Source organism: Serratia sp. Sp408, from assembly GCF_057180665.1.
Window position 1 is genome coordinate 1 of the sequence record NZ_JBXUFT010000001.1, and the last position, 113,472, is coordinate 113,472.

At 55.2% G+C, this 113,472-nt stretch carries 109 protein-coding genes, 3 tRNA genes, 2 rRNA genes and 1 pseudogene (1 of these 115 only partly in view); 72 read left to right on the forward strand and 43 right to left on the reverse strand.

Annotation, left to right across the window (positions count from 1 at the left end):
• The 3 genes from AC2AXP_RS00005 to AC2AXP_RS00015 form a co-directional block, all read left to right on the forward strand.
• Window positions 1-823, forward strand: a 23S ribosomal RNA gene (locus AC2AXP_RS00005); the annotation flags it as partial.
• 102 nt (window positions 824-925) lie between these two features.
• Window positions 926-1,041, forward strand: a 5S ribosomal RNA gene (gene rrf, locus AC2AXP_RS00010).
• An 89-nt stretch (window positions 1,042-1,130) separates the two neighbouring features.
• A tRNA-Asp gene (locus tag AC2AXP_RS00015) sits at window positions 1,131-1,207 on the forward strand.
• Window positions 1,208-1,311: 104 nt separating this feature from the next.
• Here AC2AXP_RS00015 and AC2AXP_RS00020 read toward each other — a convergent pair.
• Window positions 1,312-1,701, reverse strand: coding sequence for a hypothetical protein (locus AC2AXP_RS00020; RefSeq protein ID WP_039991105.1), 390 nt, complete (start codon window positions 1,699-1,701; stop codon window positions 1,312-1,314).
• A gap of 273 nt (window positions 1,702-1,974) precedes the next feature.
• Here AC2AXP_RS00020 and AC2AXP_RS00025 point away from each other — a divergent pair, with 273 nt between their 5' ends.
• From AC2AXP_RS00025 to dkgB, 17 genes are all read left to right on the forward strand, one after another.
• On the forward strand, window positions 1,975-2,685 hold the full coding sequence (locus AC2AXP_RS00025; protein WP_004955110.1) for a beta-ketoacyl synthase chain length factor: 711 nt from the start codon (window positions 1,975-1,977) through the stop codon (window positions 2,683-2,685).
• Window positions 2,685-3,503 carry a lysophospholipid acyltransferase family protein gene (locus tag AC2AXP_RS00030; protein ID WP_484381350.1) on the forward strand — a complete coding sequence of 273 codons (819 nt, stop codon included), beginning with the start codon at window positions 2,685-2,687 and terminating at the stop codon, window positions 3,501-3,503. Before AC2AXP_RS00025 ends, AC2AXP_RS00030 begins: the two co-directional genes overlap by 1 nt.
• 3 nt (window positions 3,504-3,506) lie before the next feature.
• Window positions 3,507-3,767, forward strand: a complete 261-nt coding sequence (locus AC2AXP_RS00035) for a phosphopantetheine-binding protein (protein ID WP_004955103.1) — start codon at window positions 3,507-3,509, stop codon at window positions 3,765-3,767.
• 9 nt (window positions 3,768-3,776) lie between these two features.
• The gene (locus AC2AXP_RS00040; RefSeq protein WP_004955101.1) at window positions 3,777-4,028 is read left to right on the forward strand and encodes an acyl carrier protein; all 252 of its coding nucleotides are present in this window, start codon (window positions 3,777-3,779) and stop codon (window positions 4,026-4,028) included.
• Between the two features lie 51 nt (window positions 4,029-4,079).
• Entirely contained in the window at window positions 4,080-4,628 is a 549-nt protein-coding gene (locus AC2AXP_RS00045; protein WP_484381640.1) for a COG4648 family protein, read from the forward strand.
• Complete coding sequence (locus AC2AXP_RS00050; RefSeq protein WP_484381351.1) at window positions 4,595-5,959, forward strand: AMP-binding protein; 1,365 nt, start codon at window positions 4,595-4,597, stop codon at window positions 5,957-5,959. Before AC2AXP_RS00045 ends, AC2AXP_RS00050 begins: the two co-directional genes overlap by 34 nt.
• Window positions 5,956-6,300, forward strand: coding sequence for an ApeI family dehydratase (locus tag AC2AXP_RS00055; protein WP_004955091.1), 345 nt, complete (start codon window positions 5,956-5,958; stop codon window positions 6,298-6,300). Before AC2AXP_RS00050 ends, AC2AXP_RS00055 begins: the two co-directional genes overlap by 4 nt.
• On the forward strand, window positions 6,291-8,003 hold the full coding sequence (locus AC2AXP_RS00060) for a glycosyltransferase family 2 protein (protein WP_484381352.1): 1,713 nt from the start codon (window positions 6,291-6,293) through the stop codon (window positions 8,001-8,003). The genes AC2AXP_RS00055 and AC2AXP_RS00060 overlap by 10 nt, the downstream gene beginning before the upstream one ends.
• Before the next feature lie 2 nt (window positions 8,004-8,005).
• Window positions 8,006-8,434 (forward strand): acyl-CoA thioesterase, encoded by a 429-nt coding sequence (locus AC2AXP_RS00065; protein ID WP_004955085.1) that lies wholly within the window; start codon window positions 8,006-8,008, stop codon window positions 8,432-8,434.
• Window positions 8,431-9,036 (forward strand): LolA family protein, encoded by a 606-nt coding sequence (locus tag AC2AXP_RS00070; RefSeq protein ID WP_004955082.1) that lies wholly within the window; start codon window positions 8,431-8,433, stop codon window positions 9,034-9,036. The genes AC2AXP_RS00065 and AC2AXP_RS00070 overlap by 4 nt, the downstream gene beginning before the upstream one ends.
• On the forward strand, window positions 9,026-11,329 hold the full coding sequence (locus AC2AXP_RS00075; RefSeq protein ID WP_430299440.1) for an MMPL family transporter: 2,304 nt from the start codon (window positions 9,026-9,028) through the stop codon (window positions 11,327-11,329). Before AC2AXP_RS00070 ends, AC2AXP_RS00075 begins: the two co-directional genes overlap by 11 nt.
• Window positions 11,329-11,904: a DUF3261 domain-containing protein gene (locus AC2AXP_RS00080; RefSeq protein ID WP_004955079.1), complete on the forward strand. Its 576-nt coding sequence runs from the start codon at window positions 11,329-11,331 to the stop codon at window positions 11,902-11,904. Before AC2AXP_RS00075 ends, AC2AXP_RS00080 begins: the two co-directional genes overlap by 1 nt.
• Window positions 11,901-13,070: a beta-ketoacyl-[acyl-carrier-protein] synthase family protein gene (locus AC2AXP_RS00085; protein ID WP_004955077.1), complete on the forward strand. Its 1,170-nt coding sequence runs from the start codon at window positions 11,901-11,903 to the stop codon at window positions 13,068-13,070. Before AC2AXP_RS00080 ends, AC2AXP_RS00085 begins: the two co-directional genes overlap by 4 nt.
• The gene (locus tag AC2AXP_RS00090; RefSeq protein ID WP_004955075.1) at window positions 13,067-13,543 is read left to right on the forward strand and encodes a hotdog family protein; all 477 of its coding nucleotides are present in this window, start codon (window positions 13,067-13,069) and stop codon (window positions 13,541-13,543) included. Before AC2AXP_RS00085 ends, AC2AXP_RS00090 begins: the two co-directional genes overlap by 4 nt.
• The gene (locus AC2AXP_RS00095; RefSeq protein WP_484381353.1) at window positions 13,540-14,271 is read left to right on the forward strand and encodes a 3-ketoacyl-ACP reductase FabG2; all 732 of its coding nucleotides are present in this window, start codon (window positions 13,540-13,542) and stop codon (window positions 14,269-14,271) included. Before AC2AXP_RS00090 ends, AC2AXP_RS00095 begins: the two co-directional genes overlap by 4 nt.
• Complete coding sequence (locus tag AC2AXP_RS00100; RefSeq protein WP_484381354.1) at window positions 14,268-15,497, forward strand: beta-ketoacyl-ACP synthase; 1,230 nt, start codon at window positions 14,268-14,270, stop codon at window positions 15,495-15,497. Before AC2AXP_RS00095 ends, AC2AXP_RS00100 begins: the two co-directional genes overlap by 4 nt.
• A gap of 137 nt (window positions 15,498-15,634) precedes the next feature.
• Window positions 15,635-16,438 (forward strand): 2,5-didehydrogluconate reductase DkgB, encoded by an 804-nt coding sequence (dkgB, locus tag AC2AXP_RS00105; RefSeq protein WP_484381355.1) that lies wholly within the window; start codon window positions 15,635-15,637, stop codon window positions 16,436-16,438.
• 38 nt (window positions 16,439-16,476) lie between these two features.
• Here the strand turns inward: dkgB and yafC are convergent, their stop codons facing one another.
• The gene (gene yafC / locus AC2AXP_RS00110; RefSeq protein ID WP_004955065.1) at window positions 16,477-17,373 is read right to left on the reverse strand and encodes a DNA-binding transcriptional regulator YafC; all 897 of its coding nucleotides are present in this window, start codon (window positions 17,371-17,373) and stop codon (window positions 16,477-16,479) included.
• Between the two features lie 423 nt (window positions 17,374-17,796).
• On the opposite strand from yafC, the gene AC2AXP_RS00115 reads away from it, so the two are divergent.
• Complete coding sequence (locus AC2AXP_RS00115; protein WP_071586626.1) at window positions 17,797-18,591, forward strand: endonuclease/exonuclease/phosphatase family protein; 795 nt, start codon at window positions 17,797-17,799, stop codon at window positions 18,589-18,591.
• Window positions 18,592-18,644: 53 nt separating this feature from the next.
• On the opposite strand, the gene mltD is transcribed toward AC2AXP_RS00115, so the two are convergent.
• Together mltD and gloB are read right to left on the reverse strand one after the other, a co-directional pair.
• Window positions 18,645-20,039, reverse strand: a complete 1,395-nt coding sequence (mltD, locus tag AC2AXP_RS00120; protein WP_004955058.1) for a murein transglycosylase D — start codon at window positions 20,037-20,039, stop codon at window positions 18,645-18,647.
• Window positions 20,040-20,111: 72 nt separating this feature from the next.
• Window positions 20,112-20,867 carry a hydroxyacylglutathione hydrolase gene (gloB, locus tag AC2AXP_RS00125; RefSeq protein WP_198773422.1) on the reverse strand — a complete coding sequence of 252 codons (756 nt, stop codon included), beginning with the start codon at window positions 20,865-20,867 and terminating at the stop codon, window positions 20,112-20,114.
• Window positions 20,868-20,911: 44 nt separating this feature from the next.
• Here gloB and AC2AXP_RS00130 point away from each other — a divergent pair, with 44 nt between their 5' ends.
• The gene (locus tag AC2AXP_RS00130; RefSeq protein ID WP_004955053.1) at window positions 20,912-21,631 is read left to right on the forward strand and encodes a class I SAM-dependent methyltransferase; all 720 of its coding nucleotides are present in this window, start codon (window positions 20,912-20,914) and stop codon (window positions 21,629-21,631) included.
• Window positions 21,632-21,647: 16 nt separating this feature from the next.
• Here the strand turns inward: AC2AXP_RS00130 and rnhA are convergent, their stop codons facing one another.
• Entirely contained in the window at window positions 21,648-22,115 is a 468-nt protein-coding gene (rnhA, locus tag AC2AXP_RS00135; protein WP_039991101.1) for a ribonuclease HI, read from the reverse strand.
• A 72-nt stretch (window positions 22,116-22,187) separates the two neighbouring features.
• Here rnhA and dnaQ point away from each other — a divergent pair, with 72 nt between their 5' ends.
• Window positions 22,188-22,925, forward strand: coding sequence for a DNA polymerase III subunit epsilon (gene dnaQ / locus AC2AXP_RS00140; RefSeq protein ID WP_004955050.1), 738 nt, complete (start codon window positions 22,188-22,190; stop codon window positions 22,923-22,925).
• Between the two features lie 156 nt (window positions 22,926-23,081).
• Window positions 23,082-23,158: transfer RNA gene (locus AC2AXP_RS00145), tRNA-Asp, on the forward strand.
• A 46-nt stretch (window positions 23,159-23,204) separates the two neighbouring features.
• Here AC2AXP_RS00145 and AC2AXP_RS00150 read toward each other — a convergent pair.
• Complete coding sequence (locus AC2AXP_RS00150) at window positions 23,205-24,665, reverse strand: NCS1 family nucleobase:cation symporter-1 (RefSeq protein WP_484381356.1); 1,461 nt, start codon at window positions 24,663-24,665, stop codon at window positions 23,205-23,207.
• 165 nt (window positions 24,666-24,830) lie between these two features.
• Here AC2AXP_RS00150 and AC2AXP_RS00155 point away from each other — a divergent pair, with 165 nt between their 5' ends.
• From AC2AXP_RS00155 to puuE, 3 genes are read left to right on the forward strand one after another with little or no spacing between them, the layout of a single operon-like run.
• Window positions 24,831-25,568, forward strand: a complete 738-nt coding sequence (locus AC2AXP_RS00155) for a GntR family transcriptional regulator (protein WP_484381357.1) — start codon at window positions 24,831-24,833, stop codon at window positions 25,566-25,568.
• Window positions 25,565-26,293 (forward strand): allantoin racemase, encoded by a 729-nt coding sequence (gene hpxA, locus AC2AXP_RS00160; RefSeq protein ID WP_004955045.1) that lies wholly within the window; start codon window positions 25,565-25,567, stop codon window positions 26,291-26,293. Before AC2AXP_RS00155 ends, hpxA begins: the two co-directional genes overlap by 4 nt.
• Window positions 26,294-26,304: 11 nt before the next feature.
• A complete protein-coding gene (gene puuE, locus AC2AXP_RS00165; protein ID WP_004955044.1) occupies window positions 26,305-27,243 on the forward strand; it encodes an allantoinase PuuE in 939 nt (312 codons plus the stop codon).
• 75 nt (window positions 27,244-27,318) lie between these two features.
• Here the strand turns inward: puuE and AC2AXP_RS00170 are convergent, their stop codons facing one another.
• From AC2AXP_RS00170 to AC2AXP_RS00190, 5 genes are read right to left on the reverse strand one after another with little or no spacing between them, the layout of a single operon-like run.
• Complete coding sequence (locus tag AC2AXP_RS00170) at window positions 27,319-29,514, reverse strand: TonB-dependent siderophore receptor (RefSeq protein WP_004955043.1); 2,196 nt, start codon at window positions 29,512-29,514, stop codon at window positions 27,319-27,321.
• Between the two features lie 50 nt (window positions 29,515-29,564).
• Window positions 29,565-30,893 carry a lysine N(6)-hydroxylase/L-ornithine N(5)-oxygenase family protein gene (locus AC2AXP_RS00175; protein ID WP_198773419.1) on the reverse strand — a complete coding sequence of 443 codons (1,329 nt, stop codon included), beginning with the start codon at window positions 30,891-30,893 and terminating at the stop codon, window positions 29,565-29,567.
• Window positions 30,890-32,638, reverse strand: coding sequence for an aerobactin synthase IucC (iucC, locus tag AC2AXP_RS00180; RefSeq protein WP_198773418.1), 1,749 nt, complete (start codon window positions 32,636-32,638; stop codon window positions 30,890-30,892). Before iucC ends, AC2AXP_RS00175 begins: the two co-directional genes overlap by 4 nt.
• Window positions 32,635-33,588, reverse strand: coding sequence for a GNAT family N-acetyltransferase (locus AC2AXP_RS00185; RefSeq protein WP_004955025.1), 954 nt, complete (start codon window positions 33,586-33,588; stop codon window positions 32,635-32,637). Before AC2AXP_RS00185 ends, iucC begins: the two co-directional genes overlap by 4 nt.
• Entirely contained in the window at window positions 33,585-35,330 is a 1,746-nt protein-coding gene (locus AC2AXP_RS00190; protein WP_484381358.1) for an IucA/IucC family protein, read from the reverse strand. The genes AC2AXP_RS00185 and AC2AXP_RS00190 overlap by 4 nt, the downstream gene beginning before the upstream one ends.
• A 137-nt stretch (window positions 35,331-35,467) precedes the next feature.
• Between AC2AXP_RS00190 and AC2AXP_RS00195 the strand changes: the two genes are divergently transcribed.
• Together AC2AXP_RS00195 and AC2AXP_RS00200 are read left to right on the forward strand one after the other, a co-directional pair.
• The gene (locus AC2AXP_RS00195) at window positions 35,468-36,694 is read left to right on the forward strand and encodes an MFS transporter (protein ID WP_039991097.1); all 1,227 of its coding nucleotides are present in this window, start codon (window positions 35,468-35,470) and stop codon (window positions 36,692-36,694) included.
• Between the two features lies 1 nt (window position 36,695).
• The gene (locus AC2AXP_RS00200; RefSeq protein ID WP_039991095.1) at window positions 36,696-37,574 is read left to right on the forward strand and encodes a siderophore-interacting protein; all 879 of its coding nucleotides are present in this window, start codon (window positions 36,696-36,698) and stop codon (window positions 37,572-37,574) included.
• A gap of 285 nt (window positions 37,575-37,859) precedes the next feature.
• Here AC2AXP_RS00200 and hpxZ read toward each other — a convergent pair whose 3' ends face one another.
• The 4 genes from hpxZ to AC2AXP_RS00220 are packed head-to-tail and all read right to left on the reverse strand — an operon-like array spanning window position 37,860 to window position 41,475.
• On the reverse strand, window positions 37,860-38,243 hold the full coding sequence (hpxZ, locus tag AC2AXP_RS00205) for an oxalurate catabolism protein HpxZ (protein WP_004955010.1): 384 nt from the start codon (window positions 38,241-38,243) through the stop codon (window positions 37,860-37,862).
• Window positions 38,244-38,247: 4 nt separating this feature from the next.
• Entirely contained in the window at window positions 38,248-39,648 is a 1,401-nt protein-coding gene (locus AC2AXP_RS00210; protein ID WP_004955009.1) for an AtzE family amidohydrolase, read from the reverse strand.
• Entirely contained in the window at window positions 39,645-39,848 is a 204-nt protein-coding gene (gene hpxX / locus AC2AXP_RS00215; RefSeq protein WP_198773415.1) for an oxalurate catabolism protein HpxX, read from the reverse strand. Before hpxX ends, AC2AXP_RS00210 begins: the two co-directional genes overlap by 4 nt.
• A gap of 40 nt (window positions 39,849-39,888) precedes the next feature.
• Window positions 39,889-41,475 carry a gamma-glutamyltransferase family protein gene (locus AC2AXP_RS00220; protein WP_198773414.1) on the reverse strand — a complete coding sequence of 529 codons (1,587 nt, stop codon included), beginning with the start codon at window positions 41,473-41,475 and terminating at the stop codon, window positions 39,889-39,891.
• Window positions 41,476-41,628: 153 nt separating this feature from the next.
• On the opposite strand from AC2AXP_RS00220, the gene AC2AXP_RS00225 reads away from it, so the two are divergent.
• From AC2AXP_RS00225 to AC2AXP_RS00270, 10 genes are all read left to right on the forward strand, one after another.
• Window positions 41,629-42,468, forward strand: a complete 840-nt coding sequence (locus AC2AXP_RS00225; protein ID WP_004955001.1) for a MurR/RpiR family transcriptional regulator — start codon at window positions 41,629-41,631, stop codon at window positions 42,466-42,468.
• A 216-nt stretch (window positions 42,469-42,684) separates the two neighbouring features.
• Complete coding sequence (locus AC2AXP_RS00230; protein WP_004954996.1) at window positions 42,685-43,476, forward strand: transporter substrate-binding domain-containing protein; 792 nt, start codon at window positions 42,685-42,687, stop codon at window positions 43,474-43,476.
• A gap of 12 nt (window positions 43,477-43,488) precedes the next feature.
• Window positions 43,489-44,154: an amino acid ABC transporter permease gene (locus AC2AXP_RS00235; protein WP_484381359.1), complete on the forward strand. Its 666-nt coding sequence runs from the start codon at window positions 43,489-43,491 to the stop codon at window positions 44,152-44,154.
• Window positions 44,154-44,810, forward strand: a complete 657-nt coding sequence (locus AC2AXP_RS00240; protein WP_004954989.1) for an amino acid ABC transporter permease — start codon at window positions 44,154-44,156, stop codon at window positions 44,808-44,810. Before AC2AXP_RS00235 ends, AC2AXP_RS00240 begins: the two co-directional genes overlap by 1 nt.
• Window positions 44,791-45,534, forward strand: a complete 744-nt coding sequence (locus tag AC2AXP_RS00245; protein ID WP_198773412.1) for an amino acid ABC transporter ATP-binding protein — start codon at window positions 44,791-44,793, stop codon at window positions 45,532-45,534. The genes AC2AXP_RS00240 and AC2AXP_RS00245 overlap by 20 nt, the downstream gene beginning before the upstream one ends.
• 46 nt (window positions 45,535-45,580) lie before the next feature.
• Window positions 45,581-46,822, forward strand: coding sequence for a pyridoxal-phosphate-dependent aminotransferase family protein (locus AC2AXP_RS00250; RefSeq protein WP_449145299.1), 1,242 nt, complete (start codon window positions 45,581-45,583; stop codon window positions 46,820-46,822).
• Entirely contained in the window at window positions 46,822-48,081 is a 1,260-nt protein-coding gene (gene hpxK / locus AC2AXP_RS00255; RefSeq protein ID WP_484381360.1) for an allantoate amidohydrolase, read from the forward strand. The genes AC2AXP_RS00250 and hpxK overlap by 1 nt, the downstream gene beginning before the upstream one ends.
• On the forward strand, window positions 48,078-48,578 hold the full coding sequence (uraD, locus tag AC2AXP_RS00260; protein WP_273872251.1) for a 2-oxo-4-hydroxy-4-carboxy-5-ureidoimidazoline decarboxylase: 501 nt from the start codon (window positions 48,078-48,080) through the stop codon (window positions 48,576-48,578). The genes hpxK and uraD overlap by 4 nt, the downstream gene beginning before the upstream one ends.
• The gene (gene uraH, locus AC2AXP_RS00265) at window positions 48,571-48,906 is read left to right on the forward strand and encodes a hydroxyisourate hydrolase (protein ID WP_198773409.1); all 336 of its coding nucleotides are present in this window, start codon (window positions 48,571-48,573) and stop codon (window positions 48,904-48,906) included. Before uraD ends, uraH begins: the two co-directional genes overlap by 8 nt.
• Before the next feature lie 61 nt (window positions 48,907-48,967).
• Window positions 48,968-50,320, forward strand: coding sequence for a nucleobase:cation symporter-2 family protein (locus AC2AXP_RS00270; RefSeq protein ID WP_004954978.1), 1,353 nt, complete (start codon window positions 48,968-48,970; stop codon window positions 50,318-50,320).
• A gap of 20 nt (window positions 50,321-50,340) precedes the next feature.
• Here AC2AXP_RS00270 and AC2AXP_RS00275 read toward each other — a convergent pair whose 3' ends face one another.
• Window positions 50,341-51,114 carry an amidohydrolase gene (locus tag AC2AXP_RS00275; protein WP_004954976.1) on the reverse strand — a complete coding sequence of 258 codons (774 nt, stop codon included), beginning with the start codon at window positions 51,112-51,114 and terminating at the stop codon, window positions 50,341-50,343.
• Window positions 51,102-52,262 (reverse strand): pyridoxal phosphate-dependent aminotransferase, encoded by a 1,161-nt coding sequence (locus AC2AXP_RS00280; protein ID WP_371902221.1) that lies wholly within the window; start codon window positions 52,260-52,262, stop codon window positions 51,102-51,104. The genes AC2AXP_RS00275 and AC2AXP_RS00280 overlap by 13 nt, the downstream gene beginning before the upstream one ends.
• A 125-nt stretch (window positions 52,263-52,387) precedes the next feature.
• Here AC2AXP_RS00280 and AC2AXP_RS00285 point away from each other — a divergent pair, with 125 nt between their 5' ends.
• Genes AC2AXP_RS00285 through AC2AXP_RS00295 form a run of 3 tightly spaced genes read left to right on the forward strand, consistent with a single transcriptional unit; the run spans window position 52,388 to window position 54,227 of the window.
• The gene (locus AC2AXP_RS00285; protein ID WP_198773406.1) at window positions 52,388-53,002 is read left to right on the forward strand and encodes a methylthioribulose 1-phosphate dehydratase; all 615 of its coding nucleotides are present in this window, start codon (window positions 52,388-52,390) and stop codon (window positions 53,000-53,002) included.
• Complete coding sequence (mtnC, locus tag AC2AXP_RS00290; RefSeq protein WP_273872254.1) at window positions 52,999-53,688, forward strand: acireductone synthase; 690 nt, start codon at window positions 52,999-53,001, stop codon at window positions 53,686-53,688. The genes AC2AXP_RS00285 and mtnC overlap by 4 nt, the downstream gene beginning before the upstream one ends.
• Window positions 53,685-54,227, forward strand: a complete 543-nt coding sequence (locus tag AC2AXP_RS00295; protein WP_004954965.1) for a 1,2-dihydroxy-3-keto-5-methylthiopentene dioxygenase — start codon at window positions 53,685-53,687, stop codon at window positions 54,225-54,227. Before mtnC ends, AC2AXP_RS00295 begins: the two co-directional genes overlap by 4 nt.
• Before the next feature lie 89 nt (window positions 54,228-54,316).
• Here AC2AXP_RS00295 and mtnA read toward each other — a convergent pair whose 3' ends face one another.
• Complete coding sequence (gene mtnA, locus AC2AXP_RS00300) at window positions 54,317-55,345, reverse strand: S-methyl-5-thioribose-1-phosphate isomerase (RefSeq protein ID WP_004954962.1); 1,029 nt, start codon at window positions 55,343-55,345, stop codon at window positions 54,317-54,319.
• A gap of 248 nt (window positions 55,346-55,593) precedes the next feature.
• On the opposite strand from mtnA, the gene mtnK reads away from it, so the two are divergent.
• Window positions 55,594-56,793 carry an S-methyl-5-thioribose kinase gene (gene mtnK, locus AC2AXP_RS00305; RefSeq protein ID WP_039991092.1) on the forward strand — a complete coding sequence of 400 codons (1,200 nt, stop codon included), beginning with the start codon at window positions 55,594-55,596 and terminating at the stop codon, window positions 56,791-56,793.
• A 62-nt stretch (window positions 56,794-56,855) separates the two neighbouring features.
• Here mtnK and fadE read toward each other — a convergent pair whose 3' ends face one another.
• Window positions 56,856-59,312 (reverse strand): acyl-CoA dehydrogenase FadE, encoded by a 2,457-nt coding sequence (gene fadE / locus AC2AXP_RS00310; RefSeq protein WP_273872256.1) that lies wholly within the window; start codon window positions 59,310-59,312, stop codon window positions 56,856-56,858.
• Between the two features lie 246 nt (window positions 59,313-59,558).
• On the opposite strand from fadE, the gene lpcA reads away from it, so the two are divergent.
• Together lpcA and AC2AXP_RS00320 are read left to right on the forward strand one after the other, a co-directional pair.
• The gene (gene lpcA / locus AC2AXP_RS00315; protein ID WP_004954955.1) at window positions 59,559-60,140 is read left to right on the forward strand and encodes a D-sedoheptulose 7-phosphate isomerase; all 582 of its coding nucleotides are present in this window, start codon (window positions 59,559-59,561) and stop codon (window positions 60,138-60,140) included.
• A 99-nt stretch (window positions 60,141-60,239) separates the two neighbouring features.
• Complete coding sequence (locus AC2AXP_RS00320) at window positions 60,240-61,010, forward strand: class II glutamine amidotransferase (protein WP_004954953.1); 771 nt, start codon at window positions 60,240-60,242, stop codon at window positions 61,008-61,010.
• Here AC2AXP_RS00320 and dpaA read toward each other — a convergent pair.
• Window positions 60,978-61,754 (reverse strand): peptidoglycan meso-diaminopimelic acid protein amidase, encoded by a 777-nt coding sequence (gene dpaA, locus AC2AXP_RS00325; protein ID WP_004954951.1) that lies wholly within the window; start codon window positions 61,752-61,754, stop codon window positions 60,978-60,980. The genes AC2AXP_RS00320 and dpaA overlap by 33 nt on opposite strands.
• Before the next feature lie 559 nt (window positions 61,755-62,313).
• On the opposite strand from dpaA, the gene AC2AXP_RS00330 reads away from it, so the two are divergent.
• The 8 genes from AC2AXP_RS00330 to nqrM are packed head-to-tail and all read left to right on the forward strand — an operon-like array spanning window position 62,314 to window position 69,435.
• Complete coding sequence (locus AC2AXP_RS00330; RefSeq protein ID WP_004954949.1) at window positions 62,314-63,663, forward strand: Na(+)-translocating NADH-quinone reductase subunit A; 1,350 nt, start codon at window positions 62,314-62,316, stop codon at window positions 63,661-63,663.
• A 3-nt stretch (window positions 63,664-63,666) separates the two neighbouring features.
• Complete coding sequence (locus AC2AXP_RS00335) at window positions 63,667-64,908, forward strand: NADH:ubiquinone reductase (Na(+)-transporting) subunit B (RefSeq protein WP_004954947.1); 1,242 nt, start codon at window positions 63,667-63,669, stop codon at window positions 64,906-64,908.
• Complete coding sequence (locus tag AC2AXP_RS00340) at window positions 64,898-65,692, forward strand: Na(+)-translocating NADH-quinone reductase subunit C (RefSeq protein WP_004954945.1); 795 nt, start codon at window positions 64,898-64,900, stop codon at window positions 65,690-65,692. Before AC2AXP_RS00335 ends, AC2AXP_RS00340 begins: the two co-directional genes overlap by 11 nt.
• Window positions 65,685-66,314, forward strand: coding sequence for an NADH:ubiquinone reductase (Na(+)-transporting) subunit D (locus AC2AXP_RS00345; protein ID WP_004954944.1), 630 nt, complete (start codon window positions 65,685-65,687; stop codon window positions 66,312-66,314). Before AC2AXP_RS00340 ends, AC2AXP_RS00345 begins: the two co-directional genes overlap by 8 nt.
• 6 nt (window positions 66,315-66,320) lie before the next feature.
• Complete coding sequence (gene nqrE / locus AC2AXP_RS00350; protein ID WP_004954940.1) at window positions 66,321-66,917, forward strand: NADH:ubiquinone reductase (Na(+)-transporting) subunit E; 597 nt, start codon at window positions 66,321-66,323, stop codon at window positions 66,915-66,917.
• A gap of 27 nt (window positions 66,918-66,944) precedes the next feature.
• Window positions 66,945-68,168: an NADH:ubiquinone reductase (Na(+)-transporting) subunit F gene (gene nqrF / locus AC2AXP_RS00355; protein ID WP_004954937.1), complete on the forward strand. Its 1,224-nt coding sequence runs from the start codon at window positions 66,945-66,947 to the stop codon at window positions 68,166-68,168.
• Entirely contained in the window at window positions 68,169-69,200 is a 1,032-nt protein-coding gene (locus AC2AXP_RS00360) for an FAD:protein FMN transferase (protein WP_430299449.1), read from the forward strand.
• A gap of 7 nt (window positions 69,201-69,207) precedes the next feature.
• Entirely contained in the window at window positions 69,208-69,435 is a 228-nt protein-coding gene (nqrM, locus tag AC2AXP_RS00365; RefSeq protein WP_004954934.1) for a (Na+)-NQR maturation NqrM, read from the forward strand.
• 35 nt (window positions 69,436-69,470) lie between these two features.
• On the opposite strand, the gene AC2AXP_RS00370 is transcribed toward nqrM, so the two are convergent.
• Entirely contained in the window at window positions 69,471-70,367 is an 897-nt protein-coding gene (locus AC2AXP_RS00370; RefSeq protein WP_430299450.1) for a glycerophosphodiester phosphodiesterase family protein, read from the reverse strand.
• 194 nt (window positions 70,368-70,561) lie between these two features.
• Between AC2AXP_RS00370 and dinB the strand changes: the two genes are divergently transcribed.
• Entirely contained in the window at window positions 70,562-71,626 is a 1,065-nt protein-coding gene (dinB, locus tag AC2AXP_RS00375; protein ID WP_004954926.1) for a DNA polymerase IV, read from the forward strand.
• Window positions 71,627-71,709: 83 nt separating this feature from the next.
• Here dinB and pepD read toward each other — a convergent pair whose 3' ends face one another.
• Window positions 71,710-73,170, reverse strand: a complete 1,461-nt coding sequence (gene pepD, locus AC2AXP_RS00380; protein ID WP_088499876.1) for a beta-Ala-His dipeptidase — start codon at window positions 73,168-73,170, stop codon at window positions 71,710-71,712.
• A 336-nt stretch (window positions 73,171-73,506) separates the two neighbouring features.
• On the opposite strand from pepD, the gene gpt reads away from it, so the two are divergent.
• The 10 genes and pseudogenes from gpt to AC2AXP_RS00430 all read left to right on the forward strand — a co-directional run bounded on the left by gpt (window position 73,507) and on the right by AC2AXP_RS00430 (window position 84,924).
• Window positions 73,507-73,965, forward strand: coding sequence for a xanthine phosphoribosyltransferase (gene gpt / locus AC2AXP_RS00385; protein WP_004954923.1), 459 nt, complete (start codon window positions 73,507-73,509; stop codon window positions 73,963-73,965).
• Window positions 73,966-74,215: 250 nt separating this feature from the next.
• Window positions 74,216-75,463: an esterase FrsA gene (gene frsA / locus AC2AXP_RS00390; protein WP_004954919.1), complete on the forward strand. Its 1,248-nt coding sequence runs from the start codon at window positions 74,216-74,218 to the stop codon at window positions 75,461-75,463.
• A gap of 60 nt (window positions 75,464-75,523) precedes the next feature.
• Window positions 75,524-75,925 (forward strand): sigma factor-binding protein Crl, encoded by a 402-nt coding sequence (gene crl, locus AC2AXP_RS00395; RefSeq protein WP_039991088.1) that lies wholly within the window; start codon window positions 75,524-75,526, stop codon window positions 75,923-75,925.
• Window positions 75,926-76,035: 110 nt separating this feature from the next.
• Complete coding sequence (gene proB, locus AC2AXP_RS00400) at window positions 76,036-77,139, forward strand: glutamate 5-kinase (protein ID WP_198773402.1); 1,104 nt, start codon at window positions 76,036-76,038, stop codon at window positions 77,137-77,139.
• Between the two features lie 9 nt (window positions 77,140-77,148).
• Entirely contained in the window at window positions 77,149-78,402 is a 1,254-nt protein-coding gene (gene proA, locus AC2AXP_RS00405; RefSeq protein WP_004954911.1) for a glutamate-5-semialdehyde dehydrogenase, read from the forward strand.
• Window positions 78,403-78,593: 191 nt separating this feature from the next.
• Window positions 78,594-78,669, forward strand: a tRNA-Thr gene (locus tag AC2AXP_RS00410).
• 163 nt (window positions 78,670-78,832) lie between these two features.
• Window positions 78,833-80,029: a tyrosine-type recombinase/integrase gene (locus tag AC2AXP_RS00415; RefSeq protein WP_484381361.1), complete on the forward strand. Its 1,197-nt coding sequence runs from the start codon at window positions 78,833-78,835 to the stop codon at window positions 80,027-80,029.
• 177 nt (window positions 80,030-80,206) lie between these two features.
• Window positions 80,207-80,545: pseudogene (locus AC2AXP_RS00420) on the forward strand (tyrosine-type recombinase/integrase); the annotation flags it as partial.
• A gap of 55 nt (window positions 80,546-80,600) precedes the next feature.
• The gene (locus AC2AXP_RS00425; protein ID WP_484381362.1) at window positions 80,601-83,852 is read left to right on the forward strand and encodes a hypothetical protein; all 3,252 of its coding nucleotides are present in this window, start codon (window positions 80,601-80,603) and stop codon (window positions 83,850-83,852) included.
• Window positions 83,853-84,213: 361 nt separating this feature from the next.
• The gene (locus AC2AXP_RS00430) at window positions 84,214-84,924 is read left to right on the forward strand and encodes a TOPRIM nucleotidyl transferase/hydrolase domain-containing protein (protein ID WP_484381363.1); all 711 of its coding nucleotides are present in this window, start codon (window positions 84,214-84,216) and stop codon (window positions 84,922-84,924) included.
• A gap of 192 nt (window positions 84,925-85,116) precedes the next feature.
• Here the strand turns inward: AC2AXP_RS00430 and AC2AXP_RS00435 are convergent, their stop codons facing one another.
• Window positions 85,117-85,965, reverse strand: coding sequence for a hypothetical protein (locus AC2AXP_RS00435; protein WP_484381364.1), 849 nt, complete (start codon window positions 85,963-85,965; stop codon window positions 85,117-85,119).
• Window positions 85,962-87,716 (reverse strand): AAA family ATPase, encoded by a 1,755-nt coding sequence (locus AC2AXP_RS00440; protein ID WP_484381365.1) that lies wholly within the window; start codon window positions 87,714-87,716, stop codon window positions 85,962-85,964. The genes AC2AXP_RS00435 and AC2AXP_RS00440 overlap by 4 nt, the downstream gene beginning before the upstream one ends.
• 444 nt (window positions 87,717-88,160) lie before the next feature.
• Here AC2AXP_RS00440 and trpS point away from each other — a divergent pair, with 444 nt between their 5' ends.
• Window positions 88,161-89,165: a tryptophan--tRNA ligase gene (trpS, locus tag AC2AXP_RS00445; RefSeq protein WP_039991083.1), complete on the forward strand. Its 1,005-nt coding sequence runs from the start codon at window positions 88,161-88,163 to the stop codon at window positions 89,163-89,165.
• A 353-nt stretch (window positions 89,166-89,518) separates the two neighbouring features.
• Here trpS and AC2AXP_RS00450 read toward each other — a convergent pair whose 3' ends face one another.
• From AC2AXP_RS00450 to AC2AXP_RS00480, 7 genes are all read right to left on the reverse strand, one after another.
• Window positions 89,519-89,929, reverse strand: coding sequence for a tautomerase family protein (locus tag AC2AXP_RS00450; protein ID WP_004954904.1), 411 nt, complete (start codon window positions 89,927-89,929; stop codon window positions 89,519-89,521).
• A gap of 259 nt (window positions 89,930-90,188) precedes the next feature.
• The gene (locus tag AC2AXP_RS00455; protein WP_004954901.1) at window positions 90,189-91,307 is read right to left on the reverse strand and encodes a M20 family metallopeptidase; all 1,119 of its coding nucleotides are present in this window, start codon (window positions 91,305-91,307) and stop codon (window positions 90,189-90,191) included.
• The gene (locus AC2AXP_RS00460; protein WP_004954898.1) at window positions 91,307-92,062 is read right to left on the reverse strand and encodes a glutamine amidotransferase; all 756 of its coding nucleotides are present in this window, start codon (window positions 92,060-92,062) and stop codon (window positions 91,307-91,309) included. Before AC2AXP_RS00460 ends, AC2AXP_RS00455 begins: the two co-directional genes overlap by 1 nt.
• A gap of 12 nt (window positions 92,063-92,074) precedes the next feature.
• Window positions 92,075-93,154, reverse strand: a complete 1,080-nt coding sequence (locus tag AC2AXP_RS00465; protein WP_484381366.1) for a phosphotriesterase family protein — start codon at window positions 93,152-93,154, stop codon at window positions 92,075-92,077.
• Window positions 93,155-93,157: 3 nt separating this feature from the next.
• Window positions 93,158-94,159 (reverse strand): ABC transporter permease, encoded by a 1,002-nt coding sequence (locus tag AC2AXP_RS00470; RefSeq protein ID WP_164844279.1) that lies wholly within the window; start codon window positions 94,157-94,159, stop codon window positions 93,158-93,160.
• 18 nt (window positions 94,160-94,177) lie between these two features.
• Window positions 94,178-94,924 carry an ATP-binding cassette domain-containing protein gene (locus AC2AXP_RS00475; protein WP_164844329.1) on the reverse strand — a complete coding sequence of 249 codons (747 nt, stop codon included), beginning with the start codon at window positions 94,922-94,924 and terminating at the stop codon, window positions 94,178-94,180.
• Between the two features lie 380 nt (window positions 94,925-95,304).
• Complete coding sequence (locus AC2AXP_RS00480; protein ID WP_004954886.1) at window positions 95,305-96,327, reverse strand: LacI family DNA-binding transcriptional regulator; 1,023 nt, start codon at window positions 96,325-96,327, stop codon at window positions 95,305-95,307.
• Window positions 96,328-96,670: 343 nt separating this feature from the next.
• Between AC2AXP_RS00480 and AC2AXP_RS00485 the strand changes: the two genes are divergently transcribed.
• On the forward strand, window positions 96,671-97,624 hold the full coding sequence (locus AC2AXP_RS00485; protein ID WP_039991078.1) for an ABC transporter substrate-binding protein: 954 nt from the start codon (window positions 96,671-96,673) through the stop codon (window positions 97,622-97,624).
• 1 nt (window position 97,625) lies between these two features.
• On the opposite strand, the gene AC2AXP_RS00490 is transcribed toward AC2AXP_RS00485, so the two are convergent.
• On the reverse strand, window positions 97,626-98,498 hold the full coding sequence (locus tag AC2AXP_RS00490) for a PfkB family carbohydrate kinase (protein WP_004954880.1): 873 nt from the start codon (window positions 98,496-98,498) through the stop codon (window positions 97,626-97,628).
• A gap of 26 nt (window positions 98,499-98,524) precedes the next feature.
• On the opposite strand from AC2AXP_RS00490, the gene AC2AXP_RS00495 reads away from it, so the two are divergent.
• Together AC2AXP_RS00495 and AC2AXP_RS00500 are read left to right on the forward strand one after the other, a co-directional pair.
• Entirely contained in the window at window positions 98,525-99,370 is an 846-nt protein-coding gene (locus tag AC2AXP_RS00495; protein WP_198773393.1) for a BtpA/SgcQ family protein, read from the forward strand.
• Complete coding sequence (locus AC2AXP_RS00500) at window positions 99,370-100,014, forward strand: TenA family protein (protein WP_004954876.1); 645 nt, start codon at window positions 99,370-99,372, stop codon at window positions 100,012-100,014. The genes AC2AXP_RS00495 and AC2AXP_RS00500 overlap by 1 nt, the downstream gene beginning before the upstream one ends.
• A gap of 162 nt (window positions 100,015-100,176) precedes the next feature.
• On the opposite strand, the gene AC2AXP_RS00505 is transcribed toward AC2AXP_RS00500, so the two are convergent.
• The 3 genes from AC2AXP_RS00505 to AC2AXP_RS00515 form a co-directional block, all read right to left on the reverse strand.
• Window positions 100,177-100,614 carry a GNAT family N-acetyltransferase gene (locus AC2AXP_RS00505; RefSeq protein ID WP_088499878.1) on the reverse strand — a complete coding sequence of 146 codons (438 nt, stop codon included), beginning with the start codon at window positions 100,612-100,614 and terminating at the stop codon, window positions 100,177-100,179.
• 295 nt (window positions 100,615-100,909) lie between these two features.
• Window positions 100,910-101,815, reverse strand: a complete 906-nt coding sequence (locus AC2AXP_RS00510) for an alpha/beta fold hydrolase (RefSeq protein WP_039991073.1) — start codon at window positions 101,813-101,815, stop codon at window positions 100,910-100,912.
• A gap of 50 nt (window positions 101,816-101,865) precedes the next feature.
• Window positions 101,866-102,486, reverse strand: a complete 621-nt coding sequence (locus AC2AXP_RS00515) for a TetR/AcrR family transcriptional regulator (protein ID WP_004954871.1) — start codon at window positions 102,484-102,486, stop codon at window positions 101,866-101,868.
• Between the two features lie 272 nt (window positions 102,487-102,758).
• On the opposite strand from AC2AXP_RS00515, the gene AC2AXP_RS00520 reads away from it, so the two are divergent.
• Together AC2AXP_RS00520 and AC2AXP_RS00525 are read left to right on the forward strand one after the other, a co-directional pair.
• Entirely contained in the window at window positions 102,759-103,154 is a 396-nt protein-coding gene (locus AC2AXP_RS00520; protein WP_004954869.1) for a DoxX family protein, read from the forward strand.
• Entirely contained in the window at window positions 103,151-103,783 is a 633-nt protein-coding gene (locus AC2AXP_RS00525; protein WP_004954865.1) for a TetR/AcrR family transcriptional regulator, read from the forward strand. The genes AC2AXP_RS00520 and AC2AXP_RS00525 overlap by 4 nt, the downstream gene beginning before the upstream one ends.
• Window positions 103,784-103,977: 194 nt before the next feature.
• Here AC2AXP_RS00525 and AC2AXP_RS00530 read toward each other — a convergent pair whose 3' ends face one another.
• From AC2AXP_RS00530 to AC2AXP_RS00550, 5 genes are all read right to left on the reverse strand, one after another.
• Window positions 103,978-105,000 carry a methionine synthase gene (locus tag AC2AXP_RS00530; RefSeq protein WP_484381367.1) on the reverse strand — a complete coding sequence of 341 codons (1,023 nt, stop codon included), beginning with the start codon at window positions 104,998-105,000 and terminating at the stop codon, window positions 103,978-103,980.
• A gap of 28 nt (window positions 105,001-105,028) precedes the next feature.
• Complete coding sequence (locus AC2AXP_RS00535) at window positions 105,029-106,006, reverse strand: DUF1852 domain-containing protein (protein ID WP_198773389.1); 978 nt, start codon at window positions 106,004-106,006, stop codon at window positions 105,029-105,031.
• 571 nt (window positions 106,007-106,577) lie between these two features.
• Complete coding sequence (locus AC2AXP_RS00540; RefSeq protein ID WP_004954854.1) at window positions 106,578-106,763, reverse strand: type 2 periplasmic-binding domain-containing protein; 186 nt, start codon at window positions 106,761-106,763, stop codon at window positions 106,578-106,580.
• Between the two features lie 28 nt (window positions 106,764-106,791).
• A complete protein-coding gene (locus AC2AXP_RS00545) occupies window positions 106,792-107,949 on the reverse strand; it encodes a hypothetical protein (protein WP_273868815.1) in 1,158 nt (385 codons plus the stop codon).
• Between the two features lie 617 nt (window positions 107,950-108,566).
• Entirely contained in the window at window positions 108,567-108,905 is a 339-nt protein-coding gene (locus AC2AXP_RS00550; RefSeq protein WP_273868818.1) for a four-helix bundle copper-binding protein, read from the reverse strand.
• A gap of 280 nt (window positions 108,906-109,185) precedes the next feature.
• Here AC2AXP_RS00550 and feaR point away from each other — a divergent pair, with 280 nt between their 5' ends.
• Window positions 109,186-110,100, forward strand: coding sequence for a transcriptional regulator FeaR (gene feaR / locus AC2AXP_RS00555; RefSeq protein WP_371902012.1), 915 nt, complete (start codon window positions 109,186-109,188; stop codon window positions 110,098-110,100).
• A 42-nt stretch (window positions 110,101-110,142) separates the two neighbouring features.
• On the opposite strand, the gene AC2AXP_RS00560 is transcribed toward feaR, so the two are convergent.
• The 3 genes from AC2AXP_RS00560 to tehB form a co-directional block, all read right to left on the reverse strand.
• Entirely contained in the window at window positions 110,143-111,642 is a 1,500-nt protein-coding gene (locus AC2AXP_RS00560) for an aldehyde dehydrogenase family protein (protein WP_004954841.1), read from the reverse strand.
• Between the two features lie 151 nt (window positions 111,643-111,793).
• On the reverse strand, window positions 111,794-112,432 hold the full coding sequence (leuE, locus tag AC2AXP_RS00565) for a leucine efflux protein LeuE (protein ID WP_088499882.1): 639 nt from the start codon (window positions 112,430-112,432) through the stop codon (window positions 111,794-111,796).
• A gap of 118 nt (window positions 112,433-112,550) precedes the next feature.
• A complete protein-coding gene (gene tehB / locus AC2AXP_RS00570) occupies window positions 112,551-113,147 on the reverse strand; it encodes a tellurite resistance methyltransferase TehB (RefSeq protein WP_039991072.1) in 597 nt (198 codons plus the stop codon).
• Window positions 113,148-113,316: 169 nt separating this feature from the next.
• Here tehB and AC2AXP_RS00575 point away from each other — a divergent pair, with 169 nt between their 5' ends.
• Window positions 113,317-113,472, forward strand: partial view of a DUF1615 domain-containing protein gene (locus AC2AXP_RS00575; RefSeq protein WP_039991071.1) — the 5' portion only. It continues 960 nt past the right edge of the window; only the first 156 of its 1,116 coding nucleotides appear in the window; it begins with the start codon at window positions 113,317-113,319; the stop codon falls past the right edge of the window.

The window sequence follows — 113,472 nt, forward strand, 5'->3', positions numbered from 1 at the left end:
AGCTTGACACTGAACATTGAGCCTTGATGTGTAGGATAGGTGGGAGGCTTTGAAGCGTGGACGCCAGTCTGCGTGGAGCCAACCTTGAAATACCACCCTTTAATGTTTGATGTTCTAACTCGGCCCCGTGATCCGGGGTGAGGACAGTGTCTGGTGGGTAGTTTGACTGGGGCGGTCTCCTCCCAAAGAGTAACGGAGGAGCACGAAGGTTAGCTAATCACGGTCGGACATCGTGAGGTTAGTGCAAAGGCATAAGCTAGCTTGACTGCGAGAGTGACGGCTCGAGCAGGTGCGAAAGCAGGTCTTAGTGATCCGGTGGTTCTGAATGGAAGGGCCATCGCTCAACGGATAAAAGGTACTCCGGGGATAACAGGCTGATACCGCCCAAGAGTTCATATCGACGGCGGTGTTTGGCACCTCGATGTCGGCTCATCACATCCTGGGGCTGAAGTAGGTCCCAAGGGTATGGCTGTTCGCCATTTAAAGTGGTACGCGAGCTGGGTTTAGAACGTCGTGAGACAGTTCGGTCCCTATCTGCCGTGGGCGTTGGAAGATTGAGAGGGGTTGCTCCTAGTACGAGAGGACCGGAGTGAACGCACCACTGGTGTTCGGGTTGTCATGCCAATGGCACTGCCCGGTAGCTAAGTGCGGAAAAGATAAGCGCTGAAAGCATCTAAGCGCGAAACTTGCCTCGAGATGAGTCTTCCCTGGGCCTTTAAGGCCCCTGAAGGAACGTTTAAGACTAAGACGTTGATAGGCTGGGTGTGTAAGTGCAGCGATGCATTGAGCTAACCAGTACTAATGATCCGTGAGGCTTAACCTTACAACACCGAAGGTGTTTTAGAGACAAAGATATTCAGCTGGTTCCGAGATTGGTTCTGATGGCTTTACGTGAAGTGAAGCGGTCGGGATGAAACAGAATTTGCCTGGCGGCAATAGCGCGGTGGTCCCACCTGACCCCATGCCGAACTCAGAAGTGAAACGCCGTAGCGCCGATGGTAGTGTGGGGTCTCCCCATGCGAGAGTAGGACACTGCCAGGCATCAAACACACGTTATCAGAGTGACACCTGATAATGGCAAAACCCAGAAGGTTTGCCGGCTTCGCAAGAAGCAACGTAACAGAACCGGTGGAGCGGTAGTTCAGTTGGTTAGAATACCTGCCTGTCACGCAGGGGGTCGCGGGTTCGAGCCCCGTCCGTTCCGCCACTTAATTGATAAGCCCTGAGTCGATGACTCAGGGCTTTTTCATGTCTAAAAATCAGCGCTGAGCAATAAACCCGGCACGTATGCCGGGCTCTCACCAGCGGCAGTTATCGAATATTTTGTCGAGCCAGTTCTAGCTGGATATCTTTGTTCAAATTCGCTACCCAACGGTTATAGTTGGAATGAATCTTTCCTTTCTCAGCATCCATATTACTGCTGCTTACATAGTTGATCTGATAACTATTGGCAGTATAAGTAACGCGAATATTGGCCGTATGGCCCCTTAACATAATCTTGCCATCGATCACGCCTTCGCCGATCGGATTCATGATCCAGCCACGGTTCAGACCAGCATAGAGTATTGCCTGGCGAATTTGCGCTGTGCTGTGGCTGCCAATGACGCTTTGGTTTATGTTCTGTACGGGAGCGGTACTGGAACAAGCATTCAGTAACATGACTGAAAATGCGGCTGCCAAGATGGGTTTTAAAAGTTTCATACTCTTTTCCATGAGAAATTACGAATGGGAAGTGCATAAAAGTTATGCGTATTTGTTTCCCTATTAAGATAACGCTACTGGTCAATGAGAACAATTTTTGATGTGCAACATTGATATAATTTTCATTAACGTGAGAATAAATGAGAAAGAGAGAATAAACTTTAATATAGACTAAACGGATATTGTGCACATAAATCAGAATTTTAGACATGCGCGATGCGGTTAAATATAATAACGTCACGGATTAAAATTACAGGTTGGTGAGAAGCTTTGATGGCGGGCCGCATGAAGATACTCAATTGGTGGGCGTTGGCCGCCAAGCTTGAAACGCGTGAAGCGTGGTTGCAATGGGCGCAACAACCGATTAGCGAGCTGTCCCAGGATCTTCCCCCTCCTTGCGCGCATATTCCGATGATGTCATTACGGCGTATGAGCGTTGGCACACGTTTGGCCGTTGAGTGCGGGCTGACATTACTGCAGCAACATTCGGCGGATATGGCAATCTTCACCAGCCGGCATGGCGAGCTGGAACGCACCTATAAAATCTTGCAGCATCTTGAACAAGAGCAGCCATTGTCGCCAACCGATTTCGCCATGTCGGTACATAATACGGCGGCGGGCTGGTTGACGATCATCGCAAAAAATCATTTGGTCACCACCTCGCTGGCCGCCGGAGAAGACAGTTTCCAACAGGGGATGATCGAAGCGCAGGCAATATTGGCCAGTGGCAGCGCAGAACGGGTATTGCTGGTTGATTTTGACGGCGTGTTGCCCGACGTCTACCACAGCTTTGTTTCCGCGCCGCCGCCGTATGCGGTTGCGTTGTTATTGGAGCAAGGCGATGAGTGGCAATGTGCACCGGTTGCCGACCAAGCCTCTCCTGGCGAAAGGCCGCAAAGTTTGACCTTTTTGCACGGCTGGTTGAACGGGCAATCAGGTTTTGTCGTACCTGGTCCGTGCCACGATTGGCGTTGGACGCAATAATGTCCTCGTCATCCTCGGCAGTCACCGATACGACTCGTTCCTCGCTGTTTAACCGCTGCTGGCGCGTCGTTGCAACCGGCTTTTGCTTTTCGCTGTTCGGCTTGGGCGGTCTGCTGCTTTCCTGCATCTGGTTCAATCTATTGCGATTGGCGATCCGCAATCGTGCGCGACGCAACCAACTGACGCAAAACGCCATTCGTCATTGCTTTCGCTTCTTTTTGGCCACCACGCGTTTTCTTGGCGTTCTGGACTATCATTTTGCCAATAGCGAACGTTTGCACGACGATGCCGGCTGTCTGGTGGTCGCCAATCACCCCAGCCTGCTCGATTATGTACTCTTGGCCTCACGCATGCCGCGTTGCGATTGCATAGTCAAAGAAGCGCTGCTCAATAACCTGTTTGTCAGTGGTGTGATCAAAGCGGCCGGCTATCTCGCCAATGCCGAGTCTGAGCGTTTGCTGGCATTATGCCAGCAGCGGCTGGCGAACGGCGGCACTCTGCTTATCTTCCCTGAGGGCACGCGCAGCACGCCGGCACAAGCGCTGGCCTTACAACGAGGGGCGGCAAATATTGCGGTTCGTAGCCAGTGTGATATCCGCATCGTACATATCCACTGCACGCCGCCAATGCTGACGAAACAGGGGAAATGGTATAATATCCCGGCGATAAAACCGCAGTTTCATATAACTGTTCAGGATAAGATCGATTCGCGCCATTTTATTCATGCGGACGATGTTTCCCCTGCCCTCGCAGCAAGACGTTTGACCCAGCATTTAACTGACGCCTTACAGTCAGATTCTATAAATAATGAGAAATAGCGAATGAATGTATTGAGCAACGAAATCAAGCAATTGATTATAGACACGCTCAATCTTGAAGGTATGACACCGGATGAGATTGAAACACAGGCGCCATTATTTGGCGAAGGGTTGGGTCTGGATTCGATTGATGCGCTCGAATTGGGACTGGCCCTCAAAAATCGTTACGGTGTGGTACTGTCGGCCGAAAGCGAAGATATGCGCCAACATTTTTATTCCGTGGAAACGCTGGCAAAGTTTGTTTCTGCACAGCGTAGCAAATAAGGGGTTTTCATGGATAAGCAACAGATTTTCGAACAGATTCAAACGCTGCTGGTCAAGCTGTTCGAGCTTGATGCCGAGGATATCACGCTCGAATCCCGCCTGTATGAAGAACTGGAACTGGACAGCATCGACGCCGTCGATCTGGTGGTTCACCTGCAAAAAATCACCGGCAAGAAAATCAAGCCCGAGATGTTCAAATCGGTGCGCACGGTACAAGACGTGGTTGATGCGATTGACGAATTACAGAAGTCTGCTGGCTGATACGGCGTTAGCTGCGTGAAACTGAACGACAGCCTGCCGAAGGTGCTGCGCATGTTGCAGCTACTGACCTGGCTGGTGCTGATGGCCTATCCGCTGGCGGTATGGTTTGGTCTTCAACGCTGGGGGAGTTCGGTACTGGCGCCGTTGCTGGCTGCGGTATTTACGCTGCGGCTGCTGTTGCTGCGGGGTGGTTTACGTCAGCAACTGTGGCTGGGAAAGGCGTTGGCAGCGCTAGGTATTCTGCTGGCATTGGCCAGTTGGGGGTTAAGACAAACCCATTGGCTATTGTATTACCCGGTATTGGTTAACGCGTTGTTGTTGTTGCTGTTTGTATACTCACTGCGTTTTCCGCCAACGGTGATAGAGCGTCTGGCGCGCATCAGTGATCCCGAACTGCCCGCAACCGGCATAGTGTATACCCGGCGGGTAACGCAGGTCTGGTGTGGATTCTTTGTGATTAATGGCGCGATTGCGCTGGCGACCTGTCTGATAGGCGATATCACGCTCTGGACGCTGTATAACGGCGGCATCAGCTATTTGCTGATGGCAGGGCTGATGGGGGGTGAATGGTTAGTGAGAGGAAGAGTGTGCCGCGCCTGAGTTTGCCGATGCATCAATGGCTCGATGCAGCGCGCGCTGCAGATACGCCAATAGCCTGGCGTGGCGAGCAAACGCTGAGTCTGGCACAGCTTCGCGCTGACGTGGCGCTCCTGAGCGCTCGCCTGGTCGAACGCAGTGAAAAACGTTGGGCGCTGTGTTTTGATGATAGCTATCGTTTTGCCGTGGCACTGCTGGCAGCGCTGTACGGCGGTAAATTGCCGGTGATTTTCGGTCACCAGCGCGAAGCCATTCTCAAAGAACAGCGGGCGGACTTTGACGCCTTGCTGACCGATCTGCCGCTGTCGCCCGGCACGGCGGTGCTGGCGGTTGAAGAAGGGCATGGCGTGTTGCCGCCGCTGCCGGCCTGGCCAAGCGATCCCCAATTCATCCTTTATACTTCAGGTTCGACCGGCGCCCCGCAAGCGGTGGTGAAGTCCGTTGCCGCGATGGACAGTGAGAGCGAGCTGCTGGCGCCACAGTGGTTACCGGCGTTACGGCATTGCCGGATCGCCGCTTCGGTTTCGCATCAGCATATGTATGGCCTCAGTTTTCGGCTGTTTATGCCGATGGCCTTTGGCCTGCCGTTTGATGCCCGGCTGACGGAGTATCACGAACAGTTGATCGCCAAAAATACCCGCTACCCGCTGGTTTTCATCAGCAGCCCAGCGTGGCTAAAGCGTCTGGATCCGGCGCTTGCCGTGTCTGAATGCGTACAGGTATTTTCTGCCGGTGGGCCATTGGCATTGGCGGAGGCTCAACTGACACAGCGGGCGCTTGGCGTACTGCCGCTGGAGATTTATGGTACGACGGAAACGGGGGCGCTAGCCTGGCGTCAGCAGAAGGCACCATCCACCCGATGGCAACTTTTTGCCGGGGTCACGCTAGCGCGCAAAGCGCATGCCATCGAAGCCGACTCGCCGCTGGTGCCGGCGCCGGTGGCGTTGAGCGATATCCTTAATCTGGCCGCCGACGGCCGCCATTTTGAACTGCTTGGCCGCCGCGACCGCATTATTAAAATTGAAGAAAAACGTCTGTCACTCGCGGAGATTGAAAAGCGTTTACTGGCATTGCCGGAGATCGCCGATGCCGCGATACTGCCGTTGCAACAAGGCGGACGTACCGTTCTGGGCGTAGCGATCGTACTTTCTGCGCTGGGAATGACTCAGCGCCAAACGCTGGGAGACGGCCGCTTTACCCGCGGTCTGCGTCAGGCACTACGCCCGTGGCTGGAGCCGGCGGCGTTGCCGCGCAGCTGGCGTATTATTCGCGCCATCCCGTTGAACGCTCAGGGTAAGCGGGCCTATGCTGAACTACAGGAACTGTTTTTATGATGCAACCCGAGGTGCTGCAGCGGCAGATGATTGATGCTACTCACGCCTGTGTGCAGCTGTTTTTGCCCGCTGATTTATTATGGTTTCGCGGCCACTTCCCGCAGCATCCGATTCTGCCCGGCGTTGCCCAGGTCAATTGGGCGATGCAATTTGCCCGAGAGCTGTTGCTGCCCGAAGCCGACTTTGGCGGAATCGAGGTGCTTAAGTTTCAGCGCCCGCTGCTGCCGCAGGAAACGGTGACGCTGGCGTTGGCATGGCAGCCGGAGCGGAATAAGTTGCTGTTCAGCTATCGCGTCGCGGCGGCCAGCGCCAGTAGCGGGAAGATCGCGCTATGCCGCTGAACGTCGAGTTTTCACCCTGTTTCCTTATTCCCTGCTTCAATCATGGCAGGATGATGGCCGGCGTGCTTGAGGCGCTGGCGGTTTATCAATTGCCCTGCCTGGTAATTGATGACGGTAGCGATGACGCAACCTGCGCTGAACTGCAGCGCCTGGCGGCGCAATTGCCGTGGGTAACGCTACGGCGCTTGTCACAGAATCAGGGCAAGGGCGCGGCGGTGATTGCCGGGCTACAACAGGCACAGCGGCAAGGCTTCAGTCACGCCTTGCAGGTCGATGCCGATGGACAGCATCAACTGAGCGATATCCCGGCAATGCTGGCTGAAGCGCAAAGGCGCCCGCAGGCGCTGATTTCCGGTCGCCCGCTATACGATGACTCGGTGCCCAAAGCACGGCTGTATGGCCGTTACGTCACCCATGTCTGGGTGTGGATCGAAACGCTGTCATTGTCGATAAAAGACAGCATGTGCGGTTTTAGAGTCTATCCGGTTGCACCAACGCTGGCGCTGGCGGCCGATTATCCGCTCGGCAAGCGAATGGATTTTGACACCGAAGTGATGGTGCGTTTGTACTGGCAGGGCGTGCCGAGTTACTTTTTACCGACCCGCGTCACCTATCCGGCGGATGGTGTTTCCCACTTTGACGCGCTGCGCGATAACCTGCGCATTTCCTGGATGCATACCCGACTGTTTTTCGGCATGTTGCCACGTATTCCGCGTTTATTGCGACTGCGCCGCCAGTTGGCGCAGCCACGGCATTGGGCCACCACGCGCGAACGACGAGGGCTGTGGGGCATACGTCTGATGCTGAAGGTGTATCGACTCTTTGGCCGTCGTGCGTTCCAGCTATTGCTGTACCCGGTTATCGGCTATTTTTGGTTAACCGGACGAGACCAGCGCACGGCTTCGCGCGAGTATCTGCAACGTCTGCAGCACGTCGCCCGGCAGCGGCGGCAAACGGTGCCACTGCCGCTTAACAGTTTCCGACACTTTATGCGTTTTGGCGATGCCATGCTGGATAAGCTGGCCAGCTGGCAGGGCGAGCTGCATGACATTACGCTGGTGGATCGCCAATGCTGTCAGCAGCAGATTGCGTCTGGCAAGGGTACGCTGATTCTGGCTTCTCACCTTGGCGATATTGAATCCTGTCGTGCGCTAGGGGAACTGGGCGCCGGTGTGAAAATCAATGCGCTGGTGTTTACCGAACATGCCGAAAGATTTAATCAGGTGATGAAAGAGGTCAATCCGCGCGCCAATCTGAATTTGATTCAGGTTTCGTCACTGGGCCCGGATACCGCCATGCGGCTGATGGATAAGCTCGACGCCGGTGAGTGGGTAGCGATCGTCGGCGATCGGACTTCCGCCGGACAGTACCAGCGCGGTGAACAGCCGCGCGTGGTGTGGAGCAGCTTCCTTGGACAGCCTGCGCCTTTCCCTCAAGGGCCGTTCGTACTGGCATCCGCGCTGCGCTGCCCGGTATTTCTGATGTTCGGCCTCAAGCAGCAGGGGCAGCTGCGAGTGTATTTTGAACCGTTCGCCGACCCGCTGGCGCTGCCGCGTGCCGAACGTCAGCAGGCGTTACAGCAGGCGGTGGATCGCTATGCCGCCCGACTGGAACATTATTGTCTGCTGGCGCCGCTCGACTGGTTCAACTTTTTCAATTTCTGGCAGTTGGCGGCTGGGCCGTCACCATCGCAAGGGCCTTAACAATGACTATCATCGACGATCCGCGCTGTTCCGCTCGGGTTGATATCACCGTACCTTTCCATGACGCCGATGCCATGGGCGTAGTGTGGCACGGCAACTATTTCCGCTATTTCGAGATCGCACGAGAAGCGTTGCTAAAGCAATTTGACTACGGCTACCGCCAGATGAAAGCTTCGGGTTACGTCTGGCCGATTGTCGACACCCGGGTCAAGTACATTGCGCCATTGCTGTTTGAACAGCGCATAACGGTGTGCGCAACGCTTGAAGAATATGAAAACCGGCTGCGTATCGGTTACCAGATTTTTGATGTGGAAAGCGGCAAGCGTACCACCACCGGTTACACCATTCAGGTGGCGGTGGAGGAGCAGAGCAAAGAGATGTGCTTTAGTGCGCCGCAGGTATTGCTGGACAAATTGGGAGTGTCATCATGAAACGTTGGATAGCGCTGGCCTTGGCCTGCTTCAGCCTGAGCGCGCAGGCGGTCACGCTGCAAGAATTGCAGCAGCGTTTCAGTCAACAGCCGGTATTGCGTGCCGAATTCGAACAGCAGCGCAGCATCAGCGGTATGACGAAGCCGCTCAACTCCAGCGGTGAGCTGGTGATCTCACAGCAGAAGGGATTGTGGTGGGCGCAACAGAAACCGTTCCCGCTGACGTTGCTGCTGGACGACCGCCGTATGGTGCAAACCATGGCCGGCCAGCCCCCACAGGTGGTGACGGCGGAAAACAATCCGCAAATGTTCCAGTTTAATCGTTTGTTGACCGCATTGTTCCATGCTGACAGCCAGGCGCTGGAACAAAACTTTGCGCTGCAATTCAGCGATGTTGGCAACCACCGCTGGCGTGTGGTGCTGACGCCGAAAACGTCGCCGCTGGATAAACTGTTTAAGCGCATTACGCTCAATGGCGAACAGTTCCTGGAAACCATTGATATCGATGACATGCAAAACGATGCCACTCATATCCGTTTCTTCAATCAGCGAACCACGCCGACAACCCTGACCGCTGAGGAGCAACAGCGCTTTGCCTCCTGAACTGCATCGTCGTGCGGCGTTCGGCTGGCTGGCCGTTTGTCTGCTGTTGATTGCCGCGCTGTGCTGGCTGTTGCCGCGCAGCCAGATCAACAGCAGCGTGTTGGCGCTGCTACCGAAGCAGCAATTGGCTAACGTACCGGATGCTCTGGCAGAGGGCTTTAGCCAGCGGCTGGATCGCCAACTGATGTGGCTGGTCAGCCCGCCGCCGGGCGGCGACGCCGCGGCGGTCAACTGGTGGCAGCAACAATTACAGCGCCTGCCTGAGCTGCAACAGGTTGGTGGGCCGATGGATGCTCAGCGTCAGCAGCAGTGGGGGCAATTCTTTTATCAACATCGCAACGTTTTGCTGGATAACGCAACGCGCCAGCGGCTTTTGCAAGGGGCAGAAGCCCAGAGCCAGTGGATCCTTGGCCAGCTGTATTCGGCCTTTGCCGGCGTCAGCGGCAAGGAACTGGCCAACGATCCTTTGCTGTTGGTACGAGGAGCGCAGCTGGCGCAACAGCAAAACGGCGGCACGTTGGGGTTGCGCAACGGCTGGCTGGTGGCGCGCGATCGGCAGGGGCGTGACTGGTATTTGCTGCACGCGGAGCTGAGCGCATCATCCTACGATATCGGCAGTGCGCGGCGCACGGTGGACAAACTGGCCGATCTGCAGCGTCAACTGCAACTGCGCTGGCCTGGCAGCGAAGTGCTGAACCGCGGTACCTTGTATTACAGCAATTATGCCAGCCAGCAGGCTGAGCGCGATATTTCTACCATCGGGCTGGCGTCGGTAGCCGGCGTGTTCCTGCTGGTATTACTGATGTTTCGTTCGCCACTGCCGTTGTTGCTATGCGCGCTGTCGGTGAGCGTTGGCGCGTTGGCGGGCACCGTCGCAACCTTGCTGGCGTTCGGTGAAATTCACGTTATGACATTGGTGCTGAGCGTTAGCATCGTGGGTATTTCAGCGGACTACACGCTGTATTTTCTAACTGAGCGCATGGTGCATGGCGGTGAATCCACGCCGTTGCAAAGTTTGCAAAAACTGTTTCCGGCATTATCGATGGCGCTACTGACTACGGTGGTGGCGTATCTGGCATTGCTGATCGCGCCGTTCCCCGGTTTGCAGCAGTTGGCGGTTTTTGCCGCCGCCGGGCTGAGCGCCGCCTGCATCACGGTGATCTGCTGGTATCCGCATTTATCGCGCCGCTTGCCGGTGCGGCAAGCGCCGGGGCTGACCTATATTCTGCGCTGGCTGCACGCCTGGCGCAGTCGTCGGCCGTTGCGTATTGGCCTGCCGCTAGCCATCGCATTACTGCTGGTCATCGGTTTCAGCCAACTGCGGGTGGATGACGATATTGGCCAGCTACAGGCGCTGCCGACGGAGTTCCAGCGGCAGGAACAGCAGATTGCCACGCTGACCGGCCAGCATAACGATCAAAAATGGCTGGTAGTGTACGGTCAGGATGCGCAGCAGGCCTTGCAGCGTCTGGAGCTGTTGCAACCTCGACTGGCCCAGGCACGACAGCAGGGCATCTTGAGCGATTACCGGTTACTGCCACTGCCTTCACAACGGCGACAGGCGCAGAATATCGCGCTGCTCAAGCGTGTCGCGCCACAGGCAATCGCACAATTACGGCAGGCCGGCGTGGCGGTAGCGCCGGCGGATATGCATGCCGAGTGGGTAACGCCGCAACAATGGTTGAACAGCGTCGTCAGCGAAGGCTGGCGTCTGCTGTGGCTGACGTTGCCCGATGGGCGCAGCGCGGCATTGGTGCCGGTAAGCGGCGTAACCAACAGCGCAGCGATGCAAACATTGGCGCAGCAGGTGCCGGGCGTCGGCTGGATTGACCGTAAAACCGAATTCAGCCAGCTGTTCGGACAATATCGACTGTATCTATCGTATTTATTGCTGCTGTCGGTTGCGGCTATCACGTTGATTTACCTGTGGCGGTTCGGGCTGCGCCACGGCCTGCGTTGCATGGTGCCGACGATACTGTCGCTGGGCGGCGGCATTGCGGTATTGGCGCTCAGTGGGCACTCGCTGAATCTGTTTTCGCTGCTGGCGTTGGTGCTGGTGCTGGGCATCGGGATTAATTACACGCTGTTCTTTACCAACCCGCGCGGCACGCCAACTACCTCGATGTTTGCGATTTTTATGGCGGTATTCACCACCCAGCTCACCTTTGGCATGTTGGTGTTCAGCCATACCCAGGCTATCAGCAGTTTTGGCATTGTATTAAGCAGCGGCATTGCGTTGGCATTCCTGCTGGCGCCGCTGACGATTGTAAAAAGAAAACGAGGGAAAGCCTGATGCGCGCTTTATCGATGATGTTGGTACTGGCCAGCGTACTGCTTGGCGGTTGCGTCGGGCGGCAAACGCCTACGGCGCCTCAGGCCTGGCTGAAACCGGGCGTTAGGGTCAACTTGCCGGCACCGACGCTGGCACGGTCGTTCAGCCAGCAACAGTTGCTTAGCGCAGAGGTCAACGGCCAGCAGCATGCCATGCTGGTATTGCTGAACGCCGATGGCGAACGTTTGACGCTGGTGGGCATGTCGCCGTTAGGCATACGTTTGTTCACCCTTGGCTACGATCGTCAGGGCATTCACACCGAGCAGTTGATCAAGGTCGGCGAATTGCCTCCGGCCAGCCAGGTACTGGCCGATATCATGTTGAGCTATTGGCCGATAACCGATTGGCAGGCGCAACTGCCGGTCGGCTGGCGGTTGCAGGACGACGCCGAAACGCGCCGCCTGTATGACGATCGCGGCATGCTGATTGCCGAGATCCGCTATCAACAACAGGCGGGGCAACGCCAGCCGATTTCCGTGCGTCAGACGGCATTCCATTACCACATCAGTATCCAGAATCTGGGGAGTGGACAATGATTTATTTCTCTGCCGTCGGCATGGTGAATGCGTTGGGGAATAATCTGCCGCAGATTGCGCAAAATCTGGCGGCGGGACAGGCGCCGGGGATGCAACAGCAAACGCACTGGCTGATCGGCGACAAGCCGTCATGGTTTGGGGCGGTAACCGGAGAGCTGCCACCGATACCGGTGGCGTTGAGCCGTCACAATTCCCGCAACAATCGTTTGCTGTTGGCGGCTTTGGCGCAGATTGCCCCGCAGGTCGACGAGGCGATTGCCCGTTACGGCGCTGAACGTGTGGCGGTCATTATGGGCACCAGCACTTCGGGGATCCACGAGGGAGAACTGGCGCTCAAGCATTATCAGGATGGGAAATGGCCTGACGGCTATCATTACCAGCAACAGGAATTGGGTGACCCAGGGCAGTTTCTTAGCGCACTGCTGGGCACGCGAGGGCCGGCATATACGCTGTCTACCGCTTGTTCTTCCAGCGCGCGTGCGATCATCAGCGGCAAACGACTGATTGAGGCAGGTCTGGTGGATGCGGCAATTGTCGGTGGCGCCGACAGCCTGTGCCAAATGCCGATCAACGGCTTTGACAGCCTGGAGTCGCTTGCTGCCACGCGCTGTACGCCGTTTGCCGCTGGCCGTAGCGGGATCAATATCGGTGAAGGGGCGGCGTTGCTGTTACTGACGCAACAGCCGGCAGCGGTGGCGCTACTGGGGATAGGGGAGTCCTCCGATGCCTGGCATATGTCGGCTCCGCATCCGCAAGGATTGGGCGCAGAACGCGCCATCACCATGGCGCTGCAGCAAGCAGGATTACAACCGCAGGATATTGGTTATATCAATCTGCACGGCACCGCGACGCGCCTGAATGACTCGGTAGAGGCGCAGGTGGTGAACCGGCTGTTCGGCGGTGGCACGCCGTGCAGTTCGACCAAGCATTTGACCGGCCACACGTTGGGCGCAGCGGGCGCGATAGAAGCCGCATTGAGCTGGTTAGTGCTGAGCGCGCCGCTGGCCTTGCCGGCGCAGGATTTCAGCCTGGCCGCGCGTGACGAGACGCTGGCCGAGATCAATCTGCTGGCTGCGCCGCAACCGCTGGGCAAGCGCGCCATTCTGTCAAATTCCTTTGCCTTTGGTGGCAATAATGCCTGTCTGTTACTGGGAGACGTGCCATGAATCAGTCTTATCAGCCCGCCGAGTATTATTTACCACATGCGGCGCCGATGGTGCTGTTGGAACAGGTGCTGGCGGTGACCGAGGACGGCGCCTGCTGCGCGGTCAGCGTCAGTGCGGATGGCGTGTTGGCGCCGTTCCTTGATGCGCAAGGCGCGCTGCCGGCCTGGTACGGCATTGAACTGATGGCGCAGACGATTGGCGTATGGAGCGGTTGGCATGGCCGCGTCGGTGGGCAGGCACCGCGCCTGGGCATGTTGTTGGGCGGGCGTGGCATTACCAGTACACAGCCGGCGTTTGCCGCCGGTTGCGAGCTGGTGGTCAGCGTACGACAACTGCTGTGTGATGAAAAACTGGCCAGTTTTGAATGTGACATCACGATTAATGCGCTGCGCGTTGCGCACGGCAGGCTCAATACCTATCAACCCGATCAACAAGAAATAATTCAATTAACCAGCCCGGAGAGAGACGCATGACGCGTTCCGTTTTAGTGACAGGTGCCAGCAAAGGGATCGGACAGGCCATTGCCTGCCGTCTGGCGGCGGATGGCTTTTTAGTCGCGGTGCATTACCACCGCGATCGGCATGGGGCGGAGCAGACCTTGCAGCACATCGCCGCGGCCGGTGGGCAAGGGCGCCTGATCCAGTTTGACATCAGCGACCGGGCGCAATGCCGCGAACGGCTCGAGCAAGATATCGAACGGCACGGTGCTTACTATGGCGTAGTGAACAATGCCGGTATCACCCGCGATGGCGCATTTCCGGCGCTGAGCGACAGCGATTGGGACGGGGTGATCCACACCAATCTCGACAGTTTTTACAACGTATTGCACCCCTGCGTCATGCCGATGATCGGTTTGCGTAACGGCGGGCGGATCGTTGCGCTGTCGTCGGTATCCGGTGTGATGGGCAACCGCGGGCAGGTGAACTACAGCGCCGCCAAGGCCGGCATCATCGGCGCCTGCAAGGCGCTGGCCATCGAACTGGCGAAGCGGAAAATCACCGTAAACTGCATCGCACCGGGGCTGATCGATACTGGCATGATTGACATGGAGCCGGTGGCGCTGGATCAGGCGATGCGCGCTATTCCGCTCAAGCGCATGGGCTCGGCCGACGAAGTGGCGGGGCTTGCCAGCTATTTGATGTCGGATATTGCCGGTTACGTAACGCGGCAGGTAATTTCGATTAATGGAGGGATGGTATGACGCACAGGGTAGTGATTACCGGGATGGCGGGCGTAACGGCGTTCGGTGACAACTGGGCGGATGTTTCACACCGTCTGCAACAGGGTCAAAATGCGGTGCGTTACATGACGCACTGGGAGCAGTATCAAGGGCTTAATACTCACCTTGGCGCACCGGTGGATGATTTTGCGCTGCCGGTACACTATACCCGCAAGCGCATTCGCTCCATGGGGCGGGTATCGCTGCTGGCGACGCGTGCCACCGAGCTGGCGCTGATGCAGGCCGGGTTGCTGGACGATGTGGTACTGACCAACGGTGCGACCGGCATTGCCTATGGCTCGTCCACCGGCAGTACCAAGCCGGTGAGCGAATTTGCCACCATGCTGACCGAAAAGCACACCAACAACATCACCGGCACTACCTATGTGCAGATGATGCCGCACACCACGGCGGTGAACGCCGGGCTGTTTTTTGGCCTGCGCGGACGGGTGATCCCGACCTCTAGCGCCTGTACCTCGGGGAGTCAGGCGATCGGTTACGCCTACGAAAGTATTCGGCACGGCTATCAGACGCTGATGGTAGCCGGCGGTGCCGAAGAGCTGTGTCCTTCTGAGGCTGCGGTCTTCGATACGCTGTTTGCCACCAGTCAGCAGAATGATACGCCCGAGTTCTCCCCGCGGCCGTTCGACAGCCAGCGCGATGGCCTGGTGATCGGCGAAGGGGCCGGCAGCCTGATTCTGGAATCGCTGGAGCATGCGCAGGCGCGCGGTGCGACCATCTACGCTGAAATTATCGGTTTTGCCACCAACTGCGATGCGGCACACATTACGCAGCCGCAGCAGGAAACCATGCAAATCTGTATGCAACAGGCGTTGGCCGCTTCTGGACTGAGCGCCGCCGACATTGGCTATATTAGCGCGCACGGCACGGCAACCGATCGTGGTGATATTGCTGAAAGTCAGGCAACGGCGGCGATCTTTGGCAATCGTACGGCGATTTCATCAATGAAAAGCTATTTTGGCCATACCCTGGGCGCCTGTGGTGCGCTGGAAGCCTGGCTGGCGATTGAGATGATGCGAGAAGGGCGTTTTGCGCCGACCATCAACCTGACGCAACCGGACAGCGCCTGTGGCGATCTGGACTATATCATGGGCGAATATCGTAATATTGATACCGAGTTTGTTCAGTCGAACAACTTTGCTTTTGGCGGTATTAACACTTCTCTGATACTGCGCCGCTGGGCGTAACTGCTCTTTGGCCGGGCTTGCTCCGGCCATTATTGCCCGTTACTCAAAAGTGTTATGCGAAACCTGACATTTTTGCTCAACAACGGCGCTGTCATACTCCTCTCAATGAATGAAATCCAACCCATTGAGAGAAAATCATGAGCATTCCACAATTTGGTTTAGGGACTTTCCGTCTGCAAGATAAGGTGGTGAAGGCGTCGGTGCGTCACGCGCTTGAGCTGGGTTATCGCGCGATTGATACCGCACAGATTTATGAAAACGAAGCGGCGGTGGGCGAGGCGATCGCCGAAAGCGGGGTGGCACGCGAAGCGCTGTTTATCACTACCAAGATTTGGGTGGCCAATTTGGCAAAAGGTCGGCTGATCCCCAGCCTGCAAGAGAGCCTGAGCAAGCTGCAAACCGATTATGTCGATCTGACGTTGATTCACTGGCCTTCGCCGAATGACCAGGTGCCGGTCGCCGAGTTTATGGCGGAGTTATTGCAGGCCAAGCAGGCTGGCCTGACGCGGCAGATTGGCATTTCCAACTTCACCCTCGATCTGATGCAACAAGCCATTGATGCGGTTGGCGCCGAGGCGATCGCCACTAACCAGATCGAGCTGTCGCCGTATTTGCAAAATCGCCAGGTGGCAGCGTTCGCGCGGCAGCACGGTATCGCCATCACGTCATATATGACGCTGGCATACGGCAGGGCGCTGCAGGATGAGACCATCAAGGCGATTGCCGAGCGCTACAACGCCACGACGGCCCAGGTGATTCTGGCCTGGGCGATGCAACTGGGTTACGCGGTGATCCCATCCTCCACCAAGCGTGACAATCTGGCCAGCAACCTGCTGGCGCAGCAATTGACGTTGAACGAGCAGGATATGGCGCAGATCGCCGCACTGGAGTGTAATGGACGTCTGGTCAGCCCGGACGGTCTGGCGCCGCACTGGGATTGAGTTTAACCGCCGCAGGCAGGCGATTGCCGGCCTGCACATCAGGCGTTCGCGCTGGCAAGCCGTTCGCTGACAAAATCGATAAAGCTGCGCAGGCGGTTACTGACCGCACTGTCGCTGTAATATACCGCGTTAATCGGCATCGCCAGCGGCAGCGTGTGTTGTTGCAGTATCGGCACCAGATCGCCGCGTTTAACATCCTCACCGATCATGAAATCCGACAAACAGGCGATACCGTTGCCGTGCAGACACAGGTGGCGGTGTGTCTCCCCGCTATTGCTGGTCAGCGCCGGGGTGGCTTCCCATTGGCGACCGTCGGCGCAGGCCAATGGCCAGCGATTCAATGCCGGCAGATCGTTGAAGCCAATGCAGCAATGCTGCGCCAATTCCTCCACCGTTTGCGGTGTACCGTATTGCCGTAAATAGGCCGGTGAGGCCAGCACCTGACGATAGCTGGTCATCAGCTTGCGGGCCTTCAGACTGGAGTCGGTCAGTTCGCCGATACGAATGGCGATATCCACTTTGCGTTCTATCAGATTGATAAAGGTTTCGGAGGATACCAGCGACAGCGACATTTCCGGATACAGCGCGCGAAACTCCGCCGCCATCGGTGCCAGTACGTGCAACACAAACGGCGTGGCGGCATCCACGCGCAGCAAACCCTGCGGCCGTTGGCGGCTTTCCATCAGGGCGTTTTCTGCTGCAGCCATGTCATTCAACACTTTCTGCACCTGGCGGAAGTAGTTTTCCCCTTCCTGCGTCAGGCTGATTTGACGGGTAGTGCGGTTCAGCAGCGTTACGCCAAGCTTGTTCTCCAGTTTTTTTACCGTTCGGCTGACCACGGAATTTGCCTGTTCCAGACGTTCTGCCGCGCGGCTGAAGCTTCCGCTTTCTACCACCGTCACAAAGGTAATCAGCTCATCCGAGTTCGCTTTCATTGTTGCTCCAACGGCAAAATTTATTTGAAACTTTGTACATTTTTAGCATTTAAGCATAGGTCGATAATTGCGTCATCAACTTGAATGCCATTTGGAGTATTCTCATGCCACTCGTTCTTCTTGCGCTGATGCTGATTATTTTAAGCGGCCGGCTGGATCGGAAACGCCGGTTACAAAGCGCGTAATTGCAGCGAACCATTCCCCTCAGGCCCGCATTTGCGGGCCTTTTCGCATTTCTGTCCTTTTCCCGCTAACCTTTACATTCATATACCCAGTACCGATTGAATTCCCCACTCAGCGCCCCTATAACTGTTAGGGCTATGCCCCGGAAAACCTAACGCCGAGCGCAGGCAGGCGTATAATCAATGCATTGTTGGCGGGAATGACTCCGCCATTTTATCCAATGGGAAATAGGCGAATAGCGTGCCGAAACGAACTTATGCAATGAGGTATGTTGCAGGCCAGCCAGTTGAGCGAATTTTCCCTGGCGCCGTCGACCAACCGTTACCCCCGGGGGCTGCGTTGCCTACCGCGGGAGCGCTGCGGGTGATGGTATGGAATATATTCAAGCAGCAACGGGCCGATTGGCTGTCGGTGCTGAAAAGCTTTGGTAAAGACGCGCAGCTGGTGTTGTTGCAAGAGGCGCAAACCACGCCGGAACTGGTAAGCTTTGCCACTACCCATTATCTGGCGGCCGATCAGGTGCCGGCTTTCGTCTTGCCACAGCATCCCTCTGGTGTCATGACGCTGGCGGCGGCGCACCCGGTTTACTGTTGCCCGTTACGGGAACGGGAGCCACTGCTGCGGTTGGCCAAATCGGCGTTAATCACCGTTTATCCGCTGTATAACGGCCAGCTGTTGATGGTGGTGAATATCCATGCGGTCAACTTCAGCCTCGGGGTGGACGTGTATAGCAAACAGCTGGGACCGATTGGCGAGCAGATCGCCAACCACCACGGGCCGGTGATCATGGCGGGCGATTTCAATGCCTGGAGCCGTAAACGCATCAATGCGCTGTACCAGTTCGCCAGCGATATGGCGCTGCGCGAGGTGAATTTTACCGACGATCATCGGCGCAAGGCATTTGGCCGGCCGCTGGATTTCGTGTTTTACCGTAATCTTGGGGTGGTGGAAGCCTCGGTCTTGGTAACCCAGGCCTCGGATCATAACCCGCTGTTGGTGGAGTTTCACCCCGACAGCGCCAAACCGCATTGGTGATTGCCAGGCAAAAAAAAAGCACCCGTTGCAGGGTGCTTTTTTATGCCGGAAATTTAGGTGTCAGGTGTCGAACTGTTGTCGACAAACAACGTCAATTTCAAGCCGGGTTGCAAGTTGCTGCTCTTGCTGGCCAGGGTTGAGTTCCAACGCATCACGTCATTGATCTCGACGCCGTGACGACGTGCAATGCTGGCCAGTGAATCACCTTTGCGTACGCGGTAGGTGATGCTGCTGTTGTTATTGCCGCTATTGCTGGCCACTTGCAGGGTTTGCCCAACTTTGAGGGTGCTCCTGGCACGTAAGTTGTTCCAACTCTGCAAATCGCTGGTACGTATATTCAACCGCTTGGCGATACCGGACAAGGTGTCGCCGGAGCGCACTTTATAGGTACTGCCGCCTGTCAACCCGCTGTTTTTTGCCAACTGGGTGCTTGGCTCGGTCACCGCGATCTGGCCATCGGCCAGTGAATCCTTCAGCCGATCGGCTCGGCCCTGGGGAACCATAATGTAATGGGGCCCGTTTGGCGCGGTAACGCCTTTTTTGTAGCCAGGGTTAAATGCCTTCATCTTGGTCAATGAAAGCCCAGCCATCTCAGCCGCCTGAGTGAGCTGTATTTGCTGACCGACGTCAACACGCGCCAGCGCACGGGTTTCATCCGTTTTTGGCAAACGAACGCCGTACTTCTTGCTGTGCTTGATGATATCGCTCAGTGCCAACATTTTCGGAACATAGATTGACGTTTCACGCGGAAGCGACAATGCCCAGAAATTGGTTGGCTTACCCTGGCGTTTATTCGCCTTCACCGCTTTCATGACACGGCCTTCACCACTGTTATAGGCAGCGACGGTCAATAACCAGTCGCCGTTGAACATGCGGTTCAGGTACTGCATCATATCCAGCGCAGCAGTTGTCGAAGCGACCACATCGCGGCGCCCGTCATACCACTGGTTGTTTTTCAAACCATAATTGCGACCCGTTTGCGGCACGATCTGCCATAGCCCTGCGGCGTTGGCACTTGACGTGGCGTGAGGGTCAAAAGCGCTCTCCACTATGGGTAGCAGTACCAGTTCCATCGGCATATCGCGTTTCTTGATCTGCTCGACTATCCAGTACATGTACGGCTCTGCCCGTAATGTTACATCGTGGAGATAGCTCTTACTTTTTAAGTACTTTCTTTTTTGTTCACGGATCCGGGAGTTTTCCGGAACCTCCATCTTCAGCTCGTCGCTAATGAAGTTCCACAGGTCCTGTTGCTGCGCGGTACCGCTGTTTTTATCCAACCACCGCGCCGAGCTCGCTCGACCTTTCGCTGTGTACTCTCCTGCTTCACCTTCTTGACTTGCCGAAGACAAACTCTGTGCATGCTGTTCTGGAGCTGGTGCGTCCTGCCTGGACGACTGGCACCCTACAAGCAAGACTGAGGCGAGTAATATCGCTTTAGCCTTCATGTGTGTGTCAATATAGTTGCTTAAAAGACGAGCGATAATACTTCGCTTAGGCAAATAACACAACCAAAAGCTTCAGAAGCTGTCCTTGCGCAAGCGTAATTCGGAAAAAACCGAATGAAGATGCTCAGGGGGGCGATCAAAGCCTAATTTCTTTTGTAAATCAGTGTCATGACAACGTAAAAATAGGTTAATTTCACGCTCTAATTGCAGGGTTGTAGGCACGCTGGGTTGGTTTTTTGCCCTTAACGCCATGACTTGTTGTTGATATGTTTCGATCTGTCGATCTTGCGGCAAAATAGCCCGCGCAAACTTAAGATTTGAAACAGTATATTCGTGCGCGCAACAGATTATGGTGTTATCGGGAAGTTGCGAGAGTTGTTGAAACGAGTAATACATTTGTTCGGCAGTGCCCTCGAACAGCCGGCCGCAACCGGCGGAAAAAAGCGTATCGCCGCAGAACAAATAAGGTGCACTGTAGAATGCGACATGGCCCAGAGTATGTCCGGGAACCGCTATTACGCGGTATTTTCTGCCGCTGACGGTAATGATGTCACCGTCTTCTACCAGGGTGGTCGCCCCCTTATTGGCGGTCTCGTGCGGGCCATATACCGGCAGTGCAGGGTATTGCGCCAGAATTTGCGCCACGCCGCCGACGTGGTCGTGATGATGGTGGGTCAGCAGTATTGCATCGGGGGTGAGTTCCAGTTTACGCAGGGCGTCCAGCACCGGTTGCGCTTCACCCGGATCGACAATGGTGCAATGTCCCTGTTGGTCATCCAATATCCAAATGTAATTGTCCTGCAAGGCAGGAATGCTGATAAGATTCATCGGACACCTCTCGTTGGCAACGGCTTGAAAGAAGATAATAAATCATGAAACCAGCCCATACTCTACAAAAGCTTGCCAGCCCGCAATCCTGGGCGGCGCTGCCGTGGGGGGAATATTACCGCGCAGCGCTCGAGCGTCAACTGCAGCCCTGGTGGCCGAAGCTGTTCGGCTTTCACCTATTAAAGCTGGGTAATCTCAGCGCTGGATTGGCTACTGATAAATGCGCCATTTCCCACCAGGTCAACGTTGGTCTGAGCGGTGACCACCTACAGGTTATAGCCGATCCTTATCGGTTGCCCTTCGCCGACAAGTCGGTCGATGCCTGTCTGATGGCGCAGGCTTTGTCCTATGCCGATGATCCGCATCGCATGTTGCGCGAAGTAGATCGCATTCTGATTGATGACGGTTGGTTGGTGCTCAGTACCTTTAATCCGTTCAGCGTGCTGGGGCTGGGTAAACTGCTCCCCGGTCTTCGCCAGCGTCAACCTTTTGCCAGCCGCATGTTTACTCAGATGCGGCTGTTGGACTGGCTGAGTCTATTGAACTATGAAGTGTTGCAGCAAACGCGTTTTCACGTGCTGCCGTGGCATCGGCAGGGAGGGGTATTTTTAGGTACCCACCTGCCAGCGCTGGGCTGCATGAGCATGATAGTCGCACGTAAACGCACGGTGCCACTGACTCCAACGGCCATGAAACTTGGCGCACGCAAGCCGGCTCTCAGCCGCGCGGTGGGCGCGACCAAGAGTTATCGCAAATTACCGTAACGCTGGCGCCAGCGGATTACGCTTCCGGTTTATAACCGCTGTCTTCTTGCGTGGGGTTGCCGGCCGCTTCGCGAGCTAGCACGTCGCAGCGTTCGTTCTCCGGATGTCCGGCATGCCCCTTGACCCATTCCCAGCGAATAGTGTGGCGGGCAATCGCCAGATCCAGCCGCTGCCACAGATCGACGTTTTTGACCGGTTTTTTGTCGGCGGTTTTCCAGCCGCGCTTCTTCCAGTTGTGGATCCAACTGGTGATACCCTGGCGAACATACTGGCTATCGGTGCTGAGGATCACTTCACAGGGCGCGGTTAGCGCTTCCAGCGCCACGATCGCCGCCATCAGCTCCATACGGTTATTGGTAGTGAGCCGGTAACCGGCGCTGAAGGTTTTTTCAACCTGTTTATAGCGCAAGATTGCGCCGTAACCACCGGGGCCGGGGTTGCCAAGGCAGGAGCCATCGGTGAAAATTTCTACCTGTTTGAGCATCTCTGGTAGACTCTTCCTATCAGTTTTATAAAAGCCAAGTCTGACATAAACGAGCGCTATGAGCACTGCAATATGATCACTACACCAACCAGACAGATCGTACTCGATACCGAAACCACCGGTATGAACAAGTTAGGGGTTCATTACGAAGGCCACCGCATTATCGAAATCGGTGCGGTGGAAGTGATCAACCGTCGCCTGACCGGTCGGCATTATCACGTTTACGTCAAGCCGGATCGGCTGGTGGATCCTGAGGCTTACGGCGTTCACGGCATCAGCGATGAATTCCTGGCGGACAAGCCGACCTTCGATCAGATAGCCGATGAATTTATCGAATTTATCCGCGGCGGTGAGTTGGTCATCCACAACGCGGCGTTCGATATCGGCTTTATGGATCACGAATTCCGCATGTTGCAGCAGGACATTCCGAAGACGGAAACCTTCTGCGCCATTACCGACAGCCTGTTGATGGCGCGTCGTCTGTTCCCGGGCAAGCGCAACAACCTCGATGCGCTGTGTAGCCGCTACGAGATCGACAATAGCAAGCGAACCTTGCACGGCGCATTGCTCGATGCCGAGATCCTGGCCGAAGTTTATCTGGCAATGACCGGCGGGCAGACCACCATGGCATTTCAGATGGAAGGGGATACCCAGCAGAGCGATTCCACGCAGGATATCCAGCGTATTGCACGCCCGGCGACGTCGATGAAGGTGATTTACGCCAGTGATGACGAAGTGGTGGCACACGAATCACGGCTGGATCTGGTGGCGAAAAAGGGCGGCGGTAACTGCCTGTGGCGCGCGGAATAACCCGCAGGCCAATTTCGCTGGCACACGGAGTAAATGCGCGCTGACGACATTCGCTGAAAATCTGCGCAAACGGTTATTTTTATAAGAAAAAGGCATTGACGGAATCTGCCGCCGTCCGTAATATGCGCCTCGTTCCCCCGCAAGAGGGAACGGCGCGGAGCGGTAGTTCAGTTGGTTAGAATACCTGCCTGTCACGCAGGGGGTCGCGGGTTCGAGCCCCGTCCGTTCCGCCAACATTCAGAAGCCCTGAATCAGCAATGATTCAGGGCTTCGTTGTTTTTACTCCTTGCTCATTTCCACCTTGCCAAACATCACTCTATGGTTGGCCGCATGTTCATGGCGGGCAAAGTAGCGGTAACAGCCGCCGCCAAGCAGTACGCCGATAAACCAGCTGAAGTTCGCCACGGCGTGCAGCTCGGGCGTAAAACTGATCACCAGGCCAACCGCCACCGACGGCAGCAGCGCCAGAATGGCCTTCGGGTTGAAGCCGTTGCGATACCAGTAGCGGCCATTCGGCGTGGCGTTGAACAGATCGTCGACGTGGATCTGGCCGCGCTTGATCAGGTAAAAATCTGCCACCAAGATGCCGAACAATGGACCGATAAACGCGCCCAGCACGTCCAGGGTGTAATGGATCAGCTCCGGCGACTGGAACAGGTTCCACGGCGTCAGCAGCACCGAGCCGACGGCGGCGATCATGCCGCCGGTGCGGAAGCTGATCTTTTGTGGTGCGCAGTTGGAAAAGTCGAACGCCGGTGACACGAAGTTGGCGACGATATTGATGCCGATAGTGGCGGTAATCATCGTCAGCAGGCCGATGGCCACCGCCACGCTGTTGCCGACGCGGGTTACGGTTTCAATCGGATCGGTAATCATCTGGCCGAACAGCGATTGGGTGCCGGAAACGATCACCACCGTGACCAGTGAAAACAGCAGAAAGTTGAACGGCAGCCCCCAGCGGTTGCCGCGGCGGATTTCCTGCATGCTTTTACCGTAGCGAGAAAAATCGCCGAAGTTGAGCAACGGGCCGGAGAAGTAGGACACCACCAACGCGGTGGCGGTCAGCATCTGCCAGCCCTGTTCCTGCGCGCTCAGCGTTTTGCTGGCCAGGGTAAAGGAGATGTTTTCCAGCCCGGTTTTGTACACAATCCAGCCGGCCAACGCCAGCATCACCACATAAACTGCCGGCCCGGCAACGTCAATAAAGCGTTTGATGGCGTTCATGCCATGCCAGAACACCATGGCCTGCAACACCCACATGATGCCAAAGCATATCCAGCCGATGGCGGAAAGCCCCAGCCAATGCGGTTGCGTCAGTGGCATCAGCGTCGGGAAGAACTTCAGCAGTACCAGCATCAACGCATTGGCCGCCAAATAGGTTTGAATGCCATACCAGGCGAAAGCGATCAACCCTCGGATCACCGCCGGAATATTGGCGCCGAACACGCCAAACGCCTGGCGGCAGACGACCGCGTACGGCACGCCGGTCATCTGGCTGGGTTTGGCTACCAGATTGGCGCACAGCTGGACAATGCAAATACCCGCCAACAGACAAATCAGCACCTGCCAACTGGCCAGCCCCAGGGTAAAGAAGCTGGCCGCCACCACATAGCCGCCCATGCTGTGCACGTCCGACATCCAGAAAGAAAAAATGTTGTACCAGTTCCAGTTCTGATTGCGCGTTGGCGCCAGATCGTCATTGCACAGCTTCGGGCTGTAGTTTTCATTGGGGTTTGGCATAAATCGTGCTCCTGTCTAGAACGGCACCCGGATGTATTCACCGTATTTGGGTCAATGTTGCTGACAGGGCTTTTGCAGGATTCAGGCCAGATTTATCTTTTTTGTATACAAGAATGGTTTTTGTTGTATACGATTTGGTTATCTAACGGTATACGGAGCAGCGTGATGATTGGCACCCAAGCCACGTGGGACAGGCTCGACGCCACCTACTTTACTGAAGATCGCGACGATCATATTTATAACCAACTGGTGAAAGCGATCGTTGAACATCGCCTGTTACCCGGTAGCAGATTGCCGGAAGAAGCGCTGGCGGACACCTTCGGCGTGAGCCGCACCGGCATTCGTCGGGTGTTACAGCGCCTTGCGGCAGTGCAACTGGTAACGCAACTGCCCAAGCGTGGTGCACAGGTCACCACGCCGGGAGAAGACGAAGCCCGCCAAGTGTTCGCGACGCGTAAGCTGCTGGAATGTGCCAATTTGCCGCAGGTGGTGAGCCGCTGCCGCGCGGAACAGTTGCTGATGCTGGATACCCTGGTCGCCCAGGAACAACGAGCGCATGACGATCGTGACGGTGCCGCAGCGATCCGCCTGTCCGCCGCGTTTCATGTGCAATTGCAGGCGGTAAGCGGTAACCAGGTGCTGACGGAAACGGTGTCGCAACTGACGCTGCGCTCATCGCTGGTGATTGCCGCCTATGGCGCGCCATGGCAGCAGGGCTGCCGCTGCCACGATCACCACGATCTGCTGGTGCTGCTACGCAACGCCGACACGGCGGGGCTGGCGGCACAGATGGCGCGGCATTTTGACGACATCGTTGGCCACCTGCGCTTTAACCACCATGACGGTGATATGCCGGACTTCGCGCATATCTTCGCCGGCCTGCGCCAGCAGGAGCCGCAATGAAAATTCAGTTGATCAATCCCAATACCAGCCAGGCGATGACGGAAACCATCGCCACGGCGGCGCGCGCGGTTGCTGCACGCGGTACGGAAATCATCGCCGTCTGCCCGCCGCAGGGGGTGCCGTCGATTGAAGGGCACTTTGATGAGGCGATTGCCGCCATTGGCGTATTGCAGCGGGTAAAGCAGGGGCGAGAAACCGGGGTTGATGGCCATATTATCGCCTGTTTTGGCGATCCCGGCCTGTTGGCGGCACGTGAACTGGCCGACGCGCCGGTGATCGGCATTGCCGAAGCGGCGATGCATATGGCCACGCTGGTGGCGACGCGTTTTTCCATCGTCACCACGTTGCCCCGCACGCTGATTATCGCCCGCCATCTATTGCACCAATACGGTTTTGAACGTCACTGTGCCGCGCTGCACGCCATTGATTTGCCGGTGCTGGCGCTGGAGGACGGCAGCGGCGTAGCGCAGCAAAAAGTGCGCGAACAATGCCTGCTTGCCAAACGGCAGGACGGTAGCGGGGCTATCGTGCTGGGCTGCGGCGGTATGGCCGATCTGGCGCGGGAACTGACGCACGAACTGGCGATGCCGGTGATCGACGGCGTTAGCGCGGCGGTGAAAATGATCGAATCGCTGCACGGCCTGGGCCTGCGAACCAGCAAGCATGGCGATCTGGATTTTCCGCTGGCAAAGCCGTTAAGCGGCGTTTTCAGCGAATTTAACTGAGGGATGGTGCGATGAACCAGTATCAATTTACCCATGATTATCCGCGTGATCTTATCGGCTATGGTGGCAAGCCCCCGCATGCCAACTGGCCGGGGCAGGCGCGTATTGCGCTGCAGTTCGTGTTGAACTACGAAGAAGGCGCGGAAAGCCATGTGCTGCATGGCGACGCCGGTTCCGAGCAGTTTCTGTCAGACATTATCGGCGCGGCCAGCTATCCCGAGCGCCATATGTCGATGGACTCCCTGTACGAATACGGTTCGCGCGCCGGTTTCTGGCGTATTCACCAGGAGTTCCAGCGCCGCGGCCTGCCGCTGACCGTTTTTGGTGTAGCAATGGCGCTGGCGCGCAATCCGCCGGTGGTGCAGGCGATCAAGGATGCCGATTACGACGTGGTCAGCCACGGCTGGCGCTGGATCCACTATCAGAACGTGGACGAGGCGACTGAACGGCAGCACCTGCAACAGGCGATCGGCGTGTTGCGCGATCTGTTCGGGCAGGCGCCGTTGGGCTGGTATACCGGCCGCGACAGTCCCAATACCCGTCGGCTGCTGGTGGAGCACGGCGGCATGCTGTATGACAGCGATTATTATGGTGACGATCTGCCGTTCTGGACCGAGGTGACCTGCGCCAACGGCGACAGAAAACCGCATCTGGTGGTGCCCTATACCCTGGAGGCCAACGACATGCGCTTTGCCTCGCCGCAGGGGTTCAACACCGGCGAGCAGTTCTTTACCTATTTGAAGGACAGCTTTGACGTGCTGTATGCCGAAGGGGAGCTGGCGCCGAAGATGTTGTCGATCGGCATGCACTGCCGCTTGCTGGGACGACCGGGCAAATTCCGCGCCTTGCAGCGTTTTTTGGACTATGTCCAGCAGCACGATCGCGTGTGGATTTGCCGCCGGCAGGAGATTGCCGAACACTGGCTGGCGCATCACCCCTATCAGGGATGAAAATAAAAAACCACCGTTGAACCGGTGGTTTTTTGCGCGTAGGGCGCCAGCTGCGGCGCCCAGGCTATCTCGGGATCAGAACAATACCGAATAGTTCAGGCCAAAGGTACGGCCACGGCCTTTATAGCTGTACAGCTCGGACGAGCCGTAGGTTGGGCTATACAGGATTGGCGCACGCTGTCCCCATACGGTGGTGTAGTTTTTGTCCAGCAGGTTTTCGACGCTGAAGCTGACCTTGCCCACCGGCAGGGCGTAGCTGCCGAGGAAATCGACGGTGTTGTAGCCGTTGAGCTTATTGCCGTCGGCATCGGAAACATCGAAGGTCTGCTGCGACTGCACTCGCAGATTCCAGTCACCCGGCGCCCAGTTGACATAGGCGGTGGCTTTCGACGGGCTGGCGGTATCCACGGTCAGTTTTTCCCATTTGCCATCGACCTTGGTCTGCGATTTTATCAGGTTGAAGGTGGCGCCGGTGCTCCATTCGCTGTCATCAAAGAAGTAATCAACCGCCCCTTCCACGCCGTAAATGCGACGCTTGTCGGAATCCAGGCTGATGGTCATGTCGGTCTTGTTGATCGAAATGGTCTTGTCTGACAGCGAGTAGTAGGCGGCCACCTGGGTGCGCAGATTATCCCCGGTATAGCGCCAACCCAGCTCGTAGGAGTTGACCTTGATGCCATCCAGTTTGGAATCGTTGACGTTAACGCTGTTTTGCAACTGATAGTGGCCGTTCACCAGCTTATAGTTGCCGGAGCCGTAATATTTCGCCAGGTCCGGGATCTCGAAGCCCTGCGAGAAGTTGAACCACGCCTGCTGGCGTTCGGTCAGGTGCGCCAGCAAACCGGCATTGAACAGCGCATTGTTGTAGCTGGTCTTGCCGCCTGGTACCGCGTCGGCAGAGTTGGCCAGGCCGTTGGCGATACCCTGTTGCTGCGCATAACCGACAAAGTCGTCCACCTTGTTTTCGGTGTACTGGTAACGCACGCCGCCGCTCAGGGTGAAGATCGGGTTGATGTCGTAGTTGGCCTGCAGGAACGGCGCCAGGTTGGTGGTGGTGTAGCTCGGATAGCGGCCGACGTTGTAGGCGTTTTCCAGATACATGCCGCCGGACTGTTGCGCCTTGGCCAGATTGAAGAACTGCTGGTTGGCATTGAAGCTTTCATGCTCGGCATCGACGCCGTAGGTCAGCGTCAGGCTGTCGATCGGTTTGCTGTTTAGCGTCAGTTTACCGCCGTAGAAATCGGTTTTCTGCTGCGAGGCGCCGATGCTGGTGACCTGCCCCTTGGACAAGGTCGGGAACGGGTAGAAGGTCAGCGACTCGTCACGGTAATACACCTGCGCCACCAGATCCTGTCCCCAGAAATCGGTGTTGGAGTATTGCAGGTTGATCAAATGGCGTTCGGTACCGGGGATACGGTCAGAATTCAGTGCGCTGCTGTTAGACGCTTCGCCTGCGCCGGTCACCGCCGAGAAGTTCTCGCCGAGGTACAGGCCGTGCTCGCCGTCGGACTGGCTTTTGTAATACTGGGTGGTCAGCTGCAACTGCTGATGCTCGTCGATGTTGATGGTGCCGGTGCCCATCACGTCGATGCGGTCGGAATATTGCAGGCCGGTCTGGGTGTTGTCGATCAGCACTTCCTTGCCTTTGCCATCGTACCAGCCGCCGTAGCGCTGATACGACACCGACAGGCGTCCGGAGGCGTGTTCGGTGCCGCCGCTGACCGCAGCCGACACGTTTTCATCGTGATCGTTGTGGCTGTTGAAGCCGGTTTTACCGCCGATTTGCAGTTCGACCTGCTTTTCCTCCTGGCCTTTTTTGGTCACGATGTTGATCAGGCCGCCGGTGCTGCCGCCACCGTACAGCGAGGTTGAACCGGAGATCACCTCAATGCGATCGATATTGAACGGGTCGATCGAATCCAACTGACGGCTGTCGGTGCGCGATGAGTTCTGGCGTACGCCGTCGATCATCACCAGCATCGACCGGCCGCGCATGTTCATGCCGTAGTTGGTTCGGCCCTGACTGCTGACGTCCATGCCGGGGATCAGTTGCGCCAGGATCTCTTTGATCTCTTTTCCGCCCTGAACCTGCTGCTCGATTTCCTGGCTCTCGATCACCCAGGTGGTTTGTGCCATTTCCGCGACGCTACGGTGTGCGCGGCTGGCGGAAACCACCAGTTGTTCTTCATTTTTTTGTTGTTCTGCCCAGGCTGCCGGCGCGAGCATCGCCAGCAGACAAGGGTTCAATACCCAGAGGTGTTTGCGTTTCATCGTTATTTCCAATATTTCCCGTTGTTGGTGTGCGTCAAAAAAGGTAAGCCTCAGATTTCCGAGTAATTTAGCATAGACTGTTCTGCGCGGGTTGGGGTGCCCGGCTGTTGACTACGCCATTGAATTACCGCCGGGGTGGACGCCAAATCGAACTGCTCGCGTCCTAAAGCCCGGTTGAGGATCCGCGCTGCTCGCCAGGCCATCAGGCTGAGCTGCGGTTCGGCGATGCCGTGACTGTGCATGCCGGCATTGACGGCGAACAGGCAGTTTTCTGCCGGGCCGTCCCAGCCGAGGGTAAAGTCGGGCGATACGCGGTAGTTGTCGTCGGCGGTGAGGTGCAGACGTTCCGCCAGCGGCGCCAGAAATGCCGGGCGATCCTGCTGATAGCCGGTGGCAAAAATCACCACGTCGCTGTCGAAGGTTTCCTTGCCCTGATCGAGATGGTGATGCGTCACCAACTGGTAGCCGTTGCCCTGTGCGTGTAGCGCCGCCAGTGAGCGGCTCGGCAACAGGCGTGCCCACGGCGTTTCGCGCAGCACTTCGAAACGGTGATACATGGCGCGGTAAATCGCCAGCAGTGATTCGCTGGTAATACCGTCGGAGGTCATCTTCTGTTCGCTCAACATGCGCTGTTTGGCGCTGTCGTTCAGGGTATAAAAGCTCTCTACGTATTCCGGGGTGAAATATTCGTTGGCGAAGGCCGCTTCGTCGAGCGCATTGTAGTTATTGCGGCGCGACACCCAGTTCAGTTGGCTCGGCTGTCCCCATTCGCCACGGAAAATATTCAGGAACAGATCGGCACCGCTCTGCCCACCGCCGACCACGGTAACGCGTTTGCCGGCCAGCTCCGGATTGCGCAGCGCCATTTCGCTGGCGTGGAAACAACGATCGTTTTGCTCGGTCACGCACTCCGGCAGCAGAATTTTCTTGCCGATGCCCAGACATACATGGCGGGCATGATAAACGCCGCGTTGGGTGGTCACCGCAAACAGCCGTTGGCGATCGTCAAATTCCACCTGGTGAATATCCTGACTGAACGCCAGCGACGCCATGCCGTTGGCCGCCCAGTCCAGATAGTCGGCGAACTCTTCGCGCGACACCGTACGCTGCTCGGTGGTCAGAAAACGGTAGAATTTCTTCCGCTTGACCAGGTAGTTAAGGAAACTGTAGGGATTGGTTGGTGACACTGCGCTGACCAGATCCTTCAGGAAGCTGGTCTGCATGTGGCAATCCGGCACCATCATGCCGGGGTGCCAGGAAAAATGGGGTTTACGCTCGAAGAACTGCGCGTTAAAACCGTCGACCTCGCTGCCAAGCGCGGCAATGCTGAGGTTGAAAGGACCGATACCGATGCCGATGAAATCGAGAGGCTGATTCATTGGGCAAACTCCTTGGTGACCAAATAAAGCGGGTTATCCAGATCCTGTAGATAGTTGGGCAGCATGCGGCTGCCGCCATCGTGCTCTGAATAGGTGAGTTTCACCGGGTTGAGCACCACACGAATGATTTGTGGTTTAAACAGACTAAAAAGGTCAAAACGCTCTGCCATGTCCGGGTGCTGCGCCATATAGCGTTGCAGCACCTGCGCCAGCAGTTGGTAAAATTGTTGTTCGCTCACGTTGCAACTCGCCATCAGCGGCGAAATAAACCGCAGCACGGTAACAAAATGCCCGGTTTGCAAATCGTGGATCAGGTAATCGGCCGGCAGGCGCACGGTCACGTCCTTCACTACCTGCGGTAGCGAGGCGCTCTCGGCAAACGCCTGATCGACCAGGCGCATATCGCCCTGGAAGTCCTTCAACAGCACGCGCTGCGGTACATGATCCTTCATCACTAGCGTGATGTTCTGGCCATGGGCGATCAGCGCCACGCCGTAACGGCACATCAGGTGATACATCGGGATCACCACCGCCTGGAACATCTGCGTCAGCCAGGCGTCGGCGCTCAGACCGGAGCGGGCGATATAGGCGGCAATCAGCGGCTGTCCGTGGTTGTCGGTTTCCATCAGCGTGGCCATCAGAATCGCCTGTTCGTCGTCCTTTAAATAGCAGGACGGGTTTTCGCGCCAGATGACGCCGAGCATTTCCTGATAGCGATACGGTGCCTGTTTCAACGCCGCATAGGTTTGATGCGTCATGTAACCGGCTGCCGGCTCGCCAAGGATCTGTGCGCCGCTGGCCTGCAGCGTGCGGTCTTCGGCAAAGATCTGCTGCAACCAGCGGGAAGCTGCCGGACCGGCGCTGATGTATTTGCCGGGAATGCCGCGGTAGCAGGAGGTGTTATAAATGGTCAACGGCAGTTTGATGTCGAACGACACGCGACGGCTGACGTTGGTCAGCGTGCGCAGCGACTGTTGTGCCAGATAACTGTCACCAAACTCGCCCAGTTCCACCAACTCACCGGCGGCCAGCTGCGGTAAAAAGTGCAGGGCGATTTTCTGTTGCCACTGCCACGGGTGCAGCGGAACCGGCACCCAATCGTCATTCAGCTTCAGTTCGCGCCAGCGGCGATCGAAGCGCTGGCGTTCGGCATGGTCCATCGCGCTGTTGAGCAGGTTTTCCAGCGGATACTGCTCATCGGCGCACCAGACGAAGCTAGCGCGTTGCGCTGCCACCCAATGCAGACGGAACTGACCCTGATATTCCGGCGCATATTGTTGCAACGCCGTCAGGCCCCAGCCGCGTCGGCCCTTGTTGAAGATAAACTTCGGATGCCCGGCCAGCAGGCATTGCAGCGCATCGGGTTCGAGCGCGATCAGATCCTGCGCATTCATACCGTGGCGTGCCGCCAACAGTTGCATGTCGCCACGCAGCGTGGCGTACAGATCTTCCAGGTGCTCGGCGATCTGCGCATCGTCCATTGCCAGCACCTGCGCCAACTGACGCAGCATACTGTCCGCCGCCAGCGGTTGGCTGTCGCAGGCCAACGACGCCGGATCGATATGCAACCAGCCCCAGATGCCGCGTTGGGCGCTGAAGGTATAGGCGGCGTCGCCGACGGCGATACGCCAGCCGGCATGGTGCGTTTCCGCGTGCAGCGTGCGTTCGTACTCCAGCTCCGCCAGGATCTTGGCGATCATCTGGCGGTTGACGCGCTGCCAGTCGGCATAATCAGCGATGTTCATACGTTGCCCTCCTGGAAGAAGGCATGGCGTTGGTTGACGATCAGACGCGAACGTTTGTGCGGGAAATCGAACTCTTTCATTGTCTGGTAGCCAGCGGCCGGCAAATGGCGGAACAGGCGCTGGTTGTCGGCGCGCGGTTCGGCCACCACGCGCTGGGTGCGCGGTTCGTCCAGATAGAGGTAATGCGTCAAGCCGCGTAGCCAACTGCGGATGTACTGCGCGCCACGCCAGTTTTCTTCGCCCACCAGCATATGCAGGCCGCGGTCGAACGGCTGCCAGCGATAGTGGCGACCGATGCGATCTTCCGGCGCCCAATACACTTCGAAATAGCCAAAGGGCCGATCGTCAAAGCAGCCGAGCAGCGGATAGCAATAGCTGGAATCCAGCTGGCGCTGCAGATAGGCGACCTGAGTTTCCAGCGGGCCGCTCATTTCCCAGAAGGCGTTAACCCGCGGCGCGTTCATCCAGCGGGTGAACTGCTCGGCGTCGCGCTCGATCTCCGGCAGGCGGAAGCTCAGCGTGTGCTTGATTTGCGGATCGAAGCGGCGATAGACCTCGCCCTGTGGCCGCGCCGGGCGTTGCGGAAACCACAGCGCGCGTTCGGCGTCGTACTGCATCTGACCGCTGGCCGGGTTGCGTTCCGCCGTCAGCCACAGCGGCAGTTGATAAAAGGTTTCGCGCGCCAGATAGTCGCCGCTGGCCAGGGCAAACAGCGCCTGCGCCTGTGGCTCTTCGCGCCATTCGGCATACGGCAGCGTCACGCCGCTGAGGGTGGGTGCGGCAACCAGCAGTTGATCCAGCGCCTGTACCAGCCAGCCGGCCGGCAATGGGCTCGCCGGCGGATGCAATACGGCACTGCCGTCCAGCCCGAGGCTGAGTGGCAGGTGGGTGTCCAGCTGTTCACAGCGAAAGCCGCCGAGAGCGTGTACCAGTTTGGCAATTGGCATCATGCGGTTTCTCCCGAGCGCAGCGGGTTGACGAAATCGAAATAAATCACCGCCGGATCGACGATGGTGTTCTCATTGTGATCGTGCAGGTAGCAGAAGAAGTTGCCTTTGCAGTTCCAATGGCTGCTGTCGAGCACGTAATCCAGACAGCGCGTGTTGCGTGCGCTGGCACGCAGACGGCTCAGCGCGTCGCGTACGCGCAGCATCAGGTTCTGTTCGTCGTCGAAACCGGCAGCAGCCAACGCAGCGGTAACCGCCAGCGTGGAGTTGACCAGCAGGTAATACGGGAAATAGCGCAGCAATTGCTGTTCGCTGAAGCGGTTTTCCGCCTCGGCTTCGCCAATCTCTGCCAGCCATGGCGTCGCGTCGGCGGTAAAGCCGCTGCCCTGGCAGTCGCGATACAGCATGCCGACCGGCAGATCCTGCTGCATCTCCACCAGAATGTTTTGCTGGTGCGCCAGCAGTACCAGGCCGTAATCGGCTTCGGTGCTAAACAGCGGCAGCAGTACGTGGTCGCAATAGGCATCCAGCCAGCAGCGGGCTGCCTGTTGCAACGGCAACCGTAAACGCGCCGCCAGGCGGCGTACCGCAGCGGCCAGCAGACTGTCGCCGCCATCCGGCGCGGCCTGGGTCAGCGTCACCAGAACGTTGGTTTGCGTTTGCGGCTGGTCGAACAGCAGGTTGACGCGCAGCGCCATCAGGCTCTCTTCCTGAACGTCGCCGTTGAGGTCGCACAGGCCGGCCCAGCCGTCTTCCTGCATCACGCGCATTGTCGGGTAGCGCGCCTGCAACGCTTGCCAGCGCTCGGTTTGCGCCAGCCGCGCCAGCCGCATACCGCGTTTCACTTCTTTTACCGACAGGGTACGCACCGAATTGGTCAGACGCACGCTGAGTGAAAACTTGATCATGTCGCGGTTGCTTTCGCTGTACAGCGAGCGTGAGGAACTGGTCGGCAACCAGCGCTCGCCGGCTTCGCCCAGGTCGCGCAACGCGTTTTGCGTCAGCAGGTCGCGACACCAGTCCTGCGCCAGCAAATGTTCGGCCTGCCACGGGTGCATCGGCAGCAGCCAGACGTCATCGGTGAAATGCGCCAACAGCTGCGGAGCGCTTTCGGCGGCGAAACGCTGCAGGCGCTGTTGCAACGTCAACCCCAGGCTGTCACCACAGACAAAACGCTTGTTCACCGCGAACCAGCGCAGCGGGAAACGCGCGCCGAAGTCCGGCAGATAACGACGCGCTTGCTGATGATCAAACGGCTCGTGGGATTTTGGTGCCGGGTGGAAGGCATGACCGACCAGCAATCCCTGTTCCGCCTGGGCGAAATTCATCGGCTTATCACGCAGCGTCGGCCAGTCAAGGCGGTTGTCGATGGCCTGTTGGGTGTTGTCGTGACTTTCCAGCACGCGTTGGCGGAAGCGGGCGATCACCTCATCATTCAGCGAACCTTTGACCGTCGACTTGGCCAAGAGCAGCGTCACCAGCCGTTCCACGCTCAGCGCTTCGCCCGGACCGTCGTCCTGCTGATGCAGATAGGCCGGGAAAAGATAATGGTGATGCTGGGTGGGCGAAATATGGCGAAGTGAAATGCGAATGGCGCTATGAGTGGTAAGGGGAATATGTAACTGCGGATGTTGTTGGCTGTTAGCGGCCGGGATGACTTGCCAGTCCCGGGTTTCACGCATCAATGCGTTGAGAAAACATTGCGCAGCCACATCGGTCGTCGCGGTTGCAAACTGAATGGTCATGATCCCTGATTCGCTATGAAACAATTGAGAATGATTCTTATATCAATAATACTTATTGTTATCAATAATCCCGTGATATGATTTTTTCATAAATCATACAGTAAACGTTCACTTTCTTAACGGTTTCATTACATTACATGAGCACATCGCCGTCGTCTGATATTCTCTCCAATGGGAATACGTCTCCTTCCAACTGGCCGTTGGCCTTTTGCGCCGGACTGCTGGGCATTGGACAAAATGGTTTGTTGGTGGCCCTGCCGGTGTTGGTCAGCATGACTCAACTGTCGCTGTCGGTATGGGCGGGGCTGTTAACGCTGGGCTCGATGCTGTTTTTGATTGGTTCGCCCTATTGGGGGCGGCAGTCCGAAATTCGTGGTTGCAAATACGTGGTGCTGATGGCGCTGGCCGGCTATCTGTTCAGCTTTGCGCTGATGGCGCTGGCGGTCTGGGGGCTGGCGGCCGGTTGGCTGTCGCCGCTGCTGGGGCTGGGCGGACTGATCGTTGCCCGGGTGATTTATGGCCTGACGGTTTCCGGTATGGTGCCGGCCAGCCAGACCTGGGCGTTGCAGCGCGCCGGTCACCAACAGCGCATGGCGGCGTTGGCAACCATCAGTTCCGGGCTCAGTTGCGGGCGCTTGCTCGGCCCGCTGTGTGCCGCGCTGGCCTTGTCGCTTGATCCGATGGCGCCGCTGTGGCTGATGGCGCTGGCGCCGCTGGTTGCCTTGCTGGTGGTGTGCCGTCAGCGTAACGATCCGCCGCTGCCGCCGGTAGCCCAGCAGCAAAATCGTCTGCAATGGCACATGTTGCCGTACCTGTTATGCGCGCTGCTGCTGGCGGCGTCGGTCAGCCTGATGCAACTGGGACTGGCGCCGCACTTGGGCCGGCTGTTCGCCCATTCCGCCACCACCGTCAGTCATCATGTGGCGATATTGCTCAGCGTTGCCGCCGGTTGTACGCTGCTGGCGCAGTTTCTGGTGGTGCGGCCACAGCGTTTCGCCCCGGCGTCGCTGCTGTTGTGGGCGGCGCTATTGATGATTGCCGGACTGGCGCTGATGTGCGCGTCGCCGCTGGCGCTGTTTTATCTCGGCTGTGCGCTGACATCGTTTGGCGCGGCAATGGCGACGCCGGGTTACCAACTGTTGTTGAACGACAAATTATCGACCGGAAAAGGCTCTGGGGTTATCGCCACCAGCCATACGCTGGGCTACGGTCTGAGCGCACTGATGGTGCCGGTGGTGGCCAAATTTTATGGTGAGTCGCAGTTGATTGCGACGGCACTGGTCATGGCGGTTTTGCTGGGCGGCCTGAGCGGCTGGTTGTGGCAGCAGCAACGCATTATTGCACCATCGCGGGAGAAGTATTGAGATGTCCGCAAGTTATCGAGTTTTTGATCTTACGTTAAAGGAGAAACGACAGATTTCTCCATCGTTACTGCGCTGCGTATTCAGCGGCCCGCAGGTCAATCGCATGAAGCTGGAAGCGCCGGATCAGCGCATCAAGCTGCTGTTCGCCGCGGAGGATGGTCAGACGCTGCGGCTGGAAAACAGCGACGACTGGTATCGTCATTATATGGCGATACCCAAAGCGCAGCGGCCGGTGATGCGCACTTATACCCTGCGCGCGCTGCGCTGCGATTGCAACGAAATGGACGTGGAGTTTGTGTTGCATGGGGTTAACGGCCCGGCATCGCGCTGGGCCTTGCAGTCGACGCCGGGGGACACCCTCCAGGTGGTGGCGCCCAACGCCGATTTTGACGGCGACAGCGGCGGCTATGAATGGGTAGCTCCCCCGCAGATGCAGCAGGGATTATTGATTGCCGATGAAACCGCGCTGCCGGCAGCGATGGGCATTCTCGAGCAGTTGGCGCAGTGGGCCAATCCGCCGCGCGTGCAGGCATTCTTTGAGGTGCCGGTGGCCGGCGACTGCATCAGCGTGGCGCAGTTTCCGTTCGCCGAGGTATTTTGGCTGCCGCGTGACGTCGGTCAGCAGCAATTGCACGGTACCTTGTTGGTAGAAGCGGTGCGCCAGCGGGTGGATATTCCGCCCTCGGCGCGCACGGCGGCACAGTCGCTGGCGGAAAACAGCCTGGGCGGCGATCTGCTGTGGGAGCGGGCACAGGGCGCCGGCGGGTTTTATGCCTGGGTGGCTGCCGAATCCTCCACCGTCAAGGCGTTGCGACGTTACCTGATAGGTGAATGCGATTTGGACCGCTCAACGGTGAATTTTATGGCTTACTGGTGCTGAATAGCCGGCCGGCTTCGCCCAGGTGGCGTACTGCCAGCAGTACCGCGTTGCGGCCGTCAAAATGGTACAGCGCGATATAGCCGCTATTGCCAAAACCGATCGGCCACTCTCTGAATTCGGCATCCAGTGCGCGGAGCGTTGGCGAGTTTGCGCCAGATGCTGTACCCGCTGTTTTAACGCGTCATCAATTTTGATGGAGGTTGCCGTCGCCATAAGTGGTCTCGATAAGCTAAAGGTAATACCTTTGGTCGCTTTACAACCAACCGCAGCACCTGTCCATACGGTCTAGCCCATCAGGCTGACATGTGCCGCCACGATGCGCCAACCGACGGGCAGTTTGACCCAGGTTTGCATCTGGCGACCAATGCGCTCACTGCCTTCCCGGCGGAACTCGGTGCTGGCCACTGCCATATCGTCGCCGTAAGTGGTGATGACGGTATTTTCCAGTCGGCGGTCCAACCCGGCGGAAGGGCGCTGGCGACGGAAATCGCGGATCTGCTCGATGCCGTACAGGTTTTCGCTGGCGCCATAGCGTACCGTGCGGCCGTCATGCCAGAACAGCGCATCCAGGGTTTCAATGTCATTGCCGATCAGCGCCTGTTCGTAGCGATAAAAGGCTGCGGTGACCTCGGCCACTACCGCCGGGCGGTCAATATAGTCAGTTTTCATCAGTTCATTCCTGTTGGCACGGCAGCGCGCAATGGCTGATACCGCATTGTTCCAAGGCGTGGGCGGCACGCAGTGCCAGATCTTCGCGCCACGGCGGGGCGATCAGCTGCAGGCCGATCGGCAGACCGCCGGCGGTTTTTAGCGGCACGGTAACCACCGGCAAACCGAGAAACGAAATCGGCTGTGTCAGCATGCCCATGCTGGCACGGATCGGTAAATCGGCGTCGTTGATGCGCATGGTTTCCTGGCCAATCGGCGTCGCGCAACATGGGGTGGCCGGGGCAATCAGAATATCCCATTGCTTGAACAGCGGCAGCGTTTGCTGTTGAAAATCGGCGCGGAAACGCTGTGCCTGCACATACCAGGCGGACGGCAGCATGGCACCGGCCAACAGGCGTTCGCGCGAGTTGGGTTCGAAGCGTGTCGGTTCACTGCGCAGATACGGTAAATAGTGGTTGCCACCTTCTGCCGCACTGATGATAAAGGCCGCCGAACGCGCCAGCTCCGCCTGTGGCAGGGTGATTTCCTCCGTGGCTTCCAGCGCTTGCGCCACGTGGCGCACCGCCGTTTTGGCGTCCTCATCGCACCACTGCTGGAAGTAACCGCCGAGCACCGCGCAGCGTAACCCCTGCTGGCCGCGCGGCAGCAGAGACTCGGTCAGCGTCAGTGGTTTTTCGGCCTGAAAACGATCGTTGACATCGGTGCCTTGCATCGCGTCGTAAACCGCCGCCAGATCGCGCACCCGGCGGGCGAACGGACCAATATGGTCCAGGCTGGCGACGAACGGTTGGCTACCGCTGCGCGACAGACGGCCAAAGGTCGGTTTCAGCCCATAAATGCCGCACAGCGACGCCGGAACGCGGATCGATCCGTTAGTGTCGCTGCCCAGAGAAAAACTCACCAGTCCGGCGGCGACCGCCGCTGCCGAACCGCCGGAAGAACCACCGGCGATGCGCGATCTGTCATGCGGGTTGCGGGTGGCGCCGTAGTGGCTGTTTTCGGTGGTGAAACCGTAGGCGTAAGCGTCCATGTTCAGCATGCCGGACAGCAGTGCGCCGCGATCGGCCAGGCGGCTGATGGCCCAGGCGTCGTGCCGGGCTGGGGCGCGATCGCTAAACAGGCTGGCGCCGGCCAGCGTGGTTTCACCGGCGACGTCGAACAGGTTTTTTACCGCGTAGGGGATAGCCGCCAGGCTCGGCAACGGCTGGCGGTTGGCGCGAGCGCGATCGAGCCTTTCGGCCTCGCTCAGCATGCGTTCAGCGGTCACCTGGGTGTAGGCGTTTAGCGCCGGGTTGTGAGCCTCGATGCCTTCCAGCGTCTGCTGGGCAATTTCTCGTGCGGAAATCGCACCTTGCTGTAGTGCGGTGCGGATCTCGGCGATCGACCATTGGCTTAACGAATTCATGCGCGATACACCCCGGCGATTTCTACACGTTGATCGAGCGGCAACGCCATCAGCGGTTGCGCCATGGCGGCAATGCGCTGGAACTGGGTCAGCAGTTCCTGACGGCGCGCCTCGTCCAGTTCCAGCGCCAGCACCGCTTCCATCTGGCGGATATAGGCTGCCCAGTCGGCAGCAGGCAGTATATTGTTTGGGCTACTCATTAAAAACGCCTCATTGTGGTTCAGCCATGATGGCCAGGGATTAAAAGCCGGCGGCGCTGCCGTTACTGCGCGGATCGAACGCGCCTTCCAGCATGCCATTGGTATGGCGCACGATGGCGCCAGCGTGGCCAACCGCCTCGCTGAAGTCCGGTAACAGTTCCACCTGATGCCCGCGTTGGCGCAGGTAGTCGATGGTCTCTGCGCCAAACCGGCTTTCCAGCTTCAATGAGTCGGAACTGTCGCCCCAGGTGCGACCAAGCAGCCAGCGCGGCGCGCTGATCGCCTGCTGTAAGGGAAGTCCCTGAACCACATGGCGAATAAACACCGCCGCCTGTGTTTGCGGCTGGCCGTCGCCGCCCATGGCGCCGTAGACCAGCGTACGGCCGTCGTAAAGACGTGCGGCGGCCGGGTTAAGAGTATGGAACGGCTGCTTGCCCGGCGCCAGCGCCAGCAAATGTCCGGCGTCGAGGCTGAAGGACGCGCCGCGGTTTTGCCACAGTACACCGCTGTTGGGCAGTACCACGCCACTGCCGAATTCATGATAAATACTCTGGATAAAGGAAACCGCCAGCCCACTGCTGTCCATGACTCCCATCCACACGGTATCGCCAGGCCCTTTGCCGTTGCCCCAGTCGGCGGCACGCTCGCCATCGATCTGCCGTGCCAGAAGATCGAGACGATCGGCTTCCAGCAGCGCCTGCGGATCCTGCGTCATATGAGCCGGATCGGTGATGTGACGATCCCGCAAGCCGAACGCCAGCTTGGTGGCCTCAACAATGGCGTGTACCGTTGCCCCCTCGCTCTGCCTGGCCAGCGGCAGGCGGTCGGCCAGGCCAAGGATCGCCAGTGATACCAGACCCTGGGTCGGCGGCGTCAGGTTGAACACCTCTCCTTGTTGATGCGCCAGGCGCAACGGCGTACGGCGGCGTGGCCGGTAAGTGGCCAGATCCTGTGCGGTGAGCGGCATGCCCAACAGCGTCATGTCGGCGGCCATGCGCTGGGCCAGCTCGCCGCGATAAAAACTGTCCAGACCCTGTTCGGCAAGGGTGATCAAGGTTTCCGCCAGCTTCGGTTGGCAGAAGCGCTGCCCACAACGCGGGATCTCGCCGCGCGGCAGGAAAATCTGCGCGAAATGCTCAAGGTCGGCCAATTCATGGCGCTTGCTGCGGGTGGCGGCTTCCTGCGAGGCGGTAACCGGGATGCCGTCTGCCGCATAGCGGATGGCATCGGCCAACAGACTGGATAGCGGCAGCGGTTTGCCACCCAGCTCGGCGGCATACGCCAGCGCTTCCTGCCAGCCGCCGACCGTGCCGGCGACGGTCAATGCCGCCTTTGGCCCGCGATGCGGGATCCGTTGTTCTCCGGCATACAGCGCCAGCGTGGCCAGCGAGCCGGCGGCACCGCTGGCGTCGATGGCCAGTGGATCGCCCTGTGGCGGCACGATTAGCCAGAAGCCATCGCCCCCCAGACCGTTCATATGCGGATACACCACCGCAATGGCGGCGGCCGCAGCCACCATCGCCTCGATGGCATTGCCGCCTTTACGCAGGATCGCCAAGGCGCTTTCGCTGGCGAGGTGATGCGGCGTGACGGCCATCCCCAGTGGTGCGCTGTTACTGTTAATCATCTTATGGCCCTTTTTATGCTTTCCCTGACTGGGTTAAGCAAGAGCCGTTCCAGATTTACGCGGTTGGCGGTGGGCGCAATGATTTTGCGATGCAGCAGGGGAAATATGCTAGGCTCCGCTGAAACAAAGGTTACAGCGTGGGGCTAGGCAGAAATGAAGCAGATTGATGAGCGCTTGCGTAGCGAATATCCGCAGTTGACGCCGCAGGAGCAGCGGGTGGCGGATTTTATCATCGACCATTTTGATGACCTGATCAGTTATAACAGTGCTGAACTTGCCAGGTTGAGCGGCGTGTCCAAGGCTACCGTCAGCCGGTTGTTCAAGCGGCTGGGATACGCCAGCTACCGGGCGATGCGCGACGAATTGCGCACCCTGCGGCAAAGCGGGTTGCCGCTCACCGATAATCGCGATGCGGTGCAGGGCAATACGCTATTGGCGCGCCATTACAAACAGGAAATGGCCAATCTGACCGCCTGGGTCAATCAGCTCGACGCCTCACAGTTCGGCGCGGTGATCGCCGCGTTGGCGCAGGCAAAACGCGTGGTGTTGATGGGGTGGCGCAACGGCTACCCGGTGGCGATGCACCTGCGTCAGCAACTGTTGCAGGTGCGGCGCGATGTGCTGTTGCTGCCGCAGCCGGGGCAAACGCTGGCGGAGGAGCTGGTGGACGTCAGCCCGCAGGATGTGGCGATCGTGGTGGCGTTTCGCCGTCGTCCGCGCCAGTTACGGGCAGTGCTGACGCAATTGCAGCGTCGCCAGGTGCCGACGCTGCTGATATGCGAACCGCAGGCGCAGGCGCTGCTGCCGTTGGCCAGTTGGCATTTGGCCGCGCCGTTGGACAGCGTATCGGCGTTTGACAACTACGCCAGCGCCATGAGTCTGGCCAATCTGCTGAGCAATGCCCTGCTGCATGAAATGCTGGCGCAAGGGCGCCAGCGCATCCATCAGATTGCCGATCTGTACGACGATCTTGACGAACTGGAACAGCGCTGAGTCAGCGCTGTTTTGGTGCTAACGCACTTTTTTGGTGCGCATCTTGCCATGGAAGGCGTTTTTCCCTTCGCTGATTAACGGCAAAATAACGCCTGATTTACCGTAAATTACTCCCTCTTTCATCCCGACGCTGGCGAGCGTTCTCATTGGCACATTAGTTGCAATGTTTGAATCAAAGAATCTTTTGTTTCATCATTTCACCATCGGGGATAATCTATGAGCATCAAGAGAATTTGGGTCACCGCATTGGGCGCCATCGTACTGATGGCTCAGGCCGGCGCGGTACAGGCCGATCAACTGCAAGACATCCAGCAGCGCGGCGTGTTGCGGGTTGCCGTGCCGCAGGATTTTCCACCGTTTGGTTCGGTTGGCACCGATTTGCAGCCGCAGGGTTATGACATCGATATGGCGCAGTATCTGGCCGACAAGATGAAACTAAAGTTGCAGCTGGTGCCGGTAACCAGCGCCAATCGGGTGCCGTATCTGCAAACCAACAAAGTGGATCTGGTGATCTCTAGCCTGGGCAAAAATCCGCAGCGTGAAAAGGCCATCGCTTTCAGCCGAGCTTATGCGCCGTTCTTCCTTGGCGTATTCGGCCCGCAAGCCGAGGCGCTGAAAGATCCCGCCGCGCTGGACGGCAAAACCATCGGCGTCACCCGTGGCGCGGTAGAAGATATGGTGCTGAGCGACAGCGCACCGAAAGGCGCGCAAATCAAACGCTATGAAGACAACAACACCACGCTGTCGGCCTATTTGTCTGGGCAGGTGCAGTTTGTGGCCACCGGTAATCTGGTGGTGAGCGCCATCGCTCGGCAAAATCCGGCCAAGGCGCCGGTGGCCAAATTCATGCTGAAGGATTCACCGTGTTATGTCGGGCTGCGGCTGGGGGAACCGGCGCTGAAGGCGAAGGTGGATGCGCTGATCGAACAGGCGTTGCAGGATCAGACGCTGAACGGCCTGTCGGAAAAATGGCTGAAAGCGCCACTGCCGGCCAACCTTGGCGCGTGACGGGAGTCTCCCATGACCTATCAGCTGAACTTTCCCGCCCTGTGGCCGTTTATGCCCGAGCTGTTGGCCGGGTTGCTGACCACCATTGAGCTGACGGCGTTGGCAACGCTGATGGGCGTGTCGCTGGGCATTGTCGGTGCGGCGATCCGCAGCGGCCGGCCAAGCATGACAAGCCGGATATGGGGGCTGTATGTCGAGCTGGTGCGCAATACGCCATTTGTGGTGCAGCTGTTCTTTATCGTCTTCGGTTTGCCGAGTCTCGGCTGGAAACTGACCGCAGGCCAGGCGGCGTTGCTGGCGATGGTGATCAATCTGGGCGCCTACAGCACCGAAATCATTCGTGCCGGCATCCAGGTGACGCCGAAAGGCCAGTGGGAAGCCGGACGGGTGCTGGGCTTCAGCCGCAGCCAGACCTTCTTGCGTATCGTGTTGCCACCGTCGCTGCAACGCATTTATCCGGCGCTGGTCAGCCAGTGCATTATCGTGATGTTGGGCTCATCGGTGGTGTCGCAGGTGTCGTTTGAAGAGCTGACCTTTGCCGCCAACCTGATTCAGTCGCGCACCTTTCTCAGTTTTGAGGTGTATTTGGTGACCACGCTATTTTATCTGCTGTTGTCGGTGCTGATGCGCCAGTTGCTGCTGGCCGCCGGGCGACGCTTGTTAGGGAGTCAGGGCTGATGCTGACGTTTACCGATTGGGATATCGTACGCAACCTGTTGTTGGCGGCGCGCTGGACGCTGCTGCTGTCGCTGACGGCATTTTTTGGCGGCACGCTGGTGACGCTGCCGTTGTTGCTGCTGCGGTTGAGTAAACGCCGTTGGGCGCTGCGCCTGGTGCGCGCCTATGCCGAGCTGTTTCAGGGAACGCCGCTGCTGATGCAATTGTTCCTGGCGTTCTTCGGACTGGCGCTGTTTGGCATTGACGTCAGTCCATGGGCCGCCGCCGCGCTGGCGCTGACCCTGTTTACCAGCGCCTTTCTGGTGGATATCTGGTCCGGCAGCATTGCGGCGTTGCCAAAAGGGCAGTGGGAGGCCGCACGCTGTCTCGGGCTGGGCTTTGGCCAGACGCTGCTGCGGGTGATCGTGCCGCAGGCGGTGCGCATCGCCATTGCGCCGACCGTCGGGTTTTCGGTACAGGTGATCAAGGGCACCGCGCTGGCATCAATCATCGGCTTCGTCGAACTGACCAAGGCCGGCACCATGCTCAATAACGTCACCTATCAACCGTTCAAGGTGTTTGGCCTGGTTGCGTTGGGCTATTTCCTGATGTGTTACCCGCTGTCGCGCTACAGTCATTATCTGGAGAAGAAATTCCATGCCGCTCATCACCATTAATCAGGTTCAAAAATATTACGGCCAAAACCATGTGCTGAAGGGCGTGGATCTGGATATCGATATGGGCGAGGTGATTTCGATCATTGGTCGTAGCGGTTCCGGTAAAAGTACGCTGCTGCGCTGTATCAACGGGCTGGAAGGCTATCAGGACGGCAGCATCAAGCTCGGCGGCATGACCATCACCGATCGCGATTCACAGGCGCGAGAGATCAGCCGTTCCATCGGTATGGTATTCCAGAACTTCAATCTGTTCCCGCACATGACCGCGCTGGAAAACGTGATGCTGGCACCGCGCCGGGTGCTGAAGCAAAGCCCGGCGGCCTGTCGCCAACTGGCGGAAGAAATGCTGCACAAGGTCGGGCTGGGGGAGCGGATGCATTACTCACCGGCCAGCCTGTCCGGTGGCCAGCAACAGCGGGTAGCGATCGCCCGCGCACTGGCGATGAAGCCCAAGGTGCTGCTGTGCGATGAGATTACCTCGGCGCTCGATCCGGAACTGGTGGGCGAAGTGCTGAAAGTGTTGGAACAACTGGCAAAAGAGGGCATGACGCTGATTCTGGTCACCCATGAAATGAACTTCGCGCGCGAGGTTGGCGATCGCGTGGTGTTTATGCATCAAGGCAAAGTCTGGGAGCAGGGTGACAGCCGCACGCTGTTCGCCAATCCGCAAACGCAGGAACTGAAACAGTTTATTGCTTCCGTGCGCGGCCTGTCAGATGTGTGAACGGACATCATAAGATAATAACTTATTAAGTTGGTAAGGAATTAACATGGTAGATATCACCCAATTCGATCAAATCAATCCGCCGCATCGCCTGCTGATGGGACCGGGGCCGATCAACGCCGACCCACGCGTGCTGCGCGCCATGTCGAGCCAGCTGATTGGCCAGTACGATCCGGCGATGACCGGTTACATGAACCAGGTGATGGCGCTGTACCGCGCCCTGTTCCGCACCGAAAACCGCTGGACCTTGCTGGTGGACGGTACCTCCCGTTCCGGCATCGAGGCGGTGCTGGTTTCCGCCATTCGTCCCGGTGACAAAGTGCTGGTGCCGGTATTTGGCCGTTTCGGCCATTTGCTGTGTGAAATTGCTCGCCGCTGCCGTGCTGAAGTGCACACCATCGAGGCGCCGTGGGGTGAGGTCTTCAGCGCCGATCGGATCGAAGACGCCATCAAGAAGGTGCGCCCGCGTCTGCTGTTGACGGTACAGGGCGATACCTCCACTACCATGCTGCAACCGCTGGCGCAGTTGGGGGATATTTGCCGTCGCCACGGCGTGCTGTTTTATACCGACGCCACTGCGTCGTTTGCCGGTAACCCGTTGGAGAGCGATGCCTGGGGGCTGGATGCGGTCTCCGCCGGGCTGCAAAAATGCCTCGGCGGCCCTTCGGGCAGTTCGCCGGTTACCCTCAGTCCGCAGTTCGCAGAAATGGTGCGTCGGCGCAAGTGCGTCGAACAAGGCATCCGCACCGCCGAACATGCTGATGGCGACGACGAAATGATCTACTCCAACTATTTCGATCTGGGCATGATCATGGATTACTGGGGGCCGGAGCGGCTGAATCACCATACCGAAGCGACCAGCATGCTGTTCGCCGCCCGCGAATGCGCCCGGGTGATCCTGGAAGAAGGCCTGGATAACACCATTGCGCGTCATCGTCTGCACGGCGCGGCAATGCTGGCAGGGATCCAGGGAATGGGGCTACAGGTGTTCGGCGATCTTGCCAACCGCATGAATAACGTATTGGGGGTGGTGATCCCGTCCGGCATACACGGTGAACAGGTACGTCAGATGATGCTCAACGATTTCGCCATTGAAATCGGCACCTCGTTTGGGCCGTTACAGGGCAAGATCTGGCGTATCGGCACCATGGGCTACAACGCGCGCAAAGACTGCGTGCTGCAAACGCTGTCGGCGCTGGAAGCGGTGCTCAATCGTCTGGGCTTTGCCAGCCGGCAGGGGGAGGCGCTGCAAGCCGCCTGGAACGTTTACGCGAGCGAGGACTGCTGATGGCGACGGGGATCGGCGCCGCAGCGGCCGAACTGGCGGCAGCACGGGTAATGGCTCGCAGCGATGCGCTAGCGGAAATCAGCGCCACCCCCGGCCAACTGACGCGGGTGTATCTGTCCGCCGAACATGTGCGCGCCAATCAGCGGGTGGGCGACTGGATGCGCAGCCTGGGGATGACGGTTTGGCAAGACAGCGTCGGCAATATCTGCGGTCGCTATGAAGGGCTGACTCCCGATGCACCGGCGCTGTTGCTGGGGTCGCATCTGGATACGGTGCGCAACGCCGGCCGTTACGACGGCATGCTCGGCGTGCTGACCGCGTTGGAAGTGGTGGCGCATCTGCATGTCCAGCAGCGCCGTCTGCCGGTGGCGATTGAAGTGATCGGCTTTGCCGACGAAGAAGGTACGCGCTTTGGCATCACCCTGCTGGGCAGCAAAGGCGTTACCGGTCAGTGGCCTGCCGACTGGCTGACGCGCACCGATGCCGACGGCATCAGCGTTGCGCAGGCGCTGCGGCATGTCGGGTTGGATCCGGACAGAATTGGCGAAGCCAGGCGCGCCCACCATGAGATTTGCGCCTACCTGGAACTGCATATCGAACAAGGCCCGTGTCTGGAAGCGGCCGGTCTGGCGCTCGGCGTGGTGACGGCGATCAACGGTGCACGGCGCCTGAACTGCACCTTCAGTGGCGAGGCCGGTCATGCCGGCACCGTGCCGATGTCGCAGCGCAAGGATGCGCTGGCCGCCGCCGCCGAGTGGATGGTCGCAGTGGAGCGACTCACCTGCGAGAGCGATCCGCATTTGGTGGCGACGGTTGGGCGTATCGACAGCCTGCCGGGGGCGGTCAACGTGATCCCGGGACAGGTGCAGCTTTCACTCGACGTGCGTGGTCCACAGGACGGCCCGCTGGCGGCGCTGTTGGCTACCCTGTTGCAGCAGGCGCAGGCCATATGCGCTCGCCGTGGCCTGCAGTTTGCCAGCGAAGAGTTTTACCGGATTAACGCGACCGCCTGCGACGATGAAATACAGCAGCGCTGGCATAGTGCGGTGATGCAGGTGCAGGGCAGCAGTATCGCCTTGCCCAGCGGCGCAGGGCATGACGCCATCGCCATTGCCCAGCACTGGCCGGTTGGCATGCTGTTCGTTCGCTGCGATCGCGGCATTAGCCATCATCCTGATGAGTCCGTCACGCTATCGGACGTGGCGTCGGCGATTCGGGCCTATTGCCAGATGGTGGAAAGCTGGGGGACGTCGGCATGAAACTGCAACAATTTAACGCCTTGCCGGTGGCGGAGGCGGCCGCATTGCTACGCCCATGCGTGGCCATCGACAGCTGGATTGACGCGGTGCTGGCCGCGCGACCTTTCGCCGATCGCGACAGCGCCCTGGCCTGCGGCGCCCAGGCCGCGCAGCGGTGGCAGCCAGAGGAGATCGCGCGGGCGCTGGCACAGCATCCACGTATCGGTGAGCGCGCGCAGGGCCAGGGGCGCGAAGCACAGTTGTCGGCGCGTGAACAGTCGGCGGTCGACGCGCAGGATCGGACGTTGGCGCAGGCGTTGCTGGACGGCAACCGCCGTTACGAGGCGAAGTTTGGCCAGGTGTTTCTGATCCGCGCCGCCGGCCGCGACGGACAGGCCATTTTGCAGGCGTTGGAACGGCGGTTGCAGAACACCCCACGGCAGGAGCAGCAGGAAACGGCAGAGCAACTGCGCGAAATCGTTCAACTGCGTTTAAAGGAGTTATTCAGCGATGAGTAATATCAGCACCCATATTCTTGATACCGCGCTCGGTAAGCCTGCCGCGCAGGTACGCGTCTGGCTGGAACTGAGCCACAACCAGCAATGGCAGACGCTGGTGGAAAGCCGCACCGATGCCGACGGCCGGGTGGGAGATCTTACGCCCTCGGGCCTGACGGCCGGACATTATCGCCTGTGCGCCGATCTAGGCAGTTACTTTGCCGCCGCCGGGCGCGACACGCTGTACGCGACGGCGATTATCGATTTTGTCATCAGCGATGCCACGCAGCATTACCACCTGCCGCTGCTGGTCGCGCCGTATGCGTATTCAACCTATCGCGGAAGTTGATCCGCGCCAGGCGCCGGCACACTCGCCGCGTTAGCCGTTCACTGACATTGACGAGGACACCATGGCTCTATCGCAACAACGGGGCGCGGCGTCGTGCCGCCCGGAAGACCAGCGGCTGCCGCTGGGGAAAACCTTTGCCTACGGTTTGCAGCATATTCTGACCATGTACGGCGGGATTATTGCACCGCCGTTGATTATCGGTTCTGCCGCCGGGCTTGATGCGCCGCAGATTGGCATGCTGATCGCCGCTGCCCTGTTCGTCAGCGGCCTGGCGACGCTGTTGCAGACGCTGGGACTGCCGCTGTTCGGTTCGCGCCTGCCGTTGGTACAGGGGGTGTCGTTCGCCGGCGTGGCGACCATGGTGACCATCGTTACCGGCGACGGCGGTTTACCGGCGGTATTTGGCGCGGTGATTGCCGCGTCGGCGATCGGGTTGCTGATAGTGCCGTTCTTTGCGCAGATCATCCGCTATTTTCCGCCGGTGGTGACCGGTACGGTGGTTACGGTCATTGGGCTGTCGCTAATGCCGGTGGCGGTGCGCTGGGCGATGGGGGGCAATGAGCGGGCGGCGGATTGGGGATCGACCGGCAATATCGGTCTGGCTGCCTTTACGCTGGCGGTGATCCTGTTGCTGAATAAAGTGGGTACGCCAGCGTTGAAACGTCTGGCGGTGCTGCTGGCGATGGTGGCGGGCTGCGTTGCGGCGATGCTGCTGGGCAAGGTTGATTTTTCAGCGCTGGGCGGCGGAACCTGGTTGGCGATCCCGCAGCCGCTGGCGTTTGGCCTGCCGACGTTTGAACCGGCGGCGATCTTTTCCATGCTGCTGATTGTACTGGTGTTGCTGACCGAAACCACCGCCGGGCTGATCGCCGTCGGCGAGATCGTTGGCTCGCCGGTGGGGCCGCGGCGCATCGCCAATGGGCTGCGCGCCGACATGCTGGCCAGCGCGCTGTCGCCGCTGTTTAATTCGTTTCCACAGAGCTCGTTTGCACAGAATATCGGTCTGGTGGCGCTCAGCGGCGTGAAAAGCCGTTTCGTGGTCAGTGCCGGTGGTGCGCTGCTGGTACTGCTTGGCGTGTTGCCGATGGTGGGTACCGTGGTGGCCTGCATTCCGCTGCCGGTGTTGGGCGGCGCCGGCGTGGTACTGTTTGGGTCGGTGGCGGCCAGCGGCATCCGCACGCTGTCGCGAGTCGAGTATAAGGACAATATGAATCTGGTGGTGGTGGCGACGGCGATCGCCTTCGGCATGATCCCGATCGTCATGCCGAGCTTTTACGATCGTTTCCCGGACTGGGTGAGAACCCTGCTGCATTCGGGCATCAGCGCATCGTGCCTGGTGGCGTTGGCATTAAACCTGTTGTTCAACCGTATCGATGTCGGCGACACGGCCACCGCTGGCGAAGAGGTTTCCTGAGCGGCAGCCGGGCCGGCGGCTTAATCGAGACGCAGGAAGCTGTCGGCGTCACGCCAGGCCGGGAAGGCGCTACGGTAGCCTTGCAGATTTTCCAGCGACAGCTCGGCGTCCAGCCGGGCTGCGGTATGCGCTGCGGCTTCGGCCAGCCGTTCCCCCTGCGGACTGAGGATCAGGCTGTCGCCGCTGTAGCTAAGGCCGTTGCCGTCCTCGCCAACCCGGTTGCAGCCGGCAACGTACACCTGATTTTCAATCGCTCGCGCCGCCAAAAGCGTTTGCCAGTGCTGGCTGCGTGCCGCTGGCCAGTTGGCGACGTACAGCGCCAGATCGTAATCCTGTTCATAGCGCGACCATACCGGAAAGCGTAGGTCGTAACAGATTTGCGGCAGAATACGCCAGCCGCGCCATTCGACGATTTCGCGCCGCTTGCCGGCCTGATAATGCAGATGCTCGCCGGCCATGCGAAACAGATGGCGCTTGTCATAGGCGTGTACCCGACCGCCTGGCTCCACCAGCAGGAAACGGTTCACCGCGCCGTCGCCGGTCTTCAGCGCCACGCTGCCACCGACCAGCGCATTGGTTTTGCGTGCCCAGCCGTGCAGCCAGTCGATCACCTGTTGCTCCGGCAAGGCGCTGTCACCGGCGTCCATGGCGAAGCCAGTGGTGAACATTTCCGGCAGCACGATGAGATCGCGGCCGACCAATGACGACAGCAGGTGATCAAAATGGCGCAGATTGGCTGGGCCATCGCGCCAGACCAGCGGCTGTTGCAACAGACTGATTTTCAAAGTCGACATAACCGCTCCGCAGCTGCATCCAGCGTGGCATCTTGCTTGGCGAAGCACAGCCGGATCAATTTATGAGGAAAAGGATCGGCGCAGAACACCGACAGCGGGATTGCCGCTACGCCAGCGTGTTCGGTCAGCCAGCGACAGAACGCCACGTCATCCAGATCGGAAATCGCGCTGTAATCTGCCAATAAGAAGTATGTGCCTTCACAGGGCAGAATTTCCAGTCGGCTGTGACTCAATGCCTGCACGAAGCGGTCGCGTTTGGCACGATAGAAGGCCGACAGCTGTTGCCAATGCTGCGGATCGGCGCGCAGCATATCCGCCAGCGCCAGCTGAGCCGGGGTATTGACCGAGAAGGTCAGATACTGATGCACCTTACGCACTTCGGCGCTGAGCGCCGGCGGCGCCACGCAGTAGCCGACTTTCCAGCCGGTCATATGAAAGGTTTTGCCAAATGACGAAACGGCAATTGCCCGCTGACGCAGTTGCGGGTGCGCCAATACGCTGGCATGGCCGCCGCGGGCAAAGCAGATATGCTCGTAGACTTCATCGCTCAAGACGTAGATTTCCCGCTCGGCGATGGCCTGCCACAGTCGTTGCATGTCATCAGCCCGCCAGGCGCTGGCGGACGGGTTGTGCGGCGTGTTGACGATCACCAGACGGGTGCGTGCGGAAAGCAGTTCGTCGAACCGTTGCCAGTCGACGTTGAATGCCGGTGGTTGTAGTGGCAGGCGCTTGAGTACGCCGCCGGACAGCTCTACTGCAGGTGCGTAGCTGTCATAGCTTGGATCGAAACAGATCACTTCATCGCCCGGCCGTACCAGCGCGCTGATGGCGGCGAACAGCGCCTCGGTTGCCCCGGCGGTGATGGTGACTTCGTCGTTGGCATCCGGCTGCCAACCGTAAATCTGCGCGGTTTTATCGGCGATTGCAGCGCGCAACGGCGCGACGCCGGTCATTGGCGCATATTGGTTGGCCCCCTGGGCGACGTGCCACGCCAGCCGCTGTTGCAAATAGTCCGGGCCGTCGAAGTCCGGGAAGCCCTGCGACAGGTTGATGGCCTGATGCTGCTGCGCCAACGCGCTCATCTGGCTGAAAATGGTGGTGCCGAGCGCGGGCAGTTTACTGTCGGGAATCGGTGCGGAAATAGTCATGATTGGTCTGGTGCCCCGTTATGCTGCATCGAAGTATTTAGGGTTATGCATATGTTGCTGACAATACACCACGATGTTAGTATCTGGCAATCAAGACGTTTAGATGGCTATCTTCAGGGAATCGCATGACGGAAAATTCACAACTGCAGGCGCTGTTGGCGGCCTGTCACTGGATTGGCGACAAGGGCTGGTGTCCGGCGACCGGTGGCAATATGTCGCTGCGCCTGGATGCCGAAGGCTGTCTGGTGACCGAATCGGGCAAGGACAAGGGTAGCCTGAGCGAGCACGACCTGTTGCAGGTGAATATCGCCGACAATCATGTACCAAGTGGCCGTACGCCGTCGGCTGAAACCGGGCTGCATACGCTGATTTACCGTCTCTACCCGCAGGTCGGCGCCATTTTGCATACCCATTCGGTCAATGCCACGGTGTTGTCGCGGGTGGAAAAAAGCCACGCATTGCTGCTACAGGGTTATGAAATGCAAAAGTCGCTCAGCGGGCAGCGTAGCCATCTCGACGGCGTGATTATCCCGATCTTCGATAACGATCAGGATATTCCCCGTCTGGCCGAACGGGTGGCCGCCGCCGCGGCCACCTCGCCGATCCCGTATGGTTTTCTGGTGCGCGGCCACGGCCTGTATTGCTGGGGGCGTCAGGTTGCGGAGGCGCGCCGTCATCTTGAAGGGCTGGAATTCCTGTTCCAGTGTGAACTGCAACGACGTTTGCTGGAGGCGAAATGATCCGCGCCATTGTTACCGATATTGAAGGCACCACCAGTGATATCCGCTTTGTCCATCAGGTGCTGTTCCCGTATGCCCGCGAGCGTATGGCGGACTATGTTCGCCAACATGCCGATGAGGCCGAAGTGGCCGCCGCGCTGGCGGCATTGCGTAGCGAGCTCGAGCAGCCGGATGCCGATAGCGCGCTGTTGATTGCCGCGCTGTATCGTTTTATGGATGAAGATCGCAAATCCACCGCGCTCAAGGCGTTGCAGGGCATCATCTGGCGCAGTGGCTATCACGACGGCGATTTTCGCGGTCATCTGTACCCCGAGGTCGCCGCGCAGTTGGCAGCCTGGCAGCAACAGGGCATTCAGCTGTACGTCTATTCCTCCGGTTCGGTGCAAGCGCAGCAACTGCTGTTTGGCTACAGTGAGGCGGGCGATTTGCAGCCGCTGTTTTGCGGTTACTTTGATACCCGGGTTGGCGCCAAGCGCGAAGAGGTTTCATACCGCAATATTGCCCAACAGATTGGCATGGCGCCGGCGGAACTGCTGTTTTTATCTGACCTACGCCAGGAACTGGACGCTGCACGCGCTGCCGGTTGGCACACTTGCCAACTGATCCGCGATGACGCTGACGAACAGAGCCGGCATCCGCAAGTTAACCGTTTCGATCAGATCGTGATAGAGGAGTTTGCCGGATGAGTGGATTAACCATTTTCAGTGACAGTGAGCCGCAACAGCCGCTATGGCATAGCCGTGACGCCGAGGCGATCCAGCGGCAACTGGCAGAGATTGAAGTGCGTTTTGAACGCTGGCAGGCGGATCGCGATTTGGGCGCCAACCCGCAGCCGGAGGCGGTGATTGCCGCCTATCAGCATGAGATCGATCGACTGGTGGCGGAAAAAGGCTATCAAAGTTGGGACGTGATCAGCATGCGGCCGGATAATCTCCAGCGAGAGACGCTGCGGCAGAAATTCCTGTCGGAACATACGCATGGCGAAGACGAAGTGCGATTCTTCGTCGAAGGGGCAGGGCTGTTTTGTTTGCACCTGAACGGCAGGATTTATCAGATCCTGTGCGAAAAGAACGATCTGATTTCGGTACCGGCTCATACCCGCCACTGGTTTGACATGGGATCCGCGCCGAACTTCACCGCCATTCGTCTGTTTGATAATCCGGAAGGCTGGATCGCGCATTTCACCGGCGACAGCATCGCCGACGCCTACCCGCGTCTGGACTGACGTCATGCCGCACTCCGGCCAACCGCAGCTCGCTGGCCGGAGATGACCTGCCGCCAACCCGCCAGCCGGGTGTAGCGATAGCAACCTGCCTAGACCAGCGCCCGCTGGAAAATCCCGTCGCTAACCTGTTCGGGGCGGATCACGCCGCAGTCCAGTACCCAAGCGCTGATTAACGCCGCCGGCGTGACGTCGAAGGCCGGATTGTCGACCTGCGCATCGGCAGGCGCCCATTGGCAACTGCCAAAACTGCCGGCGACGCCGGTCACTTCTGCGGCGCTGCGCTGTTCTATCGGAATCGCCGCACCGTTGGGGCAATGCGCATCGTGAGTGGTGTGGGGGGCGGCAACGTAAAACGGAATGCCATGATAATGCGCCAGCACCGCCAGGCTGTAAGTGCCTATTTTGTTGGCAACGTCACCGTTGGCTGCGATGCGATCGGCGCCGACCCACACCGCATCCACTTTACCCTGCGCCATCAGGCCGGCCGCCATCGAGTCGCAGATCAGCCGATAGGGGATGCCCAGTTCGCCCAGTTCCCAGGCGGTTAGACGGCCACCCTGCAACAGCGGGCGTGTTTCATCGACCCACACCTGCGCGACATTACCCTGTTGATGGGCACGCAACAGCACGCCGATGGCGGTGCCGATGCCGGCGGTTGCCAGCCCACCGGTATTGCAGTGGGTCAGCAGACGGCTGCCGGGGGTAACCAGCGCCGCCCCGCGATCGGCAATGCTGTCGCACAGCGCACGGTCTTCATCCACCAGCCGCAAGGCCTCTGTCGCCATGGCCGCCACCCAGTCGGGTTGCGCCAGCGCCAGCTTGATGCGATCGAGATTATTCATCAGATTGACCGCGGTCGGTCGCGCCGCGCGTAGCGTGGCCAATGCTTCCGCCAGCGCGTCGCGCGGCAGGCCACGTTCGGCCAGCAGGGCCAACAGCAGGCTGGCGGACAGACCGATCAGCGGCGCGCCGCGTACCCGCAGGGCGTGAATATGACCAACCAGCTCCTCCACGCTATTGCTGGAGCACCAGCGCTTTTCTTGCGGCAATGCCTGTTGATCGAGGATCCAGAGTTGGTTGTCTCGCAGAGTCAAACTGGTGGTGTTAAGCGTGCGCATAATCAGTTAAATCCTTGTTGCGATCATATTGCATCTATGGCGCTATTCTGCCAACATGACATCCGGATGTATAGACGTCCGAATGCTTAAATGTCTAAATAATGAAGTTAACACATCTACACCCTCCCTGATTCGCGTTGCATCGCGGCGGCAGGTGGCCAGTGCCAACGCAATGGCACCGTGCTGGCGGCGGCCTGGCGGCAACGATGCGGCGTGACACAGGGTGGGTATCTGCCAGAGGGGTTGTGATGTCGCTTTATCGTACCTTTACCGCTGCCGATGCCGTTGAATATGCCCGTCAGTACGGGCAGGTAGCCGATCCACAGGCGTTGGTCAGCGCCGAAGAAATTGGCGACGGCAATTTGAATCTGGTGTTCAAGATCCTTGATGACGCAGGCGTCAGCCGGGTGATCGTCAAACAGGCGTTGCCGTATGTACGCTGTGTAGGAGAATCCTGGCCGCTGACGCTCGATCGCGCACGTATCGAAGCGGAAACGCTGCTGGTGCACGGTGGCTTCTGCCCGCGACATACGGTTAATGTGCTGCATCACGATGCCGAACTGGCGGTGATGGTGCAGGAAGACCTGTCCGACCACCGCATCTGGCGTCATGAACTGATTAACGGCCACTATTATCCGTTGGCCGCCGGACAGTTGGCGGAGTATTTGGCGCAAACGCTATTCCATACTTCTGATTTCTATCAGAACGCCCAACAGAAGAAGGCGCAGGTGAGCCGCTTCACCAACCCGGAGCTGTGCCAGATCACCGAAGATCTGTTCTTCACCGATCCTTACATTGAGCATGAGCGAAATAGTTTCGACGAGGCGTTGTTGCCACAGGTAGGCGAACTGCGACAAGACGCGGCGTTGAAACTGGCTGTCGCCGGCCTCAAGCAGCGTTTTCTCAGCAAGGCCGAAGCGCTGTTGCACGGCGACATTCACAGCGGCTCGGTGTTCGTTGCCGAAGGCAAGCTGAAGGCGATCGACGCCGAGTTCGGTTTTTATGGTCCGATCGGGTTTGACGTGGGCACCGCGCTGGGTAATCTGCTGCTGAATTACTGCGGTCTGCCGGGGCTGTTTGGCCCACGAGACGCCGCCGCCGGGCGCGAACAGCGCCTGCAGGATATTCGCGAACTGTGGCTGATTTTCGCCGATCGTTTCCTGGCACTGTGCCAGCAGAAAACCCGCGATATCACGCTGGCGACGCCGGGCTATGCCGAGCAGTTTCTGCGTCAGGTCTGGCGTGACGCGGTGGGGTATTGCGGTAGCGAGCTGGTCCGCCGCACCATCGGGCTGGCGCACGTGGCCGATCTGGATAGCATCGAAGATGCCGAGATGCGCCTTGAGTGTCAGCGCAACGCGCTGAGTCTTGGTCGTGCGCTGATGGTCAATGCACCGCAAATCGAGCACATCGACGCATTGCTGGCGCGTATTCGCCAGCATGGTTAACTAAAATCGAGCGATAAAAAAGGGGCGATAGCTATCGCCCCATTGATTTACGCCGTGAGAGTTCAGGCGGCTTCAGTGTGGTGCTGGCGTTTCTCCTGCGGCTGCGGCTTTTCCGGCCGTTGCGCCGCCAGCGCGTCAGGGGCAAAGTCATCGACATTGATTGAACGCAGACGGCTTTCTTCCGCTTTGGTCAGGATCTTGGCCTCGTCGGCATTGATCTTGCCTTCTTCCAGCGCACGCTGCGCTAAACGATCGAGGCGGGTAAACGGCAGGTTTTTGCCGGCTTCCTTGCTCAGGCGAGCGTGGATCGGCTCGGCGGCAATCACGTCAAGCAATGCGGCTTCCAGCAGGCCGATCGGATTGTGCTCGCTGGCCGTCAGGTACTGGCCACGGCCCAAACGGCTACGGGTGGCAGAAGGCACCTGCAGGATTTTTGCCAACTGATGATCCAGACGATCGGACGGCGCGGTATGCACGCGGCCAAACGGGAAGATAACCAGACGCATCGCACCGGCGATCAAGCGGTTCGGGAAGTTGCGCAGCAGATCGTCCAGCGCCTGCTCGGCCTGATGCAGACTGTCCTGCACACCCCAATGAACCAGCGGCAGATCCTCTTTCTGACGGCCTTCGTCCTGATAGCGTTTCAGCGTGGCGGAGGCCAGGTACATCTGGCTGAGGATATCGCCGAGGCGGGCCGAAATCCGCTCGCGGCGCTTCAGACTGCCACCCAGCACCCCCATCGACACGTCGGACAGCAGCGCCAGGTTGGCGCTCAGGCGGTTCAACTGCTGGTAATAGCGGCGGGTAGCGTCTTTGGTCGGTGTGCTACTGGTGCGGCCGTTGGTCAGGCCAAGCCAGAAACTGCGCACCTTGCTGCTACCGACGTGACCCAGATGGCCGAACAGCGCCTTGTCGAAGGCCGCCAGATCGTTGCTCTGCGCCGCCGCCATTTCATCCAGAACGTAAGGATGGCAGCGAATGGCACCCTGACCAAAGATCATCATGGTACGGGTCAGGATATTGGCGCCTTCAACCGTGATGGCGATCGGTGCGCCCTGATAGGCGCGCGCCAGGAAGTTGGATTCGCCCAGCATAATGCCTTTACCGCCGGCGATATCCATCGCGTCAATAATTGCCTGCTGGCCACGGTGGGTACAGTGGTATTTAACTATTGCCGACAGCACCGCCGGCTTCTCACCCTGCATCAGGCCATAGGTAATCAGTGACGCAGCGGCGTCCATCACATAGGTATTGCCTGCGATACGCGCCAACGGCTCTTCGATCCCTTCCATTTTGCCGATCGACATCTTGAACTGACGACGAATGTGCGCGTAGGCGCCAATCCCCAACGCCAGCGACTTGACGCTGCCGGTCGAGTTGGAGGGCAGGGTGATGCCACGGCCGACGGAGAGACATTCAACCAGCATACGCCAGCCCTGGCCGGCCATTTTTGGCCCGCCGATGATGTAGTCGATAGGCACGAACACGTCGCTGCCGCGGGTTGGGCCGTTCTGGAACGGTACGTTCAGCGGGAAGTGGCGGTTACCGATTTCCACGCCGGGCGTGCTGGTCGGGATCAGCGCACAGGTGATGCCCGGCGATTCGTTGTCGCTCAACAGGCGGTTCGGATCGTACAGCTTGAAGGCCAGGCCCAGCACGGTGGCCACCGGCGCCAGCGTAATGTAACGCTTGTTCCAGGTCAGGCGCATGCCCAGCACCTGTTTGCCTTGCCATTCGCCCATGCAGACGGTGCCGACATCCGGGATTGCGCCGGCATCGGAACCGGCTTCCGGGCTGGTCAGGGCAAAGCAGGGGATTTCTTCGCCGCGCGCCAGACCCGGCAGATAATGGTCTTTTTGTTCATCGGTGCCGTAATGTTGCAGCAGTTCGCCTGGACCGAGCGAGTTGGGCACGCCGACGGTGATGGCCAGAATACCGGATACGCCTGCCAGCTTTTGCAGCACGCGTGCCTGCGCATAAGGCGAGAACTCCAGGCCGCCGTATTCTTTTTTGATGATCATCGCAAAGAAGCGATGCTCCTTCAGATAGGCCCACAGTTCTGGCGGCAGATCGGCCAGTTCATGGGTGATCTGGAAGTCGTTTGCCATGCGACAGGCTTCTTCTACCGGCCCATCGATAAACGCCTGCTCTTCTTCGCTCAACGTTGGTTGCGGGTAGTTATGTAGCTTGTCCCAGTCCGGCGTGCCACGGAACAGATCGCCTTCCCACCAGGTGGTGCCGGCTTCGATGGCTTCTTTCTCGGTGGTCGACATCGGTGGCATCACCTTGCGGAATGCGCGCAGCGCCGGTGCAGACAGCATCGAGCGGCGCAGCGACGTGACGTTCAGCGGCAGCAGGATAATCGCCAACGGCAACAGCATCCAGAAGCTCCACAGGCCGATAGCACCCATGGCGGCGGTGTAGGCCAGCAATATCAGACTGCTGAGGGTGAGACTCACCCGGTGATAAAACAGCACGCTGATGAGTGCCAGCAGGATAACAATACTGAGAACCATCATAGTTGAAGCTCCGAAGTAGTAAGAGGTCTGACCTGTTGTTGTATCTATTGGTTTTAGTTCATGCCACTATTTTTATCAATGCATTTACACTTTAATTACAACTTGGGTCACAAACTGACAGCACTGACGGTCAAAAACCTCTCTGCTTTTTCAACCAACGCGGAGTTTGCTTCACAGCGCTTCTCGGTGTTTCCACGATCCGTTACACTGCCCAGCGGAAGATTGACGATAAAAAGAGGCTCCCTCATGTACCACGATCTGATTCGTAATGAACTGAACGAAGCGGCGGATACGCTGGCTAAATTTATCAATGACGATGCCAATATCGATGCGATTCAACGCGCTGCGGTATTACTGGCTGATGCTTTCAAAGCGGGCGGTAAAGTGATTTCCTGCGGCAACGGCGGTTCCCACTGTGACGCGATGCACTTCGCCGAAGAGCTGACCGGCCGCTATCGCGAAAACCGCCCCGGCTACCCGGCGATTGCCATTTCCGACGTCAGCCATCTGTCTTGCGTCAGCAACGATTTTGGCTATGACTTTGTGTTTTCCCGTTACGTGGAAGCGGTCGGGCGTGAAGGCGACGTGCTGTTGGGCATTTCGACTTCCGGTAACTCCGGCAATATCATCAAGGCGATTGAGGCGGCGCGCGCCAAAGGCATGAAGGTGATTACGCTGACCGGCAAAGATGGCGGTAAAATGGCCGGTTCCGCCGATGTGGAAATCCGCGTGCCGCATTTTGGTTACGCTGACCGCATTCAGGAAATTCATATCAAGGCGATTCACATCTTGATTCAGCTGATCGAAAAAGAGATGGTTAAGGCGTAATACCGGCCGGGGGGCGCAAGGCCCCCGTGTCGATGATGTCGGGCGCGCTACGTCGGCCCGCATGTTTCAGTGACCCGTGTGGTTGAGGAGTGGCTTTCGATGTGTGAACTGCTCGGGATGAGCGCTAACGTACCTACCGATATTTGCTTCAGTTTTACCGGGCTGGTTCAGCGCGGTGGCCGCACCGGGCCACATAAGGATGGTTGGGGCATTACCTTTTATGAAGGCAACGGCTGTCGCACATTCAAGGATCCGCAGCCCAGCTTCAACTCGCCGATTGCGCGCCTGGTGCAGGAGTACCCGATCAAATCCTGCGCGGTGGTGTCGCACATTCGTCAGGCTAATCGCGGTGAAGTGGCGTTGGAAAATACCCATCCGTTTACCCGCGAACTGTGGGGGCGCAACTGGACCTACGCGCACAATGGGCAACTGAAAGGTTATCGTCGTCTGGAAACCGGCAACTTCCGTCCGGTAGGGCAGACCGACAGTGAATACGCCTTCTGCTGGCTGTTGCATCAGCTGTCGCTGAAATATCCGCGCACGCCGAGCAGTTGGCCGGCGGTGTTTCGCTATATCGCCTTGCTGGCCGATCAGCTGCGGCGGAAGGGGGTATTCAATATGTTGTTGTCGGACGGCAAGTACGTGATGGCATTTTGCTCGACCAATCTGTACTGGATCACCCGTCGCGCACCGTTTGGCAAGGCAACGCTGCTCGATCAGGACGTGGAGATTGATTTTCAGCGGCAGACCACGCCGAACGACGTGGTGACGGTGATTGCCACCCAACCGCTGACCGGCAACGAAACCTGGCACAAGATTGCGCCAGGCGAGTATGCGTTATTTCACTACGGTGAGCGGCTGGGAGGCTGAGAACGGATTGGTTTTTACCGCTGCCGGCTCGGTGGTCGAGGCAAACAGCGTGGTAGCCTGCCCGCTGGCCATCAGCGGTTTACCCAGCACGTACTGGCCGTTGGCGACGCCCATCATCGGCGGCTGGTGGTTTTTGACAAAATAGTCATAACCTGGTTTCAACTGGCGCCAGAAGCTGGCGTAGGTCGACGAACGGTGACGCTGCAGGTTTTGCTCGGTCATGCGGAACGGATAGATGCTGATGTTCACCCGGCTCTGACCGTAGGCAAACGCCGCTTCGACGTAACGATAAATCTCATCCATATAATCGTTGGTCATTGCGTAGCAACCAATCGATTTGCATTCGCCATGGATCATTAAATAGGCACCGGAATAGCCTTGCGACCGATCGTAATCGTTCGGGAAACCAATATTGATGGCGCGATAATATTTGCTGTCCGGCTTCAGATGGCGAGCGTCAACGCTATAAAAGCCTTCGGGGCTTTTAAAGTCGCCTTCTCGACGTTTGGGGCCGAGGCCGCCGGAGTAGTTACAGATCGGGAAGGTGTTCACCAGCCGGAATTCATTACCCATCTTGGCGTACAGCTCCAGCTTACGTTCTTCTTTGAATATCTGTATATAGACTGGCGAACCCAACAATTGCTGTTTTACCACCGGCGTTTCCGGCACCTGCTCGCTCGCGCTGCAGGCCGTGATCATCGGCATAGAAAAAAGCATCGCAAACAACAGCGCGATTCTGCTCATTAATTATTCCTGCTTATTATTTATCTGCCGACGAAATCAAGTTCGCCCGCATGCCACTGACGTGTTTTGTTGCATTAATGCCTCGCCAGATTACCAGCGTGTTTATTTTTATCAATACGGTAGATGTATAAAAAAACTACAAAGCTCGATAAAAGTGAATTAAGCCCCAGTTTTTTACGATTAATGAGGGGATTACAGCGAAATTTAATTGTGTTTGCTTGACTCAGGTCACTGCTGAATGAAGAAAAATGTTGCGAAAAATGTTAACATCCCTGGCTGCCGCACCCGGTATTGCTATGGCCAGGGCTGCGGTTTTGGCGCGCGAATGGTGCGCAAGCAATGGACGTTAATGTGCAGCAATACGTTGGTCGTAGCGCGGTATGGCGAACACAAGAGTTAACACATGAAAATAAACGTTATCTCACCCGAGAATTCACGTTGGGCGCAATGCCGTTGAACCCAACCCGGAGGCGATATTTAGCGTCTCATAATCCTGGCATTGTCGGTACTGGCCCTGGCCACGACGGCATGTGTAACCATAAAACATCGTATAAATCCTATGATTAAAATCAGACAAGGGTTAGATCTGCCGATAGCCGGCTTGCCGGCTCAGGCGATTCAGGACGGCCCGCAACTCAAGCATGTGGCACTGCTGGGGGAAGAGTATGTTGGCATGCGCCCCTCCATGCTGGTGCAGGAAGGCGACAGCGTCAAGAAAGGCCAGGCGCTGTTTGAAGACAAAAAGAACCCCGGCGTCATGTTCACCGCGCCAGCCAGTGGCAAGGTGGTGGCGATCAATCGCGGCGAGCGTCGCGTGTTGCAGTCGGTGGTGATTGAAATCGCCAACGGCGGCGACGAGCAGGTCGAGTTTGCCAGCTATCAGCCGGCCGATTTGCCGCTGCTGGACCGCGCTGCGGTGGAAGGCGAACTGATCGCCAGCGGTCTGTGGACCGCGCTGCGCACCCGGCCATTCAGCAAAACCCCGCCTCCAGGCAGCTCACCGCGGGCGATCTTTGTTTCCGCCATGGACACCCAGCCGCTGGCGGCCGATCCGCAGGTGATCATCGCCGAACAGCTGGCGGCCTTTAACGCGGGTCTGACGGTGTTGAGCCGCCTGACCGACGGCAAAGTCCACGTCAGCCAGGCCACAGGCGGAACGCTGAGCGGCAACGGCAACCCGCAAATCAACTATAACGAATTCGCCGGTCCGCATCCTGCCGGACTGGTAGGGACGCATATCCACTTCCTGGAGCCGGTCAGCCTGAAGAAAACCGTCTGGCATATCGGTTACCAGGACGTGATTGCCATTGGCACCCTGTTTACTACCGGCCGCCTCGACACCCAGCGCGTTGTCGCGCTGGCCGGGCCGCAGGTTGAACAGCCAATGCTGCTGCGTACCCGTCTGGGCGCCAGCCTTGACCAACTGACGGCTGACCGGCTGAAAGCCGGCGAAAACCGCGTCATTTCCGGTTCGGTGCTGAGTGGCGTGCATGCCGTTGGGCCACGTGCCTATCTCGGTCGCTTTCACACCCAGGTTTCGGTACTGCTGGAAGGGCGCGAGAAAGAGCTGCTCGGTTGGGTACTGCCATCGCCGAACAAATTCACTATTACTCGCACCACCCTGGGCCACTTCCTGAAGAGCAAGCTGTTTGCCTTTTCGACCACCACCAACGGTGGCGAGCGCTCGATGGTGCCGATTGGCAACTACGAACGGGTAATGCCGCTGGACATTTTGCCGACGCTGCTGCTGCGTGACCTGCTGGCGGGCGACACCGACAGCGCGCAGGCGCTGGGCTGTCTGGAGCTGGATGAAGAAGATCTGGCGTTGTGCACCTTCGTTTGCCCCGGCAAGTATGAATACGGTCCGGTGCTGCGCGACGTGCTGACCAAGATTGAGCTGGAAGGATAATCCATGGGCCTGAAGAACTTTTTTGACAAGATCGAGCATCACTTCACGCCGGGCGGCAAGCTGGAAAAGTGGTATCCGCTGTTTGAAGCCACCACCACGGTGTTCTACACGCCGGGCACGGTGACGCATGGCGCGTCGCACGTACGCGATGCCATCGATTTGAAACGCATGATGATCCTGGTATGGATGGCGGTATTCCCGGCGATGTTCTGGGGGATGTACAACGTCGGCCAGCAGGCGATACCGGCGCTGCACCATTTGTACAGCGGTGACCAACTGCAACAGGTATTGACCGGCGACTGGCATTATCAGCTGGCGCAATGGCTGGGGGCATCGCTGACGCCGGATGCCGGCTGGGTCAGCAAGATGGTGCTGGGGGCGACCTACTTTGTGCCAATCTACGCCGTGGTGTTTATCGTCGGCGGCTTCTGGGAAGTGCTGTTTGCCATTATCCGCAAGCATGAGGTCAACGAAGGTTTCTTTGTCACCTCGATACTGTTTGCGTTGATTGTGCCACCCACTCTGCCACTGTGGCAGGCGGCGCTGGGCATTACCTTTGGTGTGGTGATCGCCAAGGAAATCTTCGGCGGTACCGGGCGCAACTTCCTCAACCCGGCGCTGGCCGGTCGCGCCTTCCTGTTCTTTGCCTACCCGGCGCAGATTTCCGGCGATCTGGTGTGGACCTCGGCAGACGGTTTCTCGGGCGCAACGCCACTGGCTCAGTGGAGCGCGGGTGGGGCGCACAGCCTGACCAACGTCGCTACCGGCCAATCCATTAGTTGGATGGATGCGTTTCTTGGCAACATTCCCGGTTCGATCGGGGAAGTGTCGACGCTGATGATTCTGATCGGCGGTGCCATCATCCTGTTCGGTCGCGTGGCCTCATGGCGCATCGTTGCCGGCGTGATGGTCGGCATGATTGCTTCGGCCTATCTGTTCAACGCTATCGGTTCGACCACCAACCCGATGTTCGCCATGCCATGGTATTGGCATCTGGTGTTGGGCGGTTTTGCCTTCGGTATGATTTTCATGGCTACCGATCCGGTTTCCGCTGCCTTTACCAACAAGGGAAAATGGTGGTACGGCATCCTGATTGGCGTGATGTGCGTGTTGATCCGCGTGGTCAACCCGGCCTATCCGGAAGGCATGATGCTGGCGATTCTGTTCGCCAACCTGTTCGCACCGCTGTTCGATTATCTGGTGGTGCAGGCTAACATCAAGCGGAGAAAAGCCCGTGGCGAATGAAGCAAAAAATGACAGCATCGGTAAAACGCTGCTGGTAGTGCTGTTGCTGTGTCTGGTGTGTTCAGTGGTGGTGGCGGGAGCCGCCGTCGGTCTGAAGTCCAAACAGCAGGAACAAAAGCTGCTGGACAAGCAGCGTAACATCCTTGACGTGGCGGGCCTGTTGACGCCTGGCATGCCGCAAGAGCAGGTGAAGCAGACCTTTGGCAAACGTATTGAACCACGCCTGCTGGATCTGAACAGCGGCGAGTTCGTGGCGGGCAACGCCACGGCGTTCGATCTGCCTGCCGCGCTGCGTGACGACAGCAAGAGCGTCGCCCTGCCGGCCAGTCAAGACTATGCCGGTATCAAGCGCCGCAGCAACCACGCCGAAATCTACCTGGTGCGTGATGATGCTGGCGCGGTCAACAAGATCGTGCTGCCGGTATACGGCACCGGTCTATGGTCGATGATGTACGCGTTTGTGGCGCTGGACAGCGACGGTAATACGGTGAAGGGCATCACTTACTACGACCAGGGGGAAACGCCGGGTCTGGGTGGTGAAGTGGAAAATCCGAGTTGGCGCCAGCAATGGATCGGCAAGAAGCTGTTTGACGATAACGGCGAGCCGGCTATCCGCGTGGTGAAAGGCGGAGCGCGTGCCGGCGATGTGCACGGCGTGGACGGGTTATCCGGCGCGACGCTGACCTCCAACGGCGTGCAGCACACTTTTGATTTCTGGCTGGGCGAACAGGGGTTCGGCCCGTTCCTGAAAAAAGTTCGTGAAGGAGCGCTGAAAAATGGCTGATTCCAAAGAGATTAAACGGGTTCTGCTGGGGCCGTTATTTGATAACAACCCGATTGCCCTGCAGGTGTTGGGCGTGTGTTCCGCGCTGGCGGTAACCACCAAATTGGAAACGGCGGTGGTGATGACCATTGCCGTGACGCTGGTGACGGCGTTTTCCAGCTTCTTCATTTCCCTGATCCGCCACCACATTCCGAACAGCGTGCGCATTATCGTACAGATGGCGATTATCGCGTCGCTGGTTATCGTGGTCGATCAGGTGCTGCGTGCCTATGCGTTTGAAATTTCCAAACAGCTGTCGGTGTTTGTTGGTCTGATCATCACCAACTGCATCGTGATGGGGCGCGCTGAAGCCTATGCCATGAAATCGCCGCCGATCGAAAGCTTTATGGACGGTATCGGCAACGGGTTGGGCTATGGCGTGATCCTGATTCTGGTCGGCTTCCTGCGTGAACTGATCGGCTCCGGCAAACTGTTCGGCATGCCGGTGTTGGAAACCCTGCAAAACGGCGGCTGGTACCAGCCAAACGGCCTGTTTTTGCTGGCGCCAAGCGCGTTCTTTATCATCGGCCTGCTGATTTGGGTGCTGCGCACCTTGAAACCGGCACAGATCGAAAAGGAGTAATCGCCGATGGAACATTATATCAGCCTGTTTGTCCGCGCCGTTTTCGTTGAAAACATGGCGTTGGCGTTCTTCCTCGGGATGTGTACTTTCCTGGCGGTGTCCAAGAAAGTCTCCACTGCCTTTGGCCTCGGCATTGCCGTTACCATCGTGCTCGGCATCGCGGTGCCGGTGAACAACCTGGTTTACAACCTGATCCTGCGTGACGGCGCGTTGGTGGAAGGCATCGATCTGAGCTTCCTCAACTTCATTACCTTTATTGGCGTGATTGCCGCGCTGGTGCAGATTCTGGAGATGATCCTCGATCGCTTCTTCCCGTCGCTGTATAACGCGCTCGGCATCTTCCTGCCGTTGATTACCGTGAACTGCGCCATCTTCGGCGGCGTTTCCTTCATGGTACAGCGCGACTACAACTTTGCTGAATCGGTGGTGTATGGCTTCGGCTCAGGCACCGGCTGGATGCTGGCGATTGTTGCGATGGCGGGGATCCGCGAAAAACTGAAGTATGCCAATGTGCCGTCGGGTTTGCGCGGTCTGGGCATTACCTTTATTACCACCGGGCTGATGGCGTTGGGCTTTATGTCTTTCTCCGGGGTTCAGTTATAAGAACCCAGATATAAAGGCGGGAAATTTATGGAAATTATTTTAGGCGTAGCGATGTTCACCTGCATCGTGATGGTGCTGGCGCTACTGATTCTGTTCGCCAAATCCAAACTGGTGAACACCGGCGACGTTGCCGTGGAAGTGAACGGCGATCAAGAGAAAAGCTTCCACGCTCCGGCGGGGGACAAACTGCTGAACATGCTGTCGGGCCAGGGCATTTTCGTGTCCTCGGCCTGTGGCGGCGGCGGTTCGTGCGGCCAGTGCCGCGTGGTGATCAAAGAGGGCGGCGGCGATATCCTGCCCACCGAACTTTCTCACATCACCAAACGCGAGGCGAAAGAGGGGTGCCGCCTGGCGTGCCAGGTCAATGTGAAGCAGAACCTGAAGATTGAGCTGCCAGAAGAAATCTTCGGCGTGAAAAAATGGGACTGCGAAGTTATCTCCAATGATAACAAGGCCACCTTTATCAAAGAGCTGAAGCTGAAAATTCCTGACGGCGAAGACGTCCCGTTCCGCGCCGGCGGGTTTATCCAGATCGAAGCCCCGGCGCACGACATCAGTTATGCCGATTTCGACGTGCCGCAGGAGTACCGCGGCGATTGGGACCGCTTCAACCTGTTCCGCTACCGCTCGGTGGTTGATGACACCACGGTACGTGCCTATTCAATGGCCAACTACCCGGACGAGAAAGGCATCATCATGCTGAACGTGCGTATCGCTACGCCGCCGCCGAACAATCCGGACGTACCGCCAGGCATTATGTCCTCGTATATCTGGTCGTTGAAACCGGGCGACAAGGTGACGATTTCCGGGCCGTTTGGCGAGTTCTTTGCCAAGGATACCGATGCCGAAATGATCTTTATCGGCGGCGGTGCCGGTATGGCGCCGATGCGTTCGCATATCTTTGACCAGTTGAAGCGCCTGAAGTCAAAACGCAAAATCACCTTCTGGTATGGCGCGCGCTCGCTGCGTGAAATGTTCTATGAAGATGACTTCAACCATCTGCAGGATGAGAACGAGAACTTCACCTGGCACGTGGCATTGTCCGATCCGCAACCCGAAGATAACTGGACCGGCTATACCGGCTTTATCCACAATGTACTGCTGGAAAACTACCTGAAAAACCATCCGGCGCCGGAAGATTGCGAGTTCTACATGTGTGGGCCGCCGATGATGAACGCCGCGGTGATCAAGATGCTGAAAGATCTGGGCGTGGAAGACGAAAACATCATGCTCGACGACTTTGGTGGCTAAATGCGCGCGCTAGCACTGAAAGGCTGGATGACGATGGTGGCGCTTGGCGCCACCCTGTTGCTGACCGGTTGCGGACCGGAACAGGTCAATCTCGATGGCAAAACCATGGGGACGTACTATTCGATCCGTTATCTCACCGGTGACAACACGCCTTCCGCCGAGACGTTGCAAAAGGAAATCGATCGGCGTCTGGAGCAGGTGAATGACCAGATGTCGACCTACCGGCCCGACTCGGAGCTGAGCCGCTTTAACGCCAGCCGCGAGGTCGATACGCCGTTCCCGGTATCGGCCGCGACGGCGAAGGTGGTGGCCGAAGCGCTGAGGATTAACCGCGTTACCGACGGTGCGTTGGACGTGACCGTTGGGCCGCTGGTCAATCTCTGGGGCTTTGGGCCGGAAGGGCGGCCGGACAAGGTGCCGAGCGATGCCGAACTGGCGCAGCGCCGTGCCTGGACCGGTATCGATAAACTGGCGGTGCAGGGCAACGCGCTGGTGAAGCATATCCCCGAGCTGTACGTTGATCTGTCGTCTATCGCCAAGGGTTATGGCGTGGACGTGGTGGCGGAATACTTGCAATCACAGCAGATTAACAACTATATGGTAGATATCGGCGGCGAAGTACGTACCCGTGGCCATAACGGCAAGGAGCTGCCATGGCGCATTGCCATCGAGCGGCCGAACGCCGGAGTGGAGCAACGCGCGCAACTGGTGATCCAACCGGGGAATATGGCGATCGCCACCTCGGGGGATTATCGTAACTATTTCGAACAGAACGGCGTACGTTATTCACATACCATCGATCCGACTACCGGCAGGCCGATCGCGCACCATCTGGTGTCGATCACGGTCATTGGGCCTAACTGCATGACCGCCGACGGCCTGTCTACCGGGCTGGATGTTATGGGGCCGGATCGTGCCCTGGCTCTGGCGAATCTGCTGGGCATTCCGGTGTTTATGATAGTGAAGAACGGTGACGTTTTTGAAGAGCGCTATTCCAATGCGTTTAAACCTTATCTAAAGAAAAATCAGTGAGGCCGCCATGCTGACGGTATTTGTCGCAAGCTTTATTTTGTTTTTGCTGATTATCGGCGGCATGTCGCTCGGTTACGTGTTCAAACGCAAGAGCCTGCAAGGCAGTTGCGGCGGTATTACCGCGTTGGGCATGGACAAAGTGTGCGATTGCCCGGAGCCGTGCGATGCGCGTAAAAAACGCCTGGCGAAAGAAGCGCTGCGCCGCGAGCAACTGGAAAAACACCGCATCCTGTAAACCGTGCGCTGCACGCAGCGCACGACAACCGCGCTTTATTTCGCCTTGCGAAAACGCAGGGCATCCTTTGGCGAATTGACCATCACGCCATCAACGCCCAATGCCAGCGCCTGCTGATAATCCTGCGCGGAATTGATGCCAAACAGAATGATGTGCGCCGGCCCTTTGGAGCGGAAGCAATCGATCGATTCCTTGTCCCAGGTCAGCAGCGCTTTGGAGCGGCCCTCGCCCAGAGTGTACTTTTCTACCACTTCGACTTCACGCTTCAATTCCAGCCCATACCAACGGGGCTGATTGCCGTCCGGTTTTATGTCGCACTGATGCGCCATGGTGATGTTGGCCAATAATGTGCGGGTTTCATCGCGGGTTTCAAAACGTTTAATCGCCGCTGGCAGGGCCGCCAGGTAACGGGCATCGGTAGAATAGACCCGCGTACGGTCAAGCGCCTCGGCCTTTTCCAGCGTTGCCAGCAGTGCTTTGGCAAATTGCGCCGGATCGGCATCGGGAGATTTGATGTCCAGGTAGAAGGTCACTTTCGGGAATTCCTGTAGCACCGTGTCCAGTCGCGGGATGCCGATCCCCTGGCCACGGAACGGGTGGTGACCGTCTTTGCCAAACGACCAGCCGGCATCGATCTTGGCCAGTTCATCTGCGCTATAGGCGGAAACCGCGCCGGTTTTATCCGTGAGCGAACTCAGGTCGGAAGGGCGGTACAGCACGATCGCGCCGTCTTTGGATTGTTGCAGCGTGATCCACACCGCGTCGACGCCGTTTTTCAGCGCGCTGCGAATGGCGACCAGGGTATTTTCCGGCGCATCGGCGGTGCCGCCGCGATGGGCAACGATGGCTGGCGCATGACCACTGGCTGCGCTGGCGAGGGTGGAGATCAGGGATAATGCCGAAACCAATACATAACGGGAAAAAGTAGTCATTGAGCACCTTCTTGTGCGTAGGGTAAGCGTCATTTATGAGGCGTAACGATTATTTCCTGAAATGATACGCTTGAAAAATTAAGCTTTTTTAACAAATAGAAAATAACGATGCTTTTTCGATAAAACATACGTTAAAACCAGTCTTGAGCTTTCCCATTGTGACTGTATACTTATCCAGTATTATTGGAGGGCGCATGCGTAAAATCATTCATGTCGATATGGACTGCTTCTTTGCCGCGGTAGAAATGCGCGACAATCCCAGTCTGCGCGATATACCGCTGGCGATCGGCGGCAGTGCCGATCGGCGCGGGGTGATCAGCACCGCCAACTACCCGGCACGCCGTTTTGGCGTGCACAGCGCCATGTCCAGCGCCATGGCCTTGAAACTCTGCCCGCATTTAACCTTGTTGCCCGGCCGCATGGCGGCTTATAAAGAAGCCTCACAGCATATTCGCGAAATTTTTGCGCGTTATACGTCATTAATCGAACCGCTGTCGCTGGATGAGGCCTACCTCGACGTGACGGATAGCCCACGCTGCAACGGCTCGGCAACCTTGATAGCCGAGCATATTCGTCAGGCCATTTTTGACGAATTACAGCTCACCGCTTCCGCCGGCATTGCGCCAATCAAATTCCTTGCCAAGATCGCGTCGGAACTGAACAAACCCAATGGCCAATACGTGATTACGCCAGCGCAGGTGCCGGCTTTTTTGCAACAGCTGCCGCTGAGCAAGATCCCCGGCGTCGGGAAAGTAACGGCTAAGCGCCTGGAGGAAGTCGGGTTACTCACCTGCGCCGACGTGCAGCGCTACGACCTTGCGGCGCTGTTAAAGCGTTTCGGCAAATTTGGCCGCGTATTATGGGAACGCTGCCAGGGGATCGACGAACGCAGCGTTTCACCGGAGCGCCTGCGTAAATCGGTTGGCGTAGAACGAACCTTGGCGGCAGATATTCATGATTGGCAAGATTGTGAGCAGCTGATTGTCGATAAGCTGTATCCAGAACTGGAAATGCGCCTACGCAAGGTGAAACCCGATTTGCATATCGCGCGTCAAGGGGTAAAGCTGAAGTTTCAGGATTTCCAGCTCACTACCCAGGAACACCTGTGGCCGGTATTAAATCAGGCAGATTTGCTGGCGGTGGCAAAGCAGGTATGGTGTGAGCGGCGCGAGGGGCGTGGCGTGCGCCTGGTGGGGCTGCATGTGACGCTGCTCGATCCGCAGCTGGAGCGGCAGCTGCTGCTGCCGTGGGATGCGTAGCGGCCGGGCGAACCCGGCGATGGTTGCCGCCAAAGCCCATGGCCGACGCCTGCTGTCTGCGTCGGCCATGGGCGTCGTTGGCATTAACCGCGTTCGGGGATCGCTTTCAGCAACTGGGTCAGCAACTGCCAGTACAGGCCGACGCTGCCGATGTGCACTTGCTCATCCGGCGAGTGCGGCCCGGTGATGGTTGGTCCGATGGAAACCATATCCATCTGCGGATAAGGCTTCTTGAACAGACCGCATTCCAGACCGGCGTGGATCACCATAATGTTCGGCGTCTTGTTGAACAGCTGCTGATACAGTTCGCGCACCAGATGCATTACCGGTGAGTCCGCATCCGGCTGCCAGCCCGGGTAACCGCCCTTTGGTGCCACGTTGGCACCTGCCAGTTGGCCCAGCGCGGTCAGCATACCGACCACATAATCCTTGCCGCTGTCGATCAGTGAACGAATCAGGCAGATGATTTCCGCTTCCTGTTCTCCGGTGGTGACTACGCCGAGGTTGAGTGAGGTTTCAACCACGCCTTTCACCGCGTCGCTCATGCGGATCACGCCGTTTGGCGTACCGTTGAGCAGCGCCAGGAAACGGTGCTGGCTGTCAGCGTTCAACGCTTGCAATGCGCTGGTGGTTGGCTCCAGCAACACGGTAATGTTCTTTTCCTTGGCGGACAGCTCGTTTTGCAGCGTTGCCAGGAACGCCTGGCTCAGCGCTTTCAGTTGGTCAACCCGATCGGCCGGTACTGCCACGCAGGCAAAGGCTTCACGTGGAATGGCGTTGCGCAGCGTGCCGCCGTTCAGTTCCAGCAGGCGCAGGTTCAGCTGCGGTGCATGATCAAACAGGAAGCGTGCCAGCAGTTTGTTGGCGTTACCCAGCCCCAGATGGATATCGGCACCGGAATGGCCGCCTTTCAACCCTTTGAGGGTCAGCTTCAGCGTTTGGTAACCGGCTGGCAGCGCTTCGCGTTGCAGGGGCAGGGTAGTGATGAAGTCAATACCACCGGCGCAACCCATATAGATTTCGCCTTCTTCCTCGGAGTCGGTGTTGATCAGGATCTCCGCCTGCAGCCAGTTGGGTTGCAGACCAAAGGCGCCGTCCATGCCGGCTTCTTCGGTCATGGTCAGCAACACTTCCAGCGGGCCGTGCTCAACGCTGTCATCTGCCAGCACCGCCAGTGCCGAGGCCATGCCGATGCCGTTGTCGGCGCCCAGCGTGGTGCCGCGAGCCTTGATCCATTCGCCGTCAATGTACGGTTGAATCGGATCTTTGGTGAAGTCGTGCTGCGTATCGTTGTTTTTCTGCGGCACCATGTCCAGGTGCGCCTGCAAGGCGACCGGCTTGCGATTTTCCATGCCTTTGGTGGCCGGCTTGCGTAGCAGAATGTTGCCAACGGCATCGCGTTCGGCGTGCAGGTTTTTTTCTTTTGCCCATGAGAGGATGTGCTGTGCCAGCTGTTCTTCATGGTAGGACGGGTGAGGAATAGAGCAGATTTTGGCAAAAATATCCCACAGCGGCTGTGGTGAAAGTTGAGACAGTTCAGACACGTTAAGTCTCCTGTTACGGCATACGTCAGGTGGCGGCAATGCCGTGCGGTTAGGTTAATGGGTATCTGTGCGTCTTCGGCACGATAGGCAGAGAATATCACTTTCTTTTACCGGGTGCGCGTACCGCATTGCGCTGTTTATTTGCGGTAACGCTGGTGTTTGGCCGGTGAGGCAGGCGCTTGGCAGCATCATTCACCTGCGTTTGTCCGCAAGGAAATCCGCATCAATTCCTCGGTTCAACTGGTATTCATCGCAACCAGTCTCTATAATCTCGCGCAACCTTTTTTCCCCTGATCACTGAGTAAGCCACTTCAATGTTGGCTGGGACACCATTCTATGAGCGAAAAATACGTTGTTACCTGGGATATGTTGCAAATGCAAGCGCGCAAACTGGCGCATCGCCTGCTGCCTGCCGATAAATGGACCGGCATCATCGCGGTAAGCCGCGGCGGCCTGGTGCCAGCGGCACTGTTGGCGCGCGAATTGGGTATTCGCCACGTCGATACCGTCTGCATTTCCAGCTATGACCATGACAACCAGCGCGAAATGAAGGTGCTCAAACGTGCCGAAGGCGACGGTGAAGGCTTTATCGTGGTAGACGATCTGGTGGATACCGGCGGCACGGCCAAAGCCATCCGCGAAATGTACCCGAAAGCCCACTTTGTCACCATCTTCGCCAAACCTGCCGGTCGCCCGCTGGTGGACGACTATGTGGTCGATATCCCGCAGGATACCTGGATCGAGCAGCCGTGGGATATGGCGGTGAGCTTCGTGCCACCGATCGGCGGCCGTTAATCCCCTCGACAAGACGCGCCGCGTTGACCCGCCTGTAGCGATTGACGGCAACGATAGCGCAGAGGCGTATTTCGCCTGTTACAACGCCCGGTTATGCCGGGCGTTGTTATATTCACTATCGGTCATCTTCTGTAAATTCCCCGCTATCGTCCGGGATATTTTGGTTTCTCGCCGCAGAGTTAGGTACACTACCTTCCGTTAAGTAGGCTTTTTGCAGCCTACGACCAGCTTTACGGAGGCTGTTGTTACCATGGCACAAGCCAACCTTTCTGAAATTCTATTCAAACCTTCATTCAAGCACCGCGAGACATCGACGCTGATCCAGCGCGCGCATCACGCCAAAGCGGCCAGCCTGCATACCCCGCTGGAGGGTGACACCGCCAACAACTGGTATCGGATGCTCAACCAACTGTTATGGACCTGGCGCGGAGTTGATGCGCTGGAGATCGTTGAAGTGCTGTCGCGCATTGCGGCGTCCGACGCCGAGCATAGCGACTCACAGCTGCTGGATACCGTGGTCGGTTACCGTAACGGCAACTGGATTTATGAATGGGTGCACCAGGGGATGCAGTGGCAGCAACGGGCCGTTGAACAGCAGGACCCGCTGTTGGGTGGCCAGTATTGGCTGAACGCCGCTAATTTTTACAGCATCGCCGGTTATCCGCACCTGAAGGGAGATGAACTGGCCGAGCAGGCGGAGGTGCTGTCCAATCGCGCCTACGAAGAAGCCGCGCTGCTGCTGCCGTATCAACTGAAGGAGCTGTCGTTCAATATTGAAGGTGGCAGCCCGATTACCGGCTTTCTGCATATGCCGGACAACGGCAAGGCGCCGTTCCCAACGGTACTGATGTGCGGCAGCCTCGACACCTTGCAAACCGATTATCACCGCCTGTTCAGCGATTATCTGGCGCCGCGCGGCATTGCCATGTTAACGATTGATATGCCGTCGATAGGTGCCTCGTCCAAGTGGAAGTTGACGCAGGATTCCAGTTTTTTGCATCAACAGGTGCTCAGGCAACTGCCTTCGGTGGCGTGGATCGATCATCAACGCGTTAGCGCCTTTGGCTTCCGGTTTGGTGCCAATGTCGCGGTGCGGTTGGCGTATCTGGAGCCGCATCGGCTGCGCGGCGTTGCCTGCCTCGGCCCGGTGGTGCACAGTATTTTGTATGAAGCGCGTAACCAGCAGCGGGTGCCGGATATGTATATGGATGTGTTGGCCAGCCGTATGGGGATGGCTGCGGCCTCCGATCAGGCGCTGAAAATGGAACTGAACCGTTATTCGCTGAAAATGCAAGGCTTGCTTGGCCGCCGCTGCCCAACGCCGATGCTGGCCGGATATTGGCAACAGGATGCGCTCAGTCCGAAGGAAGAGTCGCAGCTGATCGTCTCCTCCTCACTGGATGGCAAACTTTTGGCTATTCCGCGCAGCCCGGTGTACCGGAGTTTCCACCAGGCGCTATTGCAGATTAGCGGGTGGCTGAGCGATAAAATGCGTTAATTAGTTGCTAAATTTTAACAGTTTGTTAAAAAGAGTGGTCTACATTGAGGAGGTTGAAGCATGACATTACCGAGTGGTCACCCTAAAAGCCGACTAATGAAAAAGTTTGCCAGCTTAGGGCCGTACCTGCGTGAAGGGCAATGTGAGAACGACCGGTTTTTCTTTGATTGTCTTGCGGTCTGCGTCAACGTGAAGCCTGCGCCAGAGAAGCGTGAGTTCTGGGGCTGGTGGATGGAGCTGCGGGCAGAAGCGTCGCGTTTTACCTACGCTTATCAGTTCGGACTGTTCGACAAAGAAGGCGTATGGAAAGCCGAAAAGATTAAAGATGCTGAAGTAAATGACAAGCTGGAAACCACGCTGCGTGATTTCCATCAGCGTCTCGGCGAACTGTTGGCCACCATGAATCTGACGCTGGAACCGGCGGATGATTTCAAAGAGCACCCCATCAAACTCTCTGCTTGAGTCAATTTCTGCGGACATTTGAGTTGAATTCGCGTTGTGCCTGTTGGCATAACGCGTCTCTCCTGTTACAACGTCCTTTGCATTTCTTCTTCTTTCAACGGCGAATAATTATGAACGGCAGCCAGACATTGGTTGTGAAATTGGGCACCAGCGTGTTGACCGGCGGATCGCTGCGTCTGAATCGTGCCCACATTGTCGAGCTGGTGCGCCAGTGCGCACAGCAACATGCGGCGGGACACCGCATTGTCATCGTGACCTCCGGCGCGATTGCCGCCGGCCGTGAACATCTCGGTTACCCCGAACTGCCCGCCACCATTGCCTCCAAGCAGTTATTGGCGGCGGTAGGGCAGAGTCGCCTGATTCAACTGTGGGAACAGCTGTTTTCCATTTATGGCATTCACGTTGGGCAAATGTTGCTGACGCGTGCCGATCTGGAAGATCGCGAGCGCTTTCTCAATGCGCGCGACACCATGGGGGCGTTGCTGGATAACCGCATCGTGCCGATTATCAATGAAAACGACGCGGTTGCCACCGCTGAAATCAAGGTTGGCGACAACGATAACCTGTCGGCGCTGGCGGCTATTCTGGCCGGCGCGGATAAACTGCTGCTGCTGACCGACCAGCAAGGGCTGTATACCGCCGACCCGCGTAATAACCCCCAGGCCGAGCTGATCCGTGAAGTACACGGCATTGACGATGCGCTGCGCGCCATTGCCGGCGACAGCGTTTCCGGCCTTGGCACCGGCGGTATGGGTACCAAATTACAGGCTGCCGACGTAGCGTGCCGTGCCGGTATTGACGTGATCATCGCCGCCGGCAGCAAGCCCGGCGTGGTTAGCGACGTGATTGACGGCAAACCGGTCGGCACCCGTTTCCACGCGTTGGAAACGCCGCTGGAAAATCGCAAGCGCTGGATCTTCGGCGCGCCGCCAGCAGGTGAAATCACCGTAGACGACGGCGCGGTCGACGCCATTATGGCCCGCGGCAGCTCGCTGTTGCCCAAGGGCATTCGCGACGTGAAGGGCGACTTCTCCCGTGGCGAAGTGATCCGCATCCGCAATCTGGCTGGGCGCGATCTGGCACACGGCGTCAGCCGTTATAACAGCGATGCGATGCGCATGATTGCCGGCCACCATTCGCAGGAAATCAGCCAGATTCTCGGTTACGAATACGGCCCGGTGGCCGTACACCGCGACGACATGATCGTAAGTTAAGGAGTGAGCATGCTAGAGCAGATGGGGAAGGCCGCCAAGCGGGCTTCCTGGCAGCTGGCGGTGTTGAGCACGGCGAAAAAGAATCAGGTGTTGGCGGTGATGGCCGACATGCTGGAAGCCAACGGCGAAGCGATTTTAAAGGCCAATCAACAGGATATGGCGCAAGCACGCGCCAGCGGCATGAGCGAAGCGCTGCTTGACCGCCTGCTGTTGACCCCGGCGCGCCTGACGGCGATTGCCAACGACGTGCGTCAGGTCTGTCGCCTGAGTGACCCGGTCGGCCACGTGCTGGACGGTAGCCTGCTGGACAGTGGCCTGAAGCTGGAACGCCGCCGTGTGCCGTTGGGCGTGATTGGCGTGATTTATGAAGCGCGGCCGAACGTCACCATCGACGTCGCCAGCCTGTGCCTGAAAACCGGTAATGCAGCGATCCTGCGCGGCGGCAAAGAGACGCACCACACCAATCAGGCGACGGTGAAGGTGATTCAGCAGGCGTTGGAACAGTGCGGCCTGCCGGCAGCTGCGGTACAGGCGATTGATAGCCCTGACCGGGCGCTGGTGAACGAACTGCTGCGGCTTGACCGCTACGTCGATATGCTGATCCCGCGTGGCGGCGCCGGCCTGCACAAACTGTGCCGTGAACAGTCCACCATCCCGGTCATTACCGGTGGTATCGGTGTATGCCATATCTATGTTGACGACAACGTGGATTATGACAAGGCGTTGACGGTGATCGAAAACGCCAAAATCCAGCGGCCGAGCGCCTGTAACTCGGTGGAGACGTTGCTGGTTAATCGCGCCATTGCCGACAGTTTCCTGCCGGCGCTGAGCGCGCGGATGGCCGAGTGCGGCGTGACCCTGCATGCCAGTGATAACGCCATGCCGTTGTTGCAGGCCGGGCCAGCCAAGGTGGTGGCCGTCGCGGCGGAGAATTACGACGATGAATGGCTGTCGCTGGATCTGAACGTGACGCTGGTGGACGATGTCGATCAGGCCATCGATCATATTCGTACCCACGGCACCAGCCACTCTGACGCTATCCTGACGCGTTCATTGAGCAACGCCGAGTACTTCGTTCGTGCGGTGGATTCCTCGGCGGTGTACGTCAACGCCAGCACGCGCTTCACCGACGGTGGCCAGTTTGGCCTGGGCGCAGAAGTGGCGGTGAGTACGCAGAAACTGCACGCACGCGGCCCGATGGGCCTGGATGCGCTGACCACCTATAAATGGATTGGTTATGGCGACGATCTGGTGCGTAGCTAACGCCTGACAGTTACCATAAGGCACACCTCAGGGGCGCAGTTTTGTGCCCTTGAGCCATCAATATGTGACCCTGCAAAGTATACGGTTGATGAGAAAATCGACGTCCGGTTAGCAGACTATTGACTCACCGGGCGCTTTTGCATAAGTTGTTCGACGCACTCCGGCCGGCACTCGCTGGTCAGGCTCCCAAAGCCGATATAGCTCAGTTGGTAGAGCAGCGCATTCGTAATGCGAAGGTCGTAGGTTCGACTCCTATTATCGGCACCATTTCAAGCTCTTCCCAAGTCTACCGAAATCAACTAAAAGCCCGTATACTGCGGTTTCTGGCCCGTATCTTATCTCCTGTTATCAACTGTACTCAACCGAAATCAAGTAGCAGTTGGGGGCATAAGTGGGGGCATTCTGTGTTCGGTCCAGGGAGATGCCCCCAATGAAGCTTAATGCACGACAGGTAGATGTTGCTAAACCCAGAGAGAAAGCCTACAAGCTAGCAGATGGTGCAGGCTTGTATCTTGAAGTTGTTCCTTCTGGTTCTCGATACTGGCGGATGAAATATCGCTTCAATGGAAAAGAGAAACGTATGGCTTTTGGTGTCTATCCGGCAGTGTCCCTTGCACAAGCGAGGGCACTGCGTGATGAAGCTAAGAAAAAGCTGGCCGAGGGTATCGATCCGTCTTTCGCCAAGAAAGAAGAAAAGCTGGTTCGCGATGTGCAGCTCAATAATACGTTTCAGGCTGTGGCACTTGAATGGCACGGAACAAAGGTAAGCCGGTGGTCAGAAGGTTATGCCTCCGACATTATCGAAGCCTTCAATAAAGATATTTTCCTTTATATTGGCCAACTGCCGGTGAATGACATCAAGCCTTTAGTTCTGCTGAATGTGCTACGTCGAATGGAAAGCCGTGGCGCGACAGAGAAGGCCAAGAAGGTTCGCCAGCGCTGCAGCGAAGTTTTTCGTTATGCCATCGTTACCGGCCGCGCGGAATATAATCCTGCCGCGGATCTAACCAGCGCGATGTCAGGGCATGAATCGAAGCATTATCCCTTCCTTACCGTTGAGGAGTTACCAGACTTCTTTAAAGCTCTCTCTGGTTATACAGGCAGCCCGCTGGTTGTTCTTGCCGCACGTTTGCTGATCCTTACGGGAGTTCGTACTGGCGAGCTCCGAGGTGCTTTCTGGAGTGAATTTGATCTTGAGAAAGCGGTGTGGGAAATTCCTGCCGACCGAATGAAGATGAAACGGCCTCACCTTGTGCCCCTCTCTACCCAAGCGCTGGAAATCGTACAACAACTCAAGGTGATATCTGGGCAATATCCACTGGTATTCCCAGGGCGAAATGATCCCCGCAAGACGATGAGTGAAGCGAGTATTAATCAGGTATTCAAACGGATTGGGTATATGGGGAAGGTAACGGGGCATGGTTTCCGTTACACGATGAGTACGATTTTGCACGAGGAAGGGTTCAATACGGCATGGATTGAAACCCAGCTTGCGCATGTCGATAAGAATGCGATTCGTGGGACGTACAACCATGCGTTGTATCTTGAAGGACGTAGGGAGATAATGCAGTGGTATGCGGATTATATTGATAATATTGGAAAATATAAAATAATCATGGCCTTATGATACGAACCTTAAATTGGTCCTTTATTAGTAGGTAGCGTGAAATCTAAAGCTTAGCTCCTCCGTTTTGGAGGAGTTCAACCCCCGTAATTTTTTGTACTGATTTACATTTGCGTCTGACTGTTTGCTTAGTGCCAGGAACGGACATAGAAAACACGATGTTATAAGATTAGGTGCATCTATCCGATCGTATTCATTGGACGTAATGATCGTACTAAGCCGATCTCAAAGGAAAGCATTAATCAGGTAATTGAGCTATTAGGATAAAAAGGAAGGCTGACGGGGCATGGTTTTCGTCACATAATGACTACCATTCTGCACGAAGAAGGATTCAACTCTGCATGGATCGAAACACAGCTTGCACATGTGGATAAGAACGCTATTCACGGGGCTTACAATCATGCACAGTATTTGGAAGGGAGACAACAGATGATGCAGTGGTATAGTGATTACATAGATAGTTTGTCTAGAAATAAACGTCCGCAATTTTTACTTCAAAAAAGGCAGTATGAACAATAAATCTAGTTGATGCATACAAAGGTTTATTGTCGATAGCAAGAGGAGCGTCAAAATCATGAATGTACAGGAAACCAAATTTTCATCTAAAGAATTTCTAAGGCGCCGTCGCCCTGAAAAATTTTCTGATTCAACAATCAGAGAGACTGGTACTTTAGATAGAGTTGTACTGGAACACTTCCTCTCTACGCTAAATACAAGAAATCAAGAACTACAATTCGAAGATTTTGCAAAAAAAATATGTGAAAAAATAATTTGCCCTAATCTCCTTGAACAAACTGGTCCTGTAGCAGGGGGGGATGGTAAAACTGACACACAAACATTCCCTGTTTCGGAACAGAATAAGCTTCTTTGGTTCGAAGGTGTTAATGAAGCATCAAATAAAGAACGTTGGGCCTTTGCGGTAAGTACACGTAAAGACTGGAAGAAAAAATGCCATGAAGATGTACTTAAGATAAAAGAAACAGAACGTGGGTATACTAAAGTATTTTGCGTAACGAATCAATCTGCAAAGTCCAATATTCGTTCAGATGTTGAGGATACACTAAAAACAAAAACTGGAATAGATGTTCGTATATTAGATATTAATTGGCTATTAGATCAAGTTTACAAAAATAATTTTGAGCAATTGGCCATTGATTCATTGTCAGTTCCAACGCAATATAAAAGAGAAGTTGTTTTTGGAGAAAATGATTATAAAAAGCATAAAAAATATGAAGAATTAACCGAGTATATTAGAGAGAAAATAAACCCTGCTGAAATTTCATATGAACAGGTGGATATGTTTTTAGAAGTTGCAGAGTTAAGCGCTGAACTTGAGAAACCACTAATTGAAACACAAGGTCTATTTGAAAGGGCTATAAAAATCTCAAAGAAATTCGGGACTAATCAACAATTGCTAGATGCGTATTATCAATATGCCTGGAAGTCTCATTTTTGGATGGAAGATTTTAATCTCTTCGAAGAAAATCTTCAATTTGCATATGAAAGTATTGCATCATCAACTAATTCCTCAAAATGGGAGAAAGTTTTAAATTTAGTAACCGTTCATAAAAGTTATATTAGACTTAACAACGCAACATCTACAATCGACATTGAGAATATTGAACGTAACATGCTCGCTAAACTAGATGAGATAGCTGACGATGAATCACGTCCCAGTAATGCACTCACAGCGAGAACTCACAAAGCTATTTATAAATTGACAACGTTTTCAGATGTAGAAGATGCTTCGGTTGTATTTGAAGAGTTACATGAAATTTTTAAAAATAGTGGGAATTTAATAGGCTATCCCTTTGAGAAGAACTTCCAACTTTTGAACGAACTAGATGACATTTTTTTCGAGGTAGATGCATATGAAAATTTATTAGACTATATGACTGAGCAATCTGCTGTTAGAGGTGGTGAAGTTAAAGGGGCATTATTAAATCTACGAAGAGGTATAAAGAGGATTCAAAATGGTCACCCTTATCAGGCAATCAAGTATTTAGGAAAATCTTTTATTCCACTCTATAAAGAGGAATCACGAGATAAATTTATATTAGCATTAAAAGCTATTGCTTATGCTTACGAATCCATTGGGTTGCTATGGAGTTCACGTTCATGCTTGCTTCTATCCGCTTCTTTGATTACAGATAACTACTGGAAGTATGATGAGATATCATTACAGCAGGCTGAGATTTATTATAGTTTATGCCTAGCAGAAATAAAACTAGGGAAATTAGCACATGCTCTTTTATGGTATGAACTGTTTTTAATAATTAACCAAAATATCAGTGATAGCTCGTTCGGCGATAAAGAAAATCAGCAAGTTGATTTTTACATAAGTCAACTCATTTTGAACACTGACCTAAATGGAATAAATCGACAGAGTAATATTCCCGATGAACTCGATAGATTAGGTCTTTTTGTATCATCGGGATGTCTTAAATATGCTTTAGGTTATATTGAAGATTTTGAACGTGAGTACGAAGTTACTGCCGATAAAGATCATAATGATTTCTTGCAAAAAATACGTGACTTTGATTCTGGATTCAATAGTAAAGGCATAAAAGATAACTATGATAAACGAGGAGTATATACATCTTTTATTTTTGGATGCACCATAGAAATTAACTTTCCGAATCGATCACCATTTATAGAGTTTTCAACTAGTATCTTAGCACTTTTAGAGAGTGCTTTTGCAACTTGTACGATTGATAACATCCATCTGAAAGAAGCATTTTTAATTATTGAAGTAATAGCAGATGATGAAGATGACTTATCCTTATCACATGAAATAAATAGCAATAATGGAAAACTAAACCTTACTATAAATTGCAATGGTTTTGAGACAAGTGCATTTAGAATCGATGCTCAACAAAAAATCACTAATGAATTCAAGAAAATAGTATTTGATCTTCTCCCTGAGTTATTTTTTATAAAAAATACAGAATACATTGAAAGAATGATATTCGAAGATGCTGCATTTGACAGAGCAATTAGTTTCGGTGCCTGTATCAAAGCTATTGAAAATGTTCTTGGAAATGATATTGATCAACAAATTAAGAAAATTTATTCCACCAGTGCTGAAAAGAAAACTTACCCTCTTTTAAGAGATAAATCCTGGGATAGTGAATTTCCGAAAGTGTTGGAGATCGAGGATATAAATGTTCCAACACCTGGTAAAGGAAGAATGCCTGAAGAGGAACTTAATTCCGAAAATATAACGCATAAAGATTATTCAATACAAAGCCTAATCAAACCTCGTCTATGGGATAGAACACGCTGGCAAGGAGTAGGCTTCGCTCAATTAAAATCGTGTTATCCAGGGTTATATCTATTATTTAAACACCCCGATATAGGTGAGGATATTTTTAAAGATCTTATATCATCAGTAGGCTTGGTAGATAGTAAAGCCAGATTACGGGTTTGTATTGTCAAGGGTATTTCAGTTAAAAACCCAACTCATTATAGAGTACTGATATCTGAAAATATGATGACAACGCCATTAACTAAAAGAATGACAATGATCAGTAGAATTAATACGATGACTCCTGATAGTAATGTCAATTTAGAAAGATTTCTTGCTGCGTATCAGGCCTGTGGAAAATTCTATCTTGGATGTGATGCGATGTTGAAAAATATTGTTCCTGAGCATCCACAAAGAGATAGTTTAGGGATAGAAATGAGTACGTTAGATGTTAGGTGGGCTTGGGAAATTGGGTTAAATGATGTTGATTGTATTGGGGTTAATTTAAAAGAAGATGACCCATATATTCCTAGTGATGTAGCTGAGATCCCATTATTGAAATTGATAAACAGTAAATAAAATGTTTGCTAAGAATACCGCCTCTTAAGGGGGCGGGTTCTAGACAAATCTTTAGCCTCTTCACTAATGCTATTCGTGTTATCGCTTTCATAATAAATTGCTTACCTGTTTCCCATTGCTTAACACGCATCGAAGTAAGTATGCATTCCGAACTTCCGCTCCTCGCTCACAGCAGACCTTTGGCCCAGTGAGTTTGTCCGCTCTGTGCCAGGAGCGGACGTTACGAATGCTTTGGTCTGTTGATAAATTCAGATATTAATTGATTAAAGGCATGGTAATGTTTAGGCTCTGTAGGATAAATTTCCCGCAGTATTTTCGGTTATCAATAGCTTGTGGAGTTAACTCTCAGAGGGGGCAGTTAGTGGGAACAACAATCGAGGACATCCAATACGAAGAAATGTTAAATGCACTTGTCTTCGAAAAAGTCATGCAGAATGAAGCAAAAAAACAATGTATTTACATTTTTGTCGAAGGTGAGTCTGAAGAACTTGCTTTTCAACACTTACTTGAAAACTGTGGTATAGATTTTGATAAGTTTGGTATTGTAATTGCGAATTACAATGGGATTGGTAATTTAAAACACGCCATAAGACTTCTACATAAAACATTGAGCCATGATCGACCAATAATAGTAACGTATGATGATGATCATGAAGGAAAAAAAATAAAGAAAATAAATAGTCCATTGATAACATACTTTAAAATACCATTTACCCCTGTAGTTTCTTATAGTGATGGTTCTTTAGGCGGAACATTTGAAGAAAGCTTTCCTAAAGATTGCTTTATAGATGCTTGCTTTCAGCAAAATGTTATAGCTAGTTCTTTTTTATCAAAACGCAATGATTTTGAAAAAAAATTTAATCCAACTGAGCCATGGTTATCTCAATTAGCACAATTCATTTCCTCCAATGGTGGGCCTTCTAATTCTATCAATAAAATAAAATTAGCTGAAAACATGGTGTTTTCAGTATCTCAGATCCCTGAAACCTATAATGAATTAGCCAAGGTGATTATTGATATTAGAAACAAAAATCCAATAAAGCATCCTGAAGATGTAGATTTGAATTTGTAAAAAATACTATACATTTTAATGAGCAGCTCTTTCCGCATTTGGTAGATATTATCGCAACGTCCTATTTTCGCTCACAACGGAGGTTCTGCACAGTCAGAACGTCCGCCCTGTACTTAAAGCAGACGTTCCAACAACCGAGCTACTTAATCGTGATGAATATCTTGAATTTTGTTTTATAAAATATAATGCAATTCACACCATAGGTAATACCTCATTGGATAAATATTCCATTAGATTTTCATTACGTAGCACGCCGTCATAGAAAATATATCCCCAAGAGTTAATTGACTTTTCAAGAGCCATATCACGAAAATTCTCCAACTGCTCTCTTACATTCAAACCTTTAAGGCGTATTTTCCCCACGAGACGCAGTAATCGTAAATAATTACTTTTAAAATAACGATTGTAGCGTGCAGGTATTTCTAATTCCGTTATATGTCTCGAAATTAATTTTTGCAACTCTCTGTCAATATCAGGATGTGGATAAAGTTCAATTGAAGTAGGTGCATTAAATGGTTCATGAATATCCAAAACTAGCACTTGTTGTTCTATAAAATAATCAAAGTAAGGGTGAATAAAAAATCGGTTACCTTCATCATCATTTATCTTAACGCCCTTAGCACCTTGGCAAATATCACACATTGGAAAAAGATTTACTAATGTGACTGAAAATTCAGGGAAAATATCTTTTGGCAAATAATGATCAAGAGTATTAGGAGTTCCATCTTCGCCGCATGCCGGGCAATAATCTAACTCTCGATTTCGCAAATTTTCCAGAAGGGGTTTCTGAACTGATTGCTCCCCTGGGGATAGATATAGGTTTTTGAATCGCCCATGAACTGATGGATCACTCATCTCTTCCCAAACTTCAATAAACTCTGAATTGCCACCAATTTCAATATATTTAAGGACCCGCATTCTCCATGCTTCTTTGATCCGGTTAAAATAAGCTCGATGTTTTCCCCTCTGGCGCTCTTCAACAATGCGCTCAAGTAACTCAAGATCATTCAGCTCTAAACGAGGGTAGTTAAGGTGTATCACCACTTATCCTCCGCCATTGCATGGATCTGAATCAACATCTCTTCGTTGATGTTGTTACCTAAGGCTTCAATAAGTTTTTTTGCAGACCCGTACTCTTCCAACTTTTCTACTAGCCACGCCTCGAATGGTTTAGAAACAGATTTATCGCCGAATACATAAGACGAAATCCGTTGTATATCTCCACCAAAAGTTTCAAAAGGGGGATGGTTGATAAATAGACCATCATTAGTGCGTTCAAAAACATGTACACAGTGTCGGGGCAGTTCACGCACAGTTACTAATGAATGTGTGGCCAGCAAGGCCTTGGAACTATAGTTACTAAGGATTTTCTTCAACATTTGGATGAATGCAATTTCAAGCGTCGGGTGTAGGAATAGTTCAGGTTCATCAATTAATATGAGACTGTTTCGGCGCATTGCTCCTAAGATATTCGTAACCATGTAGGAAAACAGTCGCTGACCTGAACTCAATTCAATAGGTGAATCACCCTTAAGGAAAACAATTCCGGTACGGGCGTGGAGATACTCACGTAATTTTTTTGTATCAGGTTCATCCATACGGGATGGACGAATAGGAATATATGCATCTGGTTGCTCATTGCCATCAATTATCTCATCGACTTTGATGTATGAATCCTCCAGTAGCCATGAACCATCTTCAAATAGTTGAGCTTCATCTTTGAAACCAACAACACCAATGGCGATATCATCAAAATCAATTGCGATTTTGAGTACAGAATAAAGGGTCGTAATCTTATTGGACCAAGTGTTAATTGCACCGTATTTACGATCATCTTCAAGACATGATATCAAGGAATAAGCAGCATTAAGATGAGGCCATTGTCGAGATAAACGGATTTTTTTATATTCTTTTCCGTTAGAATCCTTTCCTGTTTCATAAGTTCGTAAGCCAAAGTATCGATAAATGCCATGATCTTTTCGCTCAATACCATTCTTTCTATCAACTGCTTCACTATCAAGTGGGAACAATTCAAATGGACTGTAAGAAACTACAACAACCTGATTAATGTTAGGTTCTTCTTCGAAACCTGTTTTGTTTTTTTCACCCGGGACTTGTCTAAGCCAGTCATCGACAATCTGAATTAAAGCTTGTGATTTTCCAATACCATTGGGACCAATCAGGACATTAATATCATGTGGTAGTGGCGTAACGGTAGCAAAATTCATATTCAAGGGTTGGATATCTCCCGCAGATGTTAGAAGGCGAAAGATCATGTTGCCTATACTAATCCCTTGCCTGTTTAGAAAGCGCCATCCATCTAGAAATGCTTTAATAGACCCACGCTCACGTTGGAGCGACTTCTTAAACCCGTCTGAGTTAACTAATTCTAAGCTATTGGTATCTTCAAGAATATGAACCATATAACTCGCATCACAGAGAATTTCTGCAACCTTAGTGGCAGCGTCCAAACCAAGGTGCCCATCTATTAGTTCATAAAAAGTAATATCTTCCGGATTTGAAACATAGGATAAATCTTTAATAGGGAATACACCATCCCATCCTTTTGAGACAAGTTCATCAAGAAAACTGAAAGATATCATTTGATCTTTGATCAAAATCTTAAGAGTTGGAAGTTCAATCTCTTTGCCACCAATCTGACAGTATATTGGGAATGATGTTTTGTAATCGAAGTCATCCCATCGGTCGTATAGTAATAGGATGACAGTATGATGCGATTTAAGGATAGCCTCCCGTTTTACGCTATCCTTCCCTACATAAATTACGTCCATATGAACCTCTTTCTAATCGACAGTCGTTGAGGATTACTACTTTTCCTTTTATTTATCATCTAGAATCGTTCGTGTCGACTTTGTAGTGGTCAACAAAAACTGGCCACGGCTTTAGAGTTTTCCAGTATCGATCTTCCGATTCGTTTGCTGGCAACCCATCGCTATGCCTTGCGCCGGCGTAGGCATCACCGGCCATGTGTCCTGGCGCAACCGACAACCGCTATAAAAACGGGATAAGCCCCGGCTACTTTACGCCTATACCTCGCTATGATAAGTTCAAGTGATGAATACAGAATACAAAATCAGCGTTTTCAATCATAACCTGTGGTGGCTGCCTTCTTAAAGGCGGTCTGAATCTGTATTTCCCATTTTCAATTAACCGCCGAAAGGCGGTTAATTTCATTGATAAGACCCCCTTTCGGCCGGATGCCTAAGGAGTCTTATATGAACAGCAAATCCATTATTCTTACCGGCGATCGCCCTACTGGTCCGCTGCATCTGGGTCACTTTGTTGGCTCACTGCGCCAGCGCGTCGCCCTGCAACGAGATTATCAACAGTTTGTGTTGATCGCAGACCTGCAGGGGCTGACGGATAACGGCAGCAATCCGCAAAAAATTCGGGACAATATTCCCGAAGTTCTGGCCGATTATCTCGCCGCGGGTATCGATCCCTCGCTCACCACCCTCTGTCTGCAATCCGCACTCCCGGCCCTTGCCGAACTGACCGCGCTGTATATGAACATCGTTACCGTGGCGCGGGTGGAGCGTAATCCAACGGTAAAAAATGAAATAATACAAAAAGGGTTTGCACGGTCATTACCGGTCGGTTTTCTTGTCTATCCCATCAGCCAGGCGGCAGACATTACCGCCTTCAAAGCTGATAGAGTCCCGGTCGGCGACGATCAATTACCGATGATCGAACAGACTAACGAAATCGTCCATAAGATGAATAGCCTGTTCCCCGAACCTGTTTTGCGCCATTGCAAGGCGATGTTGAGCGAAACCAGCCGCCTTCCGGGTATCGACGGTAACGCCAAAATGTCTAAATCATTGGGCAATACTCTGCTCCTTTCCGCCAGCGAGGAGACCATCCACCGCGCGGTTGGCGCAATGTACACCGACGCCAATCATCTGAAAGTGACCGACCCGGGGCAGGTAACCGGCAATATGGTCTTCACCTATCTGGATGCGTTTCATAGCGATAAAGCCAAGGTCGCGGAGATGAAGGCACATTATCAACGGGGTGGTCTGGGTGACCGGACATGCAAAAATGAGCTTGAAATGTGTTTACAAGAGCTGATTGCGCCTATGCGCGAGCTTCGTGCAACTTATATTCAGGACAAAGGCATGCTGATGGCACTGTTAAAGAAAGGCAGCGAACGGGCACATGAAGTCACGCAGAGCACTTTGCAGGAAGTGAAACGCGGGTTGGGTGTTCCGGTGTTCTGAGGGGGGACGGGAGTATTGCATACCATTCACCCCGTGACTGGTCGGATGGATGAATATCACCGAGGCGGCTAAATTTGTGCTACCTGTGGAGAGCGGAAAGGCCTGCTTTGCGCCCATCGCCGCCAGGGGCGCTATGGCCGATTCTGTGCCACCAGCGGGCACATGAGTGGCCGGTAAAATCACGCTCGGTTACCGGTTCATCTCTTGTTGTCTCATCAACTCTTGAGGGCGTAGCGAGGCTTTTATACTGGCTCCATTAGCCTGATGCTGGCACAAAGTGGGGGGGTATCAGAATTAACATGCGCCGCGCATGTTGGAGCGATGCGCGGCAGGAGATGTGATGATAAATAGCGTTATGGGGTGTAAAACTGCTCTTTATGCTGGTAGCGATATTCTTGAGTGATCCCCGTGTAACCGTATGAGGCCGCTTTACAGTCGATGATATGAACGTTCGACTGAGGATGTAAGTTACCAATTGCTTGTTCCATCGCCTGATAAATCGCTTTTTGGTATGCCGCTTTCTGGTCTTTGCTACAGGTTTCATCCACGACGGTTACCTCCAGCCTGAACGAGTTTTTCCCCCACTCAGCCAGACTTTTGCCATCAATAAACCAGTCATCGTCATCGACATGTCTCACTATGACCATTGTTTCGAAGCTATTTTTGTTTAAAACATCACAGGTGATTTGAGTGGCTAGCAGTACACACTGTTTGGTGAGTTTTTGATTCTTTAAGCCAGACAGCGTCAGGGTTATACCCGGCATAACAAGTCCTTAATCAGATTTTCATATTGGCTAAATCATTATAGGAACCGCTACCGGTTCTGCAGCAATTTATAAATCATCAAGATGACATCTGCGCGCCGACCGATGGTATTTCGGTGGGCAATTGGGGGCCGTAGAAGCACAAAAGAAGCAGCCAGCGCTCTTGCCATGTGGCTATGCGCCTCCCGCACGAAGGCGCGGACATGACGGCCAGCCCCCGTACCGCGCAAGCCACTGCGCCGCCTACTGTCTAAGAAGCTCAGGTGCTACACATCCAGTCGCGAATAATCTCTCCGTATAGCTGCTCAGCCTCGTCTATTCGGCTGAGCAGGCAGTATTCGTCGGTTTGGTGGGCCATTGACGGCTCCCCGGGACCGAGAATAATACAGGGTGGATTTCCCAACGCCGGCAGCAGCAGGGATGCGTCGGTAAAGTAGGGGACCACGCGAGGTTGCAGCGGCTTTTCGTGCAGTGGCTGACAGCGCTGATAAACCTGCTTTATCCATACGCTATCTTCTTCGCTCAGTACCGCCGGCAGATCGATCAGCGTGGAAACCGTGACGCTCTTGCCAAGCAGCGTGGTCAACTGCTGTCGAATGGTGGCGTGCTGTAAATTGGGTGTGCTGCGAATGTCCACATCAAAACGCGTGTGATCCGGAACGGAGTTGATATTTAGCCCACCTTCGATGCGTCCGACGTTAAGCGTGGGCTGCTTCATCAGTGGATGCGGTGCACCTGGTGAAAAGTGTTGTATCTTACCCAAGGCATCCGCCGCCAGATAGATAGCATTAATCCCCAGTTCGGGCATCGCGCCGTGCGCCGTTTTCCCCCGCGTTTCGCAGCGTAGCCAGAGCGCGCCTTTATGTCCGATAACCGGATAATTGGCGGTGGGTTCACCAACGATCAGCGCGCCAATCGCCGGCATCGTCTCTGACTCGATCAACGCCCGTGCGCCGTCACAGCCGGTTTCCTCCCCGCCGGTGATCAGCAATACCACACCATGCCCGGCGATAATGTCTTTTCGCTGCCGAAGGCAGGCGATGGCAAACGCCGCTATCGCCGCTTTCATATCGCTGGCTCCGCGTCCGTAAAGGCGCCCATCATCCATCTGTGAACCGAAAGGATCGTACTGCCACTGCGCATTGCCGAGCGGAACGGTATCCAGATGGCCGGTAAAAGCCAGCGGTTTACCTGTCGTCGCCCCTGGCAACCTGGCGATCAGATTGCAGCGTCCCTCACCGAACGACGACAGAGAAACCTCAAAGCCGCTCTCGCGAAGCCAATCGGCAAAGAACTGCATGCAATCGACTTCGTTGCCTGGCGGGTTAATGGTGTTAAAGCCCAGCAGTTGCCGGGCCAGTTCTAGGGTGGTGGTCATCAGTCGCGTTCCGTCAGCCAGTCGAGGCAGTTAATCCACAGTTGGCGGTAGCCGGGCCATTTGGCAAACTCTGCTGGCAGCCAATGTGCGGACATATCGCTAGTCCATACCAGCGAGCGCCCCTGTTGATATTCGCGAACGGCCAGCAGCGGATGATCGGTACCGGCGATCGTAGCCAACAGTTTGCCCTGCGGATGCATTTCCACTTCGTTATAACCCAGCAGCCACGGCCATTCGCCCGGCATATCGTTAAACAGCGCGTGAGATCCCGTCACTTCGGCATAGCAACCTTCCGGAGTTTCAACACGATCATCCCATGCCAGGCAGCGTACTGGCAGCACCTTCTCCACTGCGGTATTGCGATAGCGCGCGCCGCCGTTAATTCCCTGGAAGCTGTAATAGCCGCCAATCATCATCAGCGCACCACCAGCCGCAACATAATCATGCAGTAGCGTCAGACGATTGGCGGTACGGCAGCTTTTCAGCCAGGTATCCGGATGCAGCAGCAACGTATTGGCACCGATATCCGACAGGATAATGGCATCCCATTGCCGTAATGCTTCCTGCGTTAGCGGAAACTCGGTCGCTGCCGCGTGGGCAGGCATATAGGTAATGGCATAGTCGCTATCTGCCAGCGCGGCCAGGAAATCCGTTGCGCCGGTATGCCAGGTGGCGGTAGCAAACTGATCGAAGCCTTTAACGTGTGTTGAAGTGCTGGTCCAGGATTCACCCACCAGTAAGATTTTCTTCTGCATTACTTTTTCCTTTTATCCGCCAAAGACCCGTTGGGGATTTCCAATCATCAAGGTTTCGAGTTGTTCGCCGCTGACGCCATGGCGCCGCAAGCGAGGAACAAAATGCTTGAGTATGTAGCCGTAGCCGTGACCGCCATAGCGGGTGAGCATGGTTTTCAGGAACACATCCTGCGATAGCAAAATCTGCTGGATATAGCCGTCGTCAATCAGCTCGCGAATGGCACGAGCGTTCTCCTCGTCAGAGGGGGATTGCGCCGACTCGTCGGCGTAGTAGTAGCTCATGCCGATCATGTCGTATTCGAGAAACGCTCCGCGTTGCGCCAGTTCGCGCTGGTAGCGCTTATCGGCAAAGCTGGGATTCATATGGCACAGCACCGTATGGCGTAGATCGGCGCCTTCCTGTTCGAGAATATCCAGCACTCGATGGCCGAGCCGTTCCCAGCCTGGCAGATGAACTTCGATCGGCACACCGGTCGCGGCACTTGCCCGGCCTGCGGCGCGCAGCGACTTCTCTTCATTTGACGTAAAGCGGCTGGAGATACCGATTTCACCGATCAGCCCGGCGAGCACTGCCGGCTTCTCCTCCGCACCGCCGAGGTCGTAGATCAGCCGTTCGGTCAACTGCTCGATGCTGCTGTTTTTTACCCACTCGGGATGCGACGGTTCCAGATAGAGTCCGGTACCCATAATAATGTTCAGTCCGGTCAGGCGAGCGATGCGCGCCAGCGCTTGCGGATCGCGGCCAATACCGATATTGGTCGGATCGACCACCGTTTCCCCGCCAAGGGCGCGATATTTGGTCAGTTCTTCAATTGCCACGTCGACATCAAACAGCTGACAGTTATCACGGCTCATCAGTGGATTGAGCGACAGTTCGCCGAGGTTCTCTATTTTCACGGGCATTTCGGCAAGATGGCGATCGCTACAGCAGCAAGGTGGCACCCATTTGCCGGAGGCATCCAGCAGGATATGCTCATGCATCAGCGTGACGCCCATCTCGTTAATAGGCAGCGGGCCCAGCACCGTCATTACGTAACCGCTGCTGACGCCTACCGGCAACGGAATAGGGTGGCGAAAAATTGATCCTTTCATCAGCTATCCTTTTGCCGCAGAGCGCGTGGGGTTGAGAATGCGGGTGTTCAGCCAGATAGCCAGCAGGATAATGGTGCCGGTGGCTATCTGAGTGTAGAACGGCGAGATATGCGACAGGATCAGCCCGTTCTGAATCACCGCAATCGACAGCGCGCCCAACAGTGTGCCGATAATGGTGCCGAAGCCGCCAAACAGACTGGTGCTGCCAAGAACAACGGCGGCGATCACCTGCAGTTCGAAGCCTTCGCCTTGGTTGGAGGAGCCGCTGCCGAGACGGGCGGTAATAATCATTCCTGCCAGTGCAGCGGCCATTCCGCTGATGATGTATACCTTCATCGTCACTGCCTTGGTGTTAATCCCGCTGCGGCGTGCGCCTTCGGCGTTGGCGCCGATAGCCGTAACGTAGCGGCCAAAGCGCATATGGTTCAGTACGATATGCCCGATAACCAGAATCATAATGCCAATCAGCGCCGGCATCGGGATACTCATCACCCAGGCGCGGCCGATAAAGGTAAACAGGCTGTCAGCGGGAACAGGAATCGAGTAGCCCTGAGTCACCAGCAGCGCGATACCCCGTACTACAGCCAGGGTGGCGAGGGTGACGATAAACGCCGGTATCCCTTCATAAGCAATGAAGAAACCGTTGATTGCGCCAACCAGCCCGCCGAGCAACAGACCACCGAGCAGAACCACCGGCCAAGGCAGTCCCCAGTTGTTCAGGGCGATAGCGGAGAGCGCGCCGACCAGCGCAAGGGTGGAGCCAACCGACAGGTCTATACCACCTGTCGTAATCACCAGGGTCATTGCGGTCGCGACGATCAGCAGTGGGGCACTCTGACGGATGATATTCAGCCAGTTGGTGCCGGTGAGGAAGTTACTGGTGATCAGTGAAAACACCACGCAACAGAAGACGAAAAACAGAGCGATGCTGACTACGCCCGAGTGGTTATGCAGCAGGCGTCGCGGCAGCGAATGCTGGATCATGCGGGAGCTGCTTAAGTTCATGATACTCATCCTGTTACCTCAGTGTGCAGCCGCAGAGTGAGCGGTGAATTTTTCGCCCACTATCAGGTTGACGATATCGCTCAGGCTGGTGTCGGCCACCCGCCGATCGGCGACGTTGGTACCTTCATACATCACCATGATCCGGTCACAGACCAGGAACAGGTCCTGCAGGCGGTGGGTAATCAGAATCACGCTCACACCGCGAGCAGAAACGCGACGGATGAGCTCCAGAACCGCTTCTACTTCCGCGACGGCGAGCGCGGCGGTTGGTTCATCCATAATCAGCACCTTAGGGGCAAAAGCCGCCGCGCGGGCGATGGCTATAGCCTGGCGCTGGCCGCCGGAGAGATTACGGACCAGTAGGCGGGTATCGGGAATGGAAATTCCCAGCCCTTTTAACATCTCACGGGCATCGGCGTGCATTTTGGCTTCGTCGAGAAAGGGGATGCCGAGCACCGATTTCATCGGTTCGCGGCCCATAAACAGATTGCCCGCGACATCGACCGTGTCACATAGCGACAGATCCTGATACACCATCTCGATATGGCAGCGCCGAGAATCCGCAGGATTGGTAAACTGGTGCTGTTCGCCGTCGATACGGATCGTGCCGCTGGTGGGGATCACCGCACCAGACAGCACCTTGGTCAGGGTTGATTTCCCCGCGCCGTTATCGCCCACTAAGCCCAGTACTTCGCCCGGAGCCAGCTCCAGGTTGACACCGCGCAGTGAACGTATCGACCCATAGGTCTTGGTGATATTGATCATCTCTACCCTTGGCGGGATAGTTTGTGGCTGCTGCATCTGTTAACTCCCATCGCTATTGCAGGGAAAATGTTCGCCGTCCTGTGCGAAAGACTCCATCCAACACGGTTTACAATCTAGTAAACCGGTTTACCTGGTGGGTGAAGTACTCGCAAACACAGTCAGGCCAACGCTATTTGAGATATTTGTTCGCCAGTAAGAACATTGCAGCATCCGTGCCAGGGCAGTAACAACACAGCAGCCCTATCATTTAACGCCATGTAATAAATCGGTTTTTTTTAAACACACCCCGGTAAACCGGTTTACTGATTATAGTGAATGGATTTTGAGTTGATCGTTTTTTGCGCCAAAATTGGGCGCTTTTGCGCCATTTTGGGACATGCTTAACAAATCTTGATTGAATCGCGGCTAATCCATTCGACCGGCAGGCGGGTTTCTGCGGGGATGTCTTTCTCGTTGTTCAGCAGGCGCAGGATGATATTCACTGCGGTGCGGCCCAGTTCACGTGCAGGCTGACGGATGGTTGAGATACGCGGCTGGGTAAAATCGGCATAGTTGGCGTCATCGAAGCCGACTAGCGACAATGCCGCTGGTGCCTGTAGTCCGTTGGCGCGCAGCCCGTCGAGCAGTCCCAGCACCAGATAGTCGCTGGCGGCAAAGACGGCAGTAGGGCGAACCGCTTGGCTAAACAGATATTCCAGCGCCTGTTGGCCGAACTCACGCTGGTATTCGCCGTACATGACCCATTCAGGTGGACAGCTCAGACCGGCCTGCTCCATAGCGGTGCAGAACCCCTGATAACGTTCGCGGACGCTCATCAGCTTGTCAGGCCCGCCGACGAAGGCAATATGGCGATGCCCGGCGGCGAGCAGCTTTTCTGTGGCAATCCGCCCGCCTTGCACGTTATCAGCAAAAACTTTCGGTACCTTACTACCGGGTATGTCCTCATCCAGCAGCACAATGCGTTCGTGACGTTGAATTTCTTTACGCAGCAGGCCGTTATCGGGGCGGTTAGTGGTGAACAACAGGCCATCGACCTGGCAGGTATCCAGCCAGCGAATGAATTGACACTCTTTTTCCGGGTTATTGCGGGTGATGCACAGCACCAGGCTGTAGCCGCTGGCAGAGGCGGCTTCTTCAGCGGCATCGGCCAGTTCAGCAAAGAAAGGGTTGGTAATATCAGGTAGCACCAGGCCAAGAGTTTCGCTACCCCCCTTGCTGAGGCGGCGTGCAAGGCTATTGCCACGATAGTCCAGTTCGTGGATAGCTGTTTCGATGCGATTGATGGTTTCCTGCGGCAGCACAATACTGTTGTTCATATAGCGCGACAGGGTGGCCTTCGACAGTCCCGCCAGCTTTGCCACATCGGATAACAATACGCGTTTTATACTCATTTCCTGCGCCATCTCTGCCAGAATCGGCTATCTGTAACATAGTTAAGCGCCGTGGATACAGCAATTTCTCTGGCAACAATTACTTGAAATAATTGCTTGACAAATTTCAATCAGCGGAGAATTGTATAGGCAGTTTACCGCATCATCCGGGAAGTCATTCCCAAACCCGCTTAAGCCATTCCAGTAGCGCACCGAAACGGACCGGTTGCCGGAATGAATTTAGGCCGGTGCTAGCCGAACGGTCCTTGATTGTTCTGGTATATACACGATATTTGCCCGCCAAAAAGTAACTCTTCTGCGTTCGCATGCGGCGCGGAATTCTGCTGGCTATCCACTCTTCCCGACGAGGATAATGATGATGTTATTTAACACCGGAAAACTGCGTTTTATTGCTATAGCAACGGCGATGCTGGCATCAGTTGTTTTTATTTCTGCTGCCCGTGCTGCGAGTCCGACTTATGCCTTGGTACAAATCAATCAGCAGGCTCTGTTTTTTAATTTGATGAATAAAGGCGCGCAGGATGCAGCGAAGTCCAGCGGCAAGGATTTAGTTATTTTTAACTCCAATGATAATCCGGTTGCGCAAAATGACGCGATTGAAAATTATATTCAGCAAGGCGTTAAAGGCATTCTGGTTGCTGCTATCGATGTTAACGGGATTATGCCGGCGGTAAGAGAGGCCGCCGCGGCAAACATTCCGGTAATTGCTATTGATGCTGTATTGCCGGCCGGACCTCAGGCGGCGCAGGTCGGTGTTGATAATATCGAAGGCGGTAGAATTATTGGTAAATACTTCGTTGACTATGTGCAGAAAGAGATGGGTGGCCAGGCGCGGTTGGGTATCGTCGGTGCCTTGAACTCGGCGATTCAGAACCAACGGCAGAAGGGATTCGAAGAGACGCTGAAAAGTAATCCGAAAATTACCATCGCTAACGTCGTCGATGGGCAAAACGTGCAGGATAAAGCGATGACCGCAGCGGAAAACCTGATTACCGGCAACCCTGATCTGACGGCGATATATGCCACCGGCGAACCCGCGCTGTTGGGGGCGATTGCCGCGGTGGAAAACCAGGGACGTCAAAAAGATATTAAAGTTTTTGGCTGGGATCTGACGGCGAAGGCGATTTCGGGTATTGACAGCGGCTACGTTACCGCAGTGCTGCAGCAGGATCCGGAACAGATGGGGGCAGAGGCCCTGAAAGCGCTGAACAGCATCACTTCAGGTAAAACCGTGCCGAAAACCATTCTGGTTCCGGCCACGGTGGTGACTAAAGCAAACGTTGATAGCTACCGTTCGCTGTTCAAGTAAGTTAGTGCGCGCCGTCCTTGGCTAACAGGGCGGCGAGTTCGTTGCCGTCAGGAAACGCGCTGAGCGTACCCCGGCGGCTAACGGTAATGGCGGCAGCGCGGCTGGCATGAGCCAGCGCCAGGTCATCCGGCTCCACCCCGCGCAGCAGCGCAGATGCCAGCATCACGGCAAGGAAAGTATCGCCTGCGCCGGTGGTATCAAGCGCTTCGACAGAGGTGGCAGGGCAGAAGTGGCGCAGGCCATCACGGATCAGCCAGGCTCCGGCAGCCCCTTGGGTAATGACCAAGGTTTTCACGCCGTAAGGTTGTAGTAGCTCTGCCTCGGATTCATTGACCACCGCGATGTCGATAAGTGGCCACAGGTGGCAAAAATCAGGATTAACCGGTGAAGGGTTAAATACCGTGGTCATACCCTGCGCTTTGGCGAACTGAAACAGGCTGCGAGTTTTGTCCAGGGAGAAATTCCCCTGTTGTAACAGAATATCGCCCACGGCAGCGTCAGCCAGGTGTGGAATAATATCATCCAGGCCAAATGTATCGGCGGCGGCGGTGGTTGTAATAATGGCATTGTCACCATCGGCGATATTTAAAATAATCGAGGTGTCGCTATGTTGATTGAAATTGCAGTCGGGTAGCAGCGTCAGGGGTTCATTTTTAATCTTCTGACGGATCCAGATGCCATTGCTGTCACTCCCTGTTGCGGCAATTAAACGCGTTTCGATGCCGCAACGGGACAGGATAATTGCCTGGTTCGCTCCTTTACCGCCTATATCCTGAGAGGTTTTAATTCCATGTATCGATGATCCTTTCTTTGGTATATCAGAAATGGACCATGCTTCATCTACGGTAATATTACCGGTAACGTAAGCTCGCATAGTGCTCCCTTAAAAGGATGGATAAGATGATTTCTATCTCAGCAGAAAAATCGAATGCAATACAAGCTATTTTTTCACGTAGTAAAGTCGTTATTGGCGTTGTTCACTGTGCACCTTTCCCAGGTACGCCTAAATATCGAGGAAAATCAGTTAGTGATATTATAGATCGCGCGCTTCGTGATGCGGAACATTATCTTTCAGGTGGGGTTCACGGACTGATTGTAGAAAACCACGGCGATATTCCTTTTTCCAAACCTGAAGATATTGGCCCTGAAACGTCAGCGCTGATGGCGGTCATTACCGAGAAAATTCGCCAGCGCTTCGGTGTGCCGCTTGGAATTAACGTATTGGCTAACGCCGCGATTCCTGCGATGGCTACCGCATTGGCGGGCGGGGCCGATTTCATCCGCGTAAACCAGTGGGCCAATGCCTATATCGCCAATGAAGGGTTTATTGAAGGGGCTGCGGCCAAGGCATTACGCTACCGCAGCAAGCTGCGTGCTGAACATATTCGCGTCTTTGCCGATAGCCACGTTAAGCACGGCAGTCATGCCATCGTTGCCGATCGCTCGATTCAGGAGCTGACTCGCGATGTGGACTTCTTCGAGGCCGACGCGGTGATTGCCACCGGTCAGCGCACGGGCGATAGCGCCACCATAGAAGAAATTGACGAGATTCGCGCTGCGACAGAATTACCCTTGTTGGTGGGGTCCGGCGTGACACCGGCGAACGTCTGTCAGATCCTCGGACGCACCCAGGGGGTGATCGTCGCCAGCACCATGAAGGTTGATGGCGTATGGTGGAACGACGTTGATCTGGCGAGGGTCAAACATTTTATGTCGGTCGCTCAGGCAGCTCTGGAGGAAGCGTAATGGAAACGTTTAGCGATCGCCTGCTACGCGAACATCAGCAGGTGTGGCAGGCGATGCAGCAGCACCGTTTTGTCGTTGATATTGAGCAGGATCGGTTACCAACCAGGGTATTTAACCGCTATCTGGTCTTTGAGGGTAACTTTGTCGCCACGGCTATCGCGATTTTTGCTCTGGGCATCAGCAAGGCTCCGAATATTACTCAGCAGCGTTGGTTGATCGGTGTACTGAATGCGCTGGTTGAAACGCAGATTACCTGGTTTGAAAGGGTGTTGTCTGAACGCCGGATTAATTCCGCTGATTACCCCGACGATCTGCCCGGTGTACGGCACTTTCGCGATGGTATGTTGCAGACGGCACGGCAGGGGCGTTATGAACATATCATTACCATGATGTTCGGGGCAGAATGGATGTATTACGTCTGGTGCCGACGGGCGAGTGAGCAAAGCCAGAGTGATGCAGACGTCCGGCTCTGGGTAGAAATGCATGCGGAAGAGGAGTTTTACCAGCAGGCTCGCTGGTTGAAGGACGAACTGGATCGCTGCGCCATGGCACTTGGTGAACGCGAAAAGCAGGCGCTGTCGGCGCTGTATGGCGATGTGCTTCAGTGGGAAATAGATTTCCATACTGCAGCGTATGAGAATTAACCACGCGGGTAAAATGGGGGCGCCGGATACGGCCCCCTTACACTGCAGTTGCATTATATCTGAACGTTAAGTTCAGATAGCGGGGGAGGAAAAAATTGAAGCGTCTGTGATGTGCCGGCAGCGGACAATACAGAAATTTAACTTTATTTAATGTCTCTGAGTTTAATTATTCTTTTTCTCTAATCTGATATCTGCATCTCCAACATCCGTTTTATTACCCCAACCGAGATGTTTGTAAAATTTCGCTGCACGGCTATTTTTTGCAGTTTCCAACCAGATTACTTCGTGATGTTTGAATAGTTCTTTTTCAGCCGCCATAACAAGCCTACGACCTATTCCTTTATTTTCATGATCCGGAAGAACAAATGCGGCAAAGAGACAACCTTCATCCTGCAAAACCATTGAAAAGCCGACAACCTTCATGTTATCAATAGCGACCCAGGCACAGGGGCCATTCTGGATCATATCGGCAACTACGCTTTCAGTGATACCCATTTGCCGCATTTCTTCACGACTCAGATGATTTTCAATTACCGAAGTTCTAACATCGAAGATACTATCGACATCTGTGATCAAGGCTTGTCTTATATCTATTCCCATTAGAGCGGCTCCATAAACGGCAAAAGTAAAAGGATATTACATCGTGAAAAATACCATTTTCGAGCCTCTTGAGCTAGGTGTATTGTGTATATGATGTCCGCTCTTCACTCAAAGCAGATCCGACGGTTCTGGGTTCCTGCCGTTTGCCAGCACAGGCAAACACCGCTGGGGGAGGCCAGTCGACGAGGGCGCAACAATATAACCAATCTCTATTCAATAAGAGGTTGGTTATCGTTACGTAACCATGAAATAAAATCTTATCGGTCTCTTGGCACGGAGCTAACGTGCTTAATGCCTAACGGAAAAACTCCGCCATCGCCTCACTCAACGCTTGCGGTTGTTCATCCGGGATAAAGTGGCCGCTATGCGCGATAGTGATGCCAATGACGTTATCAGCAAACTGGCGCAGCGGCGTGGCCATATCAGGAATGGACCCCTGATCGGCGCTAATGGCCAGTACTGGCAGCGTCAATTTTCCCTGTTTGCACTGAGCCCGGTTTTGCGCCGCCGACAGCTCCACCTCGCGGTAGGGTGCCAATCCTGCGCGCAGTGCGCCGTTCTGTTTTAACAACCGTACATATTCCAACATATCGTCGTCGCTGAATGCCATTGGGCTGGCGGTTTTGCGTCGCAGGAACCACTGCAGATAAATCTCTTCACGCCCGCTAATCAATGCTTCTGGCAGATCGGGTAATAAGTGGAAAGCGAAGTGCCAGGTTTTCCATGCTTTATCCTGTGTGACAGCTAAGCTCTCCGGCAGTGTAATGCCCGGAATGCCCGCATCGAGCAGAGCCAGTTTGAGCACCTGCTGGCTATAACGCACGGCATACGGCCAGGCTACCCAGGCACCCACGTCATGGGCTGCGAGATAATGGCGTTCAATGCCAAGCTGTTGCATCAATCCCGCTATTTTCTCGGCCAGAGCCTGTGTGTCGTAACCGGATTGCGGCTTATCGGAGTCGCCTTGTCCGGGCAGATCGGGGGCGATGATATGGTAACGCGCAGCCAACCGCGTCATTACCTGGTGCCATGCGTACCAGCTTTGCGGGAAGCCTGCCAACAGCAGCAATACTTCACCTTGTGGATTGCCGCCTCTGACGTAGTGCAGCCGAGTTCCCTCTACCGTGGTGTAATAATGGGCAAAGCCGGGCATATTGGCGATCGGTTGTGACCAAGGGTGTGTGATGACATGTTCCGACATTCAAACCTCCAGTTATTAAGGAAATGATCATTTCCTTATTTGATAAAATTTTATTCCAGCAACCTCATTGCCGTGGCGATCAGCCGGTCGCGAGCCGGTAAATCACCCGCCTTGCCTGCTACTCGCATGCCCAGAATCAGACACAACAGCACGCCGCCTAACGCTTCAGGATCCTGTTGTGGATTCACCGAACCATCGTGCTGGCCCTGTTCAATCAGTTGCAGGATAGTTTGCTGATTACGCTTAAGCGCGGCATGCACCAATTCGGACAGCTCGGCATCCAGTTGTTGTAATTCGATGACGCTGCCGACCACCAGGCAACCACGTCGCCCTTCCAGATCCTGGGTAGACTCAAGATAGAAGCGCAGCAGTTCTGCAATTCTGGTCCGGCCATCAGGTTGTTGCGCCAAACGCTGGCGCAGTATCCTGTTGCGCAGCGAGGTATAACGCGCAAAGACTTGTAGGAACAGGCTACGTTTGTCGCGAAATGCTTTGTAGATACTGCCTGCGGTGAGTTGCATCGCTTCGCTAAGATCGCTGATCGAAGCACTGTGGTAACCCTTTTCACGGAATACCAACATGGCGAGATCGAGCGCTGCATCAGGATCAAATTGCCGGGGGCGACCGCGCTCGCGTACTCCCCGTAGTTTCTCAGACATCATTCTCAGCATTTAGGAAACAAACAATTCCTAAATACTCCCACAACCACCAATAAATGAAAAGTGCGCCAAGCCAAAAAAAAATTCAATGCATCGACGTCTGCCCATCGCATGGTCGAGGTCATGCTCCGTGGGCCGGCCTGCCTGCTGCCAGAGGCAGATGCCCGATGCCTTTACGTACTCTCTATCTGCTTGAAAATCAATATCCGTACAATTAGTAGACTTGATAGTCTATTAATTATATGTAGACTTGCCAGTCTGTTTAATGAGCTTGCGGAAAATAGATGCTGAACTCAAAGAATTACTTCTTAACCCTGTGTTTATCACGCGTCGTAGTCACTTTTTTCTTCTGGATGGCTGGCATTTTCGGCGTATTCAATTTTGACGTTATCGTTGAGGAAATGGTGGCGGTAGGCCTGCCCTGGCCAGTATTGTTCGCGGTAGGAACCATCCTGTGCCAGCTTGTCGGCTCGGCCCTGATTATTTTTAATGTTGCCGGGTTGGGCTGGGTTGGATCGGTGATGCTGATTGTGTTTACATTGCTTACCATCCCACTGGGTCATCCATTCTGGGCCTTTAGCGAGCCGGAACGCACCAAGGAGTTCCATATCGTTCTTGAACACATTACCGTTGTTGGAGGGTTAATGATGAGCGCCATTCTTTCGGGCCATAAACGATGAATGACACAATCCGCAGGAAAGGTCGGCCTAAAGATCCGTTAAAAGCGCATGCGATACTTCAGGCCGCGCGCACGTTGTTTCTGGAGAAGGGACTGGAGGTTACTACGGAAGAAATTGCCCGTGTTGCCGGCGTTGCAAAAGCGACCCTTTACTCAAATTTCGCTGATAAAGAGATGCTAATTGAGGCGGTGTTACGCCAGGAATCAGATTTAACAATCAGTGATGATGATTTTGAACAACGGCATCACCTACCGCTAGCGAATGTTCTGACTGCCTTTGGAAATCGGTTTGTCCGTTTCATCAACCAGCGGGAGTTAACTGGATGGGACAGGCTGATTGCATCAGCCTCTATTCGTCATCCGGATTTACCCAAGCGGTTTTATGCCGCAGGCCCCGGCAGGGCACAGCAGATGCTGGAAGCTATCATTGCGGAAGCCATTACCAAGGGGACGCTGCGGGAGTGCGATCCTGGTGAAGCCGCAGACGATCTGGCTGGCTTATGGCTGGGTATGACGAGTCTTGAGATCAAGCTCGGGGCACGCAACGCATTAACCGATGAGGAAATTAACCATCGGGTGGCACACGCGCTTGATATTTTTATGCGATCTTATTCCGTGGGAAACATCTGAGAGACGGCTATTGCCTACAACACGGAGCAGTCACCTTGTTACTGCGTATTAGACGCCAGCTGCGCGCTGATGGTGACTCATGCGCCAAGGGACAGGCGTAGCGAACCAGAGGCCTTTCTCACCCACATCCTTGTGGGAAACTGGCGCTGGAACGGGTTGCCTTTGGATGAACCAGTCTTTGGCAACCTAATGGTTTAGAGCTCACCCCGGATGATGGCTGCGCCGGCACTTAACGCCTGCAGCTTACCGTTGACTACCCGACGGGATAGGGGAGCCATGCCGCAGTTGGTTGAAGGGTAGAGTTTGTCGGCATCGACAAAGCGCAGCGCCTGGCGCAACGTATTGGCGACTTCCTCGGGTGTCTCAATGGTATTGGTTGCCACGTCAATGGCCCCGACCATCACTTTTTTACCGCGGATCAGTTCCAGCAGATCCATAGGAACACGCGAGTTATGGCATTCCAGTGAGATGATGTCGATCATCGATTTTTGCAGTTTGGGAAACGCTTCTTCATATTGTCGCCACTCGGAGCCCAGCGTCTTTTTCCAATCAGTATTGGCTTTGATACCGTACCCATAGCAGATATGTACTGCGGTTTCGCATTTCAGCCCTTCAATGGCTTTTTCTAGCGTGGCGATCCCCCAATCGTTTACCTCATCAAAGAAAACGTTAAAGGCGGGCTCATCAAACTGGATTATATCGACGCCAGCCGCCTCTAATTCCTTGGCTTCCTGATTGAGAATTTTGGCGAACTCCCAGGCCAGTTTTTCGCGGCTTTTATAATGGCTATCATACAGCGTATCGATCATTGTCATCGGGCCAGGCAGTGCCCATTTAATCGGCCGGTCGGTGAGTTGGCGTAAATATTTGGCATCTTCCACAAAAACCGGTTTTTGACGTTCCACCGCCCCCACCACCGTCGGCACGCTAGCATCATAACGATTACGAATTTTAACAACCTGACGCTTCTCAAAATCAACGCCGTTGAGGTGTTCAATAAAGGTGGTGACAAAGTGTTGACGCGTTTGTTCGCCATCGCTGACAATATCAATCCCCGCCCGAATCTGGTCTTCCAGGGACAAACGCAGGGCATCCTGTTTCCCCTCAATCAATTCCTCATTGTGCAATTTCCAGGGAGACCAAAGTGTCTCTGGTTGTGCCAACCAGGACGGTTTGGGTAAGCTGCCGGCAGTTGAGGTGGGGAGCAATGTTTTCATAATTAGCTAGCCTTTTATTTTCGGTTAATCACAGCGCGTAATGGGTAGACCATTGCTCAAGAATATTCTTGTATGGTTTGATAAAGTGTTCTTCAGTAAACTTTCCCTGCTCGATTGCCAACTGGCTGCGTTCTTCCCGATCATAAAAAACTTTCGTTAATGAATGATCCTGATGATTCAGGTTTGGTTGATAGCATTGTCCTGCCACAGAGTTGGCATTGTAAATTTCAGGGCGATAAATCTTTTGGAATGTCTCCATCGTGCTGATGGTGCCGATCAGCTCAAGATTGGTGTAATCTTCCAGTAAATCACCAGTGAAATAAAAGGCTAACGGCGCAACGCTATTTGGCGGCATGAAATAACGAACCTGTAGACCCATTTTTTTGAAATAACTCTCAGTCAAAGAAGAACCTTCCTGCTGATACTCGATGCCCAACACCGGGTGTTGGTTGCCTGTCCGGTGATAGATATCTTTGCTTGAGATGCTTAAACATATAACAGGCGACTTCTTAAAGTTGTTTTTATACGCTGTCGAGTTGATGAAATGCTTGAATATATTGCCATGCAGATCGCCAAAGTCATCCGGGATGTTGAATTCAGATTTGTTTTTGTTGTGTTCCAACAGCAAAACACTGAAGTCATAATCGCGCACGTAAGAGGAAAAGTTATTCCCAACGATGCCTTCGATACGTTGGTTTTTTTTCTTGTCGATAATATTGGTTTTTAATATTTCAATTACCGGGAAGGTATCACCATGATCTTCAATGCGCATCTCGGCAGAAATGATTTCCAGTTCGACAGAATAACGATCGCCTTTTGGATTATCCCAATGCGCTAATGTATTGAAACGATTATCAATCATGACAAGAGTATTGCGCAGGTTTTGCTGGCGGTGGGCCCCTCTGGCCAAATTGGCAAAATTGGTGGTAATACGCGTATTCTCCGAGGGGTTATAATTCTCATCGAACAGGCTGCTCTTAATGGTAAATGTAAAATCTGTGTTCATGGTGATCTTGCATCCTAAGTTCTGATATGAAAACTGAATTTATTCCATGAGTTGCCAAAAACGTTGGCGTTCTCGTTGAGCAGTCTTCATGTTCTCAAAAAGCTAACATTGCATAATTTATGCCAGAGCCATTGGACGAGTGAAAGCGACTTAATTTCATTACCACATGAGTCATCTTCATGATGGTCTGGCGTAAGGTAGCGCCGGTATGATCGCCGCTGAGTCAGATCGCCCGCCGCGCGCATCCAGCAGGTCGGCGGTTGAACAGGCTGAAGACTACTAGAGATAGAAGGCCTTGATGGTTCGCAACGGCGTGGGTTTTGAGTTATTCATTTCGAGGATGTAAGAGATCTCCGCTTTACTCATGCTGTAATAGACACCGTTTGCGGAAGGTTTGCGCCAGTGCGGGAACGAGATATCTCATGGTGTGTCACGCAGTATGCGTGGCGAGGAGTGTTAAAAGTGTTCCAGCATAAATGCCGAAAATGCCCGTACTGCGAGGAAGCGACGGCTTTCAAGCCAGACTGCAGGAATATATGCCCCTTTACCATGAAATCCGTCAGAACGGGAATTAACGCCGGTTTTTTACCAGAGAGGTTGCCATAAAACGTGTCACCATGCCTATTCCAGTACCGGCTACCACTCCGCCATCGTCGCTGGCATCGACGATGGCGGGAGATGCTGGCACGATTTCGATCTCGTGTTCTCTTACCTGGAACGGCCAGTGAAAACTCTGCGCCGTATTTTGGTAACGCATATTAACCGCTTTATAACCGTTAGGCTTATCAGGGGGCGTTTGCCGTAGACGCAGATGCCTGTAAGCGCGTGGTAATGGATTGCCCGGTAAAAATATAGTAATACATGGCGATCACGAACCCATCGATGGTGAACAGGGAAACGGTTGAAGTGAAGATCACCAAAATGAGCACGTCGAAACTTTTGAAGTTCAGCAGTTGGAAGCCAAACGCGACGCCAAGGAAACCTAACACCCCAAGATTGATGAACACGCCGTTTATGCCGACGTTGGGCGTAAATCCGCCACCGCGTGACATTAAGAAATCAACCAGGCCTCTATTACGGTAATCAAAACAGGTATAATCGACGTCGCAACCAAAGATAAGGTTGCCGATGCTCATATGCTGAATCATATATGAAGCAGACAGGCGATGGGCTAGGGACTCATTGGCGGTATAGAAGGAAGGGCTGCCAACGTTGAGATAGGATGCCACCACCATAAAGAAAATAAATACCAGGCCAAAGGTAAATTGATTGGGGATCTTATTGATGAAGCGTTTGAAAGGCCTCAGTAACAGCACGATGATGAGTGCTAACGAGGCCTTGGATAGGCTGGCCAGATAACCGGCGGTAAAAAGGAATTTTTCTTTCTTATTAAGTTTCCCTTCTCTGATCCTTATCAAGAAGATAATTGCCAGTAGTGATGCAAAGAACCCGGCTTCGCGCGAAAGCCCTGACATACGGGGGAATAAGAACAGGGCAAACTGATTGCTGGAGGTTTTCGTTGCCAAAGAGCCCCAGATCAATTGAGACATGTTTTTAGGGCCCATTTCCATGGCGATGCTTTTATCGATAAAGAACGCCGTGAATTGTAATAAGCACCATATTATTGACAGTATAAAACAGAAATAAACTTTCTTTGCCACTTCATCTTTCATCAATACGAAATAGGAAACACCTAGGGCGATCATGGCTGATTTTATCGCGATGAAAGGATTGAATGCGGCAAAGCAAACCGCCATCCAGAGAAAGATGAAGGCTAATATCCTGACGCTTAATATTCGTAGCCGGCTAAGGAAAGTCGTATCGGCAAATACCAAAAAGATCCATAAGTAGAGTGTTATTCCAGAGATATAAGGGTTAAATGGGACGGCAACGAAGAACAGCGCTATCATCCAGCGCAAAGTATTGTCAAAAATAAACTTCATAGCGTACTTCCAAATTGTTGTTTGGTTGACAGGTCAGTTTCCCTTCACCTGTTGCTACTGCTGTTGTCTGTGTGTGGGCGTAGCATAACATAAAGTTTTTAGGTTTTTTCCGAAAAATGCGCAAAACTGAAGGAGAACCACAAAGATCCTTGCCTTATGATTCCTGATGTGAATGTACGTGATGTAGGGCGGGAAATTCTCTGAACTACCCCCAGGCAGGGGGTCAGTTCGGTAGAGGGTTAAAGATCACTGCTGCCATGGCGACGAGTATTGCTACGGTGCCGATAACGTACAACATCAAGCGTTTAATACAAGCATTGCGCTTTCTTGCTTGAGATACCATATGCTCTCATTTCTATTATGGGACACCTTAATACCGTAGTCATGCTTTAGGGTCTCGTCTAGGTGCTTGCTGCAATATGCCAAGCTTTCCGAACTTTCCGAATCCAGGGTTGGACGGCGATGCGAGCATTTTACTTCTGATTCAACATCCTAACTGTCTGCTCATTATCCGTCTGGAGGCGTATCGCCATGGCTTTGGCTCAAATGCGCCAGCGTATGCCTGGCGCTTTGCCGGTTCAGAGGGCGGTAACAGATTGTCGCAACGGCGTTTCCGCTTAAACCCCGGCGGCAGACGCCATACTGCGGCATTCCTGTGCGCAACGGTGACAGGCTTTGGCGCACAGTTGGCAATGTTCGGCTTGATGCTTGGCGCATTCATTGCCGCATTTTTCACACAGTTCGGCGCATAGATTGCATAATTGGCGGGCAAATTCGCTGTCCAGCGACATAAACTGCGCAGACAGCCGGCATATATTTGCGCATTGAATGTCTAACCGGATGCACTGGCGCATCATCGCCAGATCCTCTTCTTGCAAGCAACAGGCCGCGCAACGATCGCAGGCTGCTGCGCAGGCATAGCAAGCTTCGATACAGCTGTTGAATTGTTCGGGCATACATCCTCCTCCCAGAATGGCAAGAAATCGTTATGTTTAAGCGTGGATCAGGATGGCGCGTTAAGCCAACCGAGGCGAGGAGGGTTGCCCGGCCGCTGGCGGGTATGCCAGCGGTGGCAGCGGTGGGTAATCGCCGCCGGCAACCTTGCTTGAACGCAATCTGTGATCGTTGTGCCAAATCCTCGCACCCATTTTGCTTGTCACTGGGCGAATGACTATGTTGATTTTGGGGTCAATATTGCCGTGGTGCGTTTATTACCGACATTGCAAAGGGGATAACATGGCGCTTTCCAGACAGGAGAGGGAGGTCGGTTTCGAGCAGTGGCTGTGCAGTATCAACGCCGCCTGCGGTCGCTTTGCGGCCAAATCGCTCGGTGCCGAGTTCAGCGGTGCACTGCAGGAGTTCCGTTCGCATGCCTTACGCCTGAGTATCGTGGATGTGGCTCAGGCATCTCTGTACCGTACCCGGCGCGAAGTCGCGCAAAGTGACGGCGGCCACTTCTTTACCGTTTTCCAACTGCGCGGTAGCGCGCTGATGACGCAGGGCGGACAGCAGAGTTTATTGACCGCCGGCGACGTTACGCTGATCGATGCCTCTCGGCCCAGCTATTTCAGTTTTCCGCAGGATTCGCGGCAAATCTCTCTGCTATTGCCTCGCTGCTATCTGGAGCAACCATTTCGCGTTGCCGATGTGCAATGCGCCAAACGTATCGGTGCCGATCGCGCGGTCGTGCAGCTCAGTTATCAGTTGGTCGCCGAATGTATCAAGCATCCGGCGATGAGTGCGGCAGAAAGCGAAGCGGTGTTGAATGCCATCGCCACCCTGTTACGACCGACGCTGACCAGCCACGATCGTGGCGCCGAGCTGCATCAGCCGCTTTTTGACAAGGCGCTGGTGCTGATCGATCGGCATATTCAATCCGAACGGCTGCGCCCGGAATGGCTGGCGGCGGAGGTTGGCGTCTCGCTGCGTAGCCTGTACCGGCTGTTTGCCCGCCGGGGGCTGGTGGTGGCGCAGTACATCAAGCATCGGCGTCTGGATCTGTGTGCTCAGGCGCTACGCAACGCGCCTGAGCGGCAAAAACTGGCCGGTCTTGGCTATGACTGGGGATTCAGCGACCATAGCCATTTTTCCACCGCCTTCAAGCAGCGTTTTGGCGTTTCGCCTAGCGACTATCGCAAGCAATACCAATAAACGGTGGTTGGAGCATGCCCCCGCGGGCTGAGGGCATGGCGCTCAGTAACGAATACATACGGATTTTGACTCGGTATAGGCGTCCAGCCAGTCCGGGCCAAAATCGCGGCCGCTGCCGGATTGTTTGAAACCGCCAAACGGCATATTGGCGTCAATCAATGTATGGGTGTTGACCCACACCGTGCCGGCCTGAATGCGTGGGGTATAGGCCATTGCAGCTTGCAAACTGCGGGTCCACAGGCTGGCGGTCAGTCCGTATTCGCTGTCGTTGGCCAGCCGCAACGCTTCCTCGCCATCCGCAACGCGGATCAGGTTCACCACCGGGCCAAACACCTCTTCTCGTGTCAGATTGAGATTTGCCGCCGGGTTAATAACCAGAGTGGGGGGAATATAGAAGCCGTCACCCACCGGGCCATTGGCGCCGGCGATCAGTTCGGCATGTTTGGCTTTGGCATCGTCGAGAAAGGCGGCCACCCTGTCGCGGTGACTGCGCGATACCAGCGGGGTGATCTGCGCGCGGGTATCCATTCCGGGGCCGACGCTGAGCGATTTCACCGCCTGTTCAAAGCCGGCGACCACGTTATCGTAAATCGGCGCTTCGATATAAATACGCGAACTGGCGGCACACACCTGTCCCTGATTGAGGAAGCTGCCCATCATCAGGCCTTCAACCACCTGCGTGATATCAGCATCTTGTAATACGATTGCCGGGTTTTTACCGCCCAGCTCCAAGGTGACGCGCGTTAAGCGGTCGGCTGCCGCACGGGCGATGCCTTTACCTACCGGCGTTGAGCCGGTGAAACTGACTTTGGCCACCAGCGGGTGCTCGGTCAAGGCCTTGCCGCATACCGCGCCACGGCCGGTCACCACATTGAATACGCCCGGCGGGATGCCGGCTTCGCTGGCCAGTTCGGCCATGCGCAATAGCGTCAGCGGCGTAGTTTCCGACGGTTTGATAACGATCGAGCAACCGGCAGCCAACGCAGGCATCACCTTCCAAATACCAATCATCAGCGGGAAGTTCCACGGCACGATGCCGGCCACCACGCCAATCGGTTCTTTGCGGGTATAGACCTGATAGCGGGCCCCCGGCGGCATCGGGATAGAGACGTCCAGCGTTTGGCCGGTGATTTTTGTCGCCAGACCGGCGGTGTAACGCATCCAGTTCAGCGTGCAGCCAACCTCAAAATCACGGGAAATCATGATGGATTTGCCCTGTTCCAACGTTTCCAACTGTGCCAGCTGTTCGGCGTGCTGTTCGACCAGATCGGCATAGCGCAACAGGATACGTTCACGCTCGGCCGGCAACCGCTGTGCCCAGACGCCGGCGGTGAAGGCCCGATGGGCGGAGGTCACGGCGCGCGCAACGTCTTCGGCGCTGGCGTCGGCGGTAGTGGAAATCTGCTGTCCGTCGGCAGGGTTATGCACCGGCAGCCGCTGTTCGGCCTGCGAGGGCTGCGATTGCCCGTCAATATACAGACCATGTTGACGATCGAGAAACTGCGACACGCTGTCCAGAATGGTTACGGTATTGTCAGGCATACGCCCTCCTGTCAGGCAAAAAGGTCACTTAACGGCACCAGTCTAGGCGTTTTTGCACTGCCGGCTTTTGTTTGCCTGACAATCGATTTGCTCTGCGTGACAGCCGCCACTCGCGCCCGCTAACGCGACCTGAGCTGGCTGCTGGAGCGAATTATGAACTGAGGGTGGCCAGCCGGGTGGCGAAGCCGAGGAATAGCAGGGCAATCAGGCCATTGCCCAATTTGGCCAGGCGTTTTTTATGGCTGAAGAAATGCGCCAGCATACTGCCGGCAAAGATCAGCGTGGTCATGTAAACAAAGCTTACCGACTCCAGAATCAGCGCCAGAATGGTGTAGGACAGCCCAGGGTGTGCGTAATTAAAATCAATAAACTGCACGAAGAACGACACGTAAAACAGAATGGCTTTGGGATTGGTCAGGCTCAGCGTCAACGATTTGCGCAGAATGCTGTTGCTACTTTCCAGCGGCTGCTGTGCCGTTTGATTCTTTTGAATAAAAGTGGCGTACAGGAGCTTGGCGCCGAGGAACAGCAAATACAGGGCACCCAAATAACGCACCAGGGTAAACAGGAACGGCGTGGTGCGGATCAGCGTGGCGACGCCGATATAGGCGCAAAAAATCAAAATGGCATCACCGATAAATACGCCCAGGGCGGCGGTATAGCCGGCGCGAACGCCGCGCGAAATACCCATTTTCAACACAAACAGGCTATTTGGACCCGGCAGGACAATGATAAAAATCACCCCTGCGAGATAAGTCCATAAATTCAGGATGCCAAAACTCTCTAACACATTAACCTCACAAGCCTTTTAATACGCGCAACGCTCAGGCGTTATCCCTGGCCCCGGTTGGGCCGTGCCCGATCCTAACGCTGCGCGTTGGGCTTGGCAATCTGCATTGTCCGAACCATCATTTCCGCGCCAGCAAGGTGGCGAAACGCAGTTGGATACGCTGGCCATTGGCATCGGTTTTATGCAGTTGACCGACATCCTCGTTATATTTCACAATTTCCCAGTGGCGATAATAATTTTTCAGTTCATCGGGTTTGAAGGTGAACGGAAACGGCAGCGGGCAAGGGAAGTCCGGCGTGTCCATCGCGGCGACAATCAGATTGTGACCGCCGCTGACGGTGCTGGCCTGCATATCCTGTATCATGGTGGGGATGGTTGCGGGTTGCAGAAACATCATCACCACGGTGGAAAGAATAAAGTCATAGGCACCGCTAAAGCGATGGCTATTCAAGTCCTGTTCGCTGGCGCTGATATGGTTCAGGCGTTCGGCATCAATGATCCGGTTCAGTTCGGCGACGCTGAGCGCATTCTTGTCCCAGGCGGTTACCTCGAAGCCCTTCAGGTTGAGATACAGCGAGTTTCGCCCGCCGCCACAGCCCAGATCCAGCGCCTTGCCTGCCGCTATCTGGCGGACTGCGGCGATCACTTCCGAGTGGGTACGGCTCAGGCCGTATTTTTGGTGAAAGTAGTCTTCCGGTTGCGTGGTGATCGACATGTCATTCTCCAGCATCAAGTCTGATTTAAATTGCATATATAATGCATGTTATTGGTGTGTTTTACCATCCGCAGCATAACGCAGGGCAGTTTTCGACGGCGGGTACTGGATCATAAACGGCAGCTGAGATAACGTCTTTTACGCCGATGCCATGATAATCAGGGAAAAGATGTTTTATAACCGCCATTCTGAACGACTCCCCGCCTTTCGACCGCTAATGCTGACCGCGTTGCTGGTGTTGGCCGGGTGTGCCAGCAAAACCACCCCCGAAGCACCTGAGCGCCGACCGGCAGATGTCAAGGCGCAAGTCATCAAACTGATGCCG

Bases quoted from the DNA above. Each gene is read 5' to 3' on its own strand.
- AC2AXP_RS00020 (WP_039991105.1), bottom strand. From the start codon at position 1,701: ATGAAACTTTTAAAACCCATCTTGGCAGCCGCATTTTCAGTCATGTTA.
- AC2AXP_RS00025 (WP_004955110.1), top strand. From the start codon at position 1,975: ATGGCGGGCCGCATGAAGATACTCAATTGGTGGGCGTTGGCCGCCAAG.
- AC2AXP_RS00030 (WP_484381350.1), top strand. From the start codon at position 2,685: ATGTCCTCGTCATCCTCGGCAGTCACCGATACGACTCGTTCCTCGCTG.
- AC2AXP_RS00035 (WP_004955103.1), top strand. From the start codon at position 3,507: ATGAATGTATTGAGCAACGAAATCAAGCAATTGATTATAGACACGCTC.
- AC2AXP_RS00040 (WP_004955101.1), top strand. From the start codon at position 3,777: ATGGATAAGCAACAGATTTTCGAACAGATTCAAACGCTGCTGGTCAAG.
- AC2AXP_RS00045 (WP_484381640.1), top strand. From the start codon at position 4,080: ATGTTGCAGCTACTGACCTGGCTGGTGCTGATGGCCTATCCGCTGGCG.
- AC2AXP_RS00050 (WP_484381351.1), top strand. From the start codon at position 4,595: ATGGTTAGTGAGAGGAAGAGTGTGCCGCGCCTGAGTTTGCCGATGCAT.
- AC2AXP_RS00055 (WP_004955091.1), top strand. From the start codon at position 5,956: ATGATGCAACCCGAGGTGCTGCAGCGGCAGATGATTGATGCTACTCAC.
- AC2AXP_RS00060 (WP_484381352.1), top strand. From the start codon at position 6,291: ATGCCGCTGAACGTCGAGTTTTCACCCTGTTTCCTTATTCCCTGCTTC.
- AC2AXP_RS00065 (WP_004955085.1), top strand. From the start codon at position 8,006: ATGACTATCATCGACGATCCGCGCTGTTCCGCTCGGGTTGATATCACC.
- AC2AXP_RS00070 (WP_004955082.1), top strand. From the start codon at position 8,431: ATGAAACGTTGGATAGCGCTGGCCTTGGCCTGCTTCAGCCTGAGCGCG.
- AC2AXP_RS00080 (WP_004955079.1), top strand. From the start codon at position 11,329: ATGCGCGCTTTATCGATGATGTTGGTACTGGCCAGCGTACTGCTTGGC.
- AC2AXP_RS00085 (WP_004955077.1), top strand. From the start codon at position 11,901: ATGATTTATTTCTCTGCCGTCGGCATGGTGAATGCGTTGGGGAATAAT.
- AC2AXP_RS00090 (WP_004955075.1), top strand. From the start codon at position 13,067: ATGAATCAGTCTTATCAGCCCGCCGAGTATTATTTACCACATGCGGCG.
- AC2AXP_RS00095 (WP_484381353.1), top strand. From the start codon at position 13,540: ATGACGCGTTCCGTTTTAGTGACAGGTGCCAGCAAAGGGATCGGACAG.
- AC2AXP_RS00100 (WP_484381354.1), top strand. From the start codon at position 14,268: ATGACGCACAGGGTAGTGATTACCGGGATGGCGGGCGTAACGGCGTTC.
- dkgB (WP_484381355.1), top strand. From the start codon at position 15,635: ATGAGCATTCCACAATTTGGTTTAGGGACTTTCCGTCTGCAAGATAAG.
- yafC (WP_004955065.1), bottom strand. From the start codon at position 17,373: ATGAAAGCGAACTCGGATGAGCTGATTACCTTTGTGACGGTGGTAGAA.
- mltD (WP_004955058.1), bottom strand. From the start codon at position 20,039: ATGAAGGCTAAAGCGATATTACTCGCCTCAGTCTTGCTTGTAGGGTGC.
- gloB (WP_198773422.1), bottom strand. From the start codon at position 20,867: ATGAATCTTATCAGCATTCCTGCCTTGCAGGACAATTACATTTGGATA.
- AC2AXP_RS00130 (WP_004955053.1), top strand. From the start codon at position 20,912: ATGAAACCAGCCCATACTCTACAAAAGCTTGCCAGCCCGCAATCCTGG.
- rnhA (WP_039991101.1), bottom strand. From the start codon at position 22,115: ATGCTCAAACAGGTAGAAATTTTCACCGATGGCTCCTGCCTTGGCAAC.
- dnaQ (WP_004955050.1), top strand. From the start codon at position 22,188: ATGATCACTACACCAACCAGACAGATCGTACTCGATACCGAAACCACC.
- AC2AXP_RS00150 (WP_484381356.1), bottom strand. From the start codon at position 24,665: ATGCCAAACCCCAATGAAAACTACAGCCCGAAGCTGTGCAATGACGAT.
- AC2AXP_RS00155 (WP_484381357.1), top strand. From the start codon at position 24,831: ATGATTGGCACCCAAGCCACGTGGGACAGGCTCGACGCCACCTACTTT.
- hpxA (WP_004955045.1), top strand. From the start codon at position 25,565: ATGAAAATTCAGTTGATCAATCCCAATACCAGCCAGGCGATGACGGAA.
- puuE (WP_004955044.1), top strand. From the start codon at position 26,305: ATGAACCAGTATCAATTTACCCATGATTATCCGCGTGATCTTATCGGC.
- AC2AXP_RS00170 (WP_004955043.1), bottom strand. From the start codon at position 29,514: ATGAAACGCAAACACCTCTGGGTATTGAACCCTTGTCTGCTGGCGATG.
- AC2AXP_RS00175 (WP_198773419.1), bottom strand. From the start codon at position 30,893: ATGAATCAGCCTCTCGATTTCATCGGCATCGGTATCGGTCCTTTCAAC.
- iucC (WP_198773418.1), bottom strand. From the start codon at position 32,638: ATGAACATCGCTGATTATGCCGACTGGCAGCGCGTCAACCGCCAGATG.
- AC2AXP_RS00185 (WP_004955025.1), bottom strand. From the start codon at position 33,588: ATGATGCCAATTGCCAAACTGGTACACGCTCTCGGCGGCTTTCGCTGT.
- AC2AXP_RS00190 (WP_484381358.1), bottom strand. From the start codon at position 35,330: ATGACCATTCAGTTTGCAACCGCGACGACCGATGTGGCTGCGCAATGT.
- AC2AXP_RS00195 (WP_039991097.1), top strand. From the start codon at position 35,468: ATGAGCACATCGCCGTCGTCTGATATTCTCTCCAATGGGAATACGTCT.
- AC2AXP_RS00200 (WP_039991095.1), top strand. From the start codon at position 36,696: ATGTCCGCAAGTTATCGAGTTTTTGATCTTACGTTAAAGGAGAAACGA.
- hpxZ (WP_004955010.1), bottom strand. From the start codon at position 38,243: ATGAAAACTGACTATATTGACCGCCCGGCGGTAGTGGCCGAGGTCACC.
- AC2AXP_RS00210 (WP_004955009.1), bottom strand. From the start codon at position 39,648: ATGAATTCGTTAAGCCAATGGTCGATCGCCGAGATCCGCACCGCACTA.
- hpxX (WP_198773415.1), bottom strand. From the start codon at position 39,848: ATGAGTAGCCCAAACAATATACTGCCTGCTGCCGACTGGGCAGCCTAT.
- AC2AXP_RS00220 (WP_198773414.1), bottom strand. From the start codon at position 41,475: ATGATTAACAGTAACAGCGCACCACTGGGGATGGCCGTCACGCCGCAT.
- AC2AXP_RS00225 (WP_004955001.1), top strand. From the start codon at position 41,629: ATGAAGCAGATTGATGAGCGCTTGCGTAGCGAATATCCGCAGTTGACG.
- AC2AXP_RS00230 (WP_004954996.1), top strand. From the start codon at position 42,685: ATGAGCATCAAGAGAATTTGGGTCACCGCATTGGGCGCCATCGTACTG.
- AC2AXP_RS00235 (WP_484381359.1), top strand. From the start codon at position 43,489: ATGACCTATCAGCTGAACTTTCCCGCCCTGTGGCCGTTTATGCCCGAG.
- AC2AXP_RS00240 (WP_004954989.1), top strand. From the start codon at position 44,154: ATGCTGACGTTTACCGATTGGGATATCGTACGCAACCTGTTGTTGGCG.
- AC2AXP_RS00245 (WP_198773412.1), top strand. From the start codon at position 44,791: ATGCCGCTCATCACCATTAATCAGGTTCAAAAATATTACGGCCAAAAC.
- AC2AXP_RS00250 (WP_449145299.1), top strand. From the start codon at position 45,581: ATGGTAGATATCACCCAATTCGATCAAATCAATCCGCCGCATCGCCTG.
- hpxK (WP_484381360.1), top strand. From the start codon at position 46,822: ATGGCGACGGGGATCGGCGCCGCAGCGGCCGAACTGGCGGCAGCACGG.
- uraD (WP_273872251.1), top strand. From the start codon at position 48,078: ATGAAACTGCAACAATTTAACGCCTTGCCGGTGGCGGAGGCGGCCGCA.
- uraH (WP_198773409.1), top strand. From the start codon at position 48,571: ATGAGTAATATCAGCACCCATATTCTTGATACCGCGCTCGGTAAGCCT.
- AC2AXP_RS00270 (WP_004954978.1), top strand. From the start codon at position 48,968: ATGGCTCTATCGCAACAACGGGGCGCGGCGTCGTGCCGCCCGGAAGAC.
- AC2AXP_RS00275 (WP_004954976.1), bottom strand. From the start codon at position 51,114: ATGTCGACTTTGAAAATCAGTCTGTTGCAACAGCCGCTGGTCTGGCGC.
- AC2AXP_RS00280 (WP_371902221.1), bottom strand. From the start codon at position 52,262: ATGACTATTTCCGCACCGATTCCCGACAGTAAACTGCCCGCGCTCGGC.
- AC2AXP_RS00285 (WP_198773406.1), top strand. From the start codon at position 52,388: ATGACGGAAAATTCACAACTGCAGGCGCTGTTGGCGGCCTGTCACTGG.
- mtnC (WP_273872254.1), top strand. From the start codon at position 52,999: ATGATCCGCGCCATTGTTACCGATATTGAAGGCACCACCAGTGATATC.
- AC2AXP_RS00295 (WP_004954965.1), top strand. From the start codon at position 53,685: ATGAGTGGATTAACCATTTTCAGTGACAGTGAGCCGCAACAGCCGCTA.
- mtnA (WP_004954962.1), bottom strand. From the start codon at position 55,345: ATGCGCACGCTTAACACCACCAGTTTGACTCTGCGAGACAACCAACTC.
- mtnK (WP_039991092.1), top strand. From the start codon at position 55,594: ATGTCGCTTTATCGTACCTTTACCGCTGCCGATGCCGTTGAATATGCC.
- fadE (WP_273872256.1), bottom strand. From the start codon at position 59,312: ATGATGGTTCTCAGTATTGTTATCCTGCTGGCACTCATCAGCGTGCTG.
- lpcA (WP_004954955.1), top strand. From the start codon at position 59,559: ATGTACCACGATCTGATTCGTAATGAACTGAACGAAGCGGCGGATACG.
- AC2AXP_RS00320 (WP_004954953.1), top strand. From the start codon at position 60,240: ATGTGTGAACTGCTCGGGATGAGCGCTAACGTACCTACCGATATTTGC.
- dpaA (WP_004954951.1), bottom strand. From the start codon at position 61,754: ATGAGCAGAATCGCGCTGTTGTTTGCGATGCTTTTTTCTATGCCGATG.
- AC2AXP_RS00330 (WP_004954949.1), top strand. From the start codon at position 62,314: ATGATTAAAATCAGACAAGGGTTAGATCTGCCGATAGCCGGCTTGCCG.
- AC2AXP_RS00335 (WP_004954947.1), top strand. From the start codon at position 63,667: ATGGGCCTGAAGAACTTTTTTGACAAGATCGAGCATCACTTCACGCCG.
- AC2AXP_RS00345 (WP_004954944.1), top strand. From the start codon at position 65,685: ATGGCTGATTCCAAAGAGATTAAACGGGTTCTGCTGGGGCCGTTATTT.
- nqrE (WP_004954940.1), top strand. From the start codon at position 66,321: ATGGAACATTATATCAGCCTGTTTGTCCGCGCCGTTTTCGTTGAAAAC.
- nqrF (WP_004954937.1), top strand. From the start codon at position 66,945: ATGGAAATTATTTTAGGCGTAGCGATGTTCACCTGCATCGTGATGGTG.
- AC2AXP_RS00360 (WP_430299449.1), top strand. From the start codon at position 68,169: ATGCGCGCGCTAGCACTGAAAGGCTGGATGACGATGGTGGCGCTTGGC.
- nqrM (WP_004954934.1), top strand. From the start codon at position 69,208: ATGCTGACGGTATTTGTCGCAAGCTTTATTTTGTTTTTGCTGATTATC.
- AC2AXP_RS00370 (WP_430299450.1), bottom strand. From the start codon at position 70,367: ATGACTACTTTTTCCCGTTATGTATTGGTTTCGGCATTATCCCTGATC.
- dinB (WP_004954926.1), top strand. From the start codon at position 70,562: ATGCGTAAAATCATTCATGTCGATATGGACTGCTTCTTTGCCGCGGTA.
- gpt (WP_004954923.1), top strand. From the start codon at position 73,507: ATGAGCGAAAAATACGTTGTTACCTGGGATATGTTGCAAATGCAAGCG.
- frsA (WP_004954919.1), top strand. From the start codon at position 74,216: ATGGCACAAGCCAACCTTTCTGAAATTCTATTCAAACCTTCATTCAAG.
- crl (WP_039991088.1), top strand. From the start codon at position 75,524: ATGACATTACCGAGTGGTCACCCTAAAAGCCGACTAATGAAAAAGTTT.
- proB (WP_198773402.1), top strand. From the start codon at position 76,036: ATGAACGGCAGCCAGACATTGGTTGTGAAATTGGGCACCAGCGTGTTG.
- proA (WP_004954911.1), top strand. From the start codon at position 77,149: ATGCTAGAGCAGATGGGGAAGGCCGCCAAGCGGGCTTCCTGGCAGCTG.
- AC2AXP_RS00415 (WP_484381361.1), top strand. From the start codon at position 78,833: ATGAAGCTTAATGCACGACAGGTAGATGTTGCTAAACCCAGAGAGAAA.
- AC2AXP_RS00425 (WP_484381362.1), top strand. From the start codon at position 80,601: ATGAATGTACAGGAAACCAAATTTTCATCTAAAGAATTTCTAAGGCGC.
- AC2AXP_RS00440 (WP_484381365.1), bottom strand. From the start codon at position 87,716: ATGGACGTAATTTATGTAGGGAAGGATAGCGTAAAACGGGAGGCTATC.
- trpS (WP_039991083.1), top strand. From the start codon at position 88,161: ATGAACAGCAAATCCATTATTCTTACCGGCGATCGCCCTACTGGTCCG.
- AC2AXP_RS00450 (WP_004954904.1), bottom strand. From the start codon at position 89,929: ATGCCGGGTATAACCCTGACGCTGTCTGGCTTAAAGAATCAAAAACTC.
- AC2AXP_RS00455 (WP_004954901.1), bottom strand. From the start codon at position 91,307: ATGACCACCACCCTAGAACTGGCCCGGCAACTGCTGGGCTTTAACACC.
- AC2AXP_RS00460 (WP_004954898.1), bottom strand. From the start codon at position 92,062: ATGCAGAAGAAAATCTTACTGGTGGGTGAATCCTGGACCAGCACTTCA.
- AC2AXP_RS00465 (WP_484381366.1), bottom strand. From the start codon at position 93,154: ATGAAAGGATCAATTTTTCGCCACCCTATTCCGTTGCCGGTAGGCGTC.
- AC2AXP_RS00470 (WP_164844279.1), bottom strand. From the start codon at position 94,159: ATGAACTTAAGCAGCTCCCGCATGATCCAGCATTCGCTGCCGCGACGC.
- AC2AXP_RS00475 (WP_164844329.1), bottom strand. From the start codon at position 94,924: ATGATCAATATCACCAAGACCTATGGGTCGATACGTTCACTGCGCGGT.
- AC2AXP_RS00480 (WP_004954886.1), bottom strand. From the start codon at position 96,327: ATGGCGCAGGAAATGAGTATAAAACGCGTATTGTTATCCGATGTGGCA.
- AC2AXP_RS00485 (WP_039991078.1), top strand. From the start codon at position 96,671: ATGATGTTATTTAACACCGGAAAACTGCGTTTTATTGCTATAGCAACG.
- AC2AXP_RS00490 (WP_004954880.1), bottom strand. From the start codon at position 98,498: ATGCGAGCTTACGTTACCGGTAATATTACCGTAGATGAAGCATGGTCC.
- AC2AXP_RS00495 (WP_198773393.1), top strand. From the start codon at position 98,525: ATGATTTCTATCTCAGCAGAAAAATCGAATGCAATACAAGCTATTTTT.
- AC2AXP_RS00500 (WP_004954876.1), top strand. From the start codon at position 99,370: ATGGAAACGTTTAGCGATCGCCTGCTACGCGAACATCAGCAGGTGTGG.
- AC2AXP_RS00505 (WP_088499878.1), bottom strand. From the start codon at position 100,614: ATGGGAATAGATATAAGACAAGCCTTGATCACAGATGTCGATAGTATC.
- AC2AXP_RS00510 (WP_039991073.1), bottom strand. From the start codon at position 101,815: ATGTCGGAACATGTCATCACACACCCTTGGTCACAACCGATCGCCAAT.
- AC2AXP_RS00515 (WP_004954871.1), bottom strand. From the start codon at position 102,486: ATGCTGAGAATGATGTCTGAGAAACTACGGGGAGTACGCGAGCGCGGT.
- AC2AXP_RS00520 (WP_004954869.1), top strand. From the start codon at position 102,759: ATGCTGAACTCAAAGAATTACTTCTTAACCCTGTGTTTATCACGCGTC.
- AC2AXP_RS00525 (WP_004954865.1), top strand. From the start codon at position 103,151: ATGAATGACACAATCCGCAGGAAAGGTCGGCCTAAAGATCCGTTAAAA.
- AC2AXP_RS00530 (WP_484381367.1), bottom strand. From the start codon at position 105,000: ATGAAAACATTGCTCCCCACCTCAACTGCCGGCAGCTTACCCAAACCG.
- AC2AXP_RS00535 (WP_198773389.1), bottom strand. From the start codon at position 106,006: ATGAACACAGATTTTACATTTACCATTAAGAGCAGCCTGTTCGATGAG.
- AC2AXP_RS00540 (WP_004954854.1), bottom strand. From the start codon at position 106,763: ATGCGTTACCAAAATACGGCGCAGAGTTTTCACTGGCCGTTCCAGGTA.
- AC2AXP_RS00545 (WP_273868815.1), bottom strand. From the start codon at position 107,949: ATGAAGTTTATTTTTGACAATACTTTGCGCTGGATGATAGCGCTGTTC.
- AC2AXP_RS00550 (WP_273868818.1), bottom strand. From the start codon at position 108,905: ATGCCCGAACAATTCAACAGCTGTATCGAAGCTTGCTATGCCTGCGCA.
- feaR (WP_371902012.1), top strand. From the start codon at position 109,186: ATGGCGCTTTCCAGACAGGAGAGGGAGGTCGGTTTCGAGCAGTGGCTG.
- AC2AXP_RS00560 (WP_004954841.1), bottom strand. From the start codon at position 111,642: ATGCCTGACAATACCGTAACCATTCTGGACAGCGTGTCGCAGTTTCTC.
- tehB (WP_039991072.1), bottom strand. From the start codon at position 113,147: ATGTCGATCACCACGCAACCGGAAGACTACTTTCACCAAAAATACGGC.